96 protein-coding genes (2 of these 96 cut by a window edge) are annotated in these 115,343 nt (G+C 46.1%); 75 read left to right on the forward strand and 21 right to left on the reverse strand.

The window, feature by feature from the left end; translation table 11 throughout:
• From MHH93_RS17240 to MHH93_RS17325, 18 genes are all read left to right on the forward strand, one after another.
• A protein-coding gene (locus tag MHH93_RS17240; RefSeq protein ID WP_500054986.1) for a hypothetical protein crosses the window boundary here: on the forward strand, nt 1–669 show its 3' portion. It extends 54 nt beyond the left edge of the window; the window shows 669 of its 723 coding nt (coding positions 55–723); the start codon falls outside the window, past its left edge; its stop codon occupies nt 667–669.
• A 353-nt stretch (nt 670–1,022) separates the two neighbouring features.
• Nucleotides 1,023–2,165 carry a WXG100 family type VII secretion target gene (locus MHH93_RS17245; protein ID WP_500054987.1) on the forward strand — a complete coding sequence of 381 codons (1,143 nt, stop codon included), beginning with the start codon at nt 1,023–1,025 and terminating at the stop codon, nt 2,163–2,165.
• A complete protein-coding gene (locus tag MHH93_RS17250; RefSeq protein WP_440390927.1) occupies nt 2,166–2,573 on the forward strand; it encodes a contact-dependent growth inhibition system immunity protein in 408 nt (135 codons plus the stop codon). It abuts the gene before it with no gap.
• Between the two features lie 185 nt (nt 2,574–2,758).
• On the forward strand, nt 2,759–2,926 hold the full coding sequence (locus tag MHH93_RS17255; protein WP_500055131.1) for a pentapeptide repeat-containing protein: 168 nt from the start codon (nt 2,759–2,761) through the stop codon (nt 2,924–2,926).
• A 526-nt stretch (nt 2,927–3,452) separates the two neighbouring features.
• The gene (locus MHH93_RS17260) at nt 3,453–3,941 is read left to right on the forward strand and encodes a hypothetical protein (protein ID WP_500054988.1); all 489 of its coding nucleotides are present in this window, start codon (nt 3,453–3,455) and stop codon (nt 3,939–3,941) included.
• A gap of 55 nt (nt 3,942–3,996) precedes the next feature.
• Nucleotides 3,997–4,464 carry a hypothetical protein gene (locus MHH93_RS17265; RefSeq protein ID WP_500054989.1) on the forward strand — a complete coding sequence of 156 codons (468 nt, stop codon included), beginning with the start codon at nt 3,997–3,999 and terminating at the stop codon, nt 4,462–4,464.
• 157 nt (nt 4,465–4,621) lie between these two features.
• Nucleotides 4,622–4,897: a hypothetical protein gene (locus tag MHH93_RS17270; RefSeq protein WP_500054990.1), complete on the forward strand. Its 276-nt coding sequence runs from the start codon at nt 4,622–4,624 to the stop codon at nt 4,895–4,897.
• Nucleotides 4,898–4,930: 33 nt separating this feature from the next.
• Nucleotides 4,931–5,335 carry a hypothetical protein gene (locus tag MHH93_RS17275; RefSeq protein WP_500054991.1) on the forward strand — a complete coding sequence of 135 codons (405 nt, stop codon included), beginning with the start codon at nt 4,931–4,933 and terminating at the stop codon, nt 5,333–5,335.
• A gap of 117 nt (nt 5,336–5,452) precedes the next feature.
• Nucleotides 5,453–5,935 carry a hypothetical protein gene (locus MHH93_RS17280; RefSeq protein ID WP_500054992.1) on the forward strand — a complete coding sequence of 161 codons (483 nt, stop codon included), beginning with the start codon at nt 5,453–5,455 and terminating at the stop codon, nt 5,933–5,935.
• Nucleotides 5,936–5,963: 28 nt separating this feature from the next.
• Nucleotides 5,964–6,293 carry a hypothetical protein gene (locus MHH93_RS17285; RefSeq protein ID WP_440390930.1) on the forward strand — a complete coding sequence of 110 codons (330 nt, stop codon included), beginning with the start codon at nt 5,964–5,966 and terminating at the stop codon, nt 6,291–6,293.
• A 64-nt stretch (nt 6,294–6,357) separates the two neighbouring features.
• The gene (locus tag MHH93_RS17290; RefSeq protein WP_440390931.1) at nt 6,358–6,855 is read left to right on the forward strand and encodes a hypothetical protein; all 498 of its coding nucleotides are present in this window, start codon (nt 6,358–6,360) and stop codon (nt 6,853–6,855) included.
• Between the two features lie 60 nt (nt 6,856–6,915).
• Nucleotides 6,916–7,437: an SUKH-4 family immunity protein gene (locus MHH93_RS17295; protein WP_500054993.1), complete on the forward strand. Its 522-nt coding sequence runs from the start codon at nt 6,916–6,918 to the stop codon at nt 7,435–7,437.
• 237 nt (nt 7,438–7,674) lie between these two features.
• Nucleotides 7,675–9,225 (forward strand): nickel ABC transporter substrate-binding protein, encoded by a 1,551-nt coding sequence (gene nikA, locus MHH93_RS17300; protein ID WP_500054994.1) that lies wholly within the window; start codon nt 7,675–7,677, stop codon nt 9,223–9,225.
• Nucleotides 9,225–10,172 carry a nickel ABC transporter permease gene (nikB, locus tag MHH93_RS17305; RefSeq protein WP_500054995.1) on the forward strand — a complete coding sequence of 316 codons (948 nt, stop codon included), beginning with the start codon at nt 9,225–9,227 and terminating at the stop codon, nt 10,170–10,172. The genes nikA and nikB overlap by 1 nt, the downstream gene beginning before the upstream one ends.
• Nucleotides 10,169–11,023 carry a nickel transporter permease gene (gene nikC, locus MHH93_RS17310; protein WP_500054996.1) on the forward strand — a complete coding sequence of 285 codons (855 nt, stop codon included), beginning with the start codon at nt 10,169–10,171 and terminating at the stop codon, nt 11,021–11,023. The genes nikB and nikC overlap by 4 nt, the downstream gene beginning before the upstream one ends.
• On the forward strand, nt 11,020–11,820 hold the full coding sequence (locus tag MHH93_RS17315; protein ID WP_500054997.1) for an ABC transporter ATP-binding protein: 801 nt from the start codon (nt 11,020–11,022) through the stop codon (nt 11,818–11,820). The genes nikC and MHH93_RS17315 overlap by 4 nt, the downstream gene beginning before the upstream one ends.
• Nucleotides 11,817–12,830: an ABC transporter ATP-binding protein gene (locus MHH93_RS17320; protein WP_500054998.1), complete on the forward strand. Its 1,014-nt coding sequence runs from the start codon at nt 11,817–11,819 to the stop codon at nt 12,828–12,830. The genes MHH93_RS17315 and MHH93_RS17320 overlap by 4 nt, the downstream gene beginning before the upstream one ends.
• 407 nt (nt 12,831–13,237) lie before the next feature.
• Entirely contained in the window at nt 13,238–14,743 is a 1,506-nt protein-coding gene (locus tag MHH93_RS17325) for a malate:quinone oxidoreductase (RefSeq protein WP_500054999.1), read from the forward strand.
• A 238-nt stretch (nt 14,744–14,981) separates the two neighbouring features.
• On the opposite strand, the gene MHH93_RS17330 is transcribed toward MHH93_RS17325, so the two are convergent.
• On the reverse strand, nt 14,982–18,038 hold the full coding sequence (locus tag MHH93_RS17330; RefSeq protein WP_500055000.1) for a hybrid sensor histidine kinase/response regulator: 3,057 nt from the start codon (nt 18,036–18,038) through the stop codon (nt 14,982–14,984).
• Nucleotides 18,039–18,251: 213 nt separating this feature from the next.
• Here MHH93_RS17330 and MHH93_RS17335 point away from each other — a divergent pair, with 213 nt between their 5' ends.
• Entirely contained in the window at nt 18,252–19,388 is a 1,137-nt protein-coding gene (locus MHH93_RS17335; protein WP_500055001.1) for a response regulator, read from the forward strand.
• Nucleotides 19,389–19,596: 208 nt separating this feature from the next.
• Nucleotides 19,597–24,531: a DUF8202 domain-containing protein gene (locus MHH93_RS17340; protein WP_500055002.1), complete on the forward strand. Its 4,935-nt coding sequence runs from the start codon at nt 19,597–19,599 to the stop codon at nt 24,529–24,531.
• A 109-nt stretch (nt 24,532–24,640) separates the two neighbouring features.
• Here the strand turns inward: MHH93_RS17340 and MHH93_RS17345 are convergent, their stop codons facing one another.
• Complete coding sequence (locus tag MHH93_RS17345) at nt 24,641–25,255, reverse strand: TetR/AcrR family transcriptional regulator (RefSeq protein ID WP_500055003.1); 615 nt, start codon at nt 25,253–25,255, stop codon at nt 24,641–24,643.
• 166 nt (nt 25,256–25,421) lie between these two features.
• On the opposite strand from MHH93_RS17345, the gene MHH93_RS17350 reads away from it, so the two are divergent.
• From MHH93_RS17350 to MHH93_RS17390, 9 genes are all read left to right on the forward strand, one after another.
• Nucleotides 25,422–26,018 (forward strand): cysteine hydrolase family protein, encoded by a 597-nt coding sequence (locus tag MHH93_RS17350; protein ID WP_500055004.1) that lies wholly within the window; start codon nt 25,422–25,424, stop codon nt 26,016–26,018.
• A 276-nt stretch (nt 26,019–26,294) separates the two neighbouring features.
• A complete protein-coding gene (locus tag MHH93_RS17355) occupies nt 26,295–28,403 on the forward strand; it encodes a TerD family protein (protein WP_500055005.1) in 2,109 nt (702 codons plus the stop codon).
• 167 nt (nt 28,404–28,570) lie between these two features.
• Entirely contained in the window at nt 28,571–29,446 is an 876-nt protein-coding gene (locus tag MHH93_RS17360) for an AraC family transcriptional regulator (RefSeq protein WP_500055006.1), read from the forward strand.
• A 345-nt stretch (nt 29,447–29,791) separates the two neighbouring features.
• Nucleotides 29,792–31,417, forward strand: coding sequence for a rhamnogalacturonan lyase B N-terminal domain-containing protein (locus tag MHH93_RS17365; RefSeq protein ID WP_500055007.1), 1,626 nt, complete (start codon nt 29,792–29,794; stop codon nt 31,415–31,417).
• 32 nt (nt 31,418–31,449) lie between these two features.
• Entirely contained in the window at nt 31,450–31,959 is a 510-nt protein-coding gene (locus MHH93_RS17370) for a hypothetical protein (protein WP_500055008.1), read from the forward strand.
• Nucleotides 31,960–32,183: 224 nt separating this feature from the next.
• Entirely contained in the window at nt 32,184–33,161 is a 978-nt protein-coding gene (locus MHH93_RS17375; RefSeq protein ID WP_500055009.1) for an SMI1/KNR4 family protein, read from the forward strand.
• A 325-nt stretch (nt 33,162–33,486) separates the two neighbouring features.
• Nucleotides 33,487–34,221 (forward strand): SDR family NAD(P)-dependent oxidoreductase, encoded by a 735-nt coding sequence (locus tag MHH93_RS17380; RefSeq protein ID WP_500055010.1) that lies wholly within the window; start codon nt 33,487–33,489, stop codon nt 34,219–34,221.
• Nucleotides 34,222–34,288: 67 nt separating this feature from the next.
• Nucleotides 34,289–34,738, forward strand: coding sequence for a MarR family winged helix-turn-helix transcriptional regulator (locus MHH93_RS17385; RefSeq protein ID WP_500055011.1), 450 nt, complete (start codon nt 34,289–34,291; stop codon nt 34,736–34,738).
• Between the two features lies 1 nt (nt 34,739).
• Nucleotides 34,740–35,114: a winged helix-turn-helix transcriptional regulator gene (locus MHH93_RS17390; RefSeq protein WP_500055012.1), complete on the forward strand. Its 375-nt coding sequence runs from the start codon at nt 34,740–34,742 to the stop codon at nt 35,112–35,114.
• 60 nt (nt 35,115–35,174) lie between these two features.
• Here MHH93_RS17390 and MHH93_RS17395 read toward each other — a convergent pair whose 3' ends face one another.
• Both MHH93_RS17395 and MHH93_RS17400 read right to left on the reverse strand, forming a co-directional pair.
• A complete protein-coding gene (locus MHH93_RS17395) occupies nt 35,175–36,245 on the reverse strand; it encodes an SDR family oxidoreductase (protein ID WP_500055013.1) in 1,071 nt (356 codons plus the stop codon).
• A gap of 257 nt (nt 36,246–36,502) precedes the next feature.
• Nucleotides 36,503–37,000: a DinB family protein gene (locus MHH93_RS17400; protein WP_500055014.1), complete on the reverse strand. Its 498-nt coding sequence runs from the start codon at nt 36,998–37,000 to the stop codon at nt 36,503–36,505.
• A 172-nt stretch (nt 37,001–37,172) separates the two neighbouring features.
• Here MHH93_RS17400 and MHH93_RS17405 point away from each other — a divergent pair, with 172 nt between their 5' ends.
• From MHH93_RS17405 to MHH93_RS17440, 8 genes are all read left to right on the forward strand, one after another.
• Nucleotides 37,173–38,336, forward strand: a complete 1,164-nt coding sequence (locus MHH93_RS17405; RefSeq protein WP_500055017.1) for a response regulator — start codon at nt 37,173–37,175, stop codon at nt 38,334–38,336.
• Nucleotides 38,333–41,473: a hybrid sensor histidine kinase/response regulator gene (locus MHH93_RS17410; protein ID WP_500055132.1), complete on the forward strand. Its 3,141-nt coding sequence runs from the start codon at nt 38,333–38,335 to the stop codon at nt 41,471–41,473. The genes MHH93_RS17405 and MHH93_RS17410 overlap by 4 nt, the downstream gene beginning before the upstream one ends.
• 168 nt (nt 41,474–41,641) lie before the next feature.
• Entirely contained in the window at nt 41,642–42,961 is a 1,320-nt protein-coding gene (locus tag MHH93_RS17415; RefSeq protein ID WP_500055018.1) for an ATP-binding protein, read from the forward strand.
• Entirely contained in the window at nt 42,933–43,826 is an 894-nt protein-coding gene (locus MHH93_RS17420) for a response regulator (RefSeq protein WP_500055019.1), read from the forward strand. Before MHH93_RS17415 ends, MHH93_RS17420 begins: the two co-directional genes overlap by 29 nt.
• 313 nt (nt 43,827–44,139) lie before the next feature.
• Nucleotides 44,140–44,937, forward strand: coding sequence for a transporter substrate-binding domain-containing protein (locus MHH93_RS17425; RefSeq protein WP_500055020.1), 798 nt, complete (start codon nt 44,140–44,142; stop codon nt 44,935–44,937).
• 17 nt (nt 44,938–44,954) lie between these two features.
• On the forward strand, nt 44,955–45,611 hold the full coding sequence (locus MHH93_RS17430; protein ID WP_074092820.1) for an amino acid ABC transporter permease: 657 nt from the start codon (nt 44,955–44,957) through the stop codon (nt 45,609–45,611).
• Entirely contained in the window at nt 45,608–46,330 is a 723-nt protein-coding gene (locus MHH93_RS17435) for an amino acid ABC transporter ATP-binding protein (protein ID WP_500055021.1), read from the forward strand. The genes MHH93_RS17430 and MHH93_RS17435 overlap by 4 nt, the downstream gene beginning before the upstream one ends.
• A 164-nt stretch (nt 46,331–46,494) precedes the next feature.
• Entirely contained in the window at nt 46,495–47,625 is a 1,131-nt protein-coding gene (locus tag MHH93_RS17440; protein WP_500055022.1) for an SGNH/GDSL hydrolase family protein, read from the forward strand.
• A 116-nt stretch (nt 47,626–47,741) separates the two neighbouring features.
• Here the strand turns inward: MHH93_RS17440 and MHH93_RS17445 are convergent, their stop codons facing one another.
• Nucleotides 47,742–48,302 (reverse strand): dihydrofolate reductase family protein, encoded by a 561-nt coding sequence (locus tag MHH93_RS17445; protein ID WP_500055023.1) that lies wholly within the window; start codon nt 48,300–48,302, stop codon nt 47,742–47,744.
• A 75-nt stretch (nt 48,303–48,377) separates the two neighbouring features.
• On the opposite strand from MHH93_RS17445, the gene MHH93_RS17450 reads away from it, so the two are divergent.
• The 4 genes from MHH93_RS17450 (at nt 48,378) to MHH93_RS17465 (ending at nt 51,537) form a co-directional block, all read left to right on the forward strand.
• Nucleotides 48,378–49,286: a helix-turn-helix transcriptional regulator gene (locus MHH93_RS17450; protein ID WP_500055024.1), complete on the forward strand. Its 909-nt coding sequence runs from the start codon at nt 48,378–48,380 to the stop codon at nt 49,284–49,286.
• 59 nt (nt 49,287–49,345) lie between these two features.
• On the forward strand, nt 49,346–50,272 hold the full coding sequence (locus tag MHH93_RS17455; RefSeq protein WP_500055025.1) for an oxidoreductase: 927 nt from the start codon (nt 49,346–49,348) through the stop codon (nt 50,270–50,272).
• A 271-nt stretch (nt 50,273–50,543) separates the two neighbouring features.
• Nucleotides 50,544–50,813 (forward strand): CD3324 family protein, encoded by a 270-nt coding sequence (locus MHH93_RS17460; RefSeq protein WP_500055026.1) that lies wholly within the window; start codon nt 50,544–50,546, stop codon nt 50,811–50,813.
• Nucleotides 50,814–50,991: 178 nt separating this feature from the next.
• Complete coding sequence (locus tag MHH93_RS17465; RefSeq protein WP_500055027.1) at nt 50,992–51,537, forward strand: hypothetical protein; 546 nt, start codon at nt 50,992–50,994, stop codon at nt 51,535–51,537.
• Nucleotides 51,538–51,586: 49 nt separating this feature from the next.
• Here the strand turns inward: MHH93_RS17465 and MHH93_RS17470 are convergent, their stop codons facing one another.
• A complete protein-coding gene (locus MHH93_RS17470; protein WP_500055028.1) occupies nt 51,587–52,447 on the reverse strand; it encodes a GNAT family N-acetyltransferase in 861 nt (286 codons plus the stop codon).
• 208 nt (nt 52,448–52,655) lie between these two features.
• Here MHH93_RS17470 and MHH93_RS17475 point away from each other — a divergent pair, with 208 nt between their 5' ends.
• The 5 genes from MHH93_RS17475 (at nt 52,656) to MHH93_RS17495 (ending at nt 65,191) form a co-directional block, all read left to right on the forward strand.
• The gene (locus MHH93_RS17475) at nt 52,656–53,249 is read left to right on the forward strand and encodes a hypothetical protein (RefSeq protein WP_500055029.1); all 594 of its coding nucleotides are present in this window, start codon (nt 52,656–52,658) and stop codon (nt 53,247–53,249) included.
• 270 nt (nt 53,250–53,519) lie between these two features.
• Nucleotides 53,520–55,661 carry a sensor histidine kinase gene (locus tag MHH93_RS17480; RefSeq protein ID WP_500055030.1) on the forward strand — a complete coding sequence of 714 codons (2,142 nt, stop codon included), beginning with the start codon at nt 53,520–53,522 and terminating at the stop codon, nt 55,659–55,661.
• A 4-nt stretch (nt 55,662–55,665) separates the two neighbouring features.
• Nucleotides 55,666–56,364, forward strand: a complete 699-nt coding sequence (locus MHH93_RS17485; protein ID WP_500055031.1) for a response regulator transcription factor — start codon at nt 55,666–55,668, stop codon at nt 56,362–56,364.
• A 340-nt stretch (nt 56,365–56,704) separates the two neighbouring features.
• Nucleotides 56,705–57,529 (forward strand): septum site-determining protein MinD, encoded by an 825-nt coding sequence (gene minD, locus MHH93_RS17490; RefSeq protein WP_500055032.1) that lies wholly within the window; start codon nt 56,705–56,707, stop codon nt 57,527–57,529.
• Between the two features lie 567 nt (nt 57,530–58,096).
• Nucleotides 58,097–65,191, forward strand: coding sequence for an InlB B-repeat-containing protein (locus MHH93_RS17495; RefSeq protein WP_500055033.1), 7,095 nt, complete (start codon nt 58,097–58,099; stop codon nt 65,189–65,191).
• Between the two features lie 75 nt (nt 65,192–65,266).
• On the opposite strand, the gene MHH93_RS17500 is transcribed toward MHH93_RS17495, so the two are convergent.
• Nucleotides 65,267–65,623 carry a winged helix-turn-helix transcriptional regulator gene (locus MHH93_RS17500; protein WP_500055034.1) on the reverse strand — a complete coding sequence of 119 codons (357 nt, stop codon included), beginning with the start codon at nt 65,621–65,623 and terminating at the stop codon, nt 65,267–65,269.
• 151 nt (nt 65,624–65,774) lie between these two features.
• On the opposite strand from MHH93_RS17500, the gene MHH93_RS17505 reads away from it, so the two are divergent.
• On the forward strand, nt 65,775–66,386 hold the full coding sequence (locus MHH93_RS17505; protein WP_500055133.1) for a flavin reductase family protein: 612 nt from the start codon (nt 65,775–65,777) through the stop codon (nt 66,384–66,386).
• 144 nt (nt 66,387–66,530) lie between these two features.
• Here MHH93_RS17505 and MHH93_RS17510 read toward each other — a convergent pair whose 3' ends face one another.
• Nucleotides 66,531–68,399 carry an AbfB domain-containing protein gene (locus MHH93_RS17510; protein WP_500055035.1) on the reverse strand — a complete coding sequence of 623 codons (1,869 nt, stop codon included), beginning with the start codon at nt 68,397–68,399 and terminating at the stop codon, nt 66,531–66,533.
• A 247-nt stretch (nt 68,400–68,646) separates the two neighbouring features.
• Between MHH93_RS17510 and MHH93_RS17515 the strand changes: the two genes are divergently transcribed.
• Nucleotides 68,647–70,059, forward strand: coding sequence for a DKNYY domain-containing protein (locus tag MHH93_RS17515; RefSeq protein WP_500055036.1), 1,413 nt, complete (start codon nt 68,647–68,649; stop codon nt 70,057–70,059).
• Nucleotides 70,060–70,188: 129 nt separating this feature from the next.
• Here the strand turns inward: MHH93_RS17515 and MHH93_RS17520 are convergent, their stop codons facing one another.
• Together MHH93_RS17520 and MHH93_RS17525 are read right to left on the reverse strand one after the other, a co-directional pair.
• The gene (locus MHH93_RS17520; protein ID WP_500055037.1) at nt 70,189–71,634 is read right to left on the reverse strand and encodes a DEAD/DEAH box helicase; all 1,446 of its coding nucleotides are present in this window, start codon (nt 71,632–71,634) and stop codon (nt 70,189–70,191) included.
• Nucleotides 71,635–71,857: 223 nt separating this feature from the next.
• On the reverse strand, nt 71,858–72,214 hold the full coding sequence (locus tag MHH93_RS17525) for a DUF3221 domain-containing protein (RefSeq protein WP_500055038.1): 357 nt from the start codon (nt 72,212–72,214) through the stop codon (nt 71,858–71,860).
• Between the two features lie 342 nt (nt 72,215–72,556).
• Here MHH93_RS17525 and MHH93_RS17530 point away from each other — a divergent pair, with 342 nt between their 5' ends.
• Nucleotides 72,557–73,240 (forward strand): hypothetical protein, encoded by a 684-nt coding sequence (locus MHH93_RS17530; RefSeq protein WP_500055039.1) that lies wholly within the window; start codon nt 72,557–72,559, stop codon nt 73,238–73,240.
• A 147-nt stretch (nt 73,241–73,387) separates the two neighbouring features.
• On the opposite strand, the gene MHH93_RS17535 is transcribed toward MHH93_RS17530, so the two are convergent.
• A complete protein-coding gene (locus MHH93_RS17535) occupies nt 73,388–75,685 on the reverse strand; it encodes a 5'-nucleotidase C-terminal domain-containing protein (protein WP_500055040.1) in 2,298 nt (765 codons plus the stop codon).
• 254 nt (nt 75,686–75,939) lie between these two features.
• On the opposite strand from MHH93_RS17535, the gene MHH93_RS17540 reads away from it, so the two are divergent.
• Entirely contained in the window at nt 75,940–76,902 is a 963-nt protein-coding gene (locus MHH93_RS17540; protein ID WP_440390972.1) for an endo-1,4-beta-xylanase, read from the forward strand.
• Between the two features lie 136 nt (nt 76,903–77,038).
• On the opposite strand, the gene MHH93_RS17545 is transcribed toward MHH93_RS17540, so the two are convergent.
• Both MHH93_RS17545 and MHH93_RS17550 read right to left on the reverse strand, forming a co-directional pair.
• Nucleotides 77,039–78,379, reverse strand: coding sequence for a glycoside hydrolase family 30 protein (locus MHH93_RS17545; protein ID WP_500055041.1), 1,341 nt, complete (start codon nt 78,377–78,379; stop codon nt 77,039–77,041).
• A gap of 303 nt (nt 78,380–78,682) precedes the next feature.
• Nucleotides 78,683–80,200, reverse strand: a complete 1,518-nt coding sequence (locus MHH93_RS17550) for a leucine-rich repeat domain-containing protein (RefSeq protein WP_500055042.1) — start codon at nt 80,198–80,200, stop codon at nt 78,683–78,685.
• Nucleotides 80,201–80,572: 372 nt separating this feature from the next.
• On the opposite strand from MHH93_RS17550, the gene MHH93_RS17555 reads away from it, so the two are divergent.
• The 7 genes from MHH93_RS17555 to MHH93_RS17585 all read left to right on the forward strand — a co-directional run bounded on the left by MHH93_RS17555 (nt 80,573) and on the right by MHH93_RS17585 (nt 86,646).
• Nucleotides 80,573–81,463 carry a diacylglycerol/lipid kinase family protein gene (locus tag MHH93_RS17555; RefSeq protein ID WP_500055134.1) on the forward strand — a complete coding sequence of 297 codons (891 nt, stop codon included), beginning with the start codon at nt 80,573–80,575 and terminating at the stop codon, nt 81,461–81,463.
• Nucleotides 81,464–81,611: 148 nt separating this feature from the next.
• The gene (locus MHH93_RS17560) at nt 81,612–82,529 is read left to right on the forward strand and encodes an aldo/keto reductase (RefSeq protein WP_500055043.1); all 918 of its coding nucleotides are present in this window, start codon (nt 81,612–81,614) and stop codon (nt 82,527–82,529) included.
• A gap of 275 nt (nt 82,530–82,804) precedes the next feature.
• Nucleotides 82,805–84,187 (forward strand): transcriptional regulator, encoded by a 1,383-nt coding sequence (locus tag MHH93_RS17565; protein WP_500055044.1) that lies wholly within the window; start codon nt 82,805–82,807, stop codon nt 84,185–84,187.
• 241 nt (nt 84,188–84,428) lie between these two features.
• Nucleotides 84,429–84,599, forward strand: a complete 171-nt coding sequence (locus MHH93_RS17570; RefSeq protein ID WP_500055045.1) for an aspartyl-phosphate phosphatase Spo0E family protein — start codon at nt 84,429–84,431, stop codon at nt 84,597–84,599.
• Nucleotides 84,600–84,698: 99 nt separating this feature from the next.
• Entirely contained in the window at nt 84,699–85,079 is a 381-nt protein-coding gene (locus tag MHH93_RS17575) for a GntR family transcriptional regulator (protein ID WP_500055046.1), read from the forward strand.
• The gene (locus tag MHH93_RS17580; RefSeq protein ID WP_500055047.1) at nt 85,076–85,951 is read left to right on the forward strand and encodes an ATP-binding cassette domain-containing protein; all 876 of its coding nucleotides are present in this window, start codon (nt 85,076–85,078) and stop codon (nt 85,949–85,951) included. The genes MHH93_RS17575 and MHH93_RS17580 overlap by 4 nt, the downstream gene beginning before the upstream one ends.
• Nucleotides 85,948–86,646 carry a hypothetical protein gene (locus tag MHH93_RS17585; protein WP_500055048.1) on the forward strand — a complete coding sequence of 233 codons (699 nt, stop codon included), beginning with the start codon at nt 85,948–85,950 and terminating at the stop codon, nt 86,644–86,646. The genes MHH93_RS17580 and MHH93_RS17585 overlap by 4 nt, the downstream gene beginning before the upstream one ends.
• A gap of 165 nt (nt 86,647–86,811) precedes the next feature.
• Here MHH93_RS17585 and MHH93_RS17590 read toward each other — a convergent pair whose 3' ends face one another.
• From MHH93_RS17590 to MHH93_RS17600, 3 genes are all read right to left on the reverse strand, one after another.
• Nucleotides 86,812–87,327 (reverse strand): hypothetical protein, encoded by a 516-nt coding sequence (locus MHH93_RS17590; protein WP_500055049.1) that lies wholly within the window; start codon nt 87,325–87,327, stop codon nt 86,812–86,814.
• Nucleotides 87,328–87,379: 52 nt separating this feature from the next.
• Nucleotides 87,380–88,165, reverse strand: a complete 786-nt coding sequence (locus MHH93_RS17595; protein ID WP_500055050.1) for an isocitrate lyase/PEP mutase family protein — start codon at nt 88,163–88,165, stop codon at nt 87,380–87,382.
• 77 nt (nt 88,166–88,242) lie between these two features.
• Nucleotides 88,243–89,295 carry a bifunctional transcriptional activator/DNA repair enzyme AdaA gene (locus MHH93_RS17600; protein WP_500055051.1) on the reverse strand — a complete coding sequence of 351 codons (1,053 nt, stop codon included), beginning with the start codon at nt 89,293–89,295 and terminating at the stop codon, nt 88,243–88,245.
• A gap of 304 nt (nt 89,296–89,599) precedes the next feature.
• On the opposite strand from MHH93_RS17600, the gene MHH93_RS17605 reads away from it, so the two are divergent.
• Both MHH93_RS17605 and MHH93_RS17610 read left to right on the forward strand, forming a co-directional pair.
• The gene (locus MHH93_RS17605; protein ID WP_500055052.1) at nt 89,600–89,977 is read left to right on the forward strand and encodes a LysM peptidoglycan-binding domain-containing protein; all 378 of its coding nucleotides are present in this window, start codon (nt 89,600–89,602) and stop codon (nt 89,975–89,977) included.
• A gap of 376 nt (nt 89,978–90,353) precedes the next feature.
• Entirely contained in the window at nt 90,354–90,923 is a 570-nt protein-coding gene (locus MHH93_RS17610; protein WP_500055053.1) for a hypothetical protein, read from the forward strand.
• Nucleotides 90,924–91,033: 110 nt separating this feature from the next.
• Here the strand turns inward: MHH93_RS17610 and MHH93_RS17615 are convergent, their stop codons facing one another.
• Nucleotides 91,034–91,951, reverse strand: coding sequence for a phosphatidate cytidylyltransferase (locus MHH93_RS17615; RefSeq protein WP_500055054.1), 918 nt, complete (start codon nt 91,949–91,951; stop codon nt 91,034–91,036).
• Between the two features lie 96 nt (nt 91,952–92,047).
• On the opposite strand from MHH93_RS17615, the gene MHH93_RS17620 reads away from it, so the two are divergent.
• The 3 genes from MHH93_RS17620 (at nt 92,048) to MHH93_RS17630 (ending at nt 95,562) form a co-directional block, all read left to right on the forward strand.
• A complete protein-coding gene (locus MHH93_RS17620) occupies nt 92,048–92,602 on the forward strand; it encodes a hypothetical protein (RefSeq protein WP_500055056.1) in 555 nt (184 codons plus the stop codon).
• Nucleotides 92,603–93,075: 473 nt separating this feature from the next.
• The gene (locus MHH93_RS17625) at nt 93,076–94,371 is read left to right on the forward strand and encodes a GntP family permease (RefSeq protein ID WP_500055057.1); all 1,296 of its coding nucleotides are present in this window, start codon (nt 93,076–93,078) and stop codon (nt 94,369–94,371) included.
• Nucleotides 94,372–94,404: 33 nt separating this feature from the next.
• A complete protein-coding gene (locus MHH93_RS17630) occupies nt 94,405–95,562 on the forward strand; it encodes a glycerate kinase (protein WP_500055058.1) in 1,158 nt (385 codons plus the stop codon).
• 122 nt (nt 95,563–95,684) lie between these two features.
• Here the strand turns inward: MHH93_RS17630 and MHH93_RS17635 are convergent, their stop codons facing one another.
• Nucleotides 95,685–96,731 carry a CdaR family transcriptional regulator gene (locus MHH93_RS17635; RefSeq protein WP_500055059.1) on the reverse strand — a complete coding sequence of 349 codons (1,047 nt, stop codon included), beginning with the start codon at nt 96,729–96,731 and terminating at the stop codon, nt 95,685–95,687.
• A 102-nt stretch (nt 96,732–96,833) separates the two neighbouring features.
• Between MHH93_RS17635 and MHH93_RS17640 the strand changes: the two genes are divergently transcribed.
• Nucleotides 96,834–96,959 (forward strand): hypothetical protein, encoded by a 126-nt coding sequence (locus MHH93_RS17640; protein WP_500055060.1) that lies wholly within the window; start codon nt 96,834–96,836, stop codon nt 96,957–96,959.
• Between the two features lie 229 nt (nt 96,960–97,188).
• A complete protein-coding gene (locus MHH93_RS17645; RefSeq protein ID WP_500055061.1) occupies nt 97,189–101,241 on the forward strand; it encodes an S-layer homology domain-containing protein in 4,053 nt (1,350 codons plus the stop codon).
• Between the two features lie 235 nt (nt 101,242–101,476).
• Here the strand turns inward: MHH93_RS17645 and MHH93_RS17650 are convergent, their stop codons facing one another.
• Nucleotides 101,477–102,049: a GbsR/MarR family transcriptional regulator gene (locus tag MHH93_RS17650; RefSeq protein ID WP_500055062.1), complete on the reverse strand. Its 573-nt coding sequence runs from the start codon at nt 102,047–102,049 to the stop codon at nt 101,477–101,479.
• A gap of 198 nt (nt 102,050–102,247) precedes the next feature.
• On the opposite strand from MHH93_RS17650, the gene MHH93_RS17655 reads away from it, so the two are divergent.
• From MHH93_RS17655 to MHH93_RS17685, 7 genes are all read left to right on the forward strand, one after another.
• Nucleotides 102,248–103,123 (forward strand): carbohydrate ABC transporter permease, encoded by an 876-nt coding sequence (locus MHH93_RS17655; RefSeq protein WP_169482248.1) that lies wholly within the window; start codon nt 102,248–102,250, stop codon nt 103,121–103,123.
• Nucleotides 103,124–103,182: 59 nt separating this feature from the next.
• On the forward strand, nt 103,183–104,028 hold the full coding sequence (locus MHH93_RS17660; RefSeq protein WP_500055063.1) for a carbohydrate ABC transporter permease: 846 nt from the start codon (nt 103,183–103,185) through the stop codon (nt 104,026–104,028).
• Nucleotides 104,029–104,065: 37 nt separating this feature from the next.
• Complete coding sequence (locus MHH93_RS17665) at nt 104,066–105,439, forward strand: ABC transporter substrate-binding protein (RefSeq protein WP_500055064.1); 1,374 nt, start codon at nt 104,066–104,068, stop codon at nt 105,437–105,439.
• Nucleotides 105,440–105,590: 151 nt separating this feature from the next.
• A complete protein-coding gene (locus MHH93_RS17670; RefSeq protein ID WP_500055065.1) occupies nt 105,591–106,361 on the forward strand; it encodes an HAD family hydrolase in 771 nt (256 codons plus the stop codon).
• The gene (locus tag MHH93_RS17675; RefSeq protein WP_083684565.1) at nt 106,358–106,696 is read left to right on the forward strand and encodes a DMT family transporter; all 339 of its coding nucleotides are present in this window, start codon (nt 106,358–106,360) and stop codon (nt 106,694–106,696) included. Before MHH93_RS17670 ends, MHH93_RS17675 begins: the two co-directional genes overlap by 4 nt.
• The gene (locus tag MHH93_RS17680) at nt 106,696–107,790 is read left to right on the forward strand and encodes a metallophosphoesterase family protein (protein WP_500055066.1); all 1,095 of its coding nucleotides are present in this window, start codon (nt 106,696–106,698) and stop codon (nt 107,788–107,790) included. Before MHH93_RS17675 ends, MHH93_RS17680 begins: the two co-directional genes overlap by 1 nt.
• A 304-nt stretch (nt 107,791–108,094) precedes the next feature.
• The gene (locus tag MHH93_RS17685) at nt 108,095–109,552 is read left to right on the forward strand and encodes a carboxylesterase/lipase family protein (protein ID WP_500055067.1); all 1,458 of its coding nucleotides are present in this window, start codon (nt 108,095–108,097) and stop codon (nt 109,550–109,552) included.
• Between the two features lie 166 nt (nt 109,553–109,718).
• On the opposite strand, the gene MHH93_RS17690 is transcribed toward MHH93_RS17685, so the two are convergent.
• Entirely contained in the window at nt 109,719–110,870 is a 1,152-nt protein-coding gene (locus MHH93_RS17690; RefSeq protein WP_500055068.1) for a VanZ family protein, read from the reverse strand.
• A gap of 238 nt (nt 110,871–111,108) precedes the next feature.
• Between MHH93_RS17690 and MHH93_RS17695 the strand changes: the two genes are divergently transcribed.
• The 3 genes from MHH93_RS17695 (at nt 111,109) to MHH93_RS17705 (ending at nt 113,618) form a co-directional block, all read left to right on the forward strand.
• Nucleotides 111,109–111,450: a zinc ribbon domain-containing protein YjdM gene (locus MHH93_RS17695; protein ID WP_500055069.1), complete on the forward strand. Its 342-nt coding sequence runs from the start codon at nt 111,109–111,111 to the stop codon at nt 111,448–111,450.
• 153 nt (nt 111,451–111,603) lie between these two features.
• Nucleotides 111,604–112,416 carry a class I SAM-dependent methyltransferase gene (locus MHH93_RS17700; RefSeq protein ID WP_500055070.1) on the forward strand — a complete coding sequence of 271 codons (813 nt, stop codon included), beginning with the start codon at nt 111,604–111,606 and terminating at the stop codon, nt 112,414–112,416.
• Nucleotides 112,417–112,556: 140 nt separating this feature from the next.
• The gene (locus tag MHH93_RS17705) at nt 112,557–113,618 is read left to right on the forward strand and encodes an LLM class flavin-dependent oxidoreductase (RefSeq protein ID WP_500055071.1); all 1,062 of its coding nucleotides are present in this window, start codon (nt 112,557–112,559) and stop codon (nt 113,616–113,618) included.
• A gap of 132 nt (nt 113,619–113,750) precedes the next feature.
• Here the strand turns inward: MHH93_RS17705 and MHH93_RS17710 are convergent, their stop codons facing one another.
• Entirely contained in the window at nt 113,751–114,410 is a 660-nt protein-coding gene (locus MHH93_RS17710) for a TetR/AcrR family transcriptional regulator (RefSeq protein ID WP_500055072.1), read from the reverse strand.
• Between the two features lie 296 nt (nt 114,411–114,706).
• Between MHH93_RS17710 and MHH93_RS17715 the strand changes: the two genes are divergently transcribed.
• A protein-coding gene (locus MHH93_RS17715) for an SDR family NAD(P)-dependent oxidoreductase (RefSeq protein ID WP_500055073.1) crosses the window boundary here: on the forward strand, nt 114,707–115,343 show its 5' portion. Its footprint extends 179 nt past the window's final position; 637 of the gene's 816 nt are visible here — the first part of the coding sequence; it begins with the start codon at nt 114,707–114,709; its stop codon lies beyond the right edge, outside the window.

Consider the following 115,343-nt stretch of genomic DNA (forward strand, 5'->3'; position numbering starts at 1 on the left):
CCTCAGTTTGCAAGTGCTAAGGAGGATACGGAGCAGCCTTTAATAAAGACACCTCAAGATTATATTGATTATCTTAGAGGATCAAATATTGATAAACGTATGTTCGTAACAGCTAGTAATAATTCTGCTGATGAAATTCTAGAGGATTTTACATCGCTATCTCCTCCTGATCAACAAAAGTTTGTTGATTATTTAAATGATCCAAAAGTTGCTGAGGCTTTCATACAAGCTCTAGAAACTGGAGAAAATACTATTCTCTATAATGGAGATGTATCTTTCTCATTTGAAGATGAAGATCCCGGAATTACTACAATGGCAGCAGTTAGAAAAGTTGCTGTTGATTCAACAACGACAATTCTGGGTATCGATATCATAAAAACTCAGGTTTATGTTCAATACAGAGTGGCTGGAACCTCGAATGCAAATTTGAAAGTGACTGAAATACTTAACGGTGGTGGAATTGTTATTAAAAATTGGTACCCAACTATAAATATAACTGTGAAAGATGATAAACCATATATTAGCTCTGATAGTAAAAGGGCTTATCAGACTTCATATTTTACTTGGAACTTCGTGCATAAGGCCTTGGGATTAACTTATGGTACTGCAACACAATCTATATGGGGATTCACCGATGGTTCAAAGGGATCGTCATTTAGTAAATCATGAGAAAAAAAGTACTCACGATAGTTCTAGTTGTCGTCGGTATTTTGATCTTATTATATTTTGGTGGTTTTTATTTATACGATCAGTTTGAAATGAAATCCTAATCCTAAAAGAAGTCTCGAGTTATAGTCGAGGCTTCTTTTTTGACTAAAGGTAGTGGTGGCGACATCCACGAAACTAATTATATCGTATCTTTGCGAGTAAGGTGCAAGGTATATGCATATAGGACCATAGCACCGATGAGGAGCACAGCTTGTGTTTTTACCATGGTGAAATCAGGATGTTAGCCGGATAGTTTACATATTACACTTCTGCTAACATAGGATAATCCTATTTCAAATGAGCGGAGAAACGTTATGAGTACAATCAAAGTTACCCCTGAACAACTACATCACGTATCGAATCAGGTGGATCAAGCCAGACAACAGTTAGAGAGTATACGAAGTGACCTGACGAGACAGATCATGTTCGTTCAGATGATGTGGATGGGCGCGACGCAGGAGCGATTTTACTATGAGTTCGAGCAGTCACGACCTATACTGGATAAAGCGCTTGAGAGTATGGTGAACACATCCAAGGAATTGAAGGATATCGCCACGCGTTTCCAAGATGCAGATGCTCAGAAGGGAAGTCTGGGTGGTGCCTTTGGAGCAGTCGGTGCCGCAGTTATGATGACCAAGTCAACAGGTGCTTCAGGTTTGGGTGACAAGGGCTATCGGATGGCGTATAACGCGATGCTTGGTAAAATGATGCCTGTGAATGAGAAAGGTGTTACGGATCAGGCTGCCCTTCAGGCTTATGAGAGGGATCAGGGACATCTGGACTTGAATCGTATGCAAGCTGTTAACGTTGAACCGCCTGGGGAAGATATTTTTGCATTACAGATCAAGGCGTTTGAGAGGGGCATTCATCCTACGACAGGAGAACCTGTTTCGGATAAGTATGCTCAGATGATGGTGACCTCTCTGAAGTTTAGTCAGATATTCATGGGGATTCAGATGGTTCGTGGGAGTATGCCAGGTGGTAAAGGGCCGTTTCGATTGCCTTCTTCTAATCCTGCTGTGGCGAAAATTAAGAAGCATATTGAGAAAGCTGAATCGGAAGCGAAATTAGTTAATAAGCCAGCGGAGAGAGCAACAGAGGGAACACCAAACTCGCCTATCGTCGGGGACCTTTCTAGAGCGCAACAAAGGAACCTTACAACATTAGATAATATAGTTGATAAGCATCTTACTGAGATGGATTTTTCGGGTACTTTACGTGATTTACAAGGAAACCCAGTGCCGAACAAAAAAACAGGTGGGTATTGGAATCATTTACAAGAGATGCAGGACTCATACAAAGGATTAAGTAAAATAAAACGCGGATTGGAAGGTTCTCTACAGAACCCTAATCTATCGCCTTCACTGAAAAGTACATTGGAGGGGGCATTGGACAAGGCCAATACTAATTTAAAAAAAATCGAGGATTTATTTGAACCATTTGGAGGAATAAAATAAATGAGTAAATTAATTAAAGAAATATATTCAATAGATCAAAATATTCAGACTGATAACTCTGATTCACCTTTGGATCATTGGTACGATAGACTTATTAATAAGAAAGTGAGTGAGCTTGACTTAGAAGATGTTAGTAGAATGTTGGGCCAACATGTGCTTATAGATCTTGGTATAGAAAAGGCTATAGAAATTTTATCAGAAGATCCTCTTGCTGGGGAGATGTATGATGGACATCTGTTGAAGCTTCTTTATTCTATTGAAACGAATAATTTCAGAGACTTATCACAACTAAAAAGATTACTCCAGACTATCAAGAGAGATCTTTCTCAATTCGAATGGGCTGATGAAGAAGATCAGGAAGAGTACGCTGAATTATTAGAACTTTTTTTGAAAAAGGTTGGCCTTTAAAATAATGAAATAAATTTAGACCTTAAATTTGAGCTTCACAAAAAATGGGTTGAGACTAGTGGTCAAGAAGGTGAGAAGCTAAGATTACAGGAAGTTGATTTTCAACATTATGAGTTAACTGGTGTGTGTGTTTGGAACAATCGTATATGACTAGCTGTAATTTTGATAATCTTAGTCTGAACAACATGGATTTCCATGCCTCAGGTTTAAGTTCGTCAACTTATAACGATGCAGAATTAGTAAATTGTGATTTTTATAAGTCGGACCTATCTTATACTGAATTTTCTAATGCAACTTTGCGAATTTCCATAGCATTAATGTCGGCACCCCTGACAATCCAACAGTCCTTCTAGGTCAAGATGCAGCAAAATGGTTAGAAGCTATTGTGGGAGAATGAATTTTAAATTATATCTTAAAGACAAGTACTGAATTTAAATTAACGGAGTAGGCATGTTGATAACATATATGGAATTAGATTCTTTTAAGGAATACTTACTAAAAACTGTAGATGAATTATCCACCTATCATAACGAAGTATTGGGTGAAAACAGTAAATTCATAATTACTCCGATTGAGGAGCGGGGTAAATCTTTAAATTCTACAGACGAATATCTTTACCGGGGAATGTTAAATTCGAATAATTTAGATGGACGCGAGTTCGATATTGATTCTGTTATAAAGATGTTGGGTTGTAGAGTACCCTTGTGCCCCCTTTGGGTAAAAGATTTGCTTAAAGAAGTCAGGGCGGAAGCACCTGTAATTGAACTGCAGACGAGTTTAAGATTTCGTAAACCAAGTTTGTTACAAAACCGAGAAACGAGACATCCTCCGTTCATAGCAGTTCTAGAGTCCTTAAACTAATAAAGAAGAGGATAACTAATGGGAACCACTGCATTTTTCTTAACGGAGCGTGAAAAGTATACGCCAGAAAAGTTTTTGTCTGACACTATGACTGCAGCATTTAACTCCGACAACCGGATTATTTTTGATAATCATAAAAACCTTAAAAATGGAAAATTCTCTTCTACAACGTTGAACATTCTGGCTCATTCCTACAACAGCGACGATAATAATCATCAATTCATTATGTATGTGAAGTCAAAGGAAAATAAGAGTGTAATATTCGGTGACTATGAAGATCTTGATTTAGATCCTGAGCACGAACTCATTCGAGTAGGTACAATAGAAGAAGTGTTTGGAGCAGAAGAGGTCATTCTTCGTTTCGTTTATGAATATCTGAATCTTAATAGATCCGACTATTTTTGGGTGTCTGATTACGATTGGGTCTACACTTGGGAAGACATACAAAAGATATATTCAGAGACTTATGACTCTGATTGGTGCTATAAAGATCCGAAAATGATTTGAAAATTGTAACCTAGATTCCGTCTACATTTTTTATATGGTTCCCGGAGGGAATAGTATGGATTTAGCATTGTATCTATTTTATAAAAAAGACACGAAGCAATTAGCAGATTTACTATTGAGTTCTCTAAAAGATTTTTCTCAGGAGACTCTTATGAAATCGAGGAATGGTTATTACACGATTGCCAATCCTAACTTCTCAGTTATCGTACAAGACGATGATGAGTTAGTGGGTTTTACAAGAAAAGAGTGGAATTTAAATATTAATTATGGTATCAATATTTCCGTTTTCTCACGCTCACCCGAAGAGGGATTACAAATCATATTTCAAGCGATTGATACTCTAACAGACAAATTAGATGAGGATATTGCATTGACAGATAGTGAAACTGGTGTGATCTTTCTGCGGTCTGATGGTCAACTTGTCATTAACTCGCATTGCAGAGAGAACCCTGATATCTATGATTGGCCTTATGATTTACTGGATGGAAACTTTATTGAGAAGGATATGGCAGGGTTGATTTAAGGAAGCTGGGAGCTCACTTTCAAAAGGATATCTTCACATTTCGAACGGGTTAATGTATAGAATCGGTCAGAGTACATTTTTATTAAACCGGTTTCTTAGGAAGAATGGTCTTTAAAGTTCGAAATTGATAGTAAGTCATATACTACGAGGTAATTTAATGGCTAAAACACAACATAGTAAATGGCTGAGGTTAGTAGGTAAGGACGAAAATGAACTAAATTGCCCTAATTGTGGGCATTCTAATATACACTTTCAGTATGTCGGAGATACACGGTCAAGAATAGGGTTTTTAGATATATGGTGTGATTCTTGTATTCATGGGATTCATATCTCTCGTACCAAAATTCCTGAAGGTGTAGATATGATCTCATTTGAAGAGGAAGATGAGTATTATAAGCGAGTACCTAAGTTGATTCTGGTAGAGCGAGGGTAATGCTCTTTAAAAGCGTTGGAGCGTTGATGAACTATGAAAGAAGAAAAAGTTAATGACTTTTATTATGTTGGATACGAGGGGCATCCGGAAATATTAATTCTCTTTGAAAGCCCTACTCAAAAGAATGTTCTAAAGATATGGATTGGATATTTTGAGACATTATTGGATCTTATGTGCCAGTATGAGTCTACTGACAATGGTATTCTACAAGAATACTATGCCCATGAAGGTTGGTATGAGGAAAGTCCATGGGAAATACAGGACCTTGATTCAGCTATTCATTTATTTAAGTCTTTCAATATGAGTAAAGTAACTGGTGAGCAAATAGAGAATGTTAAAAATATTGTTCCTACTCTCCCAGAAGTAGCACAGCAGATATCAACATTTTTAGAATTAGCCAAAACGAACGGTAGTAGCGTGTATATTGAATATGACTGATTGAGATTAAAGAACATACTTTAAAACGATAACGCAGTTGCCAGGGCTGCGTTATTTAGTCGTTACCTTGTATGTAACTCTAATAGGTTTAATAGTTAATCGAGAGGAGAGCAATACATGGGGCATCTACTAACCAAAGCTATTGAACGATTATCGTCTATTTCATTTGAGGATACAGAAGATAGCTCACTAGAATCTTCTTCTCATGTTTTGATTAAAGAATATCTTAGACGCGTTAATCAATTATTAAACGAGATGGATGCTTCAATAGATCAATATCCCCTACTTAGTTTGGCTAAAATTCTTGGGAAAGCTATAGATGAAGAGGTATATCAAGCTTGTTCAGAACTGGACACACTAGGAAATCCTTATGTAAAGCTAATTTGCTGCGGTTATTTAGAAGTCTCCGAATCAGCAGATCAGGGAGTGGACGAAGCAATTCAATACCTCGACCTCTACGAACCAATGCTAAAACTCTTTGAACGAGGTTGGAGTTTCATCATAAGACAAGGTGAGATGGTTGTAGGTAGTTCAGCTTATCCTCTTAAGTATTGGAGACATTTCAACATTTCAGTGCAAGATATTAGCGACATCGAATAGGATCCTGTTGATCAGAGGGGGGAGAATAATGTCCGTAGGTCTATACAGATATAACGGTGATATGGAAGACCGGAATAGTGAGCTGACACTCAGTGAGAATATCGCTACTCAGGAATTTTATGATGAGTACTGGGAGGCAGCAATACATGAATTAGGAATAATCCTGATTCGGGATGGATCTAAAATATATTTTCACCAATTAGAAGCTGCTGTGGTTGAGTTAAAACGATTAAGTGAGTGGGCAAAGGAACATTTAAACGGGAGTGAGTTAGATTATATGACGGGTAGAATTGAAAATTTACTAGATATATTGCCTAGCGCATTTATTAGTGAAAGTACAATTCTGTATATGTTCTGAGGGTGATAGCTTGATGTGGGAATTTATTAGTATTGAGTAGTTGTCTCTATAGGGGGAGGTATTAATGAATCAATTATATAAAGGTATAGAAAGGATAAACAGCATCAATTGGAGTACTTCCGGTGGAACAGATGAGCCCTCAAACATGGCATTATTACAGGAGTATATTAGAAGAGCAGCAATCTTGACCACTACATACCATTTGAAAACATCGTATCCCTTCTTCAACGCTTCTCGTGCGTTCGGATATGACGTTGATCTGGATATAACTGAAAAATGTCCTCAGTTAAAGGAATTGAAAAACGGTTTCCTAAAAGGAATGTGTGAAGCATATTTGGAATGGTTATTATTATTTGATTCCGGGAATGAAATTGCGCTGGAGTTTCACGATTTGTATGAACCTTTGATTCTTTTAATCGAAAGGGGAGGAACCATTAGAAGAAAGCATGGTGAGATTATTACAGGTGGTTATGCTTTTCCTCTAGCAAATGCCGAATACATGTCTAAACAGGCACCAATTGATATAAGTGATGAGGGACTGGAGGCCTGGTCGCACCAGTGATTTCTTAGATAAGTCGTATAGCTCTAGCTCAAGCATTAAAAAGGTTAGAGGAGTGAGAGCATGAATTTTGATATCGTTGAGATAAAGGACTACTATGACACGGAAATAATTAATTATGACTTTACTAATCTAAAAGATTGGGGCATAAGTGAAGAGAATGCTCTATTTTTAATCGACATAGGAGTTCCAGAACAATATGATGATTTTTCCTTTTATGAATCTGAAGCTTTCCAAGTGAAAGTTATTGAAGGAGAGGAATATATTCAGATTGGTCACTTCGCAAGTTATGGTATGCGTGACTCGTATGGTCTCTATCTAAAACAAGGGAGCGATATGTTTTTCGCAACGTCTTCATTGGATAAGTCCAACGTATATATGCTCAACAAGAATTTGGGAACCTTCTTTTTGTTTCATCTAATTAAAAGTGAGCTGGCAACTAAAATGAGACTGGAAGGTACATATACCTCAGATGAGTATGCCGGAGGACTTCGTGGTTATTTTGAGAATATTGATCCGATAGCAATGAAGAATGAAGAAGGTTACTGGTCACATATGCTGGAAGACTACGAAACTGGGTTATAACTCTTCGAGAAAATTTTGCATGGTATCACCTGTAAACAATTCCGGAATGCAAATGAAAGGCCCACTAATAAAGCCCTCATATGTAACAAAAAACATGAAGAATCCGCTCTCATCCGAGAGTCGGATTTTTTCTCGTTCTAACACCAATATAACTCTTGTCAAAACGTAATCATTACGATATGATAATACTCATTGTTTAGATCATAATGATTACGATTAAGAGAGAGGGGCATTACCTTGAATAAAAAGACGCCACTGCTAGCGCTGGTCTCCTTGGCCTTGAGCGCTGGACTGTTGAGCGCCTGCGGATCATCTGAGTCCAGTCCCGCTGCGCAACCATCCACCGATAATAAAAATGTTCACTTCCTATATAACTTCTCCACGAGTTCGCTAGATCCGCATGTCGATTCCAGCTATGTACCGCTGCGCGCGGGCATTACGGAGACTTTGGTGCGTCTCGATGAGGAGAATCTGACGGTTGCCCCATGGCTCGCCGAGAGCTGGGAGAGCGAAGACGGACAGCATTGGACGATTGACCTGCGAGATGATGTGACCTTCCAGAATGGCAAGCCAATGACGGGTGAATCCGTTAAGGCATCCCTTGAACGTGCACTGGAAGAGAATGTAGCCATCCAGAACGCACTGAAGATCGATACGATTGAAGCTGAGGGCGACAAGCTGGAGATCACTACAACTCAGCCGTTCCCGGAGTTTGCTTCCGAGCTGGTGAATCCGAACACGGCGATTATCGACGTGAGTGAGCCGGACATTGTGAACAAGCCGATTGGTACGGGCCCGTTCAAGCTGACCTCTTTTACCCCAGGTAGCAAGCTGCAACTGGATCGCTATGATGAATATTGGGACGGAGCATCGCCTCTGGATTCCATCACGTTCTCATTCAATGAGGATGCCAATGCCCGCACACTAGCGCTCAAATCTGGGCAGGTAGATATCGTATACCGTCCTGAAGTCGAAAGCCTCGAATCGCTCAAAGCGATGGACGGCATGAAGGTTGAGTCCACATCGACATTCCGCGTGCATCAGCTAACGATGAACATGCAGCGGGAGAGTATGAAGGACCTCAATGTCCGTCGTGCGCTGGACGCGCTGATTGACCGTCAGGGTATCGTGGACACGATCCTGCTCGGCTACGGTGAAGCTGCTATCGGACCGTTCCTGCCATCGTTGCCATTTGCGCCAACCTATACGGATACAGCAACGGAATCTGGAGCTGATGTGGCTGTAAAATATCTGGGCGAAGCAGGGTACACCCTGCAAGACGGCGTGATGACCAAGGATGGCAAACCACTGCAGCTGACGCTGCTGACATATTCAGCCCGTGCGGATCTGCCGCTGATCGCTCAAGTGTTCCAATCTGATGCGAAGAAGATCGGGATCGACGTGCAGATTCGCCAGATTGACACGCCGGAAGATTATATGGCATCCAACCGTGACTGGGATATTGCAACGTACAGCAATTTGACGGCTCCACGTGGGGATGCTGGTTATTACCTGAATGCGACATACCATCCGAAGGGTGCGCTTAACTTCAGTGGATCGGAAGACCCGGAGCTGACCAAGATTATCGACGAACTGAATCTCACAGTTGCACCGGAGAAGCGCGCAGAGCTTGCCGAGAAGGCAGCCAACTACGTGCATGACAACGTGCTGAACTCATTCGTTCTGCATCCAGGTACGATTGTTGCCTACAACGGCAAGAAGATCAAAAACTGGGTTACCACCCGCAGTGAATATTACATGATTACCAATAAGCTGGATGTGATGTAATGTTTCGCATTTTGCTTCGAAAGTTCCTTGAGGTATTTATCTTTCTGTTGTTCATTATGTTTGTGAGTTTCCTGTTCATTCGTCTGGCTCCCGGTGATCCCGTACTGACGATCCTGAATGTGGACGAACTGTCCGTTAGTCAGGAGCAGGTCGAAGCTGTACGCGAAGAAATGGGCTTCAACGATTCGCTTCCTGTCCAGTTTGGCAAATGGTTGCTCGATTTCGTTCGACTCGACTTCGGCGTATCGTATTCGACAGGCCAGCCTGTCATGCAGACCCTGATGCGTGCGCTGCCAGCTACGGCTGAACTGACGATAGGTGCACTGCTGGTCATGCTCGTTATAGCGATCCCGCTCGGCTCGCTATCAGCGCTCCATCGTGGCAGTTGGATTGACCGCGGCAGCCGCATGCTCTCCATTGTGGGGGCGGCGGTGCCGAGTTTCTGGCTGGGTCTGATCCTGATCGACATGTTCGGCGTACGCTTTGGCAATCTGCCGACCATGGGCCGGGATGGATTCACATCGCTTATTCTGCCATCTTTGACGCTGGGACTTGCCATCTCCAGCGTTTATGTGCGTCTTTTGCGTTCCAGCCTATTAGATTCACTGAGTCAGGAATTCGTCCGTTCCGCCCGGGCAAGAGGGTTGTCGGAGGGTCGGATCTTCATGCTTCATGCGTTTCGCCACAGTTTGCCGCCTGTCATTACGGTATTTGGGGTCAGTCTCGGCAGCCTGATTGGCGGAGTCGTCGTGATTGAAGTGTTGTTCGCTTATCCGGGGATCGGCAAGCTTGTCGTTGATGCCATCCGCCAGCGTGATTATCCACTGATTCAGGGTTACATCCTGATCATGGCTATCGTGGTATTCATCGTGAATACGGCGGTTGATCTATCGTACCGTTATTTGAATCCTGAAATGAAACTCAAGGAAAAGGAGGCCCACCGATGAAAACCACTTCCCTGCCCATTTCGCCTACAAAATCTAAAAAACATAGCTGGCAGGCGATCATTGGTCTGCTGTTTGTACTGCTGGTCATCGCGGCCTCCTTATATGCCTTTTTATACTTAAAGCATGATCATACCTTAACCGATCTGCGCGGACGATTGCAGGGCGCAAGTGCTCTCCATCCGTTCGGTACCGACCACCTGGGCCGCGATGTGCTGACACGTCTGCTGCTTGGCGGCGGTCAAACGCTAGGTTATAGCTTACAGGCACTCGGTGCTGCACTGCTGATTGGCATTCCGTTTGGCTTGATCGCAGGATACAAACGCGGCTGGGTCGACAAGCTGTTCATGCGGATCGCGGATGCCTTTCTTGCTTTTCCCGATACCATTGTCGCGATTGTGCTAAGTGGCCTGCTAGGGGCCGGAATCGGCAATCTGGTGTTGGCGATCGTGATCGTGAAGTGGGTTAGTTATGCACGTCTCGTTCGGAGTACGGTTTTATCGGAGTCCCAAAAGGATTACATTCGCATCGCCCGGACCAATGGACTTTCGGACGGTCGTATCATGAGAAAACATCTGCTTCCACATATCGCAGGGCATGTGCTCGTGCTGGCCAGTCTTGATCTGGGCAAAATCATCCTGCTCATCTCATCATTGTCCTACATCGGCCTAGGTGCACAACCGCCAACACCTGAATGGGGAGCGATGCTGAATGACTCACGGCCTTACTTCCAGTCACGGCCGGAGCTAATGATCTATCCGGGCCTCGCTATTGTCTCGGTAGTCCTGCTTGCCAACATGCTGGGCGACTATCTGCGAGACCGCTTTGATGTGAAGAAGGAGGTGCAGCCGTGATTCTCTCCATTGAGGAACTGAGCATCTCCAGCCGGGATCGGACTATTGTAGATCGAGTCTCTCTGGCTGTTCGCGAAGGTGAATTCATGGCACTCGTTGGACAGAGCGGTAGCGGCAAAAGCCTGCTCTCGCAAGCCATTGGTCGTCTGCTGCCGCCCAACCTGCATGCGTCGGGGCGAGTCATGTTCGAAGGCAGCAACCTGCTCGAACGGAAGCCAAAGGAGATGCGCGCCCTGCGGGGAAGCCGCATCTCGTATATTTTTCAAGACTACCAAGGAGCGTTTACGCCATTTCGCAGCATTGGCGGACACTTTGATGAATACCAGAAGGTTCATGGGGAGAAGTCTTCTGCCACCCGCAAGAAGCGGGCGGAAGAAGCATTGGAATCGGTTGGCCTTGGCGCTGAATTACTGCGCCGCTACCCATTCCAATTGAGCGGTGGACAGCTTCAGCGGGCCTCCATTGCCACATCGCTAATGCTCTCTCCTCGTCTGCTGATCGCAGATGAAGCCACGACGGCGCTCGATAGTGTATCCGGGCATCGCGTGTTGGAGTTGCTGGCACGCAAGCAAGCAGAGACGGGCTGTGCAATTCTGTTTATCACGCACGACTGGCGCCATGTACGTCGCTATGCCAGTCGTTTGGCTGTTATGAAGGAAGGGCAGATCGTCGAATCGGGCGGCAAGCATCGCATTCTTGACCATCCCCAGCATGAATATACGCGTCAGTTAATCGAGGCAGCTCCCGTTCTGAGCCGCTCACTGAAGTCGGGATTGAAGGAGGCGGGAATAGAATGAAGACGAATACAGATGAAGAACGCCGTGGACTCGTGCAATCCGAAGAGTCGGTTGAGCGAAGCCATGACCTTGCTACAGGCGCAAACCATACAGAGATAGACCATGCAGATACAGACAATGTAGTTATAGATACTGCCGTTGCAGATCATGCAGTCACAAATGCCACAGATACAGATCATGCCGATATAGATGTGGAGATAGAGAGATCCATTGCAAAGACTTCTTCATCATTCAGCATCTCCGCAGACCCCGTGCTTCAGGTGGAGCATCTCAGCCGAACGTATTCAGGTGCAGACCGACCCGCTGTGAATGATATCTCCTTTACCCTGAACCGCGGCGAGTGCCTTGGCCTAGTTGGCGAGAGCGGGTGCGGCAAGAGTACGCTCGCCCGCTGTCTGCTGCGGATTGAAGATGCAGATACAGGCTCAATTACACTGGGCGGACAGGATATCGCGCGGCTGAGCGGTCGACGGTTGCGACCTCATCGGCGAAAGATTCAGATTGTATTTCAGAACCCAATGGCTGCACTGAATCCAAAGCTCAAGATTGCCGACTCGCTAATCGATCCGTACGAACAACTTGGACGGGACGCAGAACTGTCCCACTTTACCTACACGTCAAAGGATGCTTACGTGCAAAAGCTGCTTGAAGCGGTCGAGCTTCCTAGCGATATAGCTGGACGTTATCCGCACGAGCTAAGTGGTGGACAGCGTCAACGGGTCACGATCGCGCGTGCCATTGGCATTGAACCGGACGTTGTTGTTCTGGATGAGCCGACGGCCAGCCTGGATGTGATCTCGCAAGGTGCCGTTCTGCAGTTGCTCACCGATCTGCGGACAGCGCTCGGTCTGTCATACGTGTTCATCTCGCATGATTTGGCCGCGGTACATCGCATGAGTCAGCGCATCATTGTCATGCGGGAAGGCCAGATCGTTGACCGCTTTGGCGCAGATGCGTTGTTCGCTGAAGAACGCCATCCGTATACAAAGGAACTGATTTCGATTTTCTGAGTACTCCCGGAAACGCCGGGGGTGGTAAGGGTTAATCTAAAATATATAGCCGCCATGCGAAGCGATTCGTAAGCGGCTTTTGGTGCATCCATTTTCAAGACTAAATAAGGCTATAGAAGATTTTATGTGCCAAGTCCTACTAAAACCGGGCTCCTTTCTTTGTTTTGAACAAATAAATCTTTCAGGCCTATAACCGGGCTAACGTTCCGATGTAAACTAGCGTATACTGATGGAATAGCAAATATCTTGAAATTGCATATTTAAATTGCTCTATATTATTGATACACTAGATCAAGGTATATTCATTCAGAGAAGGTGCGACCCCGTTCAAGAATGGGCTTGCTGCAAATGCCAAATCGATAACGCTTACATCCTTTTGGCAAATATAGGATATAAGGACGGTAGACATGAGCCAGGGACAAACGAGTACAGATGTGATCTTGATTGGTGCCGGAATTATGAGTGCAACTTTGGGAACTTTGCTAAAAGAATTGGCACCAGACTGGAATATTAAGGTTTTCGAAAAGCTAGCCACTGCAGGAGAGGAAAGCTCCAATGAATGGAATAATGCCGGAACCGGGCATGCTGCATTGTGCGAACTTAACTATACCGTTGAACGACCAGACGGAACCGTAGATATTAGCAAAGCGATTAAAGTGAATGAACAATTTCAGATCTCAAAGCAATTTTGGTCCTATCTCGTCAATAGCCGTCTGATTCGTAATCCGCGGGACTTCATTATGCCGATTCCTCATTTGAGTTATGTACACGGAGAGAGCAACGTCCAGTTTTTGAAAAGACGTTATGACTCTTTATCGAATCACCCGCTGTTCGCAGGCATGGAATTCTCGGATGACAAGAAAGAGCTGGCGAAATGGATGCCGCTGATGATGAAAGATCGTACAAGTAATGAACCTGTTGCGGCGACCAAAATTGACTCCGGTACGGACGTTAACTTTGGTGCTTTAACGCGTATGCTAATCGGACATTTAAAGGAACAACAGGTGGCGATCCACTACCAACATAGCGTGAAGAATATGAAACGTACCAGCGATGGACAATGGGAATTATCCGTGAAAAACCTGAAGAGTGGTGCAGTCGAACGCCATAAGGCAAAATTCGTCTTTATCGGCGCGGGCGGCGGAAGTCTGCATTTGCTCCAGAAGACGGGCATTCCGGAAGGTAAACATATCGGCGGATTCCCGGTCAGTGGGATCTTTATGGTGTGCAAAAATCCAAAAGTCGTGGAACAGCATCACGCCAAAGTATACGGCAAGGCTTCGGTAGGAGCTCCGCCGATGTCGGTTCCACATCTCGATACTCGATTTATCGACAATAAGAAGTCACTGTTATTCGGACCGTTTGCCGGGTTCTCGCCGAAGTTCCTGAAGACGGGTTCCAATGCCGACTTAATCACGTCGGTTAAAATGCATAATCTGCTTACGATGCTCGCAGCAGGTGTCAAAGAAATCTCTTTGACCAAGTATCTGATCCAACAACTGATGTTATCCAAAGAACAACGTATGGCAGAATTGCGTGACTTTGTTCCGGGTGCGAAGAGCGAGGATTGGGATATGGTTCTGGCAGGGCAGCGTGTGCAGGTCATCAAGGATACCGTCCAAGGTGGCAAGGGTACGCTCCAATTTGGTACGGAAGTAGTAACATCTGCAGATGGAACAATTGCGGCTTTGCTGGGTGCATCACCAGGTGCGTCCACCGCGGTTCAGGTCATGCTTGAGATTCTTCAGCGTTGCTTCCCGCAGCATATGGAGGCATGGGAGCCGAAGATCAAGGAAATGATTCCTTCCTACGGCATATCCCTTGTGGAGAATCTGGATCTGCTCAAAGAGGTTCATTCTTCAACAGCCAAAGCGCTGGGGTTATCGGATGAAAAACATGTCCTTCACGTATAGCGATTAATCTAATCGTGTTAGATAATGATTAAGCCCAAAAAGAGCTAAGCCGGGATGAAGCCCGTGCTTAGCTCTCTTTTCGTTTTATATTAATATGACTGAACTTGGAGCTGAACCTGAACCCGAACATGGGCATGAATATATCCTTCACTATCGCGTTCACCTTAGACTTTATACGAAGCATACGGATACGGACTATACTGAATGCCCGTTATAGCGTTATAAAACTATCTTTCGCTCAGACTCCTGTGTTGCGGTCCAAAGGGATGACAAAGGAAACTTTCGTACCTTGGCCCGGTGAGCTGACGATGCTTAAGCCCTGTCCGTACATCTGAGTCAACCGGCGATGTGTATTGGTTAATCCAATGCCGCCAGTTCCGCCGGGACCTTTCTTGGGCCAAGCAAGTGCTCGTTCAATCTGCTCAGGCTGCATTCCTACACCATCATCCTCGATCTCGATTAAGGTACCCGTTGTTTGCTTGATAATCCGGATATGCACGGTTCCACCCTCAACTTTGCTGAGGATACCATGTCGTACTGCATTCTCAATGAGCGGTTGAATGGTGAGTGGCGGCAAGGATAGATCCAGATCATCGGGGATATCCCAGATAACGTTCAACCGATGCATGAATCGTTCTTTCTCAATATAGAGATAGGCACGTGAAAGATCCAGCTCATGTGAGACCTCAACCATTTTCTCCGAATTGACAAAATGAAAGCTGGTCTGAAGATACTCGATAAAAGCATCGCCCAGTTTCTGCATGCGCTCCGTGTCCATTTCACTAAGCACCATGATGGAATTGAGCGTATTAAAAAGAAAATGGGGCTGGATCTGTGCCTGTAAGTAAGCAGCTTCCATGCGCAGCCGCTCATCGATAGATTGTTTCAGCACAATTAGGGATGAAATGCGGTGCCTCAACTCAACGGCATCAACGGGCTTGGTGACATAATCCGTAGCGCCGGCCATGAATCCGGCGTACACATCGGCTGGCTCATTACGGGCCGTCAACAAGAGAATCGGAAGCTCTGATACCGAATATCGCTTGCGCACGTTCTCAGTCAATTCATAGCCCGACATATGAGGCATCATGACATCAGCAATCAGTAAGTCCCAAGGCTCCATATCTAGTAACGCAAGGGCCTCAAGCGCGGAGGACGCAGGTTGAATGTGATAGGGTTCATTCGCCAGCATGGAGATTAGCACTCGCAGGTTCACAGGATCATCATCGACAGCAAGAATACGGGCGGCAGTCTTGTCCTGAGATAGGGTCTGCTGCTGCGGCTCTGCAATCGCGATTTCATCAAAGCTGTGAGCCTCCCATCGCTGTTCAGTCTGGTCAACCAGCGATGCGGCATCTTCCTGTGGAAGCGAGATCTGGAAGATTGATCCTTGCCCAGGTACAGATTGCACGGTGAGCTGGCCCCCATGGAGTTCGATGAGCTGCCTGCTGATATTTAGACCGAGGCCGATTCCCCCACTTAAGCGAGCTTCTGGAGTTCCCTGTTCATACGCCTCGAATATGCGCTGTTGTATCTCCTCACTTATGCCAACACCTGTATCCGAAACTTGAATCAAGACGTACTCTCCATGTTCCCGAACGGACACGGTAATTGTACCTTCATCGGTAAATTTGAGTGCATTATGCAACAGGTTGTAGAGTACCTGAACAAGTCTTCTCTCATCGGCCTGAATCAGCGGCAGTGAATCTGGAATATCCACCTTCATTTGGATCGGCCTACCCTCCGCCATGAATCGGAACATACCCATTACACCTGGAATGACAGATGCAAGAGATAATGGTTTCTTCTGAAGCTTAATACGTTTTTCCTTCAGGCGAATCACGTCAAGGAGATCATCAACGAGTTGGGACATGCGTCGGCCGATGGTAACTAACAGTTTCATGTCTTCTGCCTGCTGCTGATCACCTGATGTACGCCGTTCACGGACCGCGATACTCTCGGCTATGTTGATGATGCCATGCAGCGGTGTGCGAAGCTCATGAGCTGTATTCACCAGAAACTGATCTTTCTGTCGATCCTCCTCTTTGAGTTGTTCGTACAACTTCTCAATTTCGCTTGAATTACGGAAGTATTTCCTGAACCAATACGCGGCAAAGCCAAATATGGCCGCAATAACATCTATTGGATAATATACATTGGTAATTTCGCTAAGTGAGTTCACAATTCCCCATAGTACGCTGGATAAGCTGCTGGTTGCCGCAAATAACAAAAAGCTGGCGTCCCTTCGCCTCTCGGCAGCCATGCGGAAGAACAGGTACACCGACCAGCCGATAGCAAATAGGTATAGGAAATTAGAAAGTCCTGTCTCCAGCACATGGTAGACAAGGGTCACCGGTGCAATCAATAGAAATACAAAGTAGATACCAAGCACGCTGGCATAGGCTCGGAATAATCTACGTCCTTGTAGACTATGGGAGAAGCTTCTGGCCATCTGTAGAAGAAAGAATGCAAATAATGGATAGGACAACGCTTTAGCCTTAACGATCCAAGTGAAGTTGAGTGGAATCCAGCTCAATAAAAGGTTGTCGTGGTCGGAGGCGACTGTTAGGGCTGCTGCCAGCGTTAACATCGAGAACGTCAGCAGAGCGCGTTCCTTCCGGATAAACAGAAACATGACAAAGGCATATAGGCTGTGCAGCAGCAGTATGGCGAACGTAATCTTTTGCAGATCAATAGATAATCCACGTTCACTTCCAATGGCTTCTGGAGAACCAAAATAGAGAGAGCGCGTGATCCCTCCGCTGTAAGGATCGTCATAATTGGCTGTCTGCACTAAAAGATTCAGTTCGGTGGAACCGTCAAGCGCATAGGAAGTCGTAAATGCAGTCCTTTCCGGTCGATAGGCTTCGGCATGGGTGGCGGGTTGACCAAATTCGGCAACAACGGTCCCATTCATCTCGATAATGGATGAAGTCTGGATTTTCTGAGCCCAGAGAGAGACCTCCGTCACGGATGGGTCTAAAAGGATGCGAAGACGGTACGTTCCATATCCGAATGATGATGAGGATTGGGGCAACGCAGCTCTCCAGTCACCAGGAACTTGAATGCGCGTGGAGGGGTTATCCACTGTTCTAACGTCATGATTAGAGATTAACGCCTCAGGATAAAATTCCCATTCTCCATCAAGCGATATCGGTGAAGCGTTGGCGAAGTCCCAGCCTCGAAGGTCCAACACGCCTTCTGCGGGTTCAGGATGTGCGGGTATAGTGAAAGACTCGGACCATAACCAGCGAAAGCCAAGCAAAATAGTCAGGAATAGAAGCGACAGTAGCACATACCGGGGTATCTTTTTATAGATTAATGGTTTCATGGCAGATTTTAGTTTTCGACAGTTTACTCCAAATTCCTGCACGCCGTCTGGTAATGAAGAACATTTTTTTGAATACCGGAACATAGATTCTATATTCAAATGATAGCGGTACCACATCAGAATTTATGGTAAAATTATAGATTAAAGGATGATCAGTGAGCCAGAGGAGTTGTGCATATGAGAGTGATTTTGGTAGATGATGAATATCTCGCTCTGAGCAGGTTGAACAAACTGTTGGAAGAGAGAGAGGATTGCGAAGTTATCGGCTCTTTTCTGACGGCACAGGAAGCCATAGATCAGATCGAAATTCATCTGCCGGAAATCGTCTTCATGGACGTACAGATGCCGGGGATGAACGGGATTGAGGCAACCGAACGGATCCATGAGGTTTCCCCTGGAACAGAAGTTATTTTCACAACCGCATATAACGAACATGCACTGACGGCCTATGGGCTAGAAGTGCTGGACTATATTATGAAGCCTGTAACACGTGACCGTTTGGAAAAGACGATGAAGATGTATCAACGCCGAACGGTGCCCGCAAGTCTGAATATAGCAGAAGGCCCATCTATGGTCATCCGCTGTCTGGGCATGCTTCAGGTCCAACTGCACCCGAACGAGCCGCCCAAACATTTGAAGTTCAGAACAACCAAAATCAGAGAGTTATTTGCCTATTTGCTCCACCATCGGAACAAACCGATTAAGCGGGACACGCTACTTGAACTGTTGTGGCCCGAGTTGGATGAACGGAGAGGCATATCCAATCTGCATAGTGGCATCCATCGCTTACGCAGCATGATGAACGAATTCATGGGCGAAGACAAGATGTTCATTCGTTATCAGCAGTTTGGTTATCTATTGGAGACCGGAGAATTCAGGGTTGACGCGGAAGAATGGGAGAGTCGTCTTAACCGATTGTCTCTATTATCTTCGTCTACAATAGCGGAACATCGGCAAACCTCAGATCAATATGAAGGCAAATATTATGGCGAGGACGATTACGTATGGGCTGAGCTGGAGCGTCAGCGGTTGCATGCACTTTGGCGTAACCACGCCATGCACCTCGCAGAGTATTACATTGAACTGGGACAGCATACGGAAGCACTCACGTTATATTATCGGGTACAGCAATTCGAGCCTTCATTGGAGCAAGTTGGATTGGCGTTAATGAAGACCTATGATCGATTAGGCAATAAAGATCCTGTAATCGCTCAATATAATCAGTTAGTTACTGCGTTAGAGCAAGAAGCTGGCATACGTCCTGGTTTGGAAGTGGAGTTGTGGTACCAGCAATGGAAACAATCCAATATGTAATTGAAACAGCCTTGCAGCTTCATGTGCAGGGCTGTTTTTTTGTTGTATTTGTTATTGAAAGGTTTGGTAAGAGTTTGGTGAGAGGCTATGTGTAGAATGAAAACGATATGTGTCAGATAACAGCTGGGACTTAGAAGAAGCAGAATTGCGTTAATGTTTGCCCAGTAAATGACCAAAACATTCGAATCACATAGGAGGTTAAGTTAATTTGAAAGTATTTAAGGCAATGAAAATATCATTTTTAGCTTTTGTGGTCCTATTGTCAACCATATCGTCGCTGTTTGCTCCGGCAGCAAGCGCAGCTGATGGAAATATCTACGTATCATCGACGGGAAGTGATACCATTGGCACGGGTATGGCAGAAGCGCCAGTGGCGACAATAGAAAAGGCACTTGAATTGGTTGATGCTACAGGAACGATAATCCTGCAAAGTAACATTATCCAGGAGTCCACCTTGGTGATCTCTTCTGCTGGGAAGAATATGACAATAACCTCTGCAGAGGGACATGCATACTCCATTATACGTGGCGAGAGCCTTGTTAATGGAAACTTGATTCAGATCAGTGGTGGAAGCAGATCGAATAGTGTAACTTTTGAGAAGATCATCATAGATGGCAATCATGTAAATACAAACGGCCAGATATATGGGATTAGTAATGCGGGCGGTACAGTGAATTTTAAAGAGGCTGAGATTAGATATCACAACGTGAAGGCGAGCGCTAGTCAGCCTGCAACCGTTATATCCACTAGCGGGGGTAATTCAATGGTTGTCATCCAGGAGGGCACCATCATTCATGACAACAAGGTATCGGGAAATGTAAAAGAGAACCCTCCTTCGGTACTAAGTGCTGGTTCAGGAGGTTCCTTGGTCATTCAGGATGGTTTGATTACAGATAATGAAATTTCAGATGGAAATGGAGTCATTATTGGGGTAGGACTATATCAAAGTCCTAACTTCAGGATGACCGGAGGCAAGATAACGGGCAACAAGTTGTTGGGCACCGAGCTAAGCGAAGGTGAAACCATAGGGAATGTTGCTGTTTTTATGCGTGGAGATGCGAGCCAAGCTCGATTCGATTTTGGTGGTACAGCCTACGTCTACGATAATTTTAACACCGATGGGAACCAACGTAATGTGTACCTGAAGAATACGACAGCTACTGGTAGTGCTTATCTGACTTTGGTTGGTCCTATGCAATCGGGATCGAAGGTTGGCGTGTATGCCAAGATTATGCCTGATGAAAGTACGAATCCGGTGGTCGACATTGCGATAGGTAGATCCCCATATCAAGCCGTGCAAGAAGACCAGACATTCTTTGTATCTGATATCAATACGACCGCAGCGGTTGCGTATGATAATCAAGCGAATAAGGTTATTCTGACGTACCGATTGCCAGTCAATCTGGAACTGGACACTCCCTTGAATCTTTCTACTGTGGGTGTCAAACCTACTTTGAAAGGTTCAGTTACATCTGGGGCTGTGGTAACCATTACAATGGTAAATAAATTGGACCCAGCTAAGAACGTTGTCGGTGAAGCTACAGTCAAACCAGACGGAACATGGGAGTTCACACCTTCCTCTGCATTGTCGCCTGGAGAATATACATTGAGGGTTACAGCAACGAATAACGGAATCTCTGCTGAACCTGTACGCAGGGATATTACTGTAGTAGACAAGTCGGTTGGAGGCACAGCGGGTCCAGGTGGAGTGGGTTCTCCTTCACTATGGCTTCGATCTGATCTGGGCATGGAAGTTACCAGCGGCCAGAAGGTGAGTACTTGGGAAGATCAAGGTAGTAAAATAAATAATGCAACACAAGATGAGGTCAATAACCAACCGACTTATTGGGATGACAAGAATCATAATATTAATTTCAATCCGGTTTTGGAATATAACGGCACAAGTAGTTTTATGAATCTGGATGTAAGTAAGCTTCCTCAAGGGAAGAGCCCCAGATCAATCATTACCATTAGTAAAACCAATAGAGCTGAAGGCATCAAGTATATCATTTCCTGGGGAGTCCAAACGAGTGGTTATACCGGTATAGGGATGCTTCAAAATGGCACAAGAGGCGGCTTGACCACATTTAACAGTGACAGGAACCAGACATTATACACTCCTGACGGGTTCCTGGGAACGACGTTCCCGAATGAGCAATTTGTGACTTGGACAGGCGGGAATACTGAATCTAACATAGCTAGATTGTACAGTAAAATGAAGATAGTGCAGCAACTAGGTGCAGGTGGATATGGACAGGATGTTCCCAAGTCCTGGGATACCGGCAACTCTGGTGGAGCAGTAGTCGGTAAGCTTATTCCAGCAACTGCAAGTGTTGAGCATTGGCAGGGCACGATTGAAGAAATTATCGTATACGATCATGCTCTGACGGACGAGGAACGCCAGAAAGTGAGCACATATCTGGCGATCAAATACGGCTATACGCTGGATCAGACGACAGCCAATTCATATGTCGATTCAAACATGGCTACGATCTGGGATTCAAATGTGAATGCAGCCTATACCCATCGCGTTACAAGCATCGGTCGAGATGATCAGAGTGGCTTGCTGCAGAAACAAGCCAAGGCACAGGAATTGGGGTCCATGTTAACGATTGCATTGGGCAACAGTATCGAGGATACCAATTCTGCGAATCAAAATAATATTTCAAACGATTCTTCTTTCTTTACGTTTGGTGACAATGGAGCAAGTACTGAATTCAAAACACCGATCACAAAAGATGAGAAAAAACTGCTTGGGATGGAGCGTATCTACAAAGTACAGAAAGCAAACTGGACTGAATCACAGATTACACTTCAGGTAGATGTAACGGGAGGTAACCCGGCGTTGCCTCAATATGTTGTGATCAGCGATGATACTCAATTTGGTAATCCAAACTCGTTACATTTAATTCAGAACGGCCAAGTAACGCTTAATACCTCGAATTTTGGTCCGGATTCGTACTTTACCATCGCAACTGCTGCCACTCCTTTGTCGGCGCCAGTCATCATGCTCATCGATGATGAGTTGACATGGGAAGCCGTTGAGCATGCAGATAAATATGAAGTAACGATCGAAATGGAAAATGGTACGAAGCGTACAGTGGAGGTGCCTGGGACGGTACTTAACCTGTCACAATTGGAACCACCGCTGAAAGCTGGCGCCTACACGGTGACAGTCACAGCGAAGACGAACAATCCAGCATATGCAGACTCAGAAGCATCCAATGGGAAAAGTTATGTTGTTATTATTGACAAGGCGAAGTTGAAAGCCAAAATGGATGAGATTAACGGGAAGACTGAAACAGGCGAACTGGACAAAGAGGCGTACACGCCAGAATCATGGCAAACGCTACAAAATGCCCTAGAAGTTGCTCAATCCGTGTTCGACGATGAAGACGCAACACCCGAACAAGTGGAAAAAGCGTATCAGGATTTGGTGGATGCCCAGGAGGGCCTTACCAAAGTGATTGGTACTGACACATCAACGCTGCAAACGTTGATCCCATCCACAGGAAGCTTGTCCCCGGCCTTTGATCCGGCTAAAGACACGTACACCATCTCTGTGCCAAATAGCGTATATCAATTCCAGCTAACGCCAACGGCACTTGATCCACTTGCGAAGATTGAAATAGCGGTTGGAGATGGAGAATGGAATGAGGTTACAAGTGGTAGTGCAAGTGAGAATTTACCGCTTCAAGTTGGTGGAAATAAGATCGTTGTTAGAGTAACAGATTCACTTGGCCATGTTACGGAGTACAAAATCAACGTAAACAGAGCATCCAGTGACAATGGTAACAATGGTGGTGGCAATAATGGCGGTGGAAATACGGGAGGTAACGGTGGAGGCACTCCTGCACCTGCACCAGTACCAACGCCAACTCCGGCACCCGTGAAGGATAATCTGGAAACAACCCGGGATGGCAGTCATCAACCATTTGCTACATCCAAACCATCTGACAACAAAGAAACAATGGTTGAAGTTGATCCAGCCAAGCTGAATGATGCCATGTCTCAAGGCACAGGTCAGCAGTTCGCCATTCATTCGCCCAATGATGGGGATATGAAGGTGGATGGTTTAACCCTTGAAACACTGAAACAATTAGTAGATCAAGGTTCCAAGCTAAACATTAGCAATCCGCTGGCGATCTATCCGGTACCTGGTGGGAAAATGGACTTAAACGGTGTCTCCAGACAGCTTGGTAATGCAGCATTGAATGATATTGATGTCCATATCGATATCGCACGTTCATCGGATACGTTGATTGACAGTGCCGAAACGAGAGCCGCTTCCCAAGGATACGAGCTACTTGTCACACCGGTTGATCTGGATCTCACGTTCTCAAAAGATGGACAAACGGTTCGATCCGGGCAACTGAACGGCTATGCACCGAAGTATATTGCACTTCCGGAAGGGATCGATCCGAACCGGATTACAACAGGCGTGATCATTAACCCGGACGGTAGCATCTTCCATGTACCAACGGTTGTCACCAAGATCGATAGTCGTTATTATGCACTCATTAATGACTTGCGCAGCAGCGGAAGTTACTCGGTCATCTGGAATCCGCAAGATTTCGAAGATGCCAGATCCCATTGGGGTAAAATTGATGTGAACAACATCGCTGCGAGATTAGATCTGAAAGGTAACGGAGATAACACGTTCTCCCCGAACCGTCAGGTTACTCGTTCCGAATTTGCCGAGATTGTTGTACTTGGACTGGGCTTAATGCGTCAGGATGCACCGCAGAATCTATTCCCTGACGTTAACGATTCGGCATGGTTCCGCAATGCGGTAGCTCTTGCGAATGAATTCGGTATCGTTCGCGGATACGATAATGGGAACTTCTACGGTAATCAGGAAATCACGCGTGAGCAAGGGTTTGCCATGGTTGCTCGTGCCTATCGTCTGATTGAACCGAATGCGGCAATCAGCCCGGATCAGATGAACTCTGAACTGGAACGTTACAGTGATGCAACGGATGTATCAAATTGGGCAAAAGAAGATGTAGCCCAGTTGATTGCAGCGGGAATCATCCAAGGTAACGGACCAGAGGTTCTGAGTCCGAAGACCACAATGACCCGTGCTGAGGTCACTGCATTGATTGCAAGAATGTTGAAAGTAACCAACTTGATTGATCAATAAACGCAATCTAAAATGAAAAGCCTTTGCTGACATTGGGGGTCGGCAAAGGCTTTTTCATATTCCAATTTAAATACTAAAAGGGAACTCACGGATTTCTGCTCCCAATGAGTTATTTACGCAGACCATCACATAGGATCAACACAACGCGTTCGGGGAAAATTCCTCGATCCCCAGTCGCCTGAAGCACACCGATTAGCATGATTTTAATATCCTCAATGCTGGCATCCGCTCGGACGGCGCCATGTTGCTGTGCTCGCTCTAGCAGCCGGGTAATGCCAAACCAGAACTCATTCGCTATCTCTGAACGGCCAGTGTCTATAGTCAGACTGCTAACAAGAGCATCGGTAATCGCCTTGTTGGCAATACCCTCGCTTATAATCTTGTTAAAATATTGAAAAAATGCTTCGCCTGGATCGTTGTGATGAAGCAACTGATTGGCCTCTTCCATCAGACGCATCTTGTGACTGGCGATGACAGCTCCGAATAGATCTTCCTTCGTTGGAAAATGGCGATAGACGGTGCCTATACCAACACCGGCATGTCTTGCAATCTCATCCATTGATACAGCAATGCCTTCTGTTTTAAAAATTTCATGTGCAACATGGAGCAACTTGTCCCGATTTTTCTTGGCATCTGCACGTAGTGTCTTCTCTGGAACCTGAGTGACGATGGAATGAGTATCCGTAATTTCACCGTCAGGAGTAGGGTTATTTATTTTAGACATTATGGGATCACACCTCTTTCATAAATATACCCGACTGTTGACTTGTTGACAAACGGAGGATGTCCTCCGTATAATTTTAAACGGAATGTATCCTCCGTTTATTGCAGGAGAATATTATCGATCTATTCTGAATTTCTCAAATCATTTTCCAAAGGAGAAGGAAAACATGCCACATTTAATGAACAACAGTGCGTTACTGATCATGGATATGCAAAAGAGTGTCGTGTCGCAGTTTGTTAAAGATAGAGAGGCGCTACTGCCATTTCAAAAAGCGATTGAGACTGCACGTAGTCACGGAATTCCTGTGATCTACGTAAGAGTGGCGTTCCGCCCGGGTTATCCGGAGATTAGTTCTCACAACAAAATGTTCGGCGGGATTCCTGGTCGGGCGGGGTCTGGAGCAGCAGCTGTGGCAGCGATGGAAGCTGCGGTACAGATTGATGAATCTCTACAACCTCTGCCGGAAGAGCCTATTGTGACCAAGGTTAGGGTCAGCGCATTCGCCGGAAGCGATCTGGAGGTTATTCTTCGGTCTCGCCAGATAGACACACTTATTCTTAGTGGGATTGCGACAAGCGGAGTTGTTCTGTCGACTTTGAGGGAGGCAGCGGATAAAGACTATGCACTCACCGTGCTCTCGGATGCTTGTATCGACGCTGATCCTGAGGTACATCGTGTGCTTACGGAAAAAGTGTTCCCTCTTCAGGCAGAGGTTAGATCTGTAGACGAGTGGGTAGACTCGTTATCCGGTTCAACAAATTAGGTCATCAAATTCATGTCGTAATACTTTCGCCCTGTTGGCAGATCGTGGAATCTGAGATGATGGGTTCACCAGAGGTTCGGATGACGAACTTCGAACCGCTGGCCTTCAGGCTATTGCGATCCTTCCTTCTACAATCATTGGAGATACATAGGGTCGCAGCTCTCCTGAAGATTTCATTATCAGAGAGGAGGCGTCCAGGCTATCACCTTCCTTCCTTCCTTCTAACCCTAACCTTTCATGTTATATAGGGATGTGGCTTTCCTGGACTCTTTTATCATGAACAATACAATCTATTTGCGCAGAGCGAACAAACTCATCATTGAACCTAATGAAGGGAAGCAACAGTTGCCGAAGACTTATCTGGCGACTACCCTCAAAAATATTGAAGCACTCGGATATACCTTCTCGGATGAGTTAATGCAGGCGATGAGGCAGCTGTCCATGGAACAGTTTGAAGCAGTATATCATCAACTTGTGGCTGATCTGAGAGTTATGGTCGGCGCACATGTGAAGTACACACCGATGTACGCAGGATTTCCGATGCAGGTGATGCAGGCGGATGAGGCGGAGTTATATCTCAATGCGATTATTCATTATCTGACCAACCTGACTGTGGTCCATACGGATCAACCGTCTGTGGAGAGAATGCCATTGCTGGAGAAGACGGACTTGAAAATCATCGGTTTGGGAAACAAGGAAGCTTTCCAGACACTCATCCGCCAGATTATTGAAGCGAAAGGTTCCATCTCTGATACGGATAAGAAAGATATCGATACCGTGTTGGAGCATGCAGACCCGGAAGAAGTGGATGCAATTCTGCCCGCCGAGATTCCGTTCAAAGAAAATGTAGGTTTCGTGATCGCCTCGCTGTTGAAGCATGAAAAGGCGAACATCGACCGGATTGGTGCATATTTCAAAACGGCAAGTGATGTTCTGCGTCTGGCGGTTGCCTGGTCCGACGGTGATGTCAGCCTCGCTGCGGCTTCTCCCTTCCGCAAATTCAAACGGCGTGAGAGACGCCTGCTACTCGGATTGCTGGAGCAAAGCGGTTCCATAACCGAGGATATGCTTCGCTATAAGGATCGCTGGATTCGCCTTGGCGAAATTCTGCATCCTTCGGAATATAAGCTTCGGTATCCACGATGCGAAGAAGCCTTTGATATTTTGCGTAATAATAAGCCTTATTCGACCTTCAACGGAAGTGTGGAGCTTGCATTCCAATATCGGAATGTCTGGAGTCTGATCGATCTGTTGTCGCAGCGTCCAGGTGAATTTGCGAGAAGACTGGATCACATGCTGCGTATAACCGAAGATGAAGCATATGTCCTGCTGGCCTTTGGTGAAGTGGCTGCACAGGTATCCACACCGGTGTTATTACAGGTGAGACAGCATTTTGCACAGCGGAATGAAGCCTCGGATTTGCGGATCTTTTTCCCGAAAGGCAATGTGGCGAAGGCTTTTGGTATCCCGAATGAGCTGCCGGAGCTTGACGAGGCGGTCTGCCAAGAAGTCGTGCAATTGTGCGAGCAAGCCTTGATTACACGGTTCGCTGACTTCCCAGCACTCGGAAAAACATATATAGATGAACGTCTCCAGCATTATCTGGTTCCTTTTTCACAACGATCCGCGAGCAAAGCTCTACGAACTATTGTACGTGGAAGCCGCGTCCCGATGGGTGAAGGTGACACGATACGATTCTTCAGCTGGTGGAAAGAGGGCGAGGTGGACGGCACACCTACGGGGCGTGTGGATATTGACTTGTCAGCGGTCATGTATGACGAGAATTGGAATTACGTTGAACATATCTCCTATACCAATCTGCGATCTGTCAAATACAAAGCGACCCATAGCGGGGATATTGTGACTGCACCACATGGTGCAAGTGAATTCATTGATCTGCATATGCCTTCAATTGTGAATTATGGTGGACGTTATGTGGTGACGACACTGCATTCCTTCACCAGCCATCCGTACTGTAATTTGCCGGAATGTTTTGCAGGCTGGATGATGCGTAAGAAGCCTGGTTCAGGTGAAATCTATGAACCAGCTACCGTCCAGAACAAAATTGATATCACTGCCGACACCCAGCTTGCCATTCCTGTAATTCTCGATCTGGTTGAGCGTACAATCATCTGGACGGATCTGGCGCTGACCAGATATCCGGACTACAACAATAACGTAGAGGGGAATCAGAAAGGTATCGTGCTGATGGGTAAGGCGATGACCACACTACGTAAACCTGACCTGTATGACTTGTTCATGCTGCACGCCAAGGCGAGAGGTGAGCTGGTGGATACGAAGGATCAGGCCGATACCATCTATGCGGTCGATGAAGGCGTGACGCCATATGATATCGAGCAGATTATGGCGGAGTATCTGGCTTGACGTTTTTGACTTAAATGCTAGCGAGATGTAAGTATCGAGGTTAGAAAAGAGTAGCGGATGCTGCTCTTTTTCTGGTTTAGGTACACAGAGCCTGCAGAATGGTGCAGGTAATGTCGGATGCAAAGAGAATGACTTTGCTAAGCTTGAATTAATGTGGGAGGGATGATATGGATACGCTGAGGCGGTTAAATGAAGCCTTGAATTATATTGAGGAGCATCTGATGGATGTCGTGGACATGAAGGAGATTTCCCGGATTGCCTGCTGCTCGGAGTATCATTTTACACGCATGTTCTCTTTTCTTAGTGGTGTAACGCTCTCGGAATATATTCGACGTCGCCGATTGACACTTGCAGCTATGGAGTTAAGCTACAGTGACAGCAAAATCATTGATATTGCGCTGAAATACGGGTATACATCGCCGGATTCTTTCTCGCGTGCTTTTCAAAGCATGCATGGCACTACGCCCTCCGAGGCGCGAAACCATGGTCCATCCCTTAAAGCCTTCCCACGGATGACATTTCAACTGACCATTCAAGGAGGAAGCGAAATGAACTATCGTATTGAAGATAAAGAGGCGTTTCGAATCGTGGGTATTCGTAAAAGGGTGCCGATTGTATTCAACGGGATAAATCCGGAGATCGCTGCGATGTACCAGAGTCTTACACCGGAATTGATTGATACGATCAAGGGGGCATCGAACATCCATCCTCTGGGCTTGATCAGTGCTTCATCTCATTTCAGTGAAGGGCGGATGGCGGAGCAGGGAGAACTGGATCATTACATTGGTGCAGCTACGACAAAAGAGACGCCTGAAGGATTAGAACAGCTGGAGGTTCCTGCTTCGATGTGGGTTGTATTTACTGTCGTTGGCCCATTTCCAAGCACGCTTCAGGAGGTGTGGGGCCGGATCTATGCGGAGTGGTTTCCTTCATCGGACTATGAGCTGAGTGAGGGTCCGGAAATGCTATGGAACGAGCACAAGGATGTTACTGTGGAGCAATATAGAAGCGAGATATGGATACCTATTCGGAAGAGACGATAGCATCTCTTGTAAAATATCTAAAGCGCAGCTTGTGAAGCTGCGTTTTTTGTTTACGGAATTTGCTATCGGATATACGGTTCATTTCCATTGCGATAATATGTAATATAATGGTATTATTTTATTGGAATTGTAAGATTTCTTGTATGTAGAAGAGTGACTTAAGAAGGGGGGCCAAATCAGATTCACATGAAGTAGCGACTCTACTCTATACGCATGTAGACATAACATTTCATTGATGATGGACATGCCCGCATAGCAGACATATCGATTTGAGACGGAAGTGTCAGTTGTTATACATCGTTATGTAAGCGCTTTATTAAATGAATTCCAAGGAGGAATTTACTTATGACCCAACGTAGTTTGAGAAAGGCACTTGGTTTGTTTTTAATTGTCGTTATGATCGCAACAGCTACTGTATACCCTGCATCTACCGGACACGCGGCAACCATTAATGTTACGGATAACGGCTCCAGAATTGAAGTGAACACCGGTTCGGGATTAGTCTATGTAGTGAACAAAATCAATGGGGATATTATCTCGGCCAAAATGAACGGTACGGAGCTGAATAGCAATAGGGGATCACATATTGGCTCGGGGTTGGGATCTTCTGCAAATGTAACGTGGAATAAGTCACCTTCGGGTTCAACGGTGCTAATTACCGTTTCCACCAACACATTGACTCACTATTATGCTTCGCGTGGTGGCGAGAACATCATATACATGGCAACGCATATCACGGCTCAACCTTCGATCGGGGAGCTGCGATACATTTTCCGCGGTAATGGTAGTGTGTTGACAGGTGTTCCGGCGAATTCTAACAACCGGGGCAACACTGGAGCGATTGAAAGTCAGGATGTATTCGGGTTTGCAAATGGACAGTCGGCCTCCAAATATTATGGTAATGATCAGGCCAAAGACTTATCCGTTCTTGGGGTGACGGGGAATGGCGTCGGTGTATTTATGGCCTACGGCAATCGGGAAAAAAGCTCGGGTGGTCCATTCTTCCGTGATATCCAGTTTCAAAGTGGAACAGAGACGGAAGTATATAATTATATGAACTCGGGACATGCACAGACGGAGAATTGGCGCCTTGGTCTACATGGGCCGTACGCTTTGATCTTTACAACGGGAGGTACGCCGAGTGTACCCGATTTCAGCTGGATGTCTGGTCTGAATCTGCAGGGGTGGGTATCCAGTCGGGGGAACGTGGTGCTTAATGGTCTCTCCGGGATGGATACGGGTTATGCATATACAATTGGGTTCGCCAATAGCAACGCCCAGTATTGGGTGGGTACCTCTTCTAGTGGGGCAGCTGCCAAATACAGCATGATCCCGGGCACGTACACTATGACAGCCTATAAGGGAGAACTGGCCGTATATACGGAAACGGTTAATGTCACGGCAGGACAAACGACGACGCTGAATACACGTACGATCAACAATGACCCAAGCAAAGCCTCCAGCATCTGGCGTATCGGTAACTGGGATGGTACACCACGGGAGTTCCTGAATGGACAGACCATTCCGATCCGTCACCCTTCCGATAGTCGCAACCCAAGCTGGGGACCTGTCACCTATGCTACCGGAAGCGCGACCAATCGATTCCCAGCAATCCAGTTCCGTGGTCAGAATTCTCCAACCACAATAACGTTTAACTTGAATGCATCTCAAGCGGCATCTTCTCATATGCTCAATATCGGGATTACCGCAGCCTACAATAATGGCAGACCGAGTGTAACGGTTAATGGACATGCATTAACTAATCCTGCCGCGTCTTCACAGCCCAATTCTCGTAGCTTCACGATTGGTACCTATCGTGGTAACAACACAACCTTTAGCTGGAATGTTCCAGCATCCTACTTCGTCAATGGTTCCAACACGATCACGATTACACCAATCAGCGGTTCCAGTGACTTGGGTAACTGGTTAAGTGCAGGTTGGGTCTACGATTGTGTTGAGTTGTTGAATTAAATGAAGAATGCAACATAAGAGCAGGTGAAGAGATGATCCGTAATAAAACATATTGGATGTTACTAGTTTTCATAGGGTTGATTATTTTCTTAATGGGATGTACTTCGTATTCCAATGTTTCATCCGCTCTAATCAAGGAGTACAAGCAAAACATCAAGCAGGAGTTTCCGAATATTAGAGAGACGAAAATTCGTTACTCCACTCCACGGGTGGAAATTGCCTACATTGTGGAAAAGCAACTCGGAGAAAATGAGGTAGAGCGTCTGTTTGTGCAGACCCGAAATTTCATGACCAGCCCATCATTTCAAAATGAAGTAGTCAATGGAGAGTATAAGGACGAAAATCCGAGCTGGGGCGATCCGGAACTGGCGATTACATTAACCGTTCGTGGTAATGATGTGACAGCCTATCAGTTTACCTGCAAACCGATGGAGTCAGATTCTGATACAGGCGCAGCAGAGTATACGGAATGGTACGTCCAGACAGCAGGTGATTCAGAAAGCAGGCCTTATTCAGTCTCAAATAATGAGCACGACAAATGAAATATAACATCGTTAATTACTAATTCTGCAAATGTGCTAATAGGTAAAGTAATCTGAGTTGCATGATCAAAACATAGTGGGTGTCATCCAAGTCGCCTTAATAGACTTGGATGACACCTATTTAACTTAAATTTGCGGGCAGTCCGTTGGTGGAGATGGTGATCTAGATAGTGGTATAATTTTCAATACGTAGTCATGAGTGAATGAACGGGGAGGAAAAAGAAATGAGAGACGATCTGTTGGTTCAATTGCAAGAGTGGCATGAAGAAGATGAATTTCAGGAAATTGTAGATGCAATTCAAGCGATTCCTGTGGAAGAAAGGGATTATGAGCTGGTTAACCATCTGGGCCGAGCGCTGAATAACCTGGAACGGTATGAAGAAGCGGTTGAACAATTCCTGACGGTTGCCAAAGAGGGCACAGGCGATCCACTCTGGCATTATCGGATAGGACTGGCTTATTACTATCTGGAGCAGTATGCGCATGCACAGCAAGCGTTCGAAAGAGCGGATGAATTGGACCCTGAGGATGAAGATACGCTGGAGTTTCTGGAATGGATTCGAAGCAAAATGGAGGAGGAATCATCAGAGGAACTCTTGGAGGAATCCGTAGATGAATCGGTGAGTCCTGACCCATCTGTCTCTGAGTTCTCGACCGTACCTGTTAGTGTTAGTCTTCTGGAACCAACAGGTTTTTGGAATGACAGTGCTGAAGCTGTGGAACGTTATGTGCTGGCCTCGCCTACCGATGGACAGATCGAGTCAATGGAGGAGCAGTTGGTGTTCAAGCTGCCAACTTCCTATGTTAACATGATGAAATTACATAATGGTGGTGTTCCCCACTATCGGTATTATCCTGTTAGCCAAGCAGAGGCTGCCAAGAAAATCCGCGTTGAGGTCAAGGGAATACTGGGTATCGGACGGGAGAAAGCACATTCGTTAGGTGGTCAATCGGGTAGCCGGTACATCATCGAGCAGGGAGGGTACCCCGAGATTGGTGTTGTGTTATGTGAGTGCCCTTCGGATTCGGAGATCGTGATGCTGGATTATCGTGAATCCGGCAATGCTGGTGAGCCCGAGGTTGTTCATGTGGACAAAAATGAAAGCTACAAGATCACTTGGCTTGCGCCCAATTTTGAGACCTTTATTCAAGGTCTGGTGAATGAGGAAAATCAACCTGCAAACCTTCAAGGTGTACTGTAAGTAAAAGTTGAGCTCCCTTTCATACGAAACTCTGCAAAAGACTACATCCGTCATGACGGATGTAGTTTTTTTGCTGCCTGGTTATGCAGAGTAAGCCGAAAATGTCACCCAACATCGGGCTTTTATTATCGTGTTAGCTCGGCGTGGGAATCCAAAATAAGGATATACGTGTATGCTCGTTGCATAAAGGAAGTGACTCTGATAATATTTAGACATGTAATAGTTAGATATCTAAATATAATAAGTCTAAATAGCTTGGTTTCTTAACGAAAGGAGCTTAAGCATCATGGTAAGCATGAATGACAATACGTTAGGAGTGATCCACATGGGAAAATTAGATCATAAAGTAGCTATTATTACTGGCGGTGCCTCGGGAATCGGAGAGGGCATGGTAGATCTTTTTGCACAGGAAGGCGCCATCGTCATTGCCGCAGACATTAATGAGCAATCACTGGAGAGAGTAAGCCAAAAAGAGAATGTGTACGGAATGAAGTTGAATGTATCTTCGGATGAAGATTGGCAGGCACTGGCGAAAGTCGTGAATGAACGATTTGGGAAAATTGATATTTTGGTCAACAATGCAGGTATTTCATCAGAGAAGCCATTTGAGGAAATCAATGCACAGGATTGGGAGAAAATGCTCTCCATTAACGGTTACGGCCCATTCGCTGGCATGAAACATGTCACTCCTTATATGGCAGCCCAGAAGAAAGGCTCCATCATCAATATTTCCTCATACACTGCTATGATTGGACAAGGTTTTAACCATTACTCGGCATCCAAAGGCGCGGTACGTGCATTATCCAAAGCGGCTGCGACCACCTTCGGACGTCAAGGCATTCGGGTGAATGCTCTTTTTCCCGGGATCATCGAAACACCGATGACCCAATCCTTGAACACATCCAAGGAACTGCTTGAACGATTAATTCAGGCAACGCCTTTGCAGCGTCTGGGCCAGGCTATCGATATTGCCAAAGCCGCGTTGTTCTTGGCGTCGGATGATTCTTCCTACATTACCGGATCTGAACTGGTGATCGATGGTGGCTACTCAGCCCAATAGCGTGTAAAATGATGACAGCCCTTAAGTTAAATGAGGGCTGTTGTTTTATTTTTTCGAGGAGGATCTAATGGAAGAACAGAACATTTTTGAGCTTATACACAACATGGATAATTTCACCAATAAATTGATTATACAATGGAACAAAGCATTCAATGAGGACCTCGGTGTTTCTCATGTGCTTGTACTCAGCCATCTCCATCAGCATGGAAAAAGCCGACCTTCGGATATTGCAAAAAAATTAGGATTCACGCCGCCTACACTCAGTTATTTATCGGACAAGATGGTAGCCAAGGAACTAGTCGTCAGAATGGTAGATGAAGCGGACCGTCGCATTATTTATTTGAACATTACGGATAAAGGGACCGAAGTCCTCGGAAGAGCGATATTGGAGGGCCAGAAGCTACGTAAGAGTCTATTCCAGAAATTAAACGAAGAGGATCGAGCGCAACTAGTCCATATTTTTGAGAAGATGAATCGGGAAGATGGAGCATTAGACTCGAAGGGAGACCGAAGGTGATATGGAGGAACCGCTCAAAGTATATAACACCGCAGTTGAAGCTTTTCTTGAAGTGATCGGGGGAAAGTGGAAGCCTGTTATTCTATTCCATCTTACCTTTGGCAAGAAGCGTAATGGTGAACTCATGAAACTGATCCCTGCGATCACTCAGAAAGTGTTGACTCAGCAACTTGGTGAACTGACGGAGGCGGGGGTCATTGTCCGAATTTCCCATCACCAGGTTCCGCCAAAAGTGGAGTATGAGTTAACAGCGTATGGGTGGACGCTTAAAGACATTCTTCATCTGATGTGTAGGTGGGGCGATATACATGTGGACAATGTTTATGGTGATCGAGGAAAAATTCTGTTTAAGCCGCCAACGACAACGGACCGTTGAGGGACTGATATAAGCCGATTCTGGAAATCAGGAATCGGCTTATTCTGCATTTTAATTAAGTTACGGGAGGATCTTGCGATCACGTAGATTTCTGAAAATATCCATGAACATAGCCTCAGTGTCAATGAAATCATGAAATCCGAAGCGGCGAGCTTTGGATCCATCTGCGAAGAAGTCATAATCCCACGAGAAGACAAAGTCACCAAATGCCCAGGAAGAGACATCATCATAAGGGGTGTTTACCATACCATACTTTTCAATCATGGACTTCCAAAGATCTTCTTTATCTGCCATCACTGTTGCAAGTGAGAGGGTGAGTGGAGGTGCTGTTTCCAATTCGAAAAATGCAGCGATCCGGGGCCAGAGCTCATTCCAGCGAAACAGATCGCCATTGGTGATATTAAATGCCTGATTGGCACATCGCGGATCGGTTGCTGCCCATACGGTTGCATGAGCGAGCAATGTGGCATCCGTCATTTCAAGCAGCGAATGATATGCTCCTGGTTTCCCAGGGAATCGAAGTGGCAAGCCAAGTTCCTTGGAGATAGCCGCATATACGCCAATAACCATGGCAAGGTTCATTGGATTACCCAGGGCAAATCCACACACTACAGATGGGCGAAGGGCTGACCAGGTCCAACTACTTCCGGGTTGCCGATCCTCGAGAAACTGCTGCTGATCGACATTGAATTCAGGGGGCATATGATAGGCATCCGTTTCTTTGGCAGGCGTTTTGAATGGACCCAGATGCGCACCGTACACTTTATAACCTTGCATTAGGCTAATATGTTGGAGGTTTGGAGCAATCGGTTCAATCGTATTCACCACATGGACGAGCATGGCCAAGTTGGGCTGTACCAATTCGGCCCAAGTTGGGCGATCCTGATACGCGGCGTAGAAAATATGCGTAACGGTCGTTAAATGACCCAGTTTATCTTGTGTATCTGCTTCGTTCAATAAATCAGCTGATATATAACGTAACCTGGGGGCATCTTCCCCTCCGCGGCGGGATACACCAATGACATTCCACTCAGGAAGTGTCATGAGATAATCAATGAGGTTTCTTCCAATGACGCCTCCGGCACCGATGACAAGCGCCGTGTAACGGGTAACAGAAAGTTCGGTTTTCAATGGACATGCTCCTCTCTTCTTCTGTACATATTGTGGTTCAGAAAAAGAAGGATGAGAAGTACGCACCTCAAAGTCATATACGTACTTTGAAGTAATATATGAGCCTGAAGCAGGGTACGAGCGTTATAATCTGTACGTTCATGGGATGTTACTTGTGGCTTGCCTCTAACGACAAGAAGCTGTAAAAGGAACAATCGCTCCTTTCACAGCTTAGATGTGTCTGTATATTCGTTCACTAGATCTGATGTAAATATGGTTTACGCCGGATATCCGCCACCTGGAGGCGGCCATGCACCGTAGAAACGACGCAGCAGAACAATTTCACCCAAATGGTACGAGTTATGGGAGGCGATATTGCGCAGAAGTCCTGCTTTGGTTTCCCCGGGAAAATAAAGTAGTGGCTCATTTAATTGCGCTGTTTCTGCAATGGCTACGGCTTGATCAACCCCATCCAGGAATGCCTGAATATCTGCCTTCCAGGTTGCTTCGTCCTGTGGGCCCTTCTCTTCAGGCCAGCTCTCACTCACGTTAGCAGGGGGCTGTGGCTTGCGTCCTTCCAAGTGTTCGAGCATGAATTGCTGCCAATAGTGCATATGCTTCACCAACTGATAGATCGTATAAGGCATGGCCTCGTGCGTACGAGCAGCAAGTGTGACATCGATATCGGGTAGAGCACGGGCGATGCTGATATGACCGCGTTCCCCCACTAATGATTTGACAAGAGCTTGCCCAAAGCTTTGATTCGCATCTGACATATGGAACCTTCCTCTCTTCCAGACCGGATCTGTTAACCTGTCTTCTATTAAGTATTATACAATTAAATTGCTAGAAATTGAAATTGGGAAACAAGAACCATAATACTTAAAATGCCTATGATATAATAGTGAAAATAAATCTCAAGACCTCAGGGTCGAGGAGGAAGCTCCTGTGAAAGTGATATTGGTTGACGACGAACGTCTAGCGTTGATAGGCCTTCAAAAATCACTAGAAAAAGAAGTAAGCGACATCGACATTATTGCTACATATATGAATCCAACAGAGGCTATCGCAGGCATTGTGGAGCACAGTCCTGATGTTGTATTTCTGGATATCCATATGCCAGAGATGGATGGGATGGATCTGGGAAGACAGATACAGGTGGCTACACCCGGAACCGAGATTATATTTGTAACCAGTTACGATCAATATGCGGTACATGCTTTCGAACTACAGGCATTGGACTACGTGATGAAGCCTATCCAAAAAGAACGATTGAAGCAGACGGTGAGTCGCGTAAGAGAGAAACTGAGCGTAAAACGCGAGCAGCGGTCAAAGGATACAAACGTACCTTTAATTTGCTGTTTTAATCAGATTCAGTTTAAGCTTCCAGGCCAGGATATTCAGGTTGCCAAATGGCGCACAAGCAAGGCGCAGGAGCTGTTTGCATACTTGCTTCACCATCGGAACCAGGTTATTCATCGCAGTGTTCTGCTGGAGCTTCTGTGGCCGGGAATGGAAGAAGAGAAGACGGCACACCAGCTCTACACTACGATGTATCATGTCCGTCAAACCCTGAAAACTTGCCATATGGATATGATTACGATTCAAAGTGGACACCTGGAGGCAGGCTATCGACTCGAATTGGGTGAGGCTCAGTTGGATAGTGAGCAGTGGGAACGCGAAATCAGGCAATGGAAAGCCGTAGACGCAAGTACCGTTCATGCCTATGAGCAAGCGCTTCATCTATATAAGGGTACCTATCTTGGTAATTATGAATACATGTGGGCTGAACCTGAGCGGGAAAGATTACGCTATCTGTGGCTGTATCATATGAGACAACTAAGTCTGTATTACCAGCAGCATGGACTTGCGGATAAAGTGATTGAGAGTACACGACGCATCCAGCATATGCTTCCGGATGAAGAAGAAAGTTATTTTATTCTAATGAAGTTATATGATGAAATGCACAACGATCTCGGTGTGGAGGAGCAGTATCGCCTCTTAACCACCAGAATGGAGCAAGATTTGGAGATACCGATTAGTGAAGAGGTTCGAGAATGGTACAGGGACTGGAAGCTGGGACTGATCAAGTCAGGGCAGCGTATCCAATGAAGTTACAACAACCAAAGTCCGCAAGCCGTTTCAAATATGTTCTGATCCTGTCGGTCATTTTAGTGACATTGGTGGGCATGCGCTGGGTCTGGTCGCAGTTCTTCCCTGCCTTGGACAATCATCACGCTGTAAATGGTGTAGTTGATTTGCGAGGTGTCGATCTGGAACAAGTGCCGGTCATGTATCTGAACGGAGAATGGGAACTATATTCGAATGAATTACTGACCAGGAAGGATATCGAGGGTGAGGGACGAGCGCATGCGGCGGATGTGGTCCAGGTTCCGGGAGATTGGAATACCGAGAACCGGGATCAGGAGAGTTCAGTTGGCTATGCCACATACCGATTGCGCATTTTGACGGATCCCCTTCAAACACCTGTGGCTTTCTGGTTCAAAAACATTCGAAGTTCATCTGAGATTGAACTCAATGGGGATATCGCAGGTGGAATGGGGATGGCGTCGGAGGATGCAGATACGTATATACCGAGAAGTAACTCGTATACGGCGACCTATGAACATGACGGAACCACCGAGATTGAATTAATCATTCGTGTAGCCAATTATGATAGCCCGTACTTAGGAGGGATTGGCAAACCCGTTCGCTTCGGTTCCCAGGCGGCGGTTGATTACGCACGTTGGTATTCCATCGGTTTTCAATTGGCCATTTTTCTCGTTTTACTCCTTCATGGCATGTATGCCTGTATTCTGTTTGTGTTCAACCCCCAAGAGTGGGCCTTACTCGTTGCAGCTATTTTAACCTTATCTGTGGGCGTCGTGGTTATGGCTGGTCATGATAACATTCTGATGTTATGGCTCCCTATTAACTATACGTGGGGGATCAAGCTTCGTCTGATCTGTCTGCTGCTACAAAATGCTTGTATTCTGCTGTTATTCCAGAGATTGACCTTGATACATATACGAACAAAAAGCCTTCAAATATGCATTGTCACGACGATAGCTTATATTGCTGTTATTCTGGCGGTGCCCATTGATGTTGTTTATACCATGGTTCACTACTCGCTTATTGACATATTCTTTCTCGTTTCTTCTCTCTGGTTCCTGTACATTGTAGGTGTCATGCTCTTTAGGAAGCAGGCTGATCGGGATATGGTCTTTCTGCTCCTGACAGCTGGAGGCATCATATCCAATATGTTGTGGAGTACAAGTGAGACATCGAAAGATGTGACAACAGTCTATTATCCCATTGACATCATTTTTGCCATTACCGGTTTCTCCGCTTATTGGTTTAAGAAGTACTTCAGGAATGCCAGTGAGAATATGAAACTGAATATAGAATTGCAGAAGGGTGACAAGATTAAAGATCAGTTCTTGGCAAATACATCCCATGAACTTCGGACCCCGCTGCACGGGATCATTAACATCGCTCACAACGTTGTCACCAGAGAGAAGAGCAGGCTGGATGAACGAAGCCTGGAAGATATGGAACTGCTCATCACGATCGGTCGACGGATGTCCCATCTGCTTGGTGATCTGCTGGATGTAGTCCGGTTGAAGGAACATCGCATTGTGCTGCGTCAGACTCCACTAGCGATACAGTCGGTGGTACCTGGCATTATCGCCATGCTGCAATTCATGGCAGAACGCAAACCGGTCCGCCTTCATATGGAGATTCCGGAGTCCTTCCCAATGGTCATGGCTGATGAAGAAAGGCTCGTTCAGATTTTGTATAATCTGCTTCATAACGCGCTTAAACATACCGAGGAAGGGACGATATCCGTGAGTGCCGACATTCGTGAAGGACATGCATTGATTCATGTAACGGATACAGGCATTGGCATGGATGAGGACACGCGGATGCGCATTTTCCTTCCGTATGAACAAGGGTCGTATGGAATAAGTGATGGACAAGGCATTGGGCTTGGACTGAACATCTGCAAGGAGCTCGTAGAATTGCACGGTGGGGAGCTAACGGTTCACTCGGAACCCGGAAAGGGCTCGGTATTCAGCTTCGATCTGCCGCTTGCGAATGAAACCACCCAACAGGTTCAGCCGCAACTTCCCCTAATCTGGGAGCAGGCAATGGAGATGATGGAAGATGCACCTGGCGGATTCCTGTTACCACGTTCTGGGATGGGCGACATGGAATCTTCGGCGACAGCGGATATGGCTCCATTTTTAAAAGAGGGGAAAGCCACCATTCTGGCTGTAGATGATGATCCGGTGAATCTGGATGTGTTGGTCAGTATTCTTTCGAATGAATCCTACACGATAACTACGGCCCGGTCGGGCCAGGAAGCGATGGAACTGTTGGGCACACGCCAGTGGGATCTGCTCATTACGGATGTGATGATGCCCAATATGTCCGGCTATGAATTAACCCAGAAGGTGCGGGAACAATTCTCCATGTCAGAGCTTCCCGTGTTATTATTGACGGCACGAAGCCAGCCACCGGATATATATACCGGTTTTGCATCTGGGGCCAATGATTATGTCACGAAGCCTGTGGATGCGGTGGAATTGAAATACCGGATACGAGCATTGACCACGTTAAATCAGTCTATCCAAGAGCGCTTACGCATGGAGGCCGCCTACTTGCAGGCTCAGATCCAGCCCCACTTTCTGTTCAATACGCTGAATTCACTTATGGTCCTAAGTGATATTGATACAGAGCATATGCGGAAGCTTGGTGAAGCATTTTCATCCTATCTACGGATCAGTTTCAATTATCTCAATACAGGGGAACTGGTGAAATTATCATACGAGCTGGAACTTGTGGAAGCCTATCTTTTTATTGAAAAAACACGATTTGAAGATCGATTGTCGGTGGTGTTAAACGTAGAGCCGGATCTTCCGTTGCTCCTCCCGCCACTATCGATTCAGCCCTTGATCGAAAATGCCGTAAGACACGGGTTATTAAGCCGAAATGTGGGTGGCACAGTATGTCTGTCCATCACTCGCCATGAGGGTTATACGCGTATTGAGGTGAAGGATAATGGCAAAGGCATGGAACCGGAAAAGGTTGCAGAGCTGCTACATGCTACGCCAGGTGGAAAAGGCGGAATAGGCATTGTAAATACGAACCGCAGATTGTTGCAACGGTATGGTCAGGGATTATCAATTGTAAGTGAGCCTGGAGAGGGCACGATGGTATCTTTTGATATTCCGGACGAGGTATAAGGAAAAGGTCGCAGAAGTGAAGACTTCCGGCCTTTTTGTGTTGCATGAGTGTTCATTCCCTAATTTTAATTATTTCTAATGCATCTTTCATATGTTAGTATATTTAACATTAGAAGCGCGGAATCCAGCATTGGGCGCTAAACGTTGTTATAGTGGGTGAAGAGATTGATGCGCAATTGGGTCAAAAATGAGAATGTGCAGATGACGGCCATTGCCTTTGCCACAGCGGTAGGGGCGCAATTCAAGATAAATCCGTTCCGGGAAGATTACTTCCGAATTGGCCTGGGGGTTAGTATCCTTTTATTTCTGCTGATGATCATGCCACATCTGTCTTATGTGAAGACAGGAATCCTGACAGGCATCGCGAATTTGCTGTTTCAGTCGGCAGATCTCATCAATCATGTACAGACCGTCTCCATACTGGAAAGCATGCGGGACAATCTGGGGGCGGGCGTGTATTATGTGGTCTTTGCTTATGGTCTTAGCAAGTTCAGGCATCGATTCCATGAAATGCAGCCTCTTCTGCTCGGTGGCCTGATTACCTGTATCGATTTTTCCTCTAATCTTGTTGAGCTGCTGCTTCGCGGCATGTTAAGTGGAACCAATATCTTTTATATGAAGGAATGGTTGTATCTGCTTGTGGTTGGCGGTCTGCGAAGTTATTTTGTGATTGGGCTCTACAACAGCATTGCGGTGAGACAGATGCGGCTTTTGCATGCAGAGCAGGAGAAACGGATGGAGCAGATGCTGAGTGTAAACTCTGGTCTGTATGGCGAGGTATTTTACTTGAAGAAAGCAATGAATACCATCGAAGGCATTACGGCAGACAGCTATGATCTATATCGAGATCTTCGAGAGCAGGAGATGAACCAATACAGTCAGCGTACGCTGGGCATTGCTCAGCAGATTCATGAAGTGAAGAAGGATTCACAACGCATTCTCGCGGGTCTGCTGAAACTGTATGATAACGAAAAAGCGGTCAACATGAGCTTGTCCGAAGTGCTGAACTTTGCCAGCAAAGCAAACCGAAAATATAGTGAGATGCTGCATAAGCAGGTGGAGATCGACATCGAGCAACAGTATGATTGTGAGTCCCCGTATTACATTCCTCTTCTAACGGTCATGAACAACCTGATTGCCAATGCAGTAGAGGCGATTGAGTACGATGGGAAGGTCCGAATTCATGTGTATGAGCAGGGAGATGACGTGTATTTGGTCGTGATGGATACTGGAAAAGGCGTACCTGAAGCCAAACGGGATGTGATCTTTGAACCGGGCTATACAACGAAGTTCAATGAAGTCGGCATTGCCGCAACAGGCATTGGTCTATCCCATGTACGTGATATCGTCCAGTCGTTGGAGGGAAGCATTACGGTTGAATCGGCGCCACTGGGAGCAAAAGGTACTCTATTTGCTATAACTATTCCCAAAATGAATCTAATCAAGGGGGGCGATGTCGATGACACTTTCTATCATGATCGTGGATGATGATGTGGTCAGCCGAAGCATGCTGCATGATATCATTGAATCCTGTGGAATCGGCGAGCTTGCAGGCATGGCAGAGGGCGGCATAGAAGGGGCACGGATGATCATGGATCTGCGTCCCGATGTGGTGCTGATTGATCTGCTGATGCCCGATCAGGATGGAATTGAGACGGTAGCGAAACTGAAGCACAGCGGATATACCGGAAAATTCATCATGATCTCTCAGGTGGAGAACAAGGAGATGGTAGGAGCGGCCTACCAGAACGGGATTGAATTCTTCATTCATAAACCCATTAATCGGGTAGAAGTGGAGCATGTGCTCAGCAAAGTGAATGAACAGTGGAAGTATGAACGCTACGTCCTGGAGATCAAGCAGTCGATGGCCCGATTGAATCTGGTGGAAGCGCCAACCCCTGTCCAAGGTCGTACAGTAAGGGATGCAGCGAGAAGCATTCTGATGGATCTGGGGATTATCGGGGAAAGTGGCAGCAAGGATATTGTGGCCCTTATGGAATATGCAATTGATCAGAAGCGAGCTGGAGAGTGGCCGCCATTGAAGGAGTCGTATGAAGCGGTGGCCCGGACATACAAGTCTACACCCAAGGACGTGGAGAAAGAGAGCAAGGCGATGGAACAACGCATCCGTAGAACGGTGATTGCCGCGTTAACGAACATGGCCTCGATTGGACTCACCGACTATAGCAACCACAAGTTTGAGCATTATGCTCCCCTCTACTTCGACTTCCAGGATGTTCGAATGAAGATGAGAGCGATGGAAGAGGATCAGGCAGGCGACAAAGGCAAGGTTAATATCAAAAAGTTCCTGCATGTGTTCTATATGGAGACGATTGAAAAGATGAATAACTGAATAACTGAGATAGGGTATATCATTCCAAAAGCCGAATTTCCGGAGGTAACACTTCACGGATATTCGGTTTCTTTGTTTTTAACGCTCGCATTTGTTATATAACTTTACATCAAATGTTGAAATCAGATATTTTATTAGCAATTTTTGCGCATTTAACTATCAAAAAATAATTGATGTTAACTTAAATTTCATTAGTTGTAATTATTTTATGTAGGATCACGTAAGTTGGCGTAGGGAGCAAACTACAATACGTACATAAATACAAATGGTCGATTCGGTCGATCCCAATCTAATTCGGAAAAGGGGTTTTTCTATGAAAAAGGTAGCATCCATTGTAATGGCGTCCGTTCTTGCTCTAACACTTAGTGCCTGTGGTGCAGCGAAATCGGGTGAAGAAAGTAATGCTCAGTCGGAAAGTGGTTCAGCGGTTGAGAAATACACATTTGGTACCGATGCAACGTATCCCCCTTTTGAGTTCCAGAGGGACGGCAAATATGTAGGGATCGATATTGACCTCATGAACGCGATTGCGGAAGAAGAGGGCTTTGAGGTAGAGATCAAACCGATGGACTTCAAAGGCATTATTCCAGCCATTACGGCGAATCAACTGGACGGAGCTATTGCAGGCATTAGCATTACCGACGAACGTAAAAAAGTTGTGGACTTCTCGGACCCGTATTATCAGGCCGGTCTGTCCTTGATCGTACATGAAGATAACACGGACATCCAAAGTCCGGAAGATTTAAAAGGAAAAACGATTGCAATTAAAAAAGGAACTTCAGGTGCCAATCTTGCAGATGAATATGCAAAAACCTATGGGGCAACCGTGAAATATTTTGATGACAGCCCATCGATGTATCAGGAAGTTGCGAACAAAAACGCAGATGCTACGCTGGAGGATTTCCCGGTCATCTCCTATAAGATTGCCATTGACCCTAACGCGAAGCTCAAAATTGTTGGAGATCGATTGAACGGTGACTTCTATGGTATTGCTGTTGCCAAAGATGATACCGAGTTACAGAAGAAGATTAATGATGGATTGAAGAAATTGCAGGAAAATGGAAAGTACGACGAGATTGTCAGCAAGTATCTGGGAGAAGCGGCTAAATAGAAGGGAATGTGGTACAGATGGACTCCTCCTTACAAGTCATCATAGACGCACTACCTCTTCTGTTAGAGGGTACGGTTGTGACGTTGAAACTAGTCGTGATCTCGCTCATCATTGCGATGGTAATCGGATTGATCTCAGGTCTGATGAGTACTTCTTTGAATCGATTGTTGCGGTTGGTAGCTACACTTTACGTGGATATCATCCGTGGTACACCCCTTCTAGTGCAGGTATATTTCATCTACTTCGGGCTGCCTGTGTTTCTGGATATGCGCATTCCGGCGATGACCGCGGGTATCATTGCGATTAGTCTGAATGCCGGAGCGTACATCTCGGAGATCTTCCGAGCGGGTATCAATTCGATTAGCAACGGGCAGCATGAAGCAGCGCGATCCCTGGGCTTAACTCGTTTTCAGACGATGCGACTGGTCGTGTTGCCTCAGGCAACCCGGCGCATGATCCCTACCTTTGTGAACCAGTTCATTATTACGATTAAGGATACATCGCTATTGTCCGCGATCGGTATCGCTGAATTAACGCAGAGCGGGGAGATTATTATTTCCTCCAACTTCCGTGCATTCGAAATCTGGGGTGTGGTGGGCATATTCTATCTGATCATTATTGTGTTATTGTCCCGGGCTTCCCGGTTCATTGAGAGGAGGTATGCGATCCGATGATCACAGTACAGAACCTGAAAAAGCAGTTTGGTGCCAATGAGGTATTGAAGGATATCTCCACAACGATTCAGGAGAAAGAAGTTGTATGCGTCATCGGGCCTTCCGGGTCTGGTAAAAGTACGTTCTTACGCTGTCTCAATCTGCTGGAGGATGTGACGTCTGGCAAGGTGACGATCGGTGGTATTGAGGTCACTTCACCCAAGACGGATATCGATGAGTTACGAACCAATGTAGGCATGGTGTTTCAACAGTTCAACCTCTTCCCGCATCTGACCGTACTGGAGAATATCATGCTCGCGCCGAAGCATATCAAGAAACTGAATAAGGCCGAGAATGAGAAAAAGTCAATGGAACTGCTCGGCAAGGTCGGGCTGTCTCAGAAGAGGGATGCGTATCCCGAGCAGTTGTCAGGTGGCCAACAACAGCGTGTAGCCATCGCGCGGGCACTCGCCATGAACCCCAGTGTGATGTTGTTTGATGAACCTACGTCTGCACTGGACCCGGAGATGGTTGGAGAAGTGCTGCAAGTCATGAAAGACCTCGCTCACGAGGGGATTACGATGATTGTTGTTACGCATGAGATGGGCTTCGCCCGTGAGGTGGCGGACCGGGTGATCTTTATGGACGGCGGATATATTGTAGAGGAAGGCACGCCTGTAGAGATTTTTCAGAATACCCAACATGAGCGGACCAAGGCGTTTCTGGGTAAGGTTTTATAACCCTAATGGAACAGATATAAGAATGAAGAAATCCCCTATGAGCGGACGATGCTTCAAGTACATTAGATTATGATGGACTTGAGCACAGCTCGCTTGCAGGGGATTTTCGTTGTTGTGCGTAATACATAATATGAGATTCAGCCAATCGTTAAGGGGGAACAAGAATGAGTGTACAAGCGAATACCGGGTTACAGATCTTTGCGTTAACGGAACTGCCTTATCTCAAAGTGCATGGCAGAACAACTGGTGAGTTGTCGCCGTTGACGTTATTTTGGACGGGAAGTGCGATTGAACTTAATGTACAGGGCTCCGAACTATGGGTTGAGGTAAAGTCTGAATACGACATGTATGAGTCATGGATCAGCATTCTGATCAACGGTGTTCCGGTGAGCAGACAGATGTTGATGGCGGGAAGGTATTGGGTCTGTGTATTTCGGGGGATGAACGCAGATGTGGTGAAGAATGTACGGATCGTTAAAGATGTTCAAGCGATGAGTGGTGACCCGGGTTGCTCTTTGCAGATTCATGCGGTGAAATCCGATGGAGCGTTCCTGCCTGTGCAGGAAAAACCGTACAAGATCGAATTCATCGGTGACAGCATTACATCTGGTGAAGGTGCGATTGGGGCTAAAGCGGAGGAAGATTGGATTCCGATGTGGTTTAGTGCCATACATAATTATACGTATATGACGGCAGAAGCACTGAATGCAGAATACCGGGTCATCTCGCAAAGTGGCTGGGGTGTGCTGACAAGCTGGGATAACAATCCGAAGGGGAATATCCCCAATGTGTACGAACAGGTCTGTGGCTTGCTTACCGGTGAACATAACGAAGCGCTCGGTGCAGGAAATGAACATGATTTTGGTTCGTGGCAGCCGGATGTGGTCGTTGTGAACCTGGGCAGCAATGATGGGGGTGCATTTCAGTCACCTGAGTGGACAGATCCCGACACGGGCAAGGTGTACAAGCAGCGGTTGAACGAAGATGGTACGTATCATGAAGAGGATTTGGCTGCTTTTGAGAAAGCGGTGGAGCAGTTCCTGTTCAAACTTCGAAAAAACAATCCGGCAGCACATCTCGTATGGGCGTATGGCATGCTTGGTTTTCCGATGATGCCTGCCATCTACCGTGCGGTTGATGGGTATACGAAAAAGACAGGAGATCGCAAGGTTACAGTTATCCAGCTTCCTGATACAACCGAAGAGACGGTAGGGGCGCGCACCCATCCAGGCGAGTTATCTCACCGTAGGACGGCAGAGGTGTTGGCGGAATATGTACGAGGCATGCTGGGATAGCCTGAAATAGGATCATGGAAAGACCACTCTTTCATGAACGGTACCCCAATGGTTAGATATGTTTCACTGCATGGGGCTCTTCATTATAAGAGTGGTCTTTTCCTTTTCTGTATGATCTAGATATTCGAGGGTTTATCCACTATATTGTTGTTCTGAACCACATAACGAATCGAGATGATCTGCCCGAGCGTCTGGGTTCGGACCATTTTGAATTGACTTGGCACAGTGCCTGTCGGGAATAAAGGGATGCCATCACCAAGAACTTTGGGAATAATGGCGACTTCAATCTCATCCAGTAATTTTTTGGCTAACACAGCTTCAACCAATATGCCACCACCGACAATCCAGACGTCTCCGTCAGAATCCTGCTTTAATCGGGGGATGAGCGTATCTACCGTCTCGGTTGTAAACTGTACATGCGGAGCAGGCGGCTGTTCCGAGCGGGAGAGCACATACGTTGGGCGATCTGCATAGGGAAATTCTTCAGAAAGCGTGAGCACCTCTTCATACGTATTACGTCCCATAACAATACTACCGATCGTCTGATAAAAGGCTGCATACCCGTTGTCTCCACCATCACCCTCTACATCAAATAACCAATCTACCGACCCGTCCAGTCTTGCGATATATCCATCCAAACTCATAGCGATGTACAAAATGGTTTTGTTAGTATTCATAGTAATCGCTCCCTTCTACAATGTATGATACACTTAAACTATGACAAAAATTGACGTAGTTAGGGTGTTGAATTCATGAATAATCGGAAGCTGGCCATCATGCGTCTGATGGATTCCAGACAGAAGTTCACTGCCCGGGAACTGGCAGAACGGTTTGACGTATCGGTACGTACGATCCAGCGAGATCTGGATGCATTGCAGGCACTGGGTTTTCCTTTGTACACCGAGGTTGGTGTGAACGGGGGATATCGGGTGCTGCCCAATCGCATCTTGCCACCTCTTCAACTGACGCAGCAGGAGGCATTAGGACTGTTTATGATGCTGGAATATCTACAGCAAGTCCCGGATTTTCCGTACGGTTCCATGCGTGAACATCTGGCTGAACAGTATTTTTCCACTTTGCCTGAGGATGTACAGGACCTGATTGTGCGAATGAGAGAACATATAACTTTTGTTCAGCATCCCGGTGAGCATGTCGAGCCTTTGACAACCGAGATATTGCGTGCAGCGGTGGAAAAGAGAGAAATCCAGTTTATGTATCATGCCCGCAGTGGTCGTAAAAAAGTCCAGGTCTTTCCCTATGGTATCTACTATGAGCAGGGGTATTGGTACATGCCAGCACGAAATAAGGATCGCGTATTGTTGTATCGGGTGGATCGCATGCAGCAGTTGGTTGTGATGGAATCGGTTGATGAATCTGTTCCAAGCCTGAAGGCATGGCTAGATGCCAAAGAAGACAGAGCAAGCGTAGAAACGGTGCTGCAATTCACGGAATTTGGAGCAAGGATGGCCGCGTCAGATGTGTTGTTCAAGTCGGTTGAAGGCAACGAGTGGCGCGGATTAGTTCCGCCCGAGGAGTTTTCTTTTACAGCGCGAAAGTTACTCTCCTATGGTCCGGAAGTGAAAGTGATCTCGCCCCCTGAATTAATGCAACAGGTTAGAGAGTTGCTCGAACGGAGCATAAGCCAGTATGGTAGGGGATAAAAGCTATATACGCTCGATAATTGGGTATTAAGGAAAAGATGAGAGAGGTGTGTAGAGATATGAGCAAAGTTTGGACTAAAGACATCATCCCGACTGTATCCAATAAAGTAGTGATTGTGACAGGTTCGAACGGTGGGCTAGGGTATGAAACGGCATTAGCCTTAGCTGAAAAAGGCGCGAAAGTTATCCTTGCCGTTCGTAATGTGGAAAAAGGTGAAAAGGCAGCTAACCAGATAAAGTCATCTGTCCATGTAGCTGGAGAGGTCATCGTTATGCCCCTTGACCTTAGTGATCTAGCCAGTATCCGTAAATTCGCAGCCGCTTTTCTTGAGCAATACGATTCCTTGTCCATTCTCGTTAATAATGCAGGCATTATGAATCCTCCATTCCAGTTGACAAAGGATGGCTTTGAGTTGCAGTTTGGTAGCAATCATCTAGGGCATTTTGCGCTTACGGGCCTGCTATTGCCCCGATTAATTTCTACTCCGCAATCGAGAGTGGTTACTCTAAGCAGTTTGGCAGCAGGTAATGGTGCAATTGATTTTAATAATTTGGATGGCTCCAATGGATATTTTCCCATGAAGTTCTACAGTCAAAGCAAGCTAGCCAATCTGATGTTTGCGAGAGAACTGCAGAGTAAGTTTAATTCCGCTCATATTGATTCTATGAGTATCGCCGCTCATCCAGGAATTTCGAATACCAATCTGTTCTCCTTCGGTTCGGGGAAACAGGCGAATATATTCATGCGGAGTCTTCTGAAAATCATTAGTCAACCTGCACATATGGGGGCATTACCTACCTTGTATGCTGCAACAGATCCAACGATTACGGGAGGAGAGTATATTGCTCCTAGCGGTATTGGCGGCACCAGGGGCTATCCAAAGAGTGCTAAGATTATTGAAAAACTATATGATGCTCACATTTCAAACAAGCTTTGGAGCGTTTCAGAAGAATTAACAGGAGTGTATTACCAATTTGACGTGTAGATTTTGCCATTTAGATAAATATTCCTTATTATGGTATAGATAGTTGAAAATTCTTCAGTACAAATATGAATGATTGAATGGGGGGCTACCATGATTCGATTCATAAGAAGTTTCACGACCCGCTCTATGCAGAGTCCATGTGATGAACAACGGCGGTTGTTTGCATAGAGCCTGAAATTCTTTTCCGCCATACCATTGTAGTGCATATTCAATGTGTTCATCGTAGGACTCTGCTGCCTTAAAGATTTTAACTTTTAAGGAGTGGAACAACATGAAATATATTAATGCGGATACAATCTTCCCGGAAGAATTGCTTAGAGAAATACAACGTCATATCCCGGGTGGCTTAATCTATATTCCGAGGCCCAAGGGTGCCCATAAGAAGTGGGGCGAGAACTCGGGTGGCAGAATACTTGTACAGGAACGGAACAATGAGATTCGCCAGCTGTTCACCGCAGGTAGGACCATTGATCAGCTTGCTGAGCAATACTGTTTATCCGTGGATAGCATCAAGAAAATTGTATATGGCAAAAAGGGATGAAACTAAAAGCCGCGTTCGAGCCATCGAATGTGGCTTTTTCGTATGTAGAGAATGATTGATAAAGAATCTTTATATATTCGAGGTGGTTAACTGCGCGTACAATTCACTTGACGGTGCAAGGATGCGCAAGGAGCGTTGTTAAAATACGATTTTAAATCATCTGGTGAGGTTGGTGTGTATGAATATAGATGTAAGATTAACGAATAAGGACGAGGCTTATGTGATTAAAAATATGTACCCGCTATATCTTCATGACCTATCCGGTCATTACGGTCTAGGTGGAGAGCATACCTCGAATGAACACGGCATTTTTGAACCAAGTCCTGAGTATAAAACGTTACAGGATCAGTATGATGTACAGAACGTATGGTGGGAAAAACCGGAGTGTCTTTATCCGTTTCTGATGATTGTAGATGGCATTCCAGCAGGGTTTGCATTCGTAGCCACGCCGCCTCATTGCTCACAAGGAATAGATTTCTTCGTACATGAATTCTTTCTGATGCGGCCGTTTCGAGGGGTAGGCGTGGCTGAACACGCAGCGTCGACAATCTTCGGAATGTTTAGAGGAAGTTGGGAGTTGTTCACCAATCCATCGGAGAACAATAAGATTGGCCAATCTTTCTGGCGGAAAACAGTGGCTAATTATACCGAAGGTAACTATCGGGAAATGTACGGGCATACGTTTGATGGCTATAAATTGATTTTCCAATTCTCCAATATATAAAAAGAGAGACCGTCTCCCAATGAGGAAAACGATCTCTCTCCTTTGCCTTTTATAAACTACCGCTGAAATAGTGATACTCTGAATTCACTTCAAAACCAACACTGCGGTACAGATTCAAAGCGCGCTCGTTCTCGGTAACAACGGATAGGCGAATATCTGTGTAATGTTGTTTCCTTAGGAGATTCACCAGAATATAAAGCACGGTGCGTCCTATTTTCCGTCCCTGATAAGCAGGCAAGATGCAGAAGTTATGAATAAATGCGGTTGTTGCATTAATGGAGTTAACCCGTACCAGCCCAACAGGCAGTTGATTCTGCCATGCAATATAGGTGACTCGGCTGGGTTCATTTGTTTGCATAAAATACTCTCGTGTCCAGTCCTCCGAATCTCCAAAGGCTTGGGAGGAACAAGTGACTATAAACTCCATATCCTCGGCTTCTGCCACGGACAACGTTAGTTCAGGTGGCTCCACTACCGAAGGGACCTCATTCGCAAGTTGCATCGAATACTCCGCACGATCATAAATCGCTCCGAGGGATTGAGCTGTATGAACACCTGGAGATAAGCCCTGAGGAATGCGATAACTGAGTTGGGTAATCCCCTGTGGTTTCATGTCCAGGATAGCCCGTTTCAGTAGGTTGCTGAACACACCTTGGCGACGATAATGCGGATGTACGATGGCATTAATATTCCCGGTTACGCTGTCGGATGGATACCAACTGAGGAGTCCTGCCAAATCACCGTCGCGATAACAGAGGAGCGCGTGGTCGCCGTCTTTTTTGCTAATATGATCAAGGTCTGCCTTCAGATGCACGGAATCGAGCTGTTTACATTGTTGTTCGAGCGAAATAATAGCATCAATCTGTTCCTTGGAGTTATAGACCATGGGTACGACTTGATAAATTGACATAGCTTTCACACCTTCATTGTTGAAGGAAACGCGCGGTTATTGGACCCGCAGGCGCTATCCTTCAAGAGTTGGTTCACTTCCCGATGACTATAACATATTCTATTACGAAAGTGACATGTGTTTGTTCAAATGCGCCCAATAACTGGACATTATATCCTATTAAAGGGATAATTGAGAGTAATACAGACGAGAAAGGGAGGGATTAACCATGCGTAAGTTCGCTTATGTAATGGGCATATTATTTCTTTCCGCCGCCATGTTAATAGGGTGTACACCATCTGAACCAGCAGAAAGCACTGAACAAGTCACTCCACCAGCAACGGAACAACCGAGTGATATGAGTGATCAGAAGGCGACGGCGGAGGAGCAGCAACAAGCGCTCGAAATGTCGTTGGAGTATAAAACAACAGAACTCACCGTGGATGGCAAGAACTATGAGGATACGTTAGAGATGGAAGGGTTATTGGCCAAAGGAGAGACCATGAAGTCATTCCTAACCTCCAGAAATTATGAGGCTTACATGGCTAATCGATATATTATCCTGCCTCTTCAGGTTGCACACATCGAACAAGCGAAACTGCATCCTGAAAATATACAAACCAAGATCAAAGATAACAAGAGCGACTGGATTCTGGTGGAATACACGCTTGATCTGAAATTTACAGACGATAAAGGCAAGGAGTTCAAGTCCGTTCCGCTCTCGGGGGATATCACCTTTTTGCAGGATCAGGGAGAATGGCGCATTCAGGATGATACGTACAACATGAAGCCCTTCACAGAAATCATTAATAATTCACTGTAGTTCATGAAGTGTCTGTGATTTTGGCACATGGCGGTTGTGCTCGAATTATCCATTGCGAATAAGCTCCTTCATATCAGTACGCACTTCAAAGTGCGTACTTTTTTTGTGGCGGCGTACCCAGCTAAGCGCGTGTCGTCAAAAGGGTCTCGTCGCGATGTTAGCTATCGACACCTGCTAGAAATTTGCAGGGTACATTCTCCTGTAATGATGATATTATTTGGATGATCAACTTACTTATTGCGCTCTTCGTAGAATGGGGTTGAATTCATCATGAGGGAGATTTTCCGGGTCGGTTCTCGTAAGGCTTGGTTGTATATTATTGCTGCTGTTATTGGTTTGGTTACAGGCTACATCGTCCTCTCTTCGCCGGACTCTCCTAGGCTCCAAAGTGAAGAAGGTATTCTGGATTTAACGCAGGCTCAACTTAGTACGAGTCCACAAAAATTAACAGGGAAGTGGGCGTTTTATTGGCAAGAACTGCTGACGCCTGAGGATATGCGTGTTCGTTCGGCAAGGGAAGGAAATCAGGACCACTGGATTAGCATCCCAAGCTCCTGGCGGGGCTACCCGTTAGAAGGTCAGAGGCTAAGTGGTACAGGCTATGCAACCTTTGGACTGGTCATTCATCTAAGCGAGCAGGATCAAGATGAGATGCTTGTTCTGCGGCTGCCTAGCATTTTTCATGCGTACAAATTATGGGTCAATGGCAAGCTGCTGGCAGAAGTTGGTGAGGTTGGTCGGGACAAGCACAGCATGACCCCGCAACTGGAAACAAAGCTGGTGTATTTTCAGTCTGAAAGCGACACGGTAGAACTGGTTATGCAAGTATCCAACTTCCAACATCATCGGGGCGGCATTACCAAGGATATCGAGCTGGGTGGTAGCGACGTACTAACTGCCAAGACCAATCTGAATCTTGCCAGGGATATGTTCATCACGGCAAGTTTGCTAGTGATCGGCTTGTATAATTTGCTGTTGTTCATGCTGCGACGTAAGGATAGAGCTCCATTATATTTTGGCCTGTTTACTGTACTGCTTGGTATTCGATCCTTGTTCAACGGAGAGCTTATCTTTACACAATGGTTACCTCAGTTTCCTTGGGAATTGCAGTTCAAGATTGAATATCTGATTCTTTGTGTCAGTGGTTATATCATCACCATGTATTTTGATTGTATTTTTCCGAATTATGTGTCGCGATGGTTTCGTCTTGGCACCCGGATCGTAACAGGTGCATTTTGTATCCTTGTCGTGGTAACCCCTGCGATTATATATACAAAATTTTTGCTGGTAATCGGTGTGATGGTAGTTCTACATATGATTTATCTGATGATCGGACTGGTTCATGCGGCTGTGCGACGTATGGAGGGAGCGTTGATCTTCCTGCTGGTGTCGGTGGTTACTTTGGTCACGGTTATCAACGATTTTTTATATTTTAACGGATGGTCGCTAGTTGGAAATACATCTCCGCTTGGCTTATTGATATTTACGATCGCGCAGCTGCTATTGCTGTCTTCGCGATCTACGAGGACGGCATCGAACGAAGAGAGAATTACACGTGAATTACAGGACGTTAATGACAAGCTGATTGAAATGAATATGAATCTGGAACAGACCGTTCAGGAGCGAACACAGGCCTTATCTACAGTGCATGATGATCTCCAATCCTCGTATGACCGACTGCTTCACTCCGAGCAAGGGAGGAAGAAACTACTTGCTTATATTACGCATGATCTGCGTATGCCGTTGTCCAGTATGCTTGGATATGTAGAAGCTATACAGGACAGGGTCAAGCCGGAACGCAATGAACAATATCTGAAGTACATCCGGGAGAACACGATAAGGATTAACCGTATGATTGAGGAGTTGTCCTTCTTGTCGCATTTGGAGACCGGGCAAGTCTCGTACCGAATGGAGCCGATTCAGATGATTCCTTTCTTGCATAGTTTTTTTGAACAATATGAGTTGGTAGTGCGCGACGCAGGATTAGACTTCATACTGGATATTGGAGATACCGAGGATCAACGATCTATTTTGCCAGTTGTCGAGATGGATGCGAAAAGAGTAGAGCAGGCCTTATTTAATCTAGTATCTAACGCCATGAAGTTCACCCCCAGCGGGGGGCTGGTGCGTATTGCACTAGTTGTGGAAATGGTGAATCATGCTCCTCATGCAGTTATTAGCATACATGATTCTGGCATGGGTATTCCTCCGGATCAGCTTGAGCAAATCTTCGAACGTAATTACAGATACGATCGGCCGGGAATGGGCATAGAGGGCAGTGGACTGGGTCTGGCAATTTGCAGGGAAATCGTACAAGCGCACGGAGGCATGGTTCGAGCGGAGAGTGACGGCAAGATGGGGGCGACATTCTATATAACGTTTCCTTGTACAGTGATTGAAGGAAAGGGGTGATGAGATGGACAAGCACAAAATCTTGATCGTTGATGATGATCCTCATATATGCGAGATTGTGCAGGTGTATTGTGATAGGGAGGGATTTGTCTCCACCTGCAGTCATAGCGGGTCAGAAGCGATGGAGCTGCTTGCATCGTTTGAGCCGGATTTAATTATACTGGATATATTACTGGCTAATGAAAACGGTATTGACTGGTGCAGGAATGCGCGTAATTTCACCAGTGCGCCGATTGTGTTTCTGAGCAGTCAAGAGGAAGACGAAATAAAAATTAGCGCATTATCCTATGGCGGGGACGATTATGTGACCAAGCCGTTCAGTCCGGGAGTGCTCATGGCCAAGATCAAGGCTCATCTTCGCAGAGTATCAACGGGTAGAAGAGAGCAGCTACTGGAGTTACCGGGTTTGACACTGGATTTCTACACGCAGTCCGTCAACATGGGGAGTATACCTATCTCTTTATCGAAAAAAGAATTCAGTCTGCTGTCCTATATGGCACAAAACGTGAATCGTGTCGTCAGTGTCGATACGTTGTTTCAACTCATCTGGGGAATGGAAAGTCTGGAGGATACAAGAACGGTTGCTGTACATATCAGTAATTTACGCAAAAAAATTGAGGCTGACCCTGCCGACCCCGAGCGAATCATTACGGTTCGGGGGAGCGGATATATGCTGGTTTCTAACAGTACGTCTCAAGCATGAATATAGCAGTAAGGGTGGTAATCTATTCTAAATGGGAAAATGGCGTTGGAGCAGTACCTGACGCTACTTTCCCATTTTTGTTCTTTCCACTAGCTTCGTAATCCACTCAAGATATTGGATTCCTCAACACCAGTCTGCGCTTTTCCATCCTCGTCAAAATGATGTGCCATCTCTCTGAAGAATTTAACGATCCAATACGAACGGATTTAAAGTTTTCTTTAGGTTTCTCAAGTAGGTTAATCCATCATGATAAAATCACTGTGGTCGATATAACGGCAACGCGTGAAGAAATGGTTGTCTTGCTGTCTCGCATTAGTACTTGAAGAAGGAAGTGGCTCCAATGGCACGAGTTATATGTATCACATCAGGAAAAGGTGGAGTTGGCAAGACAACGGTGACGGCTAATCTGGGGACTGCCCTTGCCTTATCGGGGAACAGGGTTTGCCTGATCGACGCTGATTTTGGATTGAGAAATCTGGATATTCCGCTTGGTTTGAGTAATAGGGTGAACTATCATATTTCCGATTTTCTGACCGGTCGATGTGCTTTACATCAAGTGATTGTCAAAGACAAGCGAATCAGTACCTTGTTCTTTATCTCCTGTAGTAACGACGTGATGCATCACGATGATCCGCAAGTTTTTCGCGAGGTCGTGCAGCAAATAGCCCAAGATTATGATTATGTGCTGATTGATTCGGCGGCAGGCATTGAAAATGGATTCTGGAATACAGCTTTAGCCGCAGATGAGGCTATTGTCGTCACTACCCCTCATCGTACGTCGCTTCAGGACGCTGATCGCGTAATCGGATTGTTAGAAAATATATTTCAGGCTCCTCCGCAGCTCATCATTAATATGGCAGACGGGCAGGAAGCTCGTTCGGCAACGGTAAAGATGGAGGATATCATCGATATTCTCAATATCGGTGTGATAGGCGTGATCCATAGCGATGTAGAAGTTATACGTTCCGTACATAAAGGCATCCCGATTGCACTTGATCCCGAGTTTGAAAGTGGGCAGCGCTTCCGGCACATCGCCCACAATGTGGCGAAGAATCAGCAGAAGACTTTTATTTCATTAAATTCCAAGAAGCATAGAAGTGTTTTTTGCTTTCTCAAAGACTGCTCTGGGGGAAGAGCAGTTGATATATTTGATTCTGGTATATGAATCGTTTAGAAGCGAATCATCTGGATGGTTTACAGACTAGCTAAAGAATTCATGAAAATTAGTGGTGTGGGAGTTACCTTCCCTAGCCGCTATTTTTTGATGTCTATGATGCTCTCGTTTGGAGTAGTTGCTTACTTAAAGTTTTCTTTATAATTCACAAGCGTCCCTATCTCGCATGATAAAATACGGAAGAAAAAACGACATGATATGCCTGTGTCGGTCACAATTCGACTGCGACTGATAAGAAAGGTCGGTGAACGACTTCATTCTGTGAAGTTGGTAGCATCGTAGCCAGAAGCAGTCAGATCTCTCCAGTCGGATGTTTAGCTGACGTTGATACTCCGAACGTGCTGAACGCCGCAGCTAGGACAATGCCATTTCTGTATGTAAAGTTTATTTCCCCGCTTGATCTCCACGTGCCGAGCGAACTGACTCGGAGGAAACCAATGATACCCATCGGGGTCAATGGTTTCCGCTATTAGTCTGGCTTTATTGATTAGCTTGGTTAGCAACCCATTTTGGACGGTCTTTTTTAGTTTGATCTATACATAGAAGGGATGAATGAACGTGAAAAAAGTAAGACAGGGATGGAAGGTGAGCCGTCAGGTCTTGATGTGGATGCTGATGATCAGCTTAATCGTGTCTGCCGTGCCCATATTACCAGCGCAATCGGCAGCAGCAGCTGAACTGCCGATGCAGCAGACCAAAGTGACCACATCCAGCGGGTTCAAAGATGTGAGTCCGACGGACTGGTTCTATGATGCAGTCGTCCATGTGCAGGAGAAGGGCATATTCAGCGGAACGAACGCGAGTAGCTTCTCTCCTAAGGGAACCATGACACGTGCCATGTATGTGACGGCACTCGGACGGATGTCCGGAGTCGATGCGGGGGCGTACTCCACTTCGAGCTTTGCTGATGTACAGGCGGGCAGCTGGTATGCGCCATATGTCGAATGGGCGGTTAAGAAGGGAATTACCGATGGCACGGGGGATCGGAGATATTCGCCGGATGCTACCGTATCTCGGGAGCAAATGGCGACGATGACGTTGCGATATTTTGAAAGTGAACAGATTCTATATCAGACCGAGAATCCGGTCACGACAGAGCCGGGCGATCTCGCGAATGTATCGCCTTGGGCGACTGATGCGGTCGTCAAGCTGTGGCAAGCTGGTGTGTTCACCGGAGACGCCAAGGGCAACTTCAATCCGCGTGCGCAAGCGACTCGCGCGGAAGCAGCAGTTCTCTTCATGCGCAACAACGCGGTTGTAGAGGCGTGGAAAAATCAGAATCAAACGCCGGTGACGCCTACTCCAACACCAACACCAACACCGACACCGACATCGCCGGTGACACCAACATCCGGCGGTAATAGTGGTGGCGGAACGCCTGGAGATAATGGAGGTAACCCGGGCACGGGTTCCACTGCGTATACGCTCACGTTTGAGAGCAACGGAGGCACGGCGATTTCTTCGCAGACGGTACGAAAAGGCCAGGTGCTAAATAACCTGCCGGCTCCAACAAAAGAAGGATATATATTTCAAGGGTGGTTTACGGATAGCGATTTCTCGCTCATCTTTGCAGAGGGTAGTACGCTAACTGAGGATATGAAGTTGTATGCGAAGTATACGGATAGCATAGATAATGCTGTACAGAGCACACCAAGCTATTCGGTGCTGGATGTGGCACCGGACTTCACGATCGCAGTACACGATGCATCGGGCAACCTGACAGTATCTGAGGTCCAAGCGGAAATGACATTCACAGACACGGCGAATCCCGACTTTGCTGGAGTTACCGTCACTGGCGGGAACGGGGCCTTCACGGTAGCGTCCGCAGCTGAAGACGGAAAATTCGTCGAAGGTAATACGTATCAACTGACGTTAAATAGCGATAACCTGTCCTTCCAAGGTCAGGATGCGACAACGAGCATTTACGTTTTTAGTGTCGCTAAGCAAGAGGTTCTGGACATTCCGCTCAACCCGAACATGATCTACCTTCCGTACACGGATGTCACGGATATGATGCTGAATGGCACAGAGGTGGGTTCACCAGCGATTTCGGTAGTTGCCACGACGGTGGGCGGTAGCGAAAATGCACTTGCCGAGGCGAATGCGAGCAGTGGAACGTTCGTGTATTCCGGCAGCACCGTGATTCAAGTCGGCAATACAGTCGCCATCTATCAAGGGGTTCGTCCCGATCAACGTACGTTAGAAACTACGGGCGCTGACGACGGCGATGTGGCTTATATCCAGATTACGGGGGTAGACGGAAGCAGCTATACCTACGATCATGCAGATATCAAGCAAGTGTTGCTCAAGCCGGATGTTCTGCCGGTGAGTGTGGAAGCAGACACAGATGGAGATCGGAACAACAACTCCATCACAGTTGAGCATACCCAGATGAATTACAGCGAAAGCCTGTATGAGCCTTTCGGCTTGGATGAGTTAACCACAGTGGATGTGGGCGACTTTATCGGTTTTTATGAAGGCAACTTTGCTGAAGAAGGTTCTAAGGTAACTGGTTATGGACGCATTACGTCGATTACGCCTAAGGCGGAGATGGACGTCATTACGTATACCGATGCCACGATTGAAGATATTGAAAATGCCTTCAACATCTATCAGAAGCAAGCGATTGACGGCGATGATCTGTTATCGGAAGAGCAGATCGCGGAGCTTGAAGAGCAGATCGAGCAGCAAGCGAGAGACAGCGGATTCGTCAATGAAGCCGCGGATTATCTGTCTGACATCGCCATGGAGACAAAGGAAATTCAGGAGATTAAGGCTCAGTCCTCCCTAGTGTCCGGTATAGGGAGCCGGGTGAGTGTGGAGAATCTGACCGTTGTTGCTTCACTCGGCACGAGGCTGAAGAATATTGACGGCCGAACCTCAGGCGTAAGCGCTACATTACAAGTGGGTGCCGATATTGTTGTCAATATCAATGAAGACAGTGATCTTGTCATCCATATGACGGGTACATTCGTTCAGGAGATGAGTCTGGATCTCGGTATTAATGGGGATATGCAAGGGCATTGGCTGAAAAAGTGGGGAATTCCTTACTGGTACAGCATCGATGATTATGTAATTACGGCTAATCTGGATGCTTATAGCTATACCGGGATGAACATCACAGCAGAGATAGCTCTCGTCGAACACGATAAGCTAAACGATGCACTGAATGACTGGATGGGCGAGAAGAATTCTGGAAGGTTGGGAAAGGTTCAGGACATCGCGACACAGATTAAAGCGGTAATGGCGGGTGTGCAGGATACTGCCGTAGATGCGGAATCGTTGAAGGAAAAGTATCAAGAGATGTTGGAGAAAGACACGGAGTGGGTTCCGTTAATCAAGAAAGAACTCTTTGAAAAAAGCGTACGCGTGGCTTTAGGTATTGTGGAAGTTAAATTTGAAGCGGAGTTTGTGGTCAGCGCCCAGGTGAACCTAACGGTGGGGGCAGATTTCTACTATAAGATGGCCAAGCGCTACTCGGTTAGCTTGCGCATATTGAGTTTCAGTGGTTCGAGCAATACGGTCAGCTTGCCGGGAGACGGAGATTACCAATTTACCTTCTATGTGATGGGGACGATCGGTTTACGAGCTGGTATTCATATGGAGGTCAAAGCGGGGATTGGAAGCGTCAAGTTGAATAGTATCGGGCTTGCTGTAGAACCCGGTGTGTATGTGAATCTGTGGGGCTACTTCTATTATCAATTGAAAAATATTAGCGGGGTGGAGAGTACGAAGTCTCTAGGTGCTCTGTTCGTTGAGATGGGTATCTATTTGGAGGTCGAACTTGGCGCGCAATTAGGCGATGGAGCGCTCTCGGGCAGCGTGGAGCTGGTCGATGAAGAGTGGCCACTGTATACCATTGGGGAAGAAAAGAACGTCTACGATTTCGCCTATCCACAGGATAAGTCGCTCCGATTGAACTTAGCGGGTTCCGCGTCATCCATCGCTGTGCCGGCGTTATGGCTCACGATGAAGACGTTTGATTTGAAGACAGGCGATACAGATACCCGTTCGTATCATAACCCGGAAAATTTGGATTATAACCCATCGAAGTTTGATATCCAGGTGGACCATCCAAATTTCAAGTATAATGCGGCTAACGGGATGATTGAAGTGGTGGACAAGAACATTCAGGTGAGTGATGGCAACCTGATTATCACCTGGAAGGGTGCACCAGCGTCGTTCACATCTAGTCCACTCAAGCGCACCATTCCGTTGAGCTGGCTCGCCAGAACAGGTGACTACATCCTACAACTGGACCCGCAAAATGGCGGAGTAACCGATATTGTTGCGGCCCGTTATAATGCGCCGATCAGTGTGTCCACCCCGGTATATCCGGGATATACCTTTGACGGCTGGTATACGGCTGCTTCCGGCGGCACGAAGGTGACGATTCCGAGTCGAATGGCTGCGGAGGACCGGAAACTGTACGCACACTGGATTGCGAACACGGACACGCCATATAAGGTTGAACATTATATGTTAGACCCGAACAGCAGGACATCGGCTCCGCCTGTAGATACGGAGAATTTTACCGGAACAACGGACACGGAGATTCGAATCAACTCTGACAGATTCAAGGAACAAGGCTATGAGAACGGAATAGTAAGCGGCGTATTGATTAAGGGAGACGGCTCGACGGTCGTTAGAGTTAATTACTCTCCGGGGAATAGAACGATGACGTTTGCTGGGGGGTATGCGGGTGCACCAAGAGTCTCGCTAACGGGAGCAGGTGGCAAGAACATCGCTGCTCGTGTACCGGTGCCGACAAGACCAGGATATACGTTTGCTGGTTGGTCGCCAGACATTCCAAGCACAATGCCAATTGTGGATACTACGTATACAGCGCAATGGACGGGGAATGAGGGTACACCTTATCAGGTTGTACGCTTACTGCAAAATATCGGAAGTGACACTTATACGGTTGTGGATACGGAATCGTATCGTGGAGCTACCAATACAGAAGCGAATGTAGCAGATGCCACTCCTAAATCCTATGCGGGCTTCGTACGAGATGACAGTGTTCCGGGAGCGGTACTGACAGCTCTAATTGAAGGTGACGGTAAAACGGTGCTGAAGGTGTACTATAAGCGAGATGCGTACCAAATGACTGTTGATTACAATGGTTCTGGACAAGCAAGTACAACGGATATCGTTCCATTCGGAGCGACGATGTTGCTCCGTCTAGGCACGCCAACATGGCAGGGATATAGCTTTACGGGCTGGTCGCCAACGCCTCCGACCACCATGCCTGCGGAAGATGTTCAATTTACCGCTCAGTGGGCAATTAACAACTATACCGTAACCTTCGACACTTACGTGGGCGCCGAAGCGATGACCCAGACTGTGGGCTATGGAGCTACGATTAATATGCCGATTGAACCAATGAGAGATGGTTATGTATTTGGCGGCTGGTATAGTGATAACACGCTGACGAATGCTTACGACTTCACTGTGGCGGTGACGGCGGATCTCACACTGTATGCGAAGTGGCTGATCCCGTACACGATAAGCTTCGAGAGTAATGAAGGCTCGGTAGTAGATGCCCAGACGGTGAATGAAGGCAACAAGGCTATGGCTCCTGTCGCCCCAGAGCGGGAAGGCTATGTGTTTAGCGGCTGGTACAGCGACATCGAATTAATGAACGCCTACAATTTCACTACTATGGTGGTAACGGGAGACCTGACATTGTACGCGAAGTGGACAGTTTATGTACCGAATACGTATACTGTAACTTTTGAGAGTAACGGCGGATCTGTGGTCACAGAACAGACGGTGAATGAAGGTGCTGTGGCTGCTGCTCCTGGCGCTCCGATGCTGGAAGGATATACGTTCTCTGGCTGGTATAGCGATAGCGAATTGACGATACCTTATGGTTTCACGGAAGGTGTAATGGCAGATGTGATGCTGTACGCGAAGTGGACAAAGAACAGCTACACAGTGAGCTTTAACAGTAACAACGGATCGTCGGTGAGTAGTCAGTCCGTGAGTGAAGGTGATACGGCAACAATTCCTGACGCACCGACGCGTGCAGGACATGTATTTAATGGTTGGTATAGTCAAGCGAGTCTGAATGAAGCTTACAGCTTCACGGCACCAGTGATGACTAACCTTACGTTATACGCGAAATGGACGGCAATCTACACGGTGAGCTTCAACAGTAACGGCGGATCATCGGTGGCTGACCAGACGATGGAAAGTGGCAGCACTGCCATCGAGCCTGCCGTACCGACAAGGGACGGTTACACATTCAACGGTTGGTACAGCGACGCCTTATTAAATGAAGCGTATAGATTCTCGACATCGGTGACGGGTAATCGCATACTGTACGCGAAATGGACATTTGACAGCCACATCGTCAGCTTCGACAGTAACGGTGGGGCAGCCGTAGCAAGTCAAGTGGTCGTTCCTAATGGCAATGCTGTGGAACCTGCAGCACTGAAATGGGCGGGCTACCGATTTGATGGTTGGTACAGCGATCGTGATCTGGAGAACGTCTACGACTTCAGAACGCCGGTGACGGCAGACATCACCCTTTACGCGAAGTGGACCGTGACATCGTGGCTGCAAGTGGGTGACGAGCTGGAATTGAATAGTAAGTCCAGTGTCGTCTTCGACAGTCAAGGGACGCCTTACATGGCTTATATAAAGGACAGTAAAGAAGTATTTGTGGTGCAATATAAGGGAGGCACGTGGCAGCCCGTTGGCAATCAAAGCGATCTTGAAAAAGCGGGAGGATTGGGGAGCTCAGCTATATCGCTCGGAATAGACAGCAAGGACAAGATTTATGTTGCCTATAAGAATAGCTCAGGTAAAGTAAGCTTTAAGAATTACAATGATGAACATAAGTGGTGGAGACCGGTATATACCGTCGTTGATTTCAGTTGGAATGACGGAAAGAGCAGTAGAAAAGTGGATACAGTTCAAGACAGCTTCTTCATTACCTTTGATAAGGATGATAATCCTTTTCTGATGTTTAGAGGTGTTTTGGTCGGTAATGCTGCGGAACCGTCAATGCTCATGTCATGGAGGTATTATAGCGATAGGGGACGGATACAAGAAGCGAGAATACAGGCATTCGCAGGTCTAAGAGCCTTCCTCGCACCATTACCAAACAACGGCATGTATTTATTTGCTCCATTCAGGTCATCTAGTACCCCTGTGGCAACAGGATATAGTCTGGCAGATGGGTCATGGAAACAATTAGATCCTAAATTATATCCATATCAAATAACTCCGAATATGGATGCTGCATCCGCGCTTGATCCATCTGGCGTACCTTATATGATCTATCTCAGCAGTTCCAATGGTGTTGAAATGTGGAAATATCCGCACTCCACTCCATCAGAAGATACAGCATGGGAAAAGGTGAGCACTCCCGGATTCTCGGTGGGTTCATCTAAAGAAGTAAGCATGGATATGGCCTTTGACAGCGAAGGAACGCCTTACGTTGCTTATCGAGATGCTGCATATGGCAACAAGGTGACTGTGATGAAATATGAGAGTATGGGTTGGAGACCGGTAGGGTCTTCCGGATTCTCCAATGATGACGCTCTGGAGCTAGATATTTTCATAGACAGCACCGACCACGTTTATGTGAGTTATAAGAAACAAGGTAAAATGAATATGATGAAGTATGATCCGAACCTGTAATATCCTTAATAGACCAGATTGGCAGAACAGCCTGCTCCCATGGGAGTAGGCTGTTCTTTTTGCATATCATCCTAATCACCATAATTCATGCAGCGTTTGTGTCTCCGGAACATGCTGCACACCCCACTTGCAGATTTCTTCCAGAATGGGCATGAGACTTCTCCCTCGCGGGGTTAACGAATACTCCACCTTCGGCGGGGTCTGCTCGTACTCGACTCTTTTTATCACACCTTCACGTTCCAAATCGTTCAGTTGAGAGGTCAGTACCTTGTACGTGATCCCGGGGACACGTCTTTTGAGTTCTCCGTATCGTGTTACCCCATGAAAAGCAAGTTGATACATGATCTTCATCTTCCACTTCCCGCCAATGATGGACAGGGTGTAGTCGAATGGGGTAAGTGTTTCTGCTGGGGGTTTACTCCGGTTATCCATCTTAGATAGGCTCCTCTATACAGGTACGCACTTCAAAGTGCGTACTTTTTTTATGCAGAACAAGTGTATATTCTTATACCAACTATATGTTTCTCATGGGGCTTTGTAAACGGAACGAGCTGTGCTGAGGGAGCCAGAAGAAAGGGTGAGTATGTTGGAAGAAAAAAATACATATGCATTTGCAACAGGTGATATTACCGTAGAAGAAATGTATAAAATAATGACGGGTTCCGTGGTGCCAAGGCCCATTGCTTGGGTCTCTACGCGAAGTAAGGAGGGAGTGCTCAACCTTGCTCCTTTCAGTTTTTTTACCGTTGCTTCACGCAATCCGGCGACTCTGCTCCTATCGATTGGACCGGGTGTAGGTGAGAGAATAGGCACGGTGAAGGATACGCTTCTCAATATCCGAGAGACGGGGGAATTCGTCATCAATATGGTTCCAGCTTCGTTGGTGGGGTCGATGCAGCGGTCGTCTGCTGATGTGGCATCGGATGAGAATGAGTTTGAACTGGCAGGCGTTACACCCGAACCGGGTATACATGTGGATGTGCCTTCCGTGCTCGAATCTCCGATTGCTTTTGAACTTACATTGGATCGGATTATTGCGGTAGGTACAGATCATCTGGTTCTTGGAAAAGTAGAGCATGTAAGGGTCGATGCAGAGGTATATGCCGATCATTATAAAATAGCGACCGAGAGCTGGCAGCCACTAGCCAGTTTGGCTGGAGATTACGCTAGGATTAAACCAGCATTCTCAGTTTGAGATGAGATGATGAGACCTATGTCTGATATGGTGCAGCAGAAAGAACCGCTTCTTCAGTTTTAACTCCTGAAAAAGCGGCCTTTCTCCGAAATTTTAATTGTAGATGAAGGTGGCTAAACCTAAATTCTCTCTTCAATTTTTGGCCTAGTAATTAGTCCGCCCAAACGTGGCATCACTCTTCACAGTCGAGCTGCTGGCTGCATTGATGGCATCGAGCTGTAACACGTAATCATAGTGCCGGATGTAATATCCTGGCTGACTGTATGATTGAAGGGAAACTTTGGTGCTGTCAGCCCAACCGGGGCTGCTCAGGAACGTAGCATCTCCCTTGTAGGCAGCGGTATCAGCGTAGGCTTCAAGTACAATTTTGTTGCTGGGGTTGCGCTTCAAAAAGTAGCCTGGGAAGTTGATGGACTCCAGTGAAATTCCCGTGGAGCTGGCAAGACCTGGTACGACGCGGAACTGGGAGTCCAGCGCAGGAGAGACGTTGGCATCAATGCGTGCGATGTAGTTGGCATGACGGATGTATCGATCCGGAACGTTGTGTGAACTGAATCGGCTGTAACCTGTGGCTTCCGGTGTGGCTGGACCCAACATTTTGACCTCATGCAGGGTTGGGGTGTACCAGTTCCCCGGATTATTCCACAAGACGGCGTTCACCATATTAATACGTACATAACGTGCGGTGAAATGCACAGCGTCCGTGGTGAAACCATAGGTCAGATTGTTGGTGCGATCCACAGTGGAGTAATTGACACCATCGTTGCTAATCTCGATTTTGTATTTGTAATAGGCCTCAGAACCTTTATACATAAACCAGGACGTGTCGATCTCGGTGATCGTCTTCGGGGCGCCGAAGTCCACTTGCCACCAGGCAGGCCAACTATTGGAGGATGCTACCCATGAAGTCTGGTAGTTACTATCATTGACGTTGGATGCAGACGAGCCGGAGGCTATGGAGCTGGCGGTAGCTGTTTTGCCTTGTGCGTGGTTGACGAGAGCAGGTGGGGTGACGATGCCTGTCGCTGCGTCGATGTTCCACGTTGTATACCACTCCAGTGATGCTGTTCCATTGGAATCATTCAAGGTTAGCGGCAGCCAGATATGTTTGTGCTCTCCAAGGTTCATTGGATTCCAGCGATCCCCCATGTAGATGTAGGATGTGGTGTTGCTGCCTGTAATCGTGGCAATATCATGAATCTGCGAACCGAAGGCAGATGGATTGCCATATGGCGTAAGCGCAGTCCAGGGGCCCGTCATGGAAGTTGCTGTAGCGTATGCCCCTTGATTCGGATACCAGCCAGCGGCTTGGGAGGTGAAGAGGTAGTAACGGTTCCCTTTTTTCACAACGGCAGGTGCCTCACGGTAGGCGTTCTCGAACAGCCAGCCTTCAAAGGATTGTATTCCGGTATAACTTGCATTCATTTTAAAAATAGCCATCGTATCATTGGCACCGCCATTCTTGCGTGAAGCCGTAACCAGATAACCCGTGCCATCGGTATCAACAAAGACGGTCATGTCACGGGATTCATAATTCAGCGGTCGGAAGCTGCCCTCATAGGTGAATTTTCCATTCGGGGTATTACTTGTTGCCACCGCTACACGCCCAAGGTTGTAGTCCGTTCCATTCTCATAGTGTGCCCAGAGCACATACTGGTTGGTATAGGCGTTATAGATGACTTTGGGACGTTCGATCTTGCTGGAGGCCAGCTCGGTTGCGGAATCTTTCGTCAGGATGGCGTTGCTGAAAGTCCAGTTCTTCAGATCGGTCGAGGTGTAGACGTTCACACTGTCGAACTTGCCACCCACCGCATGTTCACCGTACAGATAATACGTCGAGCCTACCTGCAGTATGTTGCCGCTGTTCGCATGAATGGGATTGCCTGCGGTGTCGAGCCAATCGGTGCCATTGGTGATCGTGACACTTGCAGCGCTTGTTCGTTCAGGATGAAGTCCAAACAGGGTGAACGTGAGTGCAAAGACCAGTAACCAGACCGCTTTCCTGTTACCCATGACATACACCTCCCGTAAGATATGTAACTAAAATATAATGTTTTCATTTATATTTTAGTTGGACTAGACTCTTTTTCAAGTGAACAATCCATCCATTGCTGAACATATCTTCATCTCTTCGGGGTTGAGCGGTGAGAGCGGAGGAAATGTTCCTAAATGTCATGTACGATGATGTAGAGAGGATCAGGCGCACACGTTAAAATAAGGCTAGACTCATTTTTACAACATATTTGGAGGGGGAACCGTCATGGACAAATTTATTGTAGATGAAGACCTTCAAGTGACATTGCAAAATGAAGAAGATGGAACCAGTACTCCCATTAAGGGAGGCATTACCGCACTGGATTTTGAAGTTATCTCGACTTATCCAAAAGGGTGGCTGACGTTCGCCTATCTGCGGGATCATCAGGGGATATGGTGGTTCAATGCTCGTAAGAACAAGGCGAGTTTGTTCAGTCGGGATACGGAAGCTTTTCGTGTGATCGATGAAGATTACTGCTGCGACTCCCAGTACGTCTATCTGGAAGATCGGGCCGTGCCTGATTCCGATCCGAACAGCTTTCGGCTGCTGCCGGATACGCCCTACTTCGCTCAGGACCAACGTTATTTATATGTAAAGAGCAGCACGCATTTTCATCTACTTGAGGATATCGATACGACTGCTGTGATTGCTCATCACGACTATTGCACCGACAAGGACCACTTATTCCATCTATCCAGCTCTCTTCGTTATGCGAATGGGGAAAAGGATGAGGTGAGGGCATGGTTGCGTGAGCATTATTCCGATGTACCTGGCTGGTGGAATGATCATTATGCCCACAGTGCAGAAGGCGCTACGCAGATCACAGGCAATTGGTATGAGACTGCGTCGTCCATTTTTTATAAAACAGAATGGGGCGGTACGGCTCATCGGGAGGCGAAGGAAGTGTACAATCTCGTTCGGGATGTGCATAGGTCTACCTTTGAACAGCTAGATGAGCAGTTTGCAAGGGACCGGGAACGTGTATATTTTCAGTGGCGCACTGCAAAAGGAGCAGACCCGGATACGTTCCAGCCACTAGGCGGACCCTTCGGTCGTGATGACAATCATGTGTATTACAATGGTTATCGTGTGGAAGGAGCTGACGCTCGGCAGTTTAAAACTTATGCCGGGATGGAACATCTTGGACTTTCCAAGGACCTGCAACATGTGTATCGTGCCGAGGTTGCTCGGACAAGTCAGCCCTTCGGTCATCCAGACGATGTGCTTCAGATTATTAAGGGGGCAGATGCAGCGACGTTTGAGTTAATAACACCTTCCGGGAGCTGGGCAGTGGATGCCGATCGGGTGTATCTATGGGGTAAACCGAATAAACATATCGATCGTGCGAGCTTCACACATCTATTCGATGCCGATCCCCAGAGTTGGGCAATGGACCAGAATGGTCTGTATAATGCCAATGGAAACCGCACAGTGAAGGGCGTGAACGGCAGTACATTTGTGATGCTGAATCCATATTGGGGCAAAGATGACCGTGTGGTGTTCAGCTTTGTGACGGGGAGTGTATATAAGTCGGGAGATGCAGCAACGTTTCAGGTTACGGATGAGATCGGTGGTGCAGAAGATGCGCTATTTCGGTATATGGTGGAAGGCAGTACAGTACGGAAAAAGAAGAGGTAAATTGAGCAGCAAGAAAGTTCTAGAACAGTAGAGTCATACTTCGAAAAGAGAGAAAAAAGGGATGGCAGACTTAGAAAAGAGTCCACTATCCCTGTTTGAATTCCTATTTATTTGGCGACATTCACCAATCTATTTTTGACCTTTACGAACCTTGAGCTGCATCTTTTTGATCGTTGTATTCTGCATAAGCTCTAATACGAGTGGGCCTTTGCCATTCAGGATCTCCACATCCGTTACATTGTCCTGAATGGTAATGATCCCGATGTCGTCAGCCGTAACGCCTTCAAGCTTGGCGATGGTACCGACAAAGTCTACAGCACGAAGTTTCTTCTTCTTGCCTCCGTTGAAGTTCAGCTTCATGATCTGCTGATTCAACTGTTCACGCTTGTCCTTTTTACGTTCAGGCACAATCTTCAATCGCTTCTCAAAATCTTCTCTGCGGCGATCCACAGCTTCCTCGGAAGGAGCTTTCACAACAGGGATTTCGAAGCCGATATAGGATTCAATCTCCGCCAGACGTCGGCCATCTTTCGGTGTAATCAACGTAATGGCTTTACCTGTTTTGCCTGCGCGTCCCGTACGGCCTGTACGGTGAACATATCCCTCTTTTTCCAAAGGAATATCGTAGTTGATGACATGAGTAATATTGGTGATATCAATACCACGTGCAGCTACATCCGTCGCGATCAGATAACGGAATTGTCCCCGTCTGAAGGCGTTCATCACTTCAATCCGCTCATCTTGCTCCATACCACCATGGATACGATCTGCTGGGTAGTCAAGGTCAGCCATGACACGGAACAGCTTATCCACATTCTCCTGCGTACGGCAGAACACGATGCAGCTATCCGGATTTTCCGTAATGAACAAGTCCTGGAGCAGCGCGGTTTTGTTCACCTCTGGCACATGAATCACAGCATGTTCGATGGTGGCTGTTGTCAGTCCACTTGCTTTGATCTCGATCTCCACCGGCTTGTTCATATATTTGCGAGACAGCTTGGCTACGTCTTCAGGGAACGTCGCGGAGAACAACATCGTCACTCGCTCCTGCGGCAGTTTCTGAATGATCGCTTGTACCGTCTCGATAAAGCCCATATTCAACATCTCATCAGCCTCGTCAATAACGAGATAGGCGATCCGTTCGAGTGGCAGCGTGCCGCGTTCGATATGATCCAGTACCCGACCGGGCGTACCTACAGCGACATGAGTTCTTTGTTTTAACTCGGCTTTTTGGATGTGAAAAGGGGACTGTCCGTATAGTGCGGTTGCTTTAATACGCTTAAAGCGGCCGATATTCGTAATATCTTCGTTAACCTGCAAAGCCAGTTCCCGGGTTGGTGTAAGAATCAAAGCCTGTGGCTTATTCTCATTCCAATCCACCAGCTCGCAGAGCGGAATGCCGTAGGCAGCTGTTTTACCGCTGCCTGTCTGTGATTTGACCACAAGATCCTGATTCTCCAGTGCTACCGGAATAACTTTGGTTTGCACCTCGGTTGGTGTCTCATAGCCCAGACTGTCCAGTGCTTTTACGATCTCTTCACCAAGTCCATAATCTTTAAATTGTTGCTCGCTCATCGTTTACCTCTTTTGCGTTAGTTTTTGTACAATTATTGCACCGTACATTTATCGTATACTTCTTCATTATACTCTATATGCAGGCAGGCTAACGGAGGAAATGCATCAAGTGGTTAAATTGTTTTCATCAACTCCGATATGAGGAGGAACCGCCTGTTGCTGTGCGTAGGTGTATCATAATGTTCCACGTGAAACGAAATGTATCGGTGAATATTGCTGTGTGTTAATGAATGACCATTTTTACAGCCTGGGTTTGGGGAGGGTAAGATTGAGCGATTATTCCATCAATCCATACTTCTGCACTTCGACCAACGAGTATCTCATCCAAAGAGACGGTGACAATCTCTCCTTCGATGATGAGTTCGGCATTCTTGCTGAGCGAGATCCAAATCGGTCCTGATTCAACACCTCCATCTTCTTTATTCTCGATGAGTACCTGACCTCTTTCTTCCTCAAAATCCGTAATCATTCCTCGCACATGTGGCTTCTCTTCCCCCTGTTCCTCGGATTTCTCTGCGCATCCGAGCGTTAGTAGAAGTAAGATAACTGGCAATAAGGACAATCTTCGTACAACAGACACAGTTTCTTTCCCTCCTTCTTTTGTCATGCTCTATAGGTATGGACGGTTTTAGAGACATCAAGGTTCCTTTACATCAATGGAAAAAAAGAATGAAAATTACTCCATTCAGGCTGGAACTGGAAAATATGATATGGTAGCATATGGGTATCCGAAAGAAAAAAGCTATAGGATAATCAATGGTTTATTACACGTATGAGGCTAGCCATGAAAGAATTTTTATAATAGTGGTTCTTTTATGTACTGCGTATTATCCAGTCGGATCGAGTACAACCGAAATTTTAATGGACTGCACAGACATGGATGTCTGTGTTTTATTTTTTAATCAGGAAAAGGGGATAAGATATGCAGCGAGTCAAGATGACATGTTGGTTGTTAAGTATCGTACTGACTATGGTGAGTCTAACCGGGTGCTCGTCCCCTTTTTCAGAATCGCATAATACCGCAGGCAGCAGGTTGTCCTCTGATCGGATGAAGGAACTACGTGAAGAATATCCACTATCTACGAAAACCCCCGCGACGATATCCATGAGAGAAGTAAGCTTCAGAGAGATCATGACATATGGAGATGCCGTTGTTGTGGCAGAGGTAATGAAGGTTTTGCCGAGCTTTAGTGTGGAGCTGAGTACTGAACCGGGCACACCTGAAAGAATGATGGCTGATAAGGATAAAGCTAATGGAATGACACCATACCAACCTAAATTCATTTCCTATGAGGTGAAGGTACATGAAGTAGTAACAGGAGCTGATGTACCGGAGGATACTTTTTTATTTTACAACGCTGACTTCGCAGGTGTGGAGCCTGAACTTAAACCAGGTATGGAGATTATCGCTGTAGTCAAAAAGGGAACGACCGGGAAACAGGTGGATGGATATTCGTTCACCCGCTACGGCACGTATTATATTGTCGATGGTGACTATGTACTTGCCGCCTACGAGGGGGAGTCGGAGGAATTACGTGATTTTACGGAAAAAACAAATGGCATACAGCTGGACTCTTTCATGGATAAAATTAAGAACTTGCCATAAGGCTAAACGTCTTCATTGCCACAGAGCAGTAGAGGAACGGCAATACGCATAACCATTCGTTAACATAACAAAGGGCGATTCTCACCATGAGTTCCATGGGAGAGTCGCCCTTTCTATTACGTTAAGCGTGGTGCGTAACGATTGTACTTATTTCAAAATGCTCACATATTTCCCGTATACGAAGGCTACACGTCCATCTAACTTCACTTTTACCCAGCCATACTTGTCTGTACTGATTACCTCAAGCACAGTACCTTTTGGTACGGCAGCAACGACTTTGGCTTTGGATGAAGCGCCAGCGCGTACGTTCAGATAAGCCGCAGTAACCTTGGCTTGTTTGCCTTTGGTGACAGTTCCTGGTTTACCAGTGCTTGGTGTTGATGGTTTGCCAGGTTTCGACGTGTCTGGAGCGGGTGTTGGTTTAGGTACGGTTGGTGTTGTCGGTTTCTCAGGTTTAGGTGTTGTCGTACCTCCATCGCCACCTGCTGCTGCTTTGCGAGCTTTGTTCAGCTGTTGATAGAACGCTCCCTTGGTTTTCACGCCTGCGAATTGTGCCGCACTCACATCTGCTTTGGCAGATAACGTATCAATCTCTTCCTGAGTCACCGCATCCAAAATATTAATGGAGGCAATGTTGGTGTACTTGCCATCTTCCGTTGTTGGCACAGAAATGATGCCATCGTTAATTAACTCCACCACATCTGCACGTTCTGGTGCAGTCAGGTCTACGCCGGTGATTTTCCAGTTGTGCTGAATCTTCGGTTCGTAGACACCTTTCATAACATCTTTCAAATAGGCGATGGACAAGTTGCGAATCGTGCCTTGGATCTCACCAAATGCCGAGGCATCCTTGGAGGACCAGAGCTGCTTGAACTTACGCCCTTCCATGGCGCCGCCTTTGGCAATCAGCGCTTCCATCCGATAGGCATTCATGCCGAGCTTCAACGTATCGTCTTCTTTTACGACCCTACCGTTGCTGTACTTGAGATTTGTAATCCTACTACCGTATGGCTTGGTCAGGTCAATCTCATACGTTACGCCGCCGAAGAAATCATCGGTACTGTATTTGGAAGCGCGTCGTTTCGGATCAAAGCTGACGGTCACATCACCAGGGCGTGTGGAGTTGAAGTATCCCGCAGACCACTCCATATAATCCATCAGATCGCGTCCGGTTACTTCATATACGGTCACTTCACCAAAGGTGTATTGGTAGTTGAACGCAATATCCTTTTTCTTGATCGGGCCTACATCCAGCTTGGCCTTGTCGTTATCAATCTGGTGCGCGACCACATCGGCATCACTATAATGCAACATCACTTCTGTGAAAAAGTCAGACAAAGGTGTTTCCTGGATCTGCACCGCAGGGATACCCTTAATCTCATCAGCAGGCACCAGGTTCGTGCCTTTCAGTTCAGCCACTTCAATGTTGGCATCGGCACGAGCGAACTCGTGGAACGGATGCAATGTCTCTTCCAGGGCAGGATCAGAGATTTCATACGTTCCGTCTGCTGCTTTCACAGCGAGTGCTTGAGCTTCCTTGCTTTTCAGCACCACTTTGTCGCCGTCTTTAGCAAATGTAAGGTCAATTCGAGAGATATGTGAGCCATATTTATTCGGTTCGGAGATCAATACGCCGTTAACCGTTTGGGATTCAATCAACGTATGCATGTGTCCGGCAAAAATGGCAGCCAGCTCCGGGTTGGCATTGGCGATATCCGTCACTCCGGTTCCCGGATTACCGTTCTCGTTGTCCAATCCCATATGCATGAGTCCAACCATGACATCGACTTTGCCTTTCAACTCAGCAATGGCCTTCTTGGTCTCTTCCACAGGATCTTTGACGATAATACCGTCCAGGTGATCCGTACCTTTCTCGAACTCGGTAATCATAGGGGTGTTCATTCCAATGACACCTACTTTGATGCCGTCTTTCTCGATAATTGTATAGGCAGGCATGTAGCGGTCGCCGTTTTCTTTGAAAATGTTACCCACGAGAGGCTGTCCATTGAATTGGGAAGAGATCTTCTCCAGTACGTCCAGCCCGAAGTTAAACTCATGGTTACCCATAACCCATGCGTCATATTTCATTTCGTTCATCGCAACCATCATGGGAGACTGGGGTTGATCGTTAAACAACTCAGCCGAGTTATCCTGAATCATGTCTCCTGCATCGAGCAGAATCGTATTGGGATTCTCCGCGCGGACTTTTTTCACGATGGTGTATAGTTGTGTCATACTTCCGGTTGGATTTGGACCGTCCAGTGCATAGTCCCATGGCATGAATCGACCGTGAATATCGGATGTACCCAATAATGTGATCTTGGTTTCCTTATCTGCCTCAGCAGCCTGAGCTGGTGTAGAAGAAAAAGGGGCAAACAAGATGGAGGCACATAAGAGGAACGATAGAGGCCATCCGGCGAAACGTTTCGTTGAAATTTTGCGCATGTTGTAATCTCCCTTGTTATCTAGTGTATGTAAAGATATGTATCATTTCATACTAGATAAACATGTGGTAAATGTAAACTCCAATGTAAGCGTTATGTTGGATTTAAGAGAGGAATCTATAAATATAGCTGAATATTAATTTACGGTTTTTGAAAATAGTATAATTTGCAGGTGTTAAAGACTAAAATTATCCAGTAAAATTGATTTTGTAAGCGCTTAATAATATCCTAAATGATGATTAAGGAGGAATTTCATTGTTCAAGTCCAAGTGGTTCAAGACGGTTGGTTCACTAGCATTGGTAGGTGTTCTCGCTGCTTCGGTTGCAGTTGGTAGTGTGAGTGCTGGTTTGGCGAAAGGTAGCAAATTTTTGGGCAATATTATAGCTAACCAGGTTCCTTCGAATTTTAGCCCCTATTGGAACCAGGTAACTCCTGAGAACTCCACCAAGTGGGATGCTGTGGAGGGCACACGCAACGTGATGAACTGGGGTCAGGCAGATATGGCGTACAACTATGCGAACAATAACGGATTTCCGTTCAAGTTCCATACGCTCGTATGGGGAAATCAGCAGCCCAATTGGATTAACAGTCTCTCCGCCGCTGATCAGAAGGCTGAAGTGACACAATGGATTAAGGCCGCAGGACAGCGGTATTCGAAGTCTGCCTTCGTTGATGTTGTGAACGAACCTCTGCATGCGAAACCATCCTATCGTAATGCCATTGGTGGGGATGGAGCAACAGGTTGGGATTGGGTCATCTGGTCATTCCAACAGGCAAGACAAGCCTTTCCTAACTCCAAATTGTTAATTAATGAATATGGCATTATCGGTGATCCGGCCAAAGCAGACCAATATATCCAGATTATCAACCTGTTGAAAAACAGAGGTCTGGTTGATGGTATTGGTATCCAAGCCCATTACTTCAATATGGACAACGTCTCTGTGAGCACAATGAATACGGTATTGAACAAGCTCGCAGCGACAGGGTTGCCGATCTATGTATCCGAGCTGGATATGACAGGTGACGATAATACGCAATTGCAGCGTTATCAGCAGAAATTTCCTGTACTGTGGAAACATTCAGCTGTAAAAGGGGTAACGCTGTGGGGGTACAACCAGAATCAAACCTGGCAAGCGGGTTCCCACTTGGTCAATAGCAACGGTACAGAACGTCCGGCTATGCAATGGCTGAGAAATTACCTGGCGAATAATCCATAAGTTTACGTATTGATGAGGCTGAGCATCTCTTGTAAATTCGGTAATAATACCACATCAACAAGCGCCTGTCCCACATGATGAATATGGGGGACACGGCGCTATTTGATATACGCGTTTTCGAGATGTGTTGAGTTTGTTAGTTCGGTTGAATAACCATGCTGTTGAAAGAATCAGCTTCCAGCTCCAAGTGAAGGGTCTGTCCTTCTTCAAGGGTTAGATACAGGTCACGACGGTCCTGGAATGGATTATTGATGACAATGACGAGACTGTTATCCGGGTTGCGGAAAGCGACGGATTTCCCGCTCCACGCGCCAGACAGGCCGACTCTTCGAGCGCCAGGGACAACATGATGCGCGAAGTGTTTCATCACATAATACTCGGGGTTTCGAGTAACCTCCTTATTGTCCGGATCTACCGTGATCATGGAATTCTGCTCCCAGCCCCATGTGCTTCGGCCTTTTGGTTCCAGAACCATGTTCCAGTAGATGTACGCGTTCACTCCGTTGCTGAAGTAATGCTGGTAGAGATTATATACATATTTGGCATAGTTCCATGAGTTGTTGCCATCACCGCATTCGTTCTCGGTCTGCATATAACGAAGCTCCGGATAACTTGCGGCGGTACGTTGAATGGCATTTTTGCCAGCCCATTGATACCCAACACCCTTGATATAGGAATAGGCCTTCGGATCACTCAGGACAAGTCCGGCGTACTCATCGAAGTCATTTGTCTTTTTCTTGATCAATTCTTCCCATGGATCAGGAGCGTTGATCGTCCCCAGCCAGATTTCCGTATCCAGACCATGTTTGTCAAAAGCCGGGCCCAGATAATCGACGATAAACTCACGAAGCTGCTCGCCTGTCCACATGCAGGAAGGGAACTTCTGGTCCGCAATCACTTCGTTCTGCACATGCACCTGATGAATCGTAATGCCTGCTTCGCGATAAGCCTGTACAAATTTGACAAAATACAGGGCGTAAGCCTCCAGAATATCTTTCTCCCAACGAAGCGTGCCATAGTTATAGGCTTTTGGCGATTTCATCCACGTTGGCGGGCTCCAAGGGGAAGCGAAGAATTGCAGGTTCGGGTTATACGTCAGCGCTTCCTTGATGTAAGGAATCAGATATTTGAAATCACGTTCGATCGAAAAATGTTCCATGGCCATGTCACCGTCCACTTCGTTGTGGCTGTACCACTGCTCTGCATAATCACTTGCGCCAATCGGCAGGCGGCAGATGTTAAACTTGTGCTCACCCTCCGGGTGGAAGAGAGAATGAAATACCTCATGGCGCTGCTCCTCATTCAAGTGGGACAGAGCCATATAGCCAAGCTCGTTGAAACATCCGCCAAACCCTTCCACAAGCTGGTGTTGTTCACCTGTGAATTTTAAGTTAGCGCTTTCATTTGTCGACACATAAGATAACTCGCTCCATGGGCTACCTTGGGTTGTGGAATAACCAGTGAACGTGAATGTCATATGAATTTCCTCCTCGCTTGAACTTCAACTGTCATATATATTACGTTCAGTATAACAACTTCCATGGCAAAAGAAGATATGCTAAACCGTGTAAAATTTGCCCTAATCCGAGATGGGACGTTACAAGTTCATGCCCATACAGACAGATTTTATGGTGTATTTACTTATGATTGATTCTGTTCATATACCACTAACCGATGTCGTAGCACAACTCTCATAACACAACAAAAATCCCCGCTGATTGTTCAAGACGGGGACTTCGCTATGCTTCCTTTATGGCTGAAATTGAACGTGAGATACGAATTAAGGCTGTACACGATCAACGAGCTGTTTGTTTTCGAAGATCAACGTTGTTTTGCTGCTTCCGATATACGCAACCGTCGTATTGAATTGCTCTGAAATGAAGCGTACCGGAACAAAAGCTTTACCATTTCTCATCAATAGAGGCGCATCATTGACTGCAAGCTCATCGTTCACGGCAACCTGCTTATTGCCCACGCTCCAGCGAATCGTCTTATCATTCTGTGTAATCACCGCTTCCCGCGTACCGCTGTTCCAGTTCACACTGGCATTCAACTGCTCTGAGACAAAGCGCAGAGGAACATAGGTCCGGCCTTCATCAATGAAAGGTGCAGCATCCAGTGCATACGCGCGATCACCTACATAAGCAGTGGTAGACCCTTCAATCAGACGCTGGAAGCTGCCCTGCGGCGTTCTTTTCTGCTCCCGCACATTCATCCGGTTCAGAAGCTGCATCGTCTGACTGCCACTTGCGACATCCAGATAATTGTTCTGTACCGTGAGTCCGGCAGGCTCAATCTCTGAGGTAGATGTCTGAACACCGGAGGATAACGAGGTGGACGCCGAGATATCCTGAATGGCATTCGTCGCTGACTGATCACGGGTAAACGTAAAACCTGCAATCGGTGTCAGATCCCACACCCGGTTGTTGGATAATTTTAATACGTCCAGGCTCGATAGTTGCCGAAGAGGTTCCAGATCATAGATCTGATTGGATTCTGCATTCAGTTCCTTCAGCCCAGTAAGTCCCTCAAGCCCCTTGAGGTGTTGTACTTGGTTATTAGAGATATCAAGTGTCTGAAGGCGTGTCATGTGTTCCAGTGGTGTCAGATCCGTAATTTGGTTGCCTGCTACATTCAGATTCCGCAGTGTATTTGACAATTCAGCGAGTACGTCCAGCGTCTGGATCTGGTTGTTTGCTACATTGAGTTGTTGAAGCCGGGTTTTACCCATGAGCGGTGTCAGATCGCTAACCATATTATTCGAGATCTCAAGCCATTCCAGTGCATCCGCATCCGAGAGGGCCGCAAGACTGTCAATCTGGTTACCGCTGGCGTGGAACGTATGTAATCGGTTGAACCCACGTACAACCTCTATGGAAGATATGGAATTATTGCTGATATACAGCCGTCCCAAGTTTTTTAATTCAGCAAGTGCATGTATGGATGTAATGTAATTGTTGCGAACATCGATCTCGCGAAGCTGGGTGAGATGCTCCAGCGGTGTGAGATCCTCTATCTCATTCCCATATAAGCGGAGGTGAGTCAGGTTGGTGGCGTATTCCAGACCGGACAGGCTTTGAATACCCGCATTGCTCAGGTCCACCACCTCAAGCTGTTCCAGATCCGATGGAGTCAGTGGAACATCCAGAGGTTTGTTCAGGATCATCTTCAGTCCATCTTCAAGCAGTGGATCTTCAATGATGCCCTCGCCCGAGTCTGTAGTTGCGTAAGCCATGGCTTGCCCCGATGCCCCGAGACTCAGGATGAATACTAGAAATAGTAGAGTCATTCTTCTCATTGCATGTATTCCCTCCGATTTTTAGAATTATATAATAATCCGAACAGATTGAGTTAGATAAGTATCATATTTACACGATAACGGAAGGTTGTTCTGTCCACGAAGTTTCAGTGTAAATTGAACCATTTTCACATATGCAGTTTCGGCCAAAAGCACATCTATAGTTATTAACCCGTCAACAGGAAAAAGGAACAAGAAATTTCGTGAGGATATTCCTATACTTCTATTCTATATGAAACAAACCCTGCCCTGCACTCTTCAGAGAATGTTTATCAAAAAAAAAAAGAACATCTGCCGCAGAGTCTATTCAATCTACCCTTGAAACGGGTATAGATGAAGTAAAGATGCCAATTTGGAGGGGAAGATGTGAGTATGCGCCAAGCCATGATCATTAGCAATCCGTCGTCAGGTAAGGAAGAGGCCGAGCAGTATGTATCCCAAGTCAGAGAAATTCTGGAGTCACAACAGTATGAGGTGGCGGTTAACGAGACGGCCGGGGAAGGTGATGCGACGGACTATTGCCTGAACGCCTGCAAGGACGGCTGTGATCTGGTCATTTCCATCGGAGGCGATGGGACACTGCATGAGACGATTAATGGCATGATGGATCAGAAGCATCGTCCCCGATTGGGCGTTGTGCCGCTAGGTACGGTGAATGATTTCGCGCGTGCGCTGAATATCTCGCTTGACCCGGAGGAGGCCATTCGGCAATTACGTTCGGATCAGACGCATATCGTGGATATCGGGAAAATCAATGATCGTCTGTTTGCCAACGTGGTGGCAGCAGGTTCTTTGGCAGAAGCTCTATTCTCCGTATCCTCGGAAGAGAAGTCGAAGCTGGGTTCATTTGCATATCTAAAGGAAGGCTTGAAAGACCTGGTGAATACACCAGCCAATCAACTGACCATTGAATATGACGGCCAGATCTGGGAGGGAGAGTCTCCTCTTTTTCTGGCGGCGCTGACCAATTCGGTTGGAGGATTTCAGAAGTTGTCCCCGGATGCTGAGGTAGATGATGGACTGATACATTGTTTTGTTGTTCGAAACATCAGTGTGTTCAACAGTCTGACACTGGGTACCTCCCTGTTTTTTGGAAATCTGAAGGATCATAAGGATGTGGACTATTTTACGGCAAAAGAAGTTCATGTAAGCTCAGCTGAAACTATTCGAACGAATGTAGATGGTGAGGAAGGTCCTGCCTTGCCCATTCATATCCGTGTCCTGCCAAGGCATATTGAGGTTATCGTACCGGAAGAAGTATAACTTCTTCTTTTAACAAGTATAGGCTGGAATCAAGAACCTATCATTTCTCCATATGAATGTAGGATAAATCTATTGAAACCGATTGCAGATGTGTGTCACAATCATAGGTAAGATACACGATAATATTCGAATATGGAGGGAAAACATCTTGAGAACCATTAAATTGGGCAGCAGCACACTAGAAGTACCCGTAGTCGCTGTAGGTTGCATGCGAATTAATTCATTGGACGGTAAGGAAGCTGAACATTTTGTTCGTTCTGCAATGGAGGTCGGCGCGAATTTCTTCGATCATGCAGACATATATGGTACAGGAACCTGTGAGGAGATCTTCGCTGAAGCGGTGCAGATGAATCCCCAAGTTCGTGAAAATATGATTCTTCAATCCAAATGTGGTATCCGCAAAGGCATGTTTGATTTCTCCAAAGAGCACATCCTGAATTCGGTGGATGGCATCCTGCAACGTCTGAACACGGAATATCTTGACGTTCTGCTGCTGCATCGTCCAGATGCTTTGGTTGAGCCGGAGGAAGTGGCTGAAGCCTTTGATCAACTGGAGCGCGAAGGCAAAGTGCGTCACTTCGGTGTGTCGAACCAGAATCCGAACCAGATCGAATTGTTGAAAAAATACGTGAAACAGCCACTGGTAGCCAACCAGTTGCAGATGAGTATTACCAACACTACGATGATTGATAGCGGAATCAACGTGAACATGGAGAACGATGCCGCGGTTAACCGTGACGGCAGCATTCTTGATTACTGTCGTCTGCATGATATCACCATTCAGCCGTGGTCTCCGTTCCAGTACGGATTCTTCGAAGGTGTATTCCTGGGTAGCGACAAGTTCCCGGAATTGAATGCAAAAATCGATGAGATTGCTGCGAAGTATGACGTGAGCAATACAACGATTGCAATCGCATGGTTGCTTCGTCACCCTGCACAGATGCAGCCTGTGACAGGCACGATGAATATTGAGCGTCTGCAAGACTGTGTGAAAGCAGGAGATGTTCATCTCACTCGTCCAGAGTGGTATGAAATTTACCGTGCTGCAGGCAATATACTGCCTTAAATTCAAGTTATAGTGAGCATACTGACTAATGAGTCAGTTGAGAACACGAGCCGATAGTTGGCTCGTGTTTTTGTCTGTTTTCAAGGTTTGATGCCGAGCGCATTTCCGATATAAAATATAAATAGAAGCCTCCGGCTTTATAAAAGGATTAAAATGGTTTTTATACAAATTAGTTGAATTTATTATATTGACCGATACTTTCTAATTACATATAATTACTTTTGCATACCGATAATCCTGTTTATGTTTTTTTTATTTTGGAGGGTGGTGTTCGTTTGGAACCAACAACCACGATACGCGATCATTTAGAGAGTTATTTGAAGCGTGAACAGATGTCCATTAGTCATTTTTCGGAGACGTCAGGGATTAATTCAGGTACGCTGAGCAATATTTTGAATAAAAATCGGCCTATTGCCATGCAGCAGTTGGACCGCATTACTTCCGCCATGAGACTGGAGGAAGGTTACTTCTACGAGTTATACATAGATGAGTGTTTTGTGCATGCAACCCCGGACTGGCGAAGACTGGGACCTTTCCTTCATCGCTGTGCCGAGTTGGACAAGCTGGACTGTATTGAAGAGGTTATTCGTCTAATGATGGATAATCTATCCTATATTCCTTTGTTATTTGATGTGGCTGAAGAATTCTACCAAGCGGGTAAATTCAAACCGGCCATTCTTTTATATGAGAACATCGCTGAAAGCGAGAAAATGCAACATTCCGAGCGGCTTGCACTCTGTCAGTATCGACTGTTCCGATTGGGGCTAACCAATGATCAGCAACGGAATCTGATTATTGCAGCCCGGTTTGAATATTATGTGGATCGGCTGGATGAACGCTACCAGTTGGATGCACTTAACGAATTGATTAATGCTTTTGCATCACTCCACAGATGGAGCAAAGTTCAAGAGCTATCAGAAAAACTGAAGATAAAAGCAACCATTCATTATGAGATGAATGGTCGAAGGAAACAAGAAGAAACGAAGCGACCTATTGTTTTTTATATTATGTATGCTTATTTAGCATCTGGAAGTGCCCATTTCCATCTGAACAACTATGAAGTGGCATTGAAGTATGTTGCATTGTACACTGATTACAGTTGGGTAAAAAATCCTGAACCTGAGGAAAAAGTGGTCATTCATCAATTTCAGGAATGGGCTGAGGGTAATCGTTATATATATCAATTAATGGCGGGACAGTTTGAGGTATTACCTGCATATCTGGCGTATATCTCGACGAAGGAAAATGAGATATTTCCAGCGCTCTGTGATATTGTAACGGCAGCTAACCGCTATGATATGAATATAGACCATGTACTTGAGCAGTATGAATCGTACTTCACTTATCAGGAACAGAGCAATCGGATTGGGAAAGTGAGCAAACAAATTACCGATGATCGATACGTTCGTCTTTTAGCTGGATTAGGAACATATTATCTTAAAAAAGACAGGTTTGCAGAGGGATTAGATTTTGTTCTCCATAGCTTGAGATTTTCTATTGAAATTAGCGATGGACGAGGTATGCTTAGAGGTGTCGGATTGTTTGAACAATATAGGGACTACGCATCTGACACAGCTATAAAGCAATACAAAATCTTGATTGGTGAGGTGCAGAAACTCAATGAAGAGAAAGCTGGCTTTGCTGATAGTTACATGTAGTATCCTATTGAGCATCGTAATCCCTGTTACTGGTCCTTCCCCGACTGTGGGAAGCCCAGACCCTTCAATCTACCGAACGAATGATCACGGTTTAGGGACATAAGCCTGAACCAACGGACGCTTCTGATTTATTTCAGAAGCGTTCTTTTTTGTATCAAAGTGGAAGAATAAGTATGTCGTATCTCACATGCGCTTTTGATTGGCATAATACACTAAAATATGACAAAAAGGGAGGGGTACTATGGAGCGCCTGGATTTGATGTTACGGATTGAAGATGCCAGACAGTTGTTATATCGCATGCATATGGAATACGGCAGTCTGCTTCATCCGGAAGTGATCCAGCAATCCGTAGTCCTGGACGGTCTTATTAATCAATACAACAGAGTCAACGTAGGAAAGACGATGGATTAAGTTCGCCTATTTACATTTGCGTTTTTGTATACTATAGTTAGTTACATGAGTAACTAACCGACTAACTAAATAATGAATACGTATGAAAGTTGGAGGCATATGAAATCGACTTTGGATGAATCTCAGCCTATTTTTCATCAGATTGCCACGATGATTATGGACGATATTGTGGAGGGCAGATTGAGGGTGGAGGAGCAGGTTCCCTCAACCAATGAACTATCACGTTTCTACAATATCAACCCGGCAACAGCCCGCAAAGGACTGCAGGAGCTCGTGGACAAAGGGATTATATACAAACAGCGAGGTGTTGGAATGTTTGTTGCGAAGGGAGCAAGAGAAGCATTGCTCGTTGAACGGAAGCAGGATTTTTATGAAGAATACATCAAGCCTTTACTTGAAGAAGCCAGACGGATTCACATGGATGAAGATATGATCATTGATCTAATTCGCGGCAAGAAGGATAAGGAGAGTGAGTTATGATTCATATGGAGCAGGTCAACTACAGTTATCAAGAGATACCCGTTATGAAGCAGGTTACGCTACACGAGAGTGAGCCAATCATTAGTGCCATCTGGGGAAGAAATGGAGCGGGCAAAACAACAATGATGAGTTTACTCGCAGGACATAACCGCCCGGATCGTGGAACCGTTCAGATCATGGGCCAAGACCCCTATAATAATCTGGCCGCCCAAGAGCATCTATGCTACATTCAGGAGAATCATCCCCTAGGGAAAAACTGGACGGTTAATGACATGGTTCAAATGGGGCAATACTTTCATCCGCAGTGGAATCAGGAGTTGGCGGAGCGTTTAATTGATGTGTTCGAACTACCAGCGAAGAAGAAGATCGTTAAATTTTCGAAAGGTATGAAGACTGCCGCTCAGATCATATTGGGTCTGGCCAGTAATGCCCAGATCACCATTTTGGATGAACCCACCAATGGACTCGATGCGGAGAAGCGTAAATTCTTCTACAATGCACTACTCGAAAGTTATGAAGATAACCCGCGTTTGATCTTGATATCCAGCCACCATATTGAGGAGATTCAGCCTTTATGTGAGTCCCTTATCGTTTTGCAAGCTGGCGAGTTGTTATTAAATCAGCCTATGGAGGAGATGCGCGAAAAAGGAGTTCTTCTAACAGGGAGAATAGAAGATGTTAACCGGGTGACAGCAGATGCTAAGGTCATAGAGTCTTCCCAGATGGGCTCGACTGTAAAAGTGATGATTGATGAGTCCTACTCGAAAATGTGGAAGGATATCGCTCATGCACATGGGCTTTCCATTGAGAAAGCGACATTACAGGATTATCTGGTTAACAGGACCCGTAAACAAGAGGGGGCTAAACCATGAATGCAGTAAAAGGCACGAATCGACTGATTCGGGATGATATGCGACTGTATCTGGGCATATTCACATCCATTTCGCTAATGCTCACTGTCGTATATCTGGCCATTGGTTTCATATTTGATGTCTCGTATACTACACAACTGTTCGGCCCTATGTACGGGGGGATATGTACGTTTGCGATCGGGGGTATCATTACATTGTTTCCGGTTGCGATTGGTATGGGTAGTACGCGAATTCAATTCATGAAATCCTTCTATATGAACTCGGTATGGATGGTTGCAGGTACCATGGCCATTCTACATGTGGTGTATTTCCTCGTACATCTGCTTCAAGAAAAAGGAATTGTGGATGTTACCCTTTATCAACCTGGCATGTTGTATTCAAACGAATATCATTTCTTAGCCTACCTGTGGATTGATCTGATGTGTGGCTATTTGGTACTGGGAATCTCTGTTTTCCCAACGGTTTGCTGGATGCGACTGGGGTTACGTAACTTCTTCATTATGTTCTTTGGCGTTGGTTTGGTTATTACGGTGATCATAACATTGGGCGATCTTAGAGAGTTTACGTTGTGGATTGCCAGGATTGATCGCATGACATTGTTCACCGTTCTGGGGTTCATAGGTGGTGCGCTACTTCTGTCGACGTACCCGATGATGAAGAATGCGCCGCTTACGATGAAATCCAAAAAAGACTGACAGCATAATGTATATGAATGAACTGGGCTAATGAAACGATACGAAAATTCCTGTAATACCAAAAACACGAGTGCGAACACGCCTCGTGTTTTTGCATATCATTTTAAATTACTGAATATCTCTGTTCAACAATCATTGTGCAATTCAAAATGAAATGTGTATACGTTAAACCTGAGCTTGCGGTTTGAATCCTTCGTCATGGAGATACTCGCCAGCTTCGCTACGTGTTTCGAAGGCCATATCCAGATTATCGCCGGAATACACGTACCACATGTCATCTTCATATTTTAAAGTCAGCGCATGTCCATCTTCATCGACCCATGTTCCGCCGCCTGTAGAGGTTGGAGCCAATGCAGGAACAACTTTTACTTGTTCTGGCTCTTCAAATTCAACTGCGTTGGGATTGTGAGACATCGCTTGGATCGTTTCATCTAACAATGTGCGCAGATCTGCTTCGGAGTAATCCCGAATGTTGACGAATCCTTTCGCATCAGTCTCAACGCTGGGCAGTAATCCTGCATAGATATAACCGTTACCGTTCGGGTGAATATGGAGAGCAACAATTTTTTTATCATACGCACTTTCCTCGTAGTGGAAATTCACACGACCGAGAGAAACGTCCTTGCGTTGCAATTGGGGATACGATTGTAGCACTTCAAGCTTTTGTTCCACGTTAAGCATAATTGCCTCCTAGTTAATGTTGAGTAGGGGTGATTATACCATAGGTAATCACTTATGACGATTCGGAACTATTCATCAAAATGCTTCGCCCCAGTTCTTTTAGGTGTTCCATAGCTTGCAGATAGGGATAAGGCCCATAGCTTACGCGTGCTACACCCAGTGCGGCGAGTTGTTTTGGTGAAGGCTCAGGAGACGTAACCATGACGTTAACTGGTAAAGGCGAACGCTCACACAATTCTTGAATCAGTTGGTGATACTGCAAACCGGGTACAAACAGCCCGCTGGCTCCTGCATCTGCATAATGGCTCGAACGTATGAGTGCTTCTTCCAGGAGGGAGTGGTTATGGTGTTCAGGTGCATGTTGCAGAAAAACATCTGTGCGGGCATTAATGAACAACGGTATGCCTGCCTGATCCGCAGCTTCCCGGGCGGCAGACAGTCTCAGGCATTGCTCCTCCACAGTGTACAATCCTAAGCCAGCGGAAAGTTGATCTTCAATGTTGATTCCTACAGCACCATGATCGATGACTTGCAGGATATTTTGCTTCACTTCTGACACCAACCTCCCATACCCTCCCTCTATATCAATCGTTACAGGCAGATCCACGCTCGCTGTAATCCGCGCGAGATTGGCTAGCACCAGATGGAATGGCATGGCTTCACCATCATGTTCACCATGGGCCGCAGCAACGGACCAGCTTCCGGTAGCAATGGCTGTTGCTCCAGCGGATTGAATGGCTTGTGCACTTCCTGCATCCCACACATTGACCAGCACAAGTGGTTTTCCTTTCACATGGTATTGTTGGAACAACGCTGCTTTCTCTTCTAAGGTACTCATATTATGTTGACTCTCCTTTGTTATATCATGCATTCCTTTGGGCATTTGATGCGTGCTTTATTACTTCATTCCGTTCTTTAGCTATCCTGTTCCTGTTTCTCATGAGTCAAAAGCCAGTTCTTGCGAGTTAATCCCCCACCGTATCCACCCAGTTCACCACTGGCATTGATTACACGGTGACATGGGATTACAATTGCCAGCTGATTGGCCCCATTCGCCTGTGCCACGGCTCGACACGCCGTTGGTTTGCCCAGTGCATTCGCAATCTCCTGATATGACCTCGTCTCACCAGCCGGAATGGCCAGCAACTCGTCCCACACACGCTTTTGAAATGGTGTTCCTAAACAGAACAACGGTGTGTCGAATGCTGTCCGAATGCCCTGAAAATACTCGTTTAGTTCAAGCTCAATGGACTGTATGGGAGCCGTGGTACCGGGCACGATTGCCGATTTGGTTCGTTTGCGCAGACGCTCAACTTCGCGCTCCAAACCTCTGCGGTCCACAAATTCCAGTAAATATAGCGCCTCTTCATCTGCAATGGCCATCATCGGACCGAGGCGGGTGTCAATCCAGGACGCTTTCAGGACATGCCCTTCATCGACTTGTGTAGGAGCGGCACCCATGATCCGTGAAAAGGCATCCCTGAAGCCGCTGCTTGACTCATATCCGGTAGTTAATTGGCTATCAATCACGGTGCGGCCGGAGCGAATATTTTTCAGAGCGATCCCCATGCGGCGCGCGCGAGCATACTCAACAAAGGTCATGCCGAACCGCTTCTTGAACTGTCGTCGCGCCGTGGATTCATCGATGGAGAGAGCCTTGAAATCCTGTCCTTTCCAGCGTTTCTCCGGTTGTTTCTCGACGGCTTCCACTAATATGCGAACGACATCCGATACTTGATTGGGATGAGATAGTGGCCGACAGCGCTGGCAAGGGCGATATGAAGCCAGAAGTGCCTGCTGAGCTGTCTCATAGAATTCGCAGTTTTCGAATTTTGGCTTTCGAGCCGGGCATGTGGGGCGACAGAATACACCGGTGGTTCGAACCCCAACATAGAATAAACCTTCATATTCTGAATCTTTGGCTACAAGCGCCTCGTAATATTGTTCCTTCAGATCAGCAGAAATCATGGGGCACGTCCTTACCTCATTAGAATCTTTATCTATAACCTATTATAGAAAAACGTTGCAGCAAGCATCGCCGAAAATCAGGCATGAATATTGGAAAGATTGAATTTGATTCAACAATGAAATTCGCTTGTTCAGAATTTGTTTAGAGTGAACTGGTAGTATAGACCTATCATGATGAAATGACTTAGGAAAACATACCTAGGTGTCGAAAAGTGGATTATTGATTGTTCATTGTTATAGGAAATATACATAGGTAAACATGAAATTCAAGATGAACCGAATGAAATTCTGGAGGTCGAATAGAATGAGATATTCTACGTACAAAAGTATTTATGAGTCCGTGTATACCAAAACGTCCGAGTCTCGCACCATATATGTTAAAGAGCAATTCATGCAGCGTGCGAAGACGCCAACCTGGCTATTAAAGATCGTCACCATAACTCTAATTATAATCATAGGGTGCAGTGCTGTATTCACTGCGTTTGCCGGGGATGAGCAATTGTTATCGGGGGACCAGATCGTTATATCTCAGGGAGATACGCTGTGGAGTATCTCATTGGCCCATAAACCTCAGCAGATGGATACTCGTGTCTACGTAGAAGCAATCAAAAAAGTAAATGAACTGGAACATAACGCTATTCAGATTGGACAAGTATTAGTCTTACCAGGGTTTGATCGATAAAATAAACGGTGCATGATGTCGTGAACAGAGCTCTTTCTTTATTCATTGAGGTGCAGACACATACTTAATTTATTAATCATTTACATATAATGGAGCTTCATGAGGGACGATATGGTGTAGTGATTAGTAAGTGGTGTGCTATATAAGTTGAACTAAAGAATATTTACACTGACACTACGATGACAGAATAACCTTCCAATCGCTGTTATCCCCAGATTTTTTGATTCCCCTTTCTTAAAGGGAAAATCCGGGGATAAAGGCGAACGCTTCGCTTTTTCAGGTTTTTTCTGTCCTCTCCGTTATCGTGTAAATGATTAGTTCAACTGACATAGATATATGTGCTGTAAATGGATGAAGGGAGAATGAGATGATGATCATGAATATAAAGAACTCTGCACTTTGCATGTCTGTGCTCTGTATTTCACTAGTTGTTAGTGCCTGTGGTGCCAAAAATAACAACGAATCCGTTCAGGAACACGCCTATCCGCAATCGAAGCAACCTGTAGAGGAAGCTGGAGAAAGCTCTGTTCCGAATGCGGATGCAAAGAATAACAATGATCAAGATAGTGCAAGTGGTGATGAGGGCAAGCCGACAGCTCAATCGGAGTCCCCTGAACCGTCTGAGCAGATTGATATCGTCATTGACCAGTCGGAGAAACCGAGCGAGGGTAACAGCTTTGATTTTGGAATTAAGCAGGTCCCGAAAGGTTATGCGCTAACGGAGATGCGATGGACCTCTAACACAGTGACGATTGTGAATTCGCTACAGGAAGCCATCGAACATGGTGGAAATGGCGAAGAGGGGTTTTACTTTAGCGGCAATGGACAATTCTCCGGATTTATCTACTCGGATGAGATGAAGGGCGAGCGTGGCAAAGCCACATTTGTCTTCACCAATGATGAGGGGAACGAAATCATGGCCGAGAAAGAAATTACGTTGAAGTAACGTCAGGTACATCAATATGGCCCTGACAGGAGCCTGTTGAACAGGAAAAGCAGCCCATTCGGCTGCTTTTTTTAACATGTATGATTACAAGATCGTCGATCTATCTGTTGCTACATAAAGTCAAAGAAATAACGGACCACGTGGAACATTACCGGAGAGGTGTAGGTCAGGCTGTCGACTCGGCTCAGGTAGCTTTTTTTGAGCGAATCGAACTTGTTGTCATCCCCAATTAACAGATCGCGCTTCAGTACAGATACCGTCAGACTTCCGAAGAATCCGGCCAAACTGATCAACACCCCGATGAACAGCGAAAATTTCCAATCAAATGGTGTCAGGTAGGGATGGATGAAATAAGACGTTGCTGTCGTTACAATGAATGCACATGCGAACCCTTCCCAGGTGACAAACGGATTGGCGGTAGGCACCACTTTTCGTTTGCCCAGATAGAGAGAGACCAGATAATGCACCACATCGTTAAGCTGTGTTAACACGACCAGGAACAGGACCAGTTTGGACCCGTACTCCGGTGTGGCGAACGGGAAATAGGCCAGGTGGCTCAGCCCAAAGACCATCAGCATCAATCCCCATTGTGTGGAGCTGACACTGCGCAGGAACCCGACCGTGCCTTTGTTAATCAGGCGTGGCAAGGGAAGTACCAAGAACACATATAGTGGAATAAACACGATAAACATGCCATACCATCCAATGTAGATCCAATAGAACTGGACCGGAATCGCCAGATACGCCCACAGGAACAATCTGCGGTCGGCTTTACGTGTACTGCGAATCATGGAGAAGTATTCTTTGAGTGAGAAGAATGCAAGCACCATGAGTGAGATCAGGGACACGATGGGGTTGAAAAGGGTAGCGAGGCAGAAGATCACGAGCATGCCCCACCAGGTTTTGATTTTTTGACCGATACCTGAGTAGTCTTTGGTTGGCTGAAGATTCGTAATCACTTTGTAGACGATATGTATCACAAGTAAAGCTGTGAAGATGAGTGTTAGTGTAAAGAGTGAACTGCTCACGAACCGATCACCTGCTTATTCAAAGTAAGATTCCATTATAGGGCACCTATGTTATTATGAAGGAATAGTGCCAACTTGATAAGGGGAAATTTTGCTATGACAGATGAACGCTCCATCTATATCCTGCTTACGAATACAGGAACGCTGTTTACGAAGGTTATTCAGAGCTATACCCGAGCGCCATATAATCACGCATCAATCTCATTTGACCGGGAATTAACCGAGCTGTACAGCTTCGGCCGCAAGCATCCGAGCAATCCACTGAACGGCGGGTTCGTGAAGGAAGATATCCAGACAGGTACATACAGCAAGTATCCCAATACCACATGTGTCATATACGAGCTTCGGGTGACGGATCGTGAAGTGGTAAAGATGAAACGCGTGCTGCACATCTTCATCCGCAGCCGCCAGAAATATATGTACAATCTGCTGGGGGTAATCGGCATTACGCTCAAGGAACCGGTGGAGTTCAGCAACTCCTACTTCTGCTCCCAATTTGTAGCCGAGATTCTGCAACGTTCGGGAATCAAGTTGTGGAACAAGCTGCCGGCGCTCGTGACACCGGATGATTTTCGTCAGAGTGAACGATTGCAATTGGTCTATGAAGGAAAGCTGAGCGAGTATACATTGGGGAATGCAGAGCAGAAATAGGGTGGGGTGGGTACGTTGCGTGTGCCCATGCTTGCTAAGGATTCAACCATACAACAGCTTGCTGCCACGAGATGACGAGGCAACAGGCTGTTTGTGTACTTCATATAGATATTGGTGAGAGCCGATTTCTAAGGAACACAGGACGTCTTATTTGGCCTCTCGGCCCTCTTTTGAAAATGTAAGGAACACTAGACACGTTATTTCCCGCAATCCATTGATAAAAACGCTGTAAAAGGTTATTTATTCAGGTATAGCATGTCTGAGATTCTTTAGCGCACCGATTCAGCTCAGCCTACGTTCATGTGCGCTTGGGTGTTCAGGAAATGAGAACATGCTCTAGGATGTTGATGAGAACAGTTCGCCCTTCGGTTGTGCATATGCACAATGAATTTCGTCCTTTCATCAATATTTATTATCGCCGCCAGCAACTATAATGAAAGCGTGTTCAACAAGTGCATGGGGGGCAATTGACAATGGAACCTTTAACAATTAGCTGGATTGGCGCGCTGGCAGGACTGGCTATAGCGATCATTTTGATTTTGAGGAAACTGAATCCGGTCTATTCTTTATTTCTGGGTGCGATTGTAGGCGCTTTAATTGGGGGAGCGAACCTGGATGAGACCGTAAATATACTGGTAAATGGCACGCAAAGTGTTATGGGAACGGTACTCCGCGTATTAGCGGCGGGGGTGCTTGCAGGTGTGATGATGGAATCGGGAGCGGCGGAGACGATAGCGCAGGCAATTGTACGTAAATTTGGCGGAAGCAAAGCCATTCTTGCTTTGGCACTGGCCACGATGATCATTACCGCAGTGGGTGTATTTATCCCTGTAGCCGTGCTGATCGTTGCACCGATTGCATTGTCCGTAGGTAATAAAATGGGCATATCCAAATTGGCACTGTTACTGGCCTTGTCCGGTGGAGGCAAGGCGGGGAACATTATCTCCCCAAATCCCAATACCATTGCAGCAGCACGCGGGTTCGATCTGGATCTGAGCAATGTTATGCTGGCAGGCGTAATTCCCGCCATCTGCGGCTTGATTGTAACTGTAATTGTAGCTTCAATGCTCAAGAACAAGGGGGTTATGGTTTCTGACCAGGAAGCCGAACAGGGCGATATAGATACATCGAAGTATCCACCACTGAGCAAAGCCATTGTTGCTCCGTTGGTAGCGATCATTTTGTTGATGATTAATCCCATTGGTTCTATTGCTGGCATTGAAGCATTGTCCACCTTCAAAGTGGACGCCATGTATATCCTGCCGATTGCAGGCATCATCGGAATGCTGGCGATGGGGCAAGGCAGAAATATTGTGAAGTATACAACCTCAGGGTTAAACAAGATGACAGCAACTGTGCTTATTCTGGTAGGTGCTGGTGGAATAGCAGGACTCATCTCTGCTTCAGATCTGTCAGGTCAGGTAGTGGGTCTGATTGAAGCGTCCGGCATATCTGGTACCTTCCTCGCACCGATCGCAGGCATTCTGATGGCGGCAGCAACGGCTTCGACTTCGACAGGGGTGATCTTGGCAACAGGCTCCTTCGGTGATGCCATCCTGAACATGGGTACAGCACCACTCGCGGCTGCTGTTATGGTGCACACCGGGGCTACCGTCATCGATTCCCTGCCACAGGGGAATTACTTCCACGTGTCGGCTGACAGCATGAAGATGACGATCCGTCAGCGGATGGGCGTTATTCCATATGAATCCATTGTGGGTGGCACGATGGCGATCGTAGCGACGTTACTGTACGGATTTATTCTATAATTCTTTAATCTAACGGATGGAGTGATGAGAGAGATGAGAGAAACTGGAGAGAAGACATTTGTCCTGGCACCGGATTCGTTTAAAGAAAGCATGACAGCGAAAGAAGTATGCATCGCGATGGAAAAAGGGTTGCGTAAAATATATCCGACAGCAGGATACATCCACGTACCCATGGCGGATGGTGGGGAAGGCACGGTGCAGTCCCTTGTAGATGCCTCTGGTGGTGTCCTTCACCAGCAAGAGGTGAGTGGACCCTTAGGTCAGACAGTGACTGCCCAGTATGGTATTCTGGGTGACGGAACAACGGCAGCCATTGAGATGGCATCGGCCAGTGGCATACATCTGGTCACCAAGGAAGTTCGAGATCCGCTACGGACGACGACTTATGGAACAGGAGAGTTAATTCGGGCATGTTTGGATCTGGGTATCCGTAAAATTATTATCGGCATTGGTGGCAGTGCGACAAATGATGGTGGTGCTGGTATGGCTGAAGCGCTTGGTGCCAAGTTTCTGGATGCACAAGGTCATCCACTTGCGCGGGGTGGCGGGGTTTTGGATCAACTGGCTCAGATTGATGTATCCGGCCTGGATGAGCGTTTGCAGGAAGTGGAGTTCATTGTCGCCTGTGATGTAACTAATCCACTCTGCGGGGAGCATGGCGCATCAAGAGTATTTGGACCACAAAAAGGGGCTACCCCAGAGATGGTTGAGCAGCTGGATGCGAGCCTGTCCCACTATGCAGATGTGGTGAAACAGCAGTTGCACAAAGATGTCCGTGATATACCAGGTGCCGGTGCGGCTGGCGGATTGGGTGCGGGACTCTTGATTTTTACACAGGCGGTACTACGTAAAGGGATTGAAATCGTCATTGAATATACGAGTTTGCGTGAGAAATTACATGCTGCGGATGTGGTATTTACGGGCGAAGGCGGTATCGACTTCCAAACGAAATTTGGCAAGACCCCCTATGGCGTTGCTCGGGCAGCCAAGGAAGCGGGTAAACCTGTAATTGCCATTGCAGGCTATGTAGGCGAAGGAATCGACACCCTGTACGAGGAAGGTATTGATGCCATATTTGGCATTGTGCCTGGGGCAGCGGATCTGGAGCGACTATTGCGAGAAGGACCGGAAAATGTGGAGCGTACAACCGAGAATATTGCCAGAGTGCTGAAACTGGGTCTACTCACTTAGGCTAGTGGAAATCAAATCGTACGGGGAGTTACTTAGCCGTATTGGAATGTGATGTGAAAAAGACGGGATACGGATATGCCTGAAATCAGGCGATCTGTGTCTCGTCTTTTGCTGTTCTGACGTTATTGGTAGAACGAGAGTAGTCCGTGGGTGAGCTCAATGAGTTCCAGTAAATTACGGGGGTCTTTGCCCGTCAGGGTCTGTATGCGTTTGAGTCGATATTGAAGGGTATTGCGGTGAATATTGAGATGGTCCGCTGTTGTGCTCATACTGCCGTTATGGTGGATAAAACTACGGAGCGTATCCATCAGATCGGCTGTATCCTCAAGTTTGCTGATGATATTGGCGTGAGAGGTTAGATCAGCTGCGCTGAATCGTACCAGAAAGGGCACATCCTCATACCGAAGGATCGGTGAGTCTGGTTGAAGTGCCTGCAGGATGTTCATCACAGACCGGGCCTGTTCATATCCGGTGGCAATATTCGCTTCTTTTGGACTAACGGCGATAAATGCTTCAGGTGAAATCTGACTCAAACGCCGAATCAGCGGATCAACGTCTGCTTCGTTCTGGATCAGGATAAGCTGTGTGTGGCCATCCCCTTCCATAGCGAATGAAGGAACTTGGTGCAATATTCGGTTGGCCTCAGTGTCAGTAGCCATGGATTTCCTGGGGAAACGGATATATAGAAGAACGGTTGGCAATTGCAGGTCAATACGGTATTGCAGGGCTTCCTTTTTGACCTTTTGTGAGTAGGAACCGGATTGGTTCAACAGTCGTTCGATAAAGGCTCTTTTACGTGAAGCTTCGTGGGCCATACTTTCCAATTGATTACGCTGTTCGATCAGGAGAGATACGGTAGTACGCACGATGTTGCAGAAAGGCCGAACTTCATCCGGATGACCGGATATGCCAATGACTCCGACATGCTGCTGATTGATTAGAATCGGTTCATTGGTTCCCATTTTCTCAAGCATGCCATCCTGCCAGACTTCAATTCTGCTGCCTGTCGTCAATGCGCGGACAGCGCCCTGATGAACGGTGCCCACACGCTCCTTCTGACCACTTCCAATAATAATGCCTTGCTCATTCATGATGTTGATGTTGTATGGAATGTCCTGCATCATTTTATCTACGATATCCTGTGCCTGTTTCTCCGAAAGCTGTAACAATGAAGTTCCACCCCTTCCATCTCATCATGCAAAATGTACTTCTTCTCTGATGAGAATTCCGCCCGATATCCATATTGTGCATCTGAACGAAATTATAGAGGAATGGTAAGGCTTACACAAGTGGGTAGCTACAACGAAGAAATTGCACATACAGTTACGTATCTGATGATCAATACATTCACGACTGGCAGCACATTGTATGTGGATGGCGGGTACACCTTAATTTAAGAGCCTGAGTTATATAGGTCTAAAAGAATACTTTTTCGAAAATAAAATGATGAATAATGACGAAAAAAGTTGAGATCCACCCTATTTTTGTACTACAGGGTGGATCTTTTACCTTTTATTCTCATTTTCTGTTTAGATTCTGTTTATTGCAGTGCAATACAATAGGCCTTACGTATCAGAGGGATTGAATTTATATGTAAAAAAACATGAGACAGGGAGGATCAAGTACATGAATTACAGAAAGCTGATAAGCTGCCTTTTAATTGCGGTTTTGTTATTACAGGTGGTTAGCGTGGGTGGGGTTGCAAGTGCTGACCCGGTTACTCCGTTGGACCAACTTAATATGGAGAGAGAGATGTATGTTGAGTCGGATGAGAGTACGACGGTGACTCATGTTCAAAATTTACTTGAACAACAAGATTTAATCACGCTACCTGAAGATTATGAAGCATTGAACGATAATCAAAAATATGAAATTGCCAGAGGCATGGTCTTGCTGCTTCCACTGGAGTTTCCCTATGAGAACAACAATCAGGCCAATTACGTATTTAATTTGGTTTACCATCTTATCACACTTCCTAAGCAGACTGAGTCGAGCGTATTGCAGTACAACATCACTCTGGTTTATAGCCTGCTGGCAGAATGGTCCACTTATTTTCCTAATATTGGAAAATCTGATTGGACACAAGCTGGCAATGATTATATGAGTTTAATGGGCGCAGACTTATCAATGTTTACGAGTAATCTTATGTTCTTTAATATTATTTTCATGAATTCTAGCGATCCTACGCATTTTAATAGTCAGTTGGAATTTATGGTTACTAAGATATCCGAATCCGAATATAAAGAACTGAATCGAGCACTTGACCTTTCCAGCATGGAAGCATCATTGGATAATCTTTATGGTATGTATGATTTCATTCAAATGAATGTCATTTTTAATCCAAACCCTAACATCCAGCCTTTTGTTTTTGATATGGAAAAGATGTCGACCATCCAGAACGATACAACCAAAAAATCCGAACTTGCTCAATGGATGATTGATCATAAGCCGCAAAACGGTTATGAAACGGTATCCCAGGTTCAAACTGCGTTTGATGCTTTTTTCGAACCCAATAGTTCAGCCTTGTTGGAGCAATTTAACGATATCAAAGAGAAAAAAGATCAGGATCCAATTACCGACTTCATCCCAGAAGTAATAGAGCTGCTTAGTAACAAAAAATTCATTACTAATCCGGATTTTGAATTATTATCTGAGGATGAACAATCTGACATTGCAAAGTATATGTTAAAGGAGTCAAGCCCACCAGCATCTAGTAGATATGAGAGTAAGGAACAAGTCCAATATGTAGTGCAATTAGCCTTGCAAGCTCGGAATCTTCCTCGAGAAATTGGTGGACTTGACTCCAGAGAAGTCCTTGATGCATTTTTTAATAAACAAGCAGAGCGACTACAGCTACAATTCAATGATATAGAAGCAGATGACGAATACTATGAACATATTCACTATTATCTAAATTCCTCCGAAGTTGAAAGACGTATGGCAGCTTTTAGATATGAGCGTAAACTCACAAAAAATCTTGATATCGCGGAGATACTGAATTATACGCAATCAGCACTGGATGAAACACCTTTTATTAACAAGGTAGAAACATCAGAAGACATGTTGAAAAAGTTAATAAATATGATAGAAATTCAGGGAGATATTGAGACATACAACTCCGATGAAGACGTGGAGATTCCACTTGGGAAATTCCCTTTGGATGTTAGCAAATTGGATAATCTCACTTCCGAAGAGCAAGAACAATTGGCAGACCATATGCTTAGCGAGAGACCACTTGGTGGATATGCAAGTTTTGAAGCCATTCAGACTGCATTTAATAAATTTTTCCCTGATGATAATGATGCTGATCCATTGACTGTCTTAAATACGGCAAAGAGAAACTTTGATGTAGCAGCTATGCGTGTAGCAATGGAAGATCCTGATTTGGGGATTACTCTGCCGGATGGCTACGGCGCTCTAAGCTCGCAGGTCAAAAATTTCATTGCAGGGTTCCTGATTCAATATGTAAATAAAGATTACAAAAATAAAGAACAGGTTCAATACATGATTGAACTGGGTGTCCTGGCACAATCGGTTTGGGAGCAAAAGGAACTTATTACTCTTAAAAACAAGCTGGATACACTTGCCCAGAAGTTAGCGGATTTGCCAGTGTCCTTTAATGATCAACAAAGCGAAGGATTTCGAGGCATTGGTCAAGAGTATTTGAAACGGACCAACAAAGTAGACAAAAGTGTGTTTGCTTACAGATACTTGTATTCAATAGCCTTCGAGAAGTTAGAGGGGGATTTCCAAGGAAATATCGTGGAACCTATGGTTGTGCTGGGGCTCTTGACTACGCCATACCAGTCTATCGACAAGGCTACCAAGGTTGATCGAATGGATCAATGGCTTGATTCAGCTATGAATGATTACATTACAGGTGAAGCATTCTTCAATAAATACAAGTTTGATCGTACAGGTGCCCTTGATTTATCCAAAAGAGCAGAGCTCAGTCCTGAAGGACAAAAGGAACTCGCTGAATGGGTGCTCAATGAACAAGACAGCTACGAGACTGTTGAAAATCTACAATATGTATTTAACCGATTCTTCACGGCTCCTAATGTGAAGGGCAATGATATCACCAATATTATAACGGGCTTGGACGACACGATGGAGATTTCCTTTGACAATAAGTTGCACTGGATTGATGTTGCCTCTATTCAGAAGCTGGACCTTAGCGGTAACAAAACGGTATGGGTTCGTTACAAAGCAATCAGTGATGAACTGCCAGGACGCGCCGTGAAGATTGTCTTTACACAGAACGGTGATAGCAGCACAGACAATGGAAATACTCCAACCCCTAACCCGGGTGGAAACACAGGTGGCGGATCATCTACGTCTGCACCAGTAACATCTACACCTTCACCAACTACGAAACAAGAACAGATCGTGGTTGACGTTAACGGAGCGAACGGTACCAACCTGACCAAGACACCGATCACCCGTACAACCGAAACGAATGGCATCATTAAAGATTTGGTGAAAATGACCGAAGCGATTGCCAAGGAATCGGTGGAAAAAGCAAAGCAATTGAACATGAACACTGCACGCATTGTCATTCCAGACACCAAAGATTCCGTGTCCGAGACACGTATTGAACTGCCTAAGGCAGCCGTGAAAGAATTGAATGATGGTTCGCTGAAACTCGAAATTTCCACTGAAAATGTAGTGATTTCCGTGCCGACGAATTCCATCGCCGGATTCGATCAAGACTTGTACTTCCGTGTGGTTCCGTTGAAAAAAGAATCGGAGCGAAAAGAAGTCGAAGAGCGTGCGAAGAAAGAGCAGTTGATTCAACAAGTGGCTCCGAATGCGAATGTGCGTGTACTGGCTCGCCCGGTTGAAATCGACACGAATATGCAGAGCCGCGAAGTGACGTTGACGTTGCCACTGCGTGATAGTCTGCCGACGGATGCGGCTGCTCGTCAGCAAGCATTGGACAACCTGGCGATCTACATCGAACACAGTGACGGCACAAAAGAATTGGTTCAAGGCAAACTGGTGCAACTCGCGGATAACAGCGAAGGCATTGAGTTTACCGTAACGAAATTCAGTACATTCACCCTCGTTGTGGTGGATGGGCTGAAAACTTCACAAGGTAAAAACCAACCGTACATTCAAGGTTTTGGTGCAGATTTCCGCCCAGATGCATTCGTAACACGTGCACAAATGGCAGCCATGCTGGCTCGCAATCTTCCAACTGATGCAGCAGCAGGTTCGACTACTCGTGTGAGCTACAAGGATGTCTCTGCGACACACTGGGCAACCAGCGAGATTCAAAAAGCGCAATCCGCCGGTATCATGAACGGTATGAGCAACACCCAATTTGCACCGGAAGGCTCGATTACCCGTGCACAGATGGCGACGATTGCTTATCGTTGGATGCAGCAACAATCTACTACTACAATCGTGAATGGCACAGAAGTTTCCTTCTCAGATGTATCCGCAGACCTGTGGGCAACCGATGCGATTGCATACGTGCAAAATGCTGGCCTGATGGTCGGATACAACGATGGTACATTCAGACCGGATAGCAAGCTGACGCGTGCAGAAGCAGTGAAAGTGTTGAACGTATTGTTCAACCGCACCCCACTCACTGGCGCAGTTGTGCCAACGTTCAGCGATGTACCAGCAACACACTGGGCATATGCAGATATTGAAGCTGCCGCTCAAAAGTAATTACGTTCACAGATAGACACGCTAAAAGGATAGCAGGGGAATCGAATAGACAGAATTAAGAGCTGTTCCAAAAGCCATACAGTGGCTTGGGACAGCTCTTTTTTGCGTTAATAGCTTCTCACAGGTTCGTTAAAATCGGTTTCGCAATTATTTCCGCCATATAAGACCTGTGAGATTCGTTAGCGCTTGTACCAGCCACTAGATACTTTGTGCAAGGATAGCACAGCGCAGTGAACTAATCTTTGTTGGGTGAGTGAGCAGCATTCTCGTAAAACTTACCGTCCCGCAACTGATCCACGAATCCTTGTAACCAGACGTAATATTGCTCTGCATGTTGGAGTTTGTGCAGATCACGCAAGGCATCATCCCGATCTTCGGAAGAGGTATGCTCCGACAGAATCATTGCGGACAGGTCAGGAATAACCTCACGAATGCCTTCCAACATCACATCCACTTCTCGCTGCAGCTTCGAACCGAAGAAATTCTGAAATGTACGGTAAAAGTCGGTCTCAGCGAGATACTGATCCTGACGGTCCTTCTTTTCTTCGAGTTTATAGATCATCTGTGACTCCGTAAGCGAACGAACCGCATAGCTCATGTTGCTCTTGCTCATATTCATCGAGGTCTTCATCTCTTCAAGTGTCATCGGTCGATCTTCGAAATACATAATGCCGTATAATTTGCCAAACGTATGATTAACTCCATACAGATCCATCGTATTGGCGATGGCCTCGATGACTCTCTCCCTCAGCGCATGCCGATCAGGTAACGAAGAATGATTCGGGTTCCCGGCAGTTTCTTTTCCCACAATGTCACCTCTGGTTTATGATAGCGTTCCCACTAGCTGCCTCATATTTTACATGACTTGCTCCAATTTTAACATAAGCCGGAATTAGAATTTTCAATACGAGTGTACAATCAATTTTGTACAGAAGAAATATAAAGCTGATTATACTCAAAAATTCCCAATCGTTAAAGAAAAATTGAACAGTAAGGAGTGGGGGATTTGCGTTTAAAACTATGGAGGGAGTCTGAGGCGGTTCTATTCACGCTGCCAGCTCTAATCCCGTTGCTGATCTTCTGGCTGGGACCTCTGGGATATATCGTGTATCTCAGTTTCACCGATTGGGACTTCATGAGCCCGGACAAGCTGTTCGTTGGGTTGGACAATTACAGTTATCTGCTGACAAACTCTGAATTCTATCGATCACTGAAAGTCACTTTGTTATTCGGACTGGGGAGTGTAATTCCAACCATTGTAGGCGGATTGGCGCTTGCGATGCTCATGAATAGCAAGATCAAATCATCCGGCATCTTCCGAACATTACTCTTCTCACCATGGGTTACCCCGACAGTTGCGGTGTCCATTGCATGGTCCTGGATCTTCGAGCCTGAAGTGGGACTCGCTAATCTTATGCTGGGTTGGGCTGGTGTATCTCCGATTGGCTGGTTGCGTGATGCCGACTGGGCACTGGTTGCCGTTCTGATCGTCACCCTCTGGAAGTCGATTGGGTGGGCAATGGTATTTTATCTGGTTGCACTACGAAACCTACCGTCTGATCTGCTTGAAGCAGCTTCGATCGATGGGGCAAACAGTTGGGACAAGTTCAGAAGTATCACATTGCCGTTAATCTCACCAACAACATTCTTTCTCTCGATTATTCTTACGATCCAGTCCCTGCAAGCCTATGACCAGATCAATGTCATGACGCAGGGCGGACCGGCGGGATCAACGAGAACGTTACTGTACATGTATTACCAGTCTGCATTCGAATCTTTTAATGTGGGTGAGGCTTCGTCCATCGCTGTTGTGATTATTCTGATCTGCGTATTGCTGTCGGGTGTATCCTTCCTGCTTGGCAGACGTCTGGTGCACTACTAATGACAATGACATTGCCTACCAAAAAGTCTAAACGGATGAAGCGCAAGGAGTTGCAGAACGTGTCACAACCGAATTTTAAAATAACTAAATTGATCCGCTACCTTCTGTTAGCCATTATCGCGCTGGGTACAGCCTTTCCCTTCTATTGGATGGTCATTAGCGGATTCAAAACCAATGATGAGATCTGGCAGTTCCCGCCGACCTTCTGGCCGGAGACGTTCCTGTGGAGCAACTATGTAGACGCCTGGAATGCGGCACCCTTTGCCCGTTACATCCTGAACAGTACCGGGGTAGCCTTAGCCATCTGTCTATTTCAGATCGTCAACTCCAGTATGATGGCGTACGCTCTGACACATATGAAATTCCGTCTCAAAGGTGTACTGACATCCCTGATTCTGGTGGGTTATATGATACCGAGTACAGCCGTATATCTGCCTAGTTACCTGGTGCTTAGTGAGCTCAACTTGCTGGATTCCTACACAGGCTTGATTGTATCCAACTGTGTCAGCGTGTTCTCGATCTTCCTGATCCGGCAGGCGTTCATGCAGGTATCTCATGAATTGGTGGAAGCCGGACAGCTGGACGGCGCATCCCACTTCCGGATTCTCTGGACGATTATATCGCCGCTTGTTCGCTCAAGCTTCGCCGTGATGGTATTGATTACATTTATTGAACAGTACAACAACTATTTCTGGCCTATGCTCATCACCAAAGATCCTGACCTGCAGCTGGTATCGGCTGGTCTGCGCAGCTTCTTTGTAGAAGGCGGGGCATATGGATTGGCTTGGCCACAGATTATGGCTGCGAGTGCCTTCACCATCGCACCCCTACTTATTCTCTTCCTGTTCACCCAGAAGACCATCATGCAGAGCGTTAATATTACGGCTGGTGTGAACAAGAACTGATATGCACTAACATTCACCTAAAACGGGAGGAACGACAATGAATTGGAGTCAGGCAAGCATGACATGGAAAAAGAGATTGAGGTTGAACTGGAAGGGTGGCATGTCGCTGGTACTCGCAACTAGCTTTGCGTTACTGACAGCTTGTGGGACACAAGCACCTGCAGAATCAAGCACGACGGCTGCTGCCAGTGGAACCGAAGCTCAGGCGAAAGATCCGGTGGAGATTGAGTTCTGGTATGGTCTGGGTGGTAATCTGGGTGATAACATGAAAAAAACGATTGATGCGTTCAACGCCTCCCAGAACGAAGTTGTTGTGAAAGGAATTGTACAAGCTGATTACACGGAGACCGAACAGAAGCTGCAAGCAGCGATTGCTTCCAAAAAGGTTCCGGCCGCTGTACTGAGTGCTAACATAGACTGGGCGCGCAAAGGATACTATGCACCGATGGATGAGATGATTGCGGCAGACCCGAATTTTAAGAAAGACGATTTCATTCAAACGTTCCTGAACCAGGGGGAAGTGGATGGTAAGCAATACTTCCTACCTATGTATGGTACAACCCAAATCATGTATTACCGCATGGATACGTTAAAAGAGAACGGAATCGATCCAGCGAGTCTGACGACATGGGAAGCGTTGGCTGAAGCAGCAGCGAAGATGAGCAAGCAAGAGAATGGCAAGACAACGTTCTCTGGCTGGCAACCGATGTGGGGTAAAGACAACATGATTGATGCCGTATTGGGTAAGGGTGGTCAGATTCTTAGCGACGATGGCAAAACAGTTATGATTGACTCCCCAGAGTGGATCGAGACATGGGACCTGTTCCGTAAATGGATTAACGAAGACAAAATCATGGGTATCGAGTATGGTGGTCAAGGTTGGGAATATTGGTACAAAACAATTGATAATGTGATGAAAAACAAAGCAGCAGGTTACACCGGATCTAGTGGTGACCAAGGTGACTTGGACTTCAGCGTAGTCGCTGCGATGCAACAACCAGGTTGGGAAGGCATTGGTGAAGGTAAACCGGTAGCGAATGCCATTTTGGCAGGTATTCCGGCAGCAGCGAGTCCAGAGCAACAACAAGCTGCTTATAAATGGTTTACGTATTTCTCTGAGACGTCCAACACAGCTTCATGGTCTATGAATACCGGATATATTGCAGTGCGTCAATCGGCACAACAAGATCCAGAGTTCATGAAATTCAGTGAGGAAAATCCACAGATCACCGTACCACTGCAACAAGCAGCTCACGCTTCGGCTCCATTCCAGGATCCAACGGGTGGCAAAATCAATGATGCATTGAAAGATGCAGCTGATAAAGTGCAGATCAATAATATGCCAGCCGAACAAGCGCTGAAGGAAGCGAAAGAGAAAGCACAGAAAGAACTGGATCGTGTAACGAAATAATGATATCGATGAACGGTTTCCGCGTGCTTCGGTCGAGAAGCAGTTCGAATAACAAGCGCGAGTATTGCTATAAGTAACTCATGCGAAAAGGGCGGTACATGCTGTACCGTCCTTTCCGTTCATACCATATCGCAGACAAGGAGTTTAACCAATGCAAGAAGAGATATATGTGGACGGATTAACAATTCCGATTGAAGCTGTATTGTTCGACAAGGATGGAACATTACTTGATTTTACGCGCATGTGGGGGTTTTGGACCGATTGTGTGTTGGGTGGCTTCAGAGACCAGCTAGCTACCCTGGGACTGCGTATCAATACAGAGGAACTTCCGCAGATCTGGGGTACATTCCACGATGACCAAGGCCAAATGAATGGGTATGACGTGCGCGGGCCGCTTGCGATGGGAACCATGGATGAAGTGTATGCCGTGCTGACTTGGCATGGATATCGTGCGGGTCTCAGCTGGGCTGAAGCCAAGATGATGGTTCGGGAGTGTTTGGCGCATGCAGAGGAAGAGATGGAGAATCATCGTCCTGCACGTCCGTTACCGGGAGTTCAAGAATTCCTTGAACAGTGCCGCAGCGAAGGCATGGTTATGGGTGTCGTAACAGCGGACGATACACCCAGTGCGATTAAACATTTGCAGTGGATGGGGTTGGATTCCTATTTTGACGTGGTGATTGGTACAGATCTGGTAGAGCGAGGCAAACCATTCCCCGATATGCTTCTGCTTGCCTGTGAACGGTTGGGAATACCTGTACAGCATACGGTGGTTATTGGAGATACGGACGGAGACATGGAGATGGCACGAACCGCTGGTGCGGGGTACAGGATTGGCATTGGAGAACCGGGAGGGATCCGCTTGGCGGATAGAACGATTCAATCCTTCCATGAATTGCTGAATGGTGGGCTGAATCGATGACGAATAGTCATGCCTATTTAGGCTGGGTCCTGTTGGCGCTAGCCATCGGGCTGGAGCTTAGTGCTACCATTTTGCTAAAAGTATCGGATGGATTCTCGCGGTTATGGCCTTCGGTGTTGATGTTTGTCTGTTATGGCGCAAGTTTTACTTTTCTTAATTTTGCAGTGAAGTATATGCCGCTGGCTGTGGCCTATGCGATCTGGTCTGGCGTGGGCATTACGCTTATTGGCGTCGTAGGACATTACTTTTTTGGTGAACGTCTGCGGCTCACGTCGATGGTATGGATTGGTTTTATTCTGATTGGCATTATTGGACTGAAATGGAGTGATTCTTGATGAAAAATGAACATACACTGGAGCAACCTATTGCCAGCTTCCAGGTCATTACGGACACACATGTGCGAGATGAGGCAGACCATATTCATAACCGGCATCTGGACCAAGCATTCGCCGACATAGCTACATTCAGTCAGGGAAGCAGCGGGATTATGCATGTGGGTGATGTGACGGATCGGGGGCTTCCGAGCGAATATCGTGAGTTGCAACGGATATGGAAGCAACATGCAGAGAGCTTGCCGGACATCCGGTACACGGTAGGTAATCATGATATTGGAGCCGTGGTGTGGCAAGATCCCCCGATTGTTTTGCTTGAGATGAGAGAGGACGAAGTAGCTGACCTGTTGGAGCAAGAGGCAGATATGGAACGGGCCACAAAACAAACTGCTGCTGAATCAGCTGCACTGATTGAGCAACTATCCGGCGGGACCTATACATTGCCTGCTGCACCTTCTGAGCAGGATGGCCAGGATGGGGGACCGATCTCTTCAGAAGTGGACCCCATTACAGTCGCAGGGTTATGGCAGCGTCGATTAAGTGATTTTGAAGGGACAACAGGCATGAGGGGCTCTTACCACGATCATTGGATCGATGGGTATCATTATATATTCCTGGGCACCGAGCAACCTCATCCGAAGGATTGTGAGATGTCGGCCGAACAATTGGAGTGGCTGGATGCAAAATTGTCTGAGCGTGCAGCGCCAGATCATCCCATCTTCCTGTTCTTGCATCAGCCGCTGATGGATACGGTAGCAGGATCAATGAAAGAGCAAGGCTGGTATGGTGTGAATCAGGATGCTGAACTCAAGGCCGTTCTGGCCAATTACCCGCAAGTGATTCTCTTCTCCGGTCATGCCCATTGGCAACTGGAAGCACAGCATACGATGTACGATGGTGCAGGCCACATGCCAACCATGTTCAATGCGTCGTCTGTAGGTTATCTCTGGACGGATCAGGATGAACATTTGGAAGGCAGTGAAGGGCTTCATGTGGAGATTTATAAGGATCGGGTGGTTGTTAAGGGACGGGACTTTGTCGCGGGTGAATGGATCGAGGGTGCTGAGTTTACGGTGCGTTACCAAGTAGAACGGTAGTTATTGGTTGGGGAATCAAAGGGAAGGGTCACTCTAAGGAACCATGTCATTGAGATAAGCACCAACTTAATGACAAGGCTCTAAGAGTGATCCTTTTGTGTTCATCTTTCCATGTATATCAAATCATAGAAGGGATGGATGAATCGTCATCCACCCCATAAAGTTCCACGTGAAACGTAGCCGGAGAGGCTAGGATTGGGTAAAGTTGTAAATGGGTATGCCTACAAACTATACTCAAATAAGTACACATGATATGCACGTACTCGTTCATTCAACCTATATATGGAGAGGAAGTAGAAGTGGCATGAGAGAACTTCAGGTTCAAACGAAATATGGTACTGTTCAAGGCGAGCTTTTGCACGGTGCAAGCGTATGGAAAGGTATTCCATATGCGAAACCCCCGGTAGGTGAGTTGCGGTTCAAGGCTCCGGTACAACCCGAGTCATGGGATGGAATCAGACAGGCTACGCAATTTGGGCCTGAGAATATACAACCTCGGAATCATCAACCTGAAGGCCTGACAGAACTGCCCAATGAGTCAGAAGATAGTCTATATCTAAACATCTGGGCGCCTAAGGAAAAGGAAACAGCGCTACTGCCGGTTATGGTGTGGATTCACGGCGGCTCCTTCGTAACCGGTTCGGGCAGCCAGCCCATGTATGATGGTACACAGTTAGCGGTTCGGGGGGACGTCATCGTTGTGACGATCAACTACCGACTGGGACCTTTGGGTTTCCTACATATGGCTCCATTCGGTGATTCATATGTATCCAATGCAGGTCTGCTCGATCAGGTTGCGGCTTTACAGTGGGTGAAGGATAATATCTCTGCTTTTGGTGGTAACCCGGATCAAGTTACGGTGTTCGGCGAATCAGCGGGAAGTATGAGCATTGCAGCACTGATGGCGATGCCAGCGGCCAAAGGACTGTTCCAACGTGCCATTATGGAGAGTGGTGCATCCCAGTTCATGCCGGCAGAGCAAGCTTCAGCGTTGCGGGAAGGGATGTTAAAGATTCTTGGGGTGGACCAGGACAACCTGCAGAAGCTAAATACAATTCCTGTAGAGCAGATTATTGCAGCCGGTGAAACGGTCAAACAGCAGAGCGGGGCAGGTATGGCATTATTGTTCCAACCTGTATTGGATGGGCAGACACTACCACAGATGCCACTTGAGGCAGTGAGCGAAGGCTCGGCACAGGACATTCCGGTGCTGATCGGTACGACATTGCACGAGGGTGCACTGTTCATCCAGCCACATGTACCTTTTTCAAAAGAAATCGATATGGTTCAGGGCGTAGACTTTATGACGCCAGATCTGGAGAACCGGGTAGCCATCGCGGATAGTTATCCAAAAACGGCAGATGGACAAGCCCAAGTGATGACTGATATGTTCTTCTGGCGGTCAGCGCTACAATATGCTGCGGCACAGCAAAAATATGCTCCGGTGTGGATGTATCGATTTGATTGGGTGATGCCGGAACATCCTCTGTTACAAAGAGCGATTCACAGCATCGAAATGTTCTTTGTATTTAATACGCTGCATGTCCTCAAATTCATGAATGCGGAGCCTGACGAGGCTGCGGCGGAACTTGCCCTCAAGGTACAGGATGCCTGGATTTCCTTTGCCAAGAACGGCAAACCTGAAGTTGCAGGTGTGAACTGGCCTGAATACGAGCAGGATCGTGCCACACTAATCTTCAACCATGAGATTGAGGTTGTACATGATCCGGATGCAGCTAAGCGAGAGCTGTTAGGGTTATAATTCAGGTTGATTGTTGTGTCTGAATACTCTGAATATCTGCTATGCGCCTAATCAAAAGAGGACGTTCATTCTCAGAATGAACGTCCTCTTTTTGTAATCTGACTAACGAAGTAAGCAGAACGTAAGCACGAATTAGAGGTACATTATACCTTGTTATCCTCCAATATTATTTACGAGAGGCACGTGTGCGGGACACCTCATCGAAGTAGAAGGAACGTTTTCCACGGGAGAAGAGCACGATCAAAATATGAATAAAGAGCACGGCATAGACCAACATATAGACACCGACTGTTCCTAGGGAAAGCAATATTTGATAAGGCCGAAGCATAACATCCTCATTACTGGTGAAGGCATAATCATTGACCCAGCCGATGATTGTAATCACGAACCAAGGCGTGTAAAGTGCGGCAAATCTTTTGAATAACGATTCACTGGTGGGTGTACCGGTCTGACGATCCACATAGCGGAATCGCAAGATCATTGAACCGGGAGTTACCCCATTTCGTACCCAAGGGATGAAGAACAACACAATGACCATAGCAATGGATGTATTTAGTGCATCACTGACCACATCAGATGCTGTGAAGATCGAAATCAGAATCGAAAGGAAGAAAACAACGACTCCATCGATAATTATCGCGAGCAATTGAGGCATAGCATACACTCGGTTTTGCTCCACGATCTGTTCGCTCTTCGCCTGAATGCTCTCACGTGATGGGAATAAGGCGAGCAGGATGGGAGCTGTGAAGAATCCAATGACCGCTCCTGAAGTATTCAACAACAGATCATCTACATCGAAGAGGCGATAAGGACAATTATAATACCCGTAGAATCCGGTGATCTGGGTAATCTCGAAGAATAAGGAAAGCCCGAATCCACCAAGCAAGGCGTACTTCCAGAACGATCTCTTTTGAAAAAAATAACGGATATATACACCCAGCGGCATGAGAAGCAGGATGTTAAATAGAACTTGCAGGAAGGCTCTGCCCTGAATCATGCTGAGATAGCTGGAAGGCTGAGACCATACAATGGGTGTTTCCTTCATGATATCTTTGACAAAAGTGAATGGAATCAGATTGTAGTAGATCGTGTCAGCGGCTTGCTGCGCACAGGTATCTCGCGTCGTTGGAAACGGGAGAATGACGAGGCAATAGGCAGCCAGAATATAAAAGATAAAGGAGAAGCTGACGCCAAACCGCGACCAGCTAAAGAAGCCGTCTTTGCGATAACCATAGATCAACCACGGCACCAGCAAGAACATGGCCGCAACAACAAAGATGAAAAAAGCCGTTTGCACAGGGAAAACATATGAGGACATGAGTAGGGACTCCTTTGGTATTAAATATATGATCAGTTCATAGAGACTTAAAAGTAGTGTTGGTGTAGTGTGTGTCAATGAACAGTTACATCATAAGTTTTTACCCTTAAAGTGAGGGATGCATGAACCTTAAATTTGGTTTAAATCTATTCATGCAGTGATCAACCTTATGGAACATATCGCCGAAATCCCGTATACTTGCTGGATAGCCAATCGTAGAATGGAGAGTTTAATACATATGTCTAATTTGCCTAACTGTCCGAAATGTAATTCAGAGTACACGTACGAAGATGGTAATCTGCTGGTATGCCCGGAGTGTGCGCATGAATGGTCTTTGGAAGCAGACAATGATAACGCAGAGGATACCAAAGTAATCCGTGATGCCAACGGAAATGTACTAAATGATGGCGATACCGTTACGGTCATTAAAGATCTGAAGGTAAAAGGTAGTTCGCTTGTGGTCAAACAGGGCACGAAGGTGAAGAATATCCGCCTGATTGATGGGGATCATGATATTGATTGCAAGATCGACAGCTTGGGTGCGATGAAGCTGAAGTCCGAATTCGTGAAAAAGATATAAGATCAGATTAAGAAACGTTCAGTTCCGCATTCAATGGGAATTGAACGTTTTTTAATTGACAGGAAATATTTAGCAGATATATACTGGTTGGAATTTAATTTGTTTGAACATGGTTGAGTGCTCTACATATAAGAAAAGGCAGGTGCCAGAGCGATGAAGAGAGATCACATTATTGAATATTATTCGAAGTTTGATGAGTGGGGGAGACTGGAGCGAGAACCGATTGAGTTCATCATTAACATGCATTACATCAAGGAGTGTCTCCCCGCTACCGGTCATATTCTGGATAATGGCGCTGGACCGGGAAAATATGCTATGGAACTGGCGAGACTGGGGTACCAGGTCACTTTATCGGATCTGACACCCTCCTCCGTGGATATTGCACGGCAAAAGGCACAGGAGTTCGGTTTGACAAAGCAATTCGATGGATTCCATGTTCTCGATGCCACTTCGCTCTCCGGTATGGCTGACGAGACGTATGATGCTTCCCTTATGCTGGGGCCGTTATATCATCTTCAGACAGAGGAGGAGAGGACGGCTGCTGTACGGGAGTTGTATCGTGTGACCAAGCGAGGAGGCGTGGTATTTGTAGCGATGCAAAGCCGCATGCGCATGAGTATCAATTCGCTGCAATCCCCGCAGCATTGGAAGCCGAATGATAATATGGCAGCCATCTCTTCTTTTGTGGAAAAGGGTATATTCGATCATCAGGATCAAGGACGATTTACGGGGGCATATTATTTTAATATTCAGGACGTTACGCCCTTCATGGAGCAACAAGGATTTGAAACCGTTAATCTCATTGGTTCATCCAGTCTTAGAGCCATGCTTACGGACGAGCAGCAACAACACTGGACAGAACATGGCGAGTATAATGAACTCATTCGATATATGATTGAAGCCGCCAAAGACCCTTCCATATTGGGAATCTCGTCTCATCTGTTGTACATCGGGAGGAAAAAATAACATAAACGTGCCCTCTGGAAACAGGGGGTACTTGTGTTTTTCATCAAAATAGTTCAATATTAAGATACATAACAAAAGGTGATCTACTTACAATAGGTTAGATGAACGACGGATCGCTTCATACCAAGGAGGAACAGACAATGGAAATCGGAATTAGTACATTTGTGGAGACCAACCCGGATGTGAAAACAGGGGAGCTTATCAGTCATGCGCAGCGCATTCGCGATGTCGTTGAAGAGATTGTTTTGGCAGATGAGGTGGGTCTGGATGTATACGGTGTGGGAGAACATCATCGTGCTGACTATGCCGCTTCATCACCAGCTGTCATTCTGGCAGCCGCAGCTTCACAGACTAAGAATATTCGCTTGACGAGTGCGGTAACGGTGCTGTCATCGCATGATCCGGTACGGGTCTATCAGGATTTCGCGACACTGGACGGCATTTCGAACGGACGTGCAGAGATTATGGCAGGGCGGGGATCATTTATCGAATCGTTCCCACTGTTCGGCTACGATCTGAACGACTACGATGAGTTATTTGATGAGAAACTGGATTTGCTGCTCAAGCTGCGCGATTCGGAAAAAGTAACCTGGGAAGGCAAACACCGCCCTTCCTTTAATAATCTGGGCATCTACCCTCGCCCGGTACAGGAAAAACTTCCGGTATGGATTGGCAGTGGCGGTAATCAGGAATCGGTAGTTCGTGCAGGACTGCTCGGTTTGCCGCTGGTGCTTGCCATTATCGGTGGTCGTCCGGTGCAATTTGCACCACTGGTTGAGCTGTACAAAAAAGCCGCTGCCCATGCGGGACATGATGCTTCCAAGCTGACCGTTGCTTCTCACTCTCACGGCTTCATTGCCGATACAACGGACGAAGCTGTGGAGAAATTCTTCCCGCCAGCTCAAGCGGTCATGAACATACTGGGCCGTGAACGTGGCTGGGGACACTACAGTCGTGCGACATTTGATGCGGCGCGCAGTCTGGAAGGCGCATTATATGTAGGTGATGTGGATACTGTAGCTCAGAAAATTATTTATCTGCGCAAAGAAGTCGGTATTACACGTTTCATGTTGCACACCCCACTCGGCACCATGCCGCATAACGAGGTCATGAGAGCAATCGAACTGCTCGGTAAAGAAGTTGCTCCAATCGTGCGTAAAGAAATTGCACGTTGGGAAGCGGAGAACCTAGAAGCACGCTAATCGGCTGAAAGTCGATACAGTTATAGATTGAGTGAACCAAATAAAGGAGCACGTCCTCGGCGTATTACGCCAATGGACCTGCTCCTTTTTCATTTGTTTGCTAAAAGTCTCCATAAGATACAGATGGCATACTTATCCATCCGCAGATGAATTAACAAGGGAGTGTATGACCATGGACAACGTATGATCATAGAGAGTTTTGGCAGCTTCTTCGCTCTCAATATGGCCTCCCAGGTACAGATGGATAACACCGTGTAAGGGAGCCCAGATCATTCGTACCGCAAGCAGGGGGTCTTGCACCTGAAGCATTCCCTGTTCAATGGCGATCTCCACCAATGCAGACACTTGCTTCAGAGCAGTTGCTGTTCCCTGCAAAGTCTCACCATCCGGTTTGAATTCGGAAAAAGATCCTCCAAACATCAGCTGATAGAAGCTGGATTGTGAAATGCCAAAGTCCCAATAGACATAGGCCAGATCACGGAAATATTGTTCAAACGATGCTTGCCGGGGCATAGCTTCGAACCGCTGAGCCATGAGGGAGCATCCCTCTAGATATAAATGCTTGGCGAGCCCTTCTTTTTTGCCGAAGAGGTTATATATGATTTTGGTGGAGCACTCCATGCGTTCAGCTACACGGCGTACCGTGACGGCTTCTGGTCCATGCTCTTGCAGTAAAGCAGCAGCAGCATGCACAATATTTTGCCGCAGATTATCCGAGTGCTGGAGTCTGGCTTCCTGAAAAGTGGTTACCGTATGTGCAGATTCCGTGGAACCCGAATTAAGATCCTTCATTGATTTCATCCTCATAACCGTATTGTTGTTGTGTTTGTATAGAAAAACTTCAGCTTAAATGCGATCTGTCTTCTATGAGAGTACGTCGATATATTTTTTTCTTATGGTCATTCTACTGTTTTACGCCGGATAACGTCAATTTATCCGAATCCAGTAAGGAAGCACACCGTTCTATATACAAATGTAACAATTATAATTTGACAGAATCATGGGTTTGAATTACGATGATTCCATACAGAAACATTGTTTCTTATTGAAAACAAGTGTTTCAATTATGCGTAGAGGATGGATGAACGATGATAAAGGATCAACAACAATGGGCACTTATTACAGGTGCATCATCAGGTATTGGGGAAGTTTTTGCACTTGAAATGGCTTCCAAGGGTAAAAATATCGTGCTGGTGGCCAGAACAGAGTCCAAATTGATTCAATTGGCACAACGGATAGAGCGTACATATCAAGTAAGGGCCGAAGTGATCGTATCGGATCTGTCTCACGTCGATGCACCTCAGAGCGTATATGAGGAATGTCAGAATAGAGGAATACAGATTGATATACTGATTAACAATGCTGGATTTGCTACCCATGGATATTTTGAACAGGTGGTTGGTTCAAGGCAACAGGAAGAGATTATGTTAAACGTGCTCGCCTTGACGAACATGACGCATCTTTTCTTGCCAGGCATGCTGCAGAAGCGAAATGGTGCTGTCATTAATGTATCGTCGACTGCTGCCTTCCAACCTGATCCGTATATGGCTGTGTATGGAGCGACGAAGGCATTTGTACTTTCTTTTACAGAGGCATTATATGAAGAAAACAGGAAGCGTGGCGTTCAATTTTTAGCGTTATGTCCGGGTTCAACTGAGACTTCGTTCTTTGATGTGGTGGGTGCTGATGAAGCCTCCGTGGGCAAACGTGATACACCTGAGCATG

It is taken from the genome of Priestia sp. FSL H7-0729 (genome assembly GCF_038005685.1).
In the GTDB taxonomy this organism is placed as follows: Bacteria; Bacillota; Bacilli; order Paenibacillales; family Paenibacillaceae; genus Paenibacillus.

Excerpts from the sequence above, each read along its gene's own strand:
- MHH93_RS17485 (WP_500055031.1), top strand. The coding sequence starts at position 55,666 with ATGGACAAGCACAAAATCTTGATCGTTGATGATGATCCTCATATATGC.
- MHH93_RS17355 (WP_500055005.1), top strand. The coding sequence starts at position 26,295 with ATGAACAATACAATCTATTTGCGCAGAGCGAACAAACTCATCATTGAA.
- MHH93_RS17265 (WP_500054989.1), top strand. The coding sequence starts at position 3,997 with ATGGATTTAGCATTGTATCTATTTTATAAAAAAGACACGAAGCAATTA.
- MHH93_RS17455 (WP_500055025.1), top strand. The coding sequence starts at position 49,346 with ATGAGCAAAGTTTGGACTAAAGACATCATCCCGACTGTATCCAATAAA.
- MHH93_RS17675 (WP_083684565.1), top strand. The coding sequence starts at position 106,358 with ATGACGAATAGTCATGCCTATTTAGGCTGGGTCCTGTTGGCGCTAGCC.
- MHH93_RS17420 (WP_500055019.1), top strand. The coding sequence starts at position 42,933 with ATGACACTTTCTATCATGATCGTGGATGATGATGTGGTCAGCCGAAGC.
- MHH93_RS17680 (WP_500055066.1), top strand. The coding sequence starts at position 106,696 with ATGAAAAATGAACATACACTGGAGCAACCTATTGCCAGCTTCCAGGTC.
- MHH93_RS17260 (WP_500054988.1), top strand. The coding sequence starts at position 3,453 with ATGGGAACCACTGCATTTTTCTTAACGGAGCGTGAAAAGTATACGCCA.
- MHH93_RS17350 (WP_500055004.1), top strand. The coding sequence starts at position 25,422 with ATGCCACATTTAATGAACAACAGTGCGTTACTGATCATGGATATGCAA.
- MHH93_RS17510 (WP_500055035.1), bottom strand. The coding sequence starts at position 68,399 with ATGGGTAACAGGAAAGCGGTCTGGTTACTGGTCTTTGCACTCACGTTC.
- MHH93_RS17515 (WP_500055036.1), top strand. The coding sequence starts at position 68,647 with ATGGACAAATTTATTGTAGATGAAGACCTTCAAGTGACATTGCAAAAT.
- MHH93_RS17710 (WP_500055072.1), bottom strand. The coding sequence starts at position 114,410 with ATGAAGGATCTTAATTCGGGTTCCACGGAATCTGCACATACGGTAACC.
- minD (WP_500055032.1), top strand. The coding sequence starts at position 56,705 with ATGGCACGAGTTATATGTATCACATCAGGAAAAGGTGGAGTTGGCAAG.
- MHH93_RS17480 (WP_500055030.1), top strand. The coding sequence starts at position 53,520 with ATGAGGGAGATTTTCCGGGTCGGTTCTCGTAAGGCTTGGTTGTATATT.
- MHH93_RS17245 (WP_500054987.1), top strand. The coding sequence starts at position 1,023 with ATGAGTACAATCAAAGTTACCCCTGAACAACTACATCACGTATCGAAT.
- MHH93_RS17270 (WP_500054990.1), top strand. The coding sequence starts at position 4,622 with ATGGCTAAAACACAACATAGTAAATGGCTGAGGTTAGTAGGTAAGGAC.
- MHH93_RS17275 (WP_500054991.1), top strand. The coding sequence starts at position 4,931 with ATGAAAGAAGAAAAAGTTAATGACTTTTATTATGTTGGATACGAGGGG.
- MHH93_RS17435 (WP_500055021.1), top strand. The coding sequence starts at position 45,608 with ATGATCACAGTACAGAACCTGAAAAAGCAGTTTGGTGCCAATGAGGTA.
- MHH93_RS17325 (WP_500054999.1), top strand. The coding sequence starts at position 13,238 with ATGAGCCAGGGACAAACGAGTACAGATGTGATCTTGATTGGTGCCGGA.
- MHH93_RS17290 (WP_440390931.1), top strand. The coding sequence starts at position 6,358 with ATGAATCAATTATATAAAGGTATAGAAAGGATAAACAGCATCAATTGG.
- nikC (WP_500054996.1), top strand. The coding sequence starts at position 10,169 with ATGAAAACCACTTCCCTGCCCATTTCGCCTACAAAATCTAAAAAACAT.
- nikB (WP_500054995.1), top strand. The coding sequence starts at position 9,225 with ATGTTTCGCATTTTGCTTCGAAAGTTCCTTGAGGTATTTATCTTTCTG.
- MHH93_RS17695 (WP_500055069.1), top strand. The coding sequence starts at position 111,109 with ATGTCTAATTTGCCTAACTGTCCGAAATGTAATTCAGAGTACACGTAC.
- MHH93_RS17445 (WP_500055023.1), bottom strand. The coding sequence starts at position 48,302 with ATGAATACTAACAAAACCATTTTGTACATCGCTATGAGTTTGGATGGA.
- MHH93_RS17425 (WP_500055020.1), top strand. The coding sequence starts at position 44,140 with ATGAAAAAGGTAGCATCCATTGTAATGGCGTCCGTTCTTGCTCTAACA.
- MHH93_RS17250 (WP_440390927.1), top strand. The coding sequence starts at position 2,166 with ATGAGTAAATTAATTAAAGAAATATATTCAATAGATCAAAATATTCAG.
- MHH93_RS17460 (WP_500055026.1), top strand. The coding sequence starts at position 50,544 with ATGAAATATATTAATGCGGATACAATCTTCCCGGAAGAATTGCTTAGA.
- MHH93_RS17570 (WP_500055045.1), top strand. The coding sequence starts at position 84,429 with ATGGAGCGCCTGGATTTGATGTTACGGATTGAAGATGCCAGACAGTTG.
- MHH93_RS17580 (WP_500055047.1), top strand. The coding sequence starts at position 85,076 with ATGATTCATATGGAGCAGGTCAACTACAGTTATCAAGAGATACCCGTT.
- MHH93_RS17255 (WP_500055131.1), top strand. The coding sequence starts at position 2,759 with ATGGATTTCCATGCCTCAGGTTTAAGTTCGTCAACTTATAACGATGCA.
- MHH93_RS17450 (WP_500055024.1), top strand. The coding sequence starts at position 48,378 with ATGAATAATCGGAAGCTGGCCATCATGCGTCTGATGGATTCCAGACAG.
- MHH93_RS17440 (WP_500055022.1), top strand. The coding sequence starts at position 46,495 with ATGAGTGTACAAGCGAATACCGGGTTACAGATCTTTGCGTTAACGGAA.
- MHH93_RS17550 (WP_500055042.1), bottom strand. The coding sequence starts at position 80,200 with ATGAGAAGAATGACTCTACTATTTCTAGTATTCATCCTGAGTCTCGGG.
- MHH93_RS17430 (WP_074092820.1), top strand. The coding sequence starts at position 44,955 with ATGGACTCCTCCTTACAAGTCATCATAGACGCACTACCTCTTCTGTTA.
- MHH93_RS17520 (WP_500055037.1), bottom strand. The coding sequence starts at position 71,634 with ATGAGCGAGCAACAATTTAAAGATTATGGACTTGGTGAAGAGATCGTA.
- MHH93_RS17590 (WP_500055049.1), bottom strand. The coding sequence starts at position 87,327 with ATGCTTAACGTGGAACAAAAGCTTGAAGTGCTACAATCGTATCCCCAA.
- MHH93_RS17705 (WP_500055071.1), top strand. The coding sequence starts at position 112,557 with ATGGAAATCGGAATTAGTACATTTGTGGAGACCAACCCGGATGTGAAA.
- MHH93_RS17605 (WP_500055052.1), top strand. The coding sequence starts at position 89,600 with ATGAGATATTCTACGTACAAAAGTATTTATGAGTCCGTGTATACCAAA.
- MHH93_RS17700 (WP_500055070.1), top strand. The coding sequence starts at position 111,604 with ATGAAGAGAGATCACATTATTGAATATTATTCGAAGTTTGATGAGTGG.
- MHH93_RS17370 (WP_500055008.1), top strand. The coding sequence starts at position 31,450 with ATGATCCGTAATAAAACATATTGGATGTTACTAGTTTTCATAGGGTTG.
- MHH93_RS17335 (WP_500055001.1), top strand. The coding sequence starts at position 18,252 with ATGAGAGTGATTTTGGTAGATGATGAATATCTCGCTCTGAGCAGGTTG.
- MHH93_RS17575 (WP_500055046.1), top strand. The coding sequence starts at position 84,699 with ATGAAATCGACTTTGGATGAATCTCAGCCTATTTTTCATCAGATTGCC.
- MHH93_RS17610 (WP_500055053.1), top strand. The coding sequence starts at position 90,354 with ATGAATATAAAGAACTCTGCACTTTGCATGTCTGTGCTCTGTATTTCA.
- MHH93_RS17625 (WP_500055057.1), top strand. The coding sequence starts at position 93,076 with ATGGAACCTTTAACAATTAGCTGGATTGGCGCGCTGGCAGGACTGGCT.
- MHH93_RS17595 (WP_500055050.1), bottom strand. The coding sequence starts at position 88,165 with ATGAGTACCTTAGAAGAGAAAGCAGCGTTGTTCCAACAATACCATGTG.
- MHH93_RS17690 (WP_500055068.1), bottom strand. The coding sequence starts at position 110,870 with ATGTCCTCATATGTTTTCCCTGTGCAAACGGCTTTTTTCATCTTTGTT.
- MHH93_RS17600 (WP_500055051.1), bottom strand. The coding sequence starts at position 89,295 with ATGATTTCTGCTGATCTGAAGGAACAATATTACGAGGCGCTTGTAGCC.
- MHH93_RS17465 (WP_500055027.1), top strand. The coding sequence starts at position 50,992 with ATGAATATAGATGTAAGATTAACGAATAAGGACGAGGCTTATGTGATT.
- MHH93_RS17535 (WP_500055040.1), bottom strand. The coding sequence starts at position 75,685 with ATGCGCAAAATTTCAACGAAACGTTTCGCCGGATGGCCTCTATCGTTC.
- MHH93_RS17320 (WP_500054998.1), top strand. The coding sequence starts at position 11,817 with ATGAAGACGAATACAGATGAAGAACGCCGTGGACTCGTGCAATCCGAA.
- MHH93_RS17505 (WP_500055133.1), top strand. The coding sequence starts at position 65,775 with ATGTTGGAAGAAAAAAATACATATGCATTTGCAACAGGTGATATTACC.
- MHH93_RS17620 (WP_500055056.1), top strand. The coding sequence starts at position 92,048 with ATGACAGATGAACGCTCCATCTATATCCTGCTTACGAATACAGGAACG.
- MHH93_RS17385 (WP_500055011.1), top strand. The coding sequence starts at position 34,289 with ATGGAAGAACAGAACATTTTTGAGCTTATACACAACATGGATAATTTC.
- MHH93_RS17585 (WP_500055048.1), top strand. The coding sequence starts at position 85,948 with ATGAATGCAGTAAAAGGCACGAATCGACTGATTCGGGATGATATGCGA.
- MHH93_RS17295 (WP_500054993.1), top strand. The coding sequence starts at position 6,916 with ATGAATTTTGATATCGTTGAGATAAAGGACTACTATGACACGGAAATA.
- MHH93_RS17470 (WP_500055028.1), bottom strand. The coding sequence starts at position 52,447 with ATGTCAATTTATCAAGTCGTACCCATGGTCTATAACTCCAAGGAACAG.
- MHH93_RS17555 (WP_500055134.1), top strand. The coding sequence starts at position 80,573 with ATGCGCCAAGCCATGATCATTAGCAATCCGTCGTCAGGTAAGGAAGAG.
- MHH93_RS17530 (WP_500055039.1), top strand. The coding sequence starts at position 72,557 with ATGCAGCGAGTCAAGATGACATGTTGGTTGTTAAGTATCGTACTGACT.
- MHH93_RS17415 (WP_500055018.1), top strand. The coding sequence starts at position 41,642 with ATGCGCAATTGGGTCAAAAATGAGAATGTGCAGATGACGGCCATTGCC.
- MHH93_RS17285 (WP_440390930.1), top strand. The coding sequence starts at position 5,964 with ATGTCCGTAGGTCTATACAGATATAACGGTGATATGGAAGACCGGAAT.
- MHH93_RS17645 (WP_500055061.1), top strand. The coding sequence starts at position 97,189 with ATGAATTACAGAAAGCTGATAAGCTGCCTTTTAATTGCGGTTTTGTTA.
- MHH93_RS17545 (WP_500055041.1), bottom strand. The coding sequence starts at position 78,379 with ATGACATTCACGTTCACTGGTTATTCCACAACCCAAGGTAGCCCATGG.
- MHH93_RS17345 (WP_500055003.1), bottom strand. The coding sequence starts at position 25,255 with ATGTCTAAAATAAATAACCCTACTCCTGACGGTGAAATTACGGATACT.
- MHH93_RS17400 (WP_500055014.1), bottom strand. The coding sequence starts at position 37,000 with ATGTCAGATGCGAATCAAAGCTTTGGGCAAGCTCTTGTCAAATCATTA.
- MHH93_RS17640 (WP_500055060.1), top strand. The coding sequence starts at position 96,834 with ATGGTAAGGCTTACACAAGTGGGTAGCTACAACGAAGAAATTGCACAT.
- MHH93_RS17280 (WP_500054992.1), top strand. The coding sequence starts at position 5,453 with ATGGGGCATCTACTAACCAAAGCTATTGAACGATTATCGTCTATTTCA.
- MHH93_RS17380 (WP_500055010.1), top strand. The coding sequence starts at position 33,487 with ATGGGAAAATTAGATCATAAAGTAGCTATTATTACTGGCGGTGCCTCG.
- MHH93_RS17630 (WP_500055058.1), top strand. The coding sequence starts at position 94,405 with ATGAGAGAAACTGGAGAGAAGACATTTGTCCTGGCACCGGATTCGTTT.
- MHH93_RS17390 (WP_500055012.1), top strand. The coding sequence starts at position 34,740 with ATGGAGGAACCGCTCAAAGTATATAACACCGCAGTTGAAGCTTTTCTT.
- MHH93_RS17475 (WP_500055029.1), top strand. The coding sequence starts at position 52,656 with ATGCGTAAGTTCGCTTATGTAATGGGCATATTATTTCTTTCCGCCGCC.
- MHH93_RS17685 (WP_500055067.1), top strand. The coding sequence starts at position 108,095 with ATGAGAGAACTTCAGGTTCAAACGAAATATGGTACTGTTCAAGGCGAG.
- MHH93_RS17360 (WP_500055006.1), top strand. The coding sequence starts at position 28,571 with ATGGATACGCTGAGGCGGTTAAATGAAGCCTTGAATTATATTGAGGAG.
- MHH93_RS17365 (WP_500055007.1), top strand. The coding sequence starts at position 29,792 with ATGACCCAACGTAGTTTGAGAAAGGCACTTGGTTTGTTTTTAATTGTC.
- MHH93_RS17375 (WP_500055009.1), top strand. The coding sequence starts at position 32,184 with ATGAGAGACGATCTGTTGGTTCAATTGCAAGAGTGGCATGAAGAAGAT.
- MHH93_RS17410 (WP_500055132.1), top strand. The coding sequence starts at position 38,333 with ATGAAGTTACAACAACCAAAGTCCGCAAGCCGTTTCAAATATGTTCTG.
- MHH93_RS17665 (WP_500055064.1), top strand. The coding sequence starts at position 104,066 with ATGAATTGGAGTCAGGCAAGCATGACATGGAAAAAGAGATTGAGGTTG.
- MHH93_RS17670 (WP_500055065.1), top strand. The coding sequence starts at position 105,591 with ATGCAAGAAGAGATATATGTGGACGGATTAACAATTCCGATTGAAGCT.
- MHH93_RS17500 (WP_500055034.1), bottom strand. The coding sequence starts at position 65,623 with ATGGATAACCGGAGTAAACCCCCAGCAGAAACACTTACCCCATTCGAC.